General features: G+C 38.9%; 84 protein-coding genes, 8 tRNA genes, 1 rRNA gene and 3 pseudogenes. 7 read left to right on the top strand and 89 right to left on the bottom strand.

The window, feature by feature from the left end:
• From E7B10_RS08775 to E7B10_RS08695, 18 genes and pseudogenes are all read right to left on the bottom strand, one after another.
• Positions 1 to 72, bottom strand: a 16S ribosomal RNA gene (locus E7B10_RS08775); the annotation flags it as partial.
• Positions 73 to 404: 332 nt separating this feature from the next.
• A tRNA-Lys gene (locus E7B10_RS08770) sits at positions 405 to 480 on the bottom strand.
• Positions 481 to 484: 4 nt separating this feature from the next.
• Positions 485 to 559, bottom strand: a tRNA-Gln gene (locus tag E7B10_RS08765).
• 24 nt (positions 560 to 583) lie between these two features.
• A tRNA-His gene (locus E7B10_RS08760) sits at positions 584 to 659 on the bottom strand.
• Positions 660 to 877: 218 nt separating this feature from the next.
• Positions 878 to 1,717 carry a polyamine aminopropyltransferase gene (gene speE, locus E7B10_RS08755; protein ID WP_004695340.1) on the bottom strand — a complete coding sequence of 280 codons (840 nt, stop codon included), beginning with the start codon at positions 1,715 to 1,717 and terminating at the stop codon, positions 878 to 880.
• An 83-nt stretch (positions 1,718 to 1,800) separates the two neighbouring features.
• Positions 1,801 to 2,430 (bottom strand): hypothetical protein, encoded by a 630-nt coding sequence (locus tag E7B10_RS08750; RefSeq protein ID WP_287511260.1) that lies wholly within the window; start codon positions 2,428 to 2,430, stop codon positions 1,801 to 1,803.
• Between the two features lie 4 nt (positions 2,431 to 2,434).
• Positions 2,435 to 2,869: a peptidylprolyl isomerase gene (locus E7B10_RS08745; protein ID WP_004695336.1), complete on the bottom strand. Its 435-nt coding sequence runs from the start codon at positions 2,867 to 2,869 to the stop codon at positions 2,435 to 2,437.
• Entirely contained in the window at positions 2,866 to 3,573 is a 708-nt protein-coding gene (locus E7B10_RS08740; RefSeq protein WP_287511262.1) for a tRNA threonylcarbamoyladenosine dehydratase, read from the bottom strand. The genes E7B10_RS08745 and E7B10_RS08740 overlap by 4 nt, the downstream gene beginning before the upstream one ends.
• A complete protein-coding gene (locus E7B10_RS08735; protein WP_287511264.1) occupies positions 3,573 to 3,947 on the bottom strand; it encodes a VOC family protein in 375 nt (124 codons plus the stop codon). The genes E7B10_RS08740 and E7B10_RS08735 overlap by 1 nt, the downstream gene beginning before the upstream one ends.
• Before the next feature lie 92 nt (positions 3,948 to 4,039).
• A pseudogene (locus tag E7B10_RS09585) lies at positions 4,040 to 4,339 on the bottom strand (SbcC/MukB-like Walker B domain-containing protein); the annotation flags it as partial.
• A gap of 2,187 nt (positions 4,340 to 6,526) precedes the next feature.
• A pseudogene (locus tag E7B10_RS09580) lies at positions 6,527 to 7,123 on the bottom strand (AAA family ATPase); the annotation flags it as partial.
• Complete coding sequence (locus E7B10_RS08725) at positions 7,124 to 8,356, bottom strand: exonuclease SbcCD subunit D (protein ID WP_287508188.1); 1,233 nt, start codon at positions 8,354 to 8,356, stop codon at positions 7,124 to 7,126.
• A 216-nt stretch (positions 8,357 to 8,572) separates the two neighbouring features.
• The gene (locus E7B10_RS08720; RefSeq protein ID WP_287508185.1) at positions 8,573 to 9,409 is read right to left on the bottom strand and encodes a deoxyribonuclease IV; all 837 of its coding nucleotides are present in this window, start codon (positions 9,407 to 9,409) and stop codon (positions 8,573 to 8,575) included.
• A 183-nt stretch (positions 9,410 to 9,592) separates the two neighbouring features.
• Positions 9,593 to 10,012, bottom strand: a pseudogene (locus tag E7B10_RS08715) (Fur family transcriptional regulator).
• Between the two features lie 171 nt (positions 10,013 to 10,183).
• Complete coding sequence (locus E7B10_RS08710) at positions 10,184 to 11,731, bottom strand: DEAD/DEAH box helicase (RefSeq protein WP_004695322.1); 1,548 nt, start codon at positions 11,729 to 11,731, stop codon at positions 10,184 to 10,186.
• Positions 11,732 to 11,828: 97 nt separating this feature from the next.
• The gene (locus tag E7B10_RS08705; RefSeq protein WP_004695321.1) at positions 11,829 to 12,257 is read right to left on the bottom strand and encodes a hypothetical protein; all 429 of its coding nucleotides are present in this window, start codon (positions 12,255 to 12,257) and stop codon (positions 11,829 to 11,831) included.
• Between the two features lie 105 nt (positions 12,258 to 12,362).
• The gene (locus tag E7B10_RS08700) at positions 12,363 to 12,755 is read right to left on the bottom strand and encodes a hypothetical protein (RefSeq protein ID WP_004695318.1); all 393 of its coding nucleotides are present in this window, start codon (positions 12,753 to 12,755) and stop codon (positions 12,363 to 12,365) included.
• Between the two features lie 21 nt (positions 12,756 to 12,776).
• Positions 12,777 to 13,517, bottom strand: a complete 741-nt coding sequence (locus E7B10_RS08695) for a hypothetical protein (RefSeq protein WP_287511270.1) — start codon at positions 13,515 to 13,517, stop codon at positions 12,777 to 12,779.
• Positions 13,518 to 14,029: 512 nt separating this feature from the next.
• On the opposite strand from E7B10_RS08695, the gene E7B10_RS08690 reads away from it, so the two are divergent.
• Positions 14,030 to 14,605, top strand: a complete 576-nt coding sequence (locus tag E7B10_RS08690) for a hypothetical protein (RefSeq protein ID WP_004695314.1) — start codon at positions 14,030 to 14,032, stop codon at positions 14,603 to 14,605.
• Positions 14,606 to 14,667: 62 nt separating this feature from the next.
• On the opposite strand, the gene E7B10_RS08685 is transcribed toward E7B10_RS08690, so the two are convergent.
• The 5 genes from E7B10_RS08685 to recQ all read right to left on the bottom strand — a co-directional run bounded on the left by E7B10_RS08685 (position 14,668) and on the right by recQ (position 22,157).
• Complete coding sequence (locus E7B10_RS08685; RefSeq protein ID WP_287501277.1) at positions 14,668 to 16,152, bottom strand: aldehyde dehydrogenase family protein; 1,485 nt, start codon at positions 16,150 to 16,152, stop codon at positions 14,668 to 14,670.
• 261 nt (positions 16,153 to 16,413) lie between these two features.
• On the bottom strand, positions 16,414 to 18,726 hold the full coding sequence (locus E7B10_RS08680) for a Tex family protein (protein ID WP_038149993.1): 2,313 nt from the start codon (positions 18,724 to 18,726) through the stop codon (positions 16,414 to 16,416).
• Positions 18,723 to 19,217: a dihydrofolate reductase gene (locus E7B10_RS08675; RefSeq protein ID WP_004695308.1), complete on the bottom strand. Its 495-nt coding sequence runs from the start codon at positions 19,215 to 19,217 to the stop codon at positions 18,723 to 18,725. The genes E7B10_RS08680 and E7B10_RS08675 overlap by 4 nt, the downstream gene beginning before the upstream one ends.
• A 131-nt stretch (positions 19,218 to 19,348) precedes the next feature.
• Positions 19,349 to 20,140 (bottom strand): thymidylate synthase, encoded by a 792-nt coding sequence (locus tag E7B10_RS08670; protein WP_004695305.1) that lies wholly within the window; start codon positions 20,138 to 20,140, stop codon positions 19,349 to 19,351.
• Positions 20,141 to 20,288: 148 nt separating this feature from the next.
• Positions 20,289 to 22,157 carry a DNA helicase RecQ gene (gene recQ, locus E7B10_RS08665; protein ID WP_287511274.1) on the bottom strand — a complete coding sequence of 623 codons (1,869 nt, stop codon included), beginning with the start codon at positions 22,155 to 22,157 and terminating at the stop codon, positions 20,289 to 20,291.
• 317 nt (positions 22,158 to 22,474) lie between these two features.
• Here recQ and putP point away from each other — a divergent pair, with 317 nt between their 5' ends.
• Complete coding sequence (gene putP / locus E7B10_RS08660) at positions 22,475 to 23,962, top strand: sodium/proline symporter PutP (RefSeq protein WP_024061612.1); 1,488 nt, start codon at positions 22,475 to 22,477, stop codon at positions 23,960 to 23,962.
• 46 nt (positions 23,963 to 24,008) lie between these two features.
• Here the strand turns inward: putP and E7B10_RS08655 are convergent, their stop codons facing one another.
• The 3 genes from E7B10_RS08655 to nifJ form a co-directional block, all read right to left on the bottom strand.
• Positions 24,009 to 25,037 carry a YafY family protein gene (locus E7B10_RS08655; protein ID WP_012864707.1) on the bottom strand — a complete coding sequence of 343 codons (1,029 nt, stop codon included), beginning with the start codon at positions 25,035 to 25,037 and terminating at the stop codon, positions 24,009 to 24,011.
• A 360-nt stretch (positions 25,038 to 25,397) separates the two neighbouring features.
• Positions 25,398 to 27,014 (bottom strand): class I SAM-dependent methyltransferase, encoded by a 1,617-nt coding sequence (locus tag E7B10_RS08650; protein ID WP_287511277.1) that lies wholly within the window; start codon positions 27,012 to 27,014, stop codon positions 25,398 to 25,400.
• 258 nt (positions 27,015 to 27,272) lie between these two features.
• Entirely contained in the window at positions 27,273 to 30,809 is a 3,537-nt protein-coding gene (gene nifJ, locus E7B10_RS08645) for a pyruvate:ferredoxin (flavodoxin) oxidoreductase (RefSeq protein ID WP_287511278.1), read from the bottom strand.
• A gap of 386 nt (positions 30,810 to 31,195) precedes the next feature.
• On the opposite strand from nifJ, the gene E7B10_RS08640 reads away from it, so the two are divergent.
• Entirely contained in the window at positions 31,196 to 32,119 is a 924-nt protein-coding gene (locus tag E7B10_RS08640; RefSeq protein ID WP_008602616.1) for a LysR family transcriptional regulator, read from the top strand.
• Complete coding sequence (locus tag E7B10_RS08635; RefSeq protein WP_038125714.1) at positions 32,119 to 32,547, top strand: hypothetical protein; 429 nt, start codon at positions 32,119 to 32,121, stop codon at positions 32,545 to 32,547. The genes E7B10_RS08640 and E7B10_RS08635 overlap by 1 nt, the downstream gene beginning before the upstream one ends.
• Before the next feature lie 152 nt (positions 32,548 to 32,699).
• Here E7B10_RS08635 and E7B10_RS08630 read toward each other — a convergent pair whose 3' ends face one another.
• From E7B10_RS08630 to E7B10_RS08555, 16 genes are all read right to left on the bottom strand, one after another.
• On the bottom strand, positions 32,700 to 33,317 hold the full coding sequence (locus tag E7B10_RS08630; RefSeq protein ID WP_120055969.1) for an SAP domain-containing protein: 618 nt from the start codon (positions 33,315 to 33,317) through the stop codon (positions 32,700 to 32,702).
• Positions 33,318 to 33,462: 145 nt separating this feature from the next.
• On the bottom strand, positions 33,463 to 34,776 hold the full coding sequence (locus E7B10_RS08625; protein ID WP_287511279.1) for an MFS transporter: 1,314 nt from the start codon (positions 34,774 to 34,776) through the stop codon (positions 33,463 to 33,465).
• 240 nt (positions 34,777 to 35,016) lie between these two features.
• Entirely contained in the window at positions 35,017 to 35,373 is a 357-nt protein-coding gene (locus E7B10_RS08620; protein WP_024066296.1) for a cupin domain-containing protein, read from the bottom strand.
• Between the two features lie 28 nt (positions 35,374 to 35,401).
• Entirely contained in the window at positions 35,402 to 36,277 is an 876-nt protein-coding gene (locus E7B10_RS08615; protein ID WP_278618681.1) for a DUF4261 domain-containing protein, read from the bottom strand.
• 159 nt (positions 36,278 to 36,436) lie between these two features.
• Positions 36,437 to 36,943 (bottom strand): hypothetical protein, encoded by a 507-nt coding sequence (locus E7B10_RS08610; RefSeq protein WP_278605153.1) that lies wholly within the window; start codon positions 36,941 to 36,943, stop codon positions 36,437 to 36,439.
• 249 nt (positions 36,944 to 37,192) lie between these two features.
• A complete protein-coding gene (gene citF / locus E7B10_RS08605) occupies positions 37,193 to 38,740 on the bottom strand; it encodes a citrate lyase subunit alpha (RefSeq protein WP_024061618.1) in 1,548 nt (515 codons plus the stop codon).
• Positions 38,730 to 39,695, bottom strand: a complete 966-nt coding sequence (locus tag E7B10_RS08600; RefSeq protein ID WP_004695279.1) for a CoA ester lyase — start codon at positions 39,693 to 39,695, stop codon at positions 38,730 to 38,732. Before E7B10_RS08600 ends, citF begins: the two co-directional genes overlap by 11 nt.
• A complete protein-coding gene (citD, locus tag E7B10_RS08595) occupies positions 39,695 to 39,964 on the bottom strand; it encodes a citrate lyase acyl carrier protein (protein WP_008715023.1) in 270 nt (89 codons plus the stop codon). The genes E7B10_RS08600 and citD overlap by 1 nt, the downstream gene beginning before the upstream one ends.
• Before the next feature lie 122 nt (positions 39,965 to 40,086).
• Positions 40,087 to 41,490: an anion permease gene (locus E7B10_RS08590; RefSeq protein ID WP_008715021.1), complete on the bottom strand. Its 1,404-nt coding sequence runs from the start codon at positions 41,488 to 41,490 to the stop codon at positions 40,087 to 40,089.
• A gap of 385 nt (positions 41,491 to 41,875) precedes the next feature.
• A complete protein-coding gene (locus E7B10_RS08585; RefSeq protein ID WP_287511281.1) occupies positions 41,876 to 42,787 on the bottom strand; it encodes a LysR family transcriptional regulator in 912 nt (303 codons plus the stop codon).
• Positions 42,788 to 42,800: 13 nt separating this feature from the next.
• A complete protein-coding gene (locus E7B10_RS08580) occupies positions 42,801 to 43,544 on the bottom strand; it encodes a Bax inhibitor-1/YccA family protein (protein ID WP_287511282.1) in 744 nt (247 codons plus the stop codon).
• Between the two features lie 35 nt (positions 43,545 to 43,579).
• Positions 43,580 to 45,328 carry a pyruvate kinase gene (gene pyk, locus E7B10_RS08575; RefSeq protein WP_287511284.1) on the bottom strand — a complete coding sequence of 583 codons (1,749 nt, stop codon included), beginning with the start codon at positions 45,326 to 45,328 and terminating at the stop codon, positions 43,580 to 43,582.
• A gap of 200 nt (positions 45,329 to 45,528) precedes the next feature.
• A complete protein-coding gene (locus tag E7B10_RS08570; protein WP_287511286.1) occupies positions 45,529 to 48,936 on the bottom strand; it encodes a DNA polymerase III subunit alpha in 3,408 nt (1,135 codons plus the stop codon).
• Positions 48,937 to 48,948: 12 nt separating this feature from the next.
• Positions 48,949 to 49,692 carry a SprT family zinc-dependent metalloprotease gene (locus E7B10_RS08565; RefSeq protein WP_287511288.1) on the bottom strand — a complete coding sequence of 248 codons (744 nt, stop codon included), beginning with the start codon at positions 49,690 to 49,692 and terminating at the stop codon, positions 48,949 to 48,951.
• 205 nt (positions 49,693 to 49,897) lie between these two features.
• Entirely contained in the window at positions 49,898 to 50,329 is a 432-nt protein-coding gene (locus tag E7B10_RS08560) for a hypothetical protein (protein ID WP_118091577.1), read from the bottom strand.
• A 150-nt stretch (positions 50,330 to 50,479) separates the two neighbouring features.
• A complete protein-coding gene (locus E7B10_RS08555; protein ID WP_118091576.1) occupies positions 50,480 to 51,373 on the bottom strand; it encodes an immunity protein YezG family protein in 894 nt (297 codons plus the stop codon).
• Positions 51,374 to 51,501: 128 nt separating this feature from the next.
• On the opposite strand from E7B10_RS08555, the gene E7B10_RS08550 reads away from it, so the two are divergent.
• The gene (locus E7B10_RS08550; RefSeq protein ID WP_316055584.1) at positions 51,502 to 51,732 is read left to right on the top strand and encodes a hypothetical protein; all 231 of its coding nucleotides are present in this window, start codon (positions 51,502 to 51,504) and stop codon (positions 51,730 to 51,732) included.
• Positions 51,733 to 52,067: 335 nt separating this feature from the next.
• On the opposite strand, the gene E7B10_RS08545 is transcribed toward E7B10_RS08550, so the two are convergent.
• The 42 genes from E7B10_RS08545 to rpsD all read right to left on the bottom strand — a co-directional run bounded on the left by E7B10_RS08545 (position 52,068) and on the right by rpsD (position 90,216).
• Positions 52,068 to 52,316, bottom strand: a complete 249-nt coding sequence (locus E7B10_RS08545) for a hypothetical protein (protein ID WP_038150230.1) — start codon at positions 52,314 to 52,316, stop codon at positions 52,068 to 52,070.
• Between the two features lie 689 nt (positions 52,317 to 53,005).
• Positions 53,006 to 53,746 (bottom strand): DUF3969 family protein, encoded by a 741-nt coding sequence (locus E7B10_RS08540; RefSeq protein WP_287511504.1) that lies wholly within the window; start codon positions 53,744 to 53,746, stop codon positions 53,006 to 53,008.
• A gap of 155 nt (positions 53,747 to 53,901) precedes the next feature.
• Positions 53,902 to 54,375 (bottom strand): hypothetical protein, encoded by a 474-nt coding sequence (locus E7B10_RS08535; protein WP_287511503.1) that lies wholly within the window; start codon positions 54,373 to 54,375, stop codon positions 53,902 to 53,904.
• 22 nt (positions 54,376 to 54,397) lie between these two features.
• Positions 54,398 to 54,742 (bottom strand): hypothetical protein, encoded by a 345-nt coding sequence (locus E7B10_RS08530; RefSeq protein WP_004696905.1) that lies wholly within the window; start codon positions 54,740 to 54,742, stop codon positions 54,398 to 54,400.
• 182 nt (positions 54,743 to 54,924) lie between these two features.
• Positions 54,925 to 55,392 (bottom strand): hypothetical protein, encoded by a 468-nt coding sequence (locus E7B10_RS08525; RefSeq protein ID WP_038150231.1) that lies wholly within the window; start codon positions 55,390 to 55,392, stop codon positions 54,925 to 54,927.
• Between the two features lie 274 nt (positions 55,393 to 55,666).
• Positions 55,667 to 56,554, bottom strand: a complete 888-nt coding sequence (locus E7B10_RS08520; protein ID WP_287511502.1) for an immunity protein YezG family protein — start codon at positions 56,552 to 56,554, stop codon at positions 55,667 to 55,669.
• A 270-nt stretch (positions 56,555 to 56,824) separates the two neighbouring features.
• A complete protein-coding gene (locus E7B10_RS08515) occupies positions 56,825 to 57,589 on the bottom strand; it encodes a DUF3969 domain-containing protein (protein ID WP_287511500.1) in 765 nt (254 codons plus the stop codon).
• Positions 57,590 to 57,726: 137 nt separating this feature from the next.
• Positions 57,727 to 58,599 (bottom strand): hypothetical protein, encoded by an 873-nt coding sequence (locus tag E7B10_RS08510; protein WP_008602594.1) that lies wholly within the window; start codon positions 58,597 to 58,599, stop codon positions 57,727 to 57,729.
• Positions 58,600 to 58,637: 38 nt separating this feature from the next.
• Positions 58,638 to 59,525 carry an immunity protein YezG family protein gene (locus E7B10_RS08505; protein ID WP_021148475.1) on the bottom strand — a complete coding sequence of 296 codons (888 nt, stop codon included), beginning with the start codon at positions 59,523 to 59,525 and terminating at the stop codon, positions 58,638 to 58,640.
• A gap of 45 nt (positions 59,526 to 59,570) precedes the next feature.
• Complete coding sequence (locus E7B10_RS08500) at positions 59,571 to 59,951, bottom strand: hypothetical protein (RefSeq protein ID WP_042986468.1); 381 nt, start codon at positions 59,949 to 59,951, stop codon at positions 59,571 to 59,573.
• Between the two features lie 231 nt (positions 59,952 to 60,182).
• On the bottom strand, positions 60,183 to 60,644 hold the full coding sequence (locus E7B10_RS08495; RefSeq protein WP_021148476.1) for a helix-turn-helix domain-containing protein: 462 nt from the start codon (positions 60,642 to 60,644) through the stop codon (positions 60,183 to 60,185).
• Between the two features lie 46 nt (positions 60,645 to 60,690).
• Positions 60,691 to 61,995 (bottom strand): glutamate-1-semialdehyde 2,1-aminomutase, encoded by a 1,305-nt coding sequence (hemL, locus tag E7B10_RS08490; protein ID WP_287511360.1) that lies wholly within the window; start codon positions 61,993 to 61,995, stop codon positions 60,691 to 60,693.
• A gap of 9 nt (positions 61,996 to 62,004) precedes the next feature.
• Positions 62,005 to 62,979 carry a porphobilinogen synthase gene (hemB, locus tag E7B10_RS08485; protein ID WP_156697429.1) on the bottom strand — a complete coding sequence of 325 codons (975 nt, stop codon included), beginning with the start codon at positions 62,977 to 62,979 and terminating at the stop codon, positions 62,005 to 62,007.
• Positions 62,980 to 62,988: 9 nt separating this feature from the next.
• A complete protein-coding gene (cobA, locus tag E7B10_RS08480; protein ID WP_287511358.1) occupies positions 62,989 to 64,497 on the bottom strand; it encodes a uroporphyrinogen-III C-methyltransferase in 1,509 nt (502 codons plus the stop codon).
• Positions 64,494 to 65,432: a hydroxymethylbilane synthase gene (hemC, locus tag E7B10_RS08475; protein ID WP_287511357.1), complete on the bottom strand. Its 939-nt coding sequence runs from the start codon at positions 65,430 to 65,432 to the stop codon at positions 64,494 to 64,496. The genes cobA and hemC overlap by 4 nt, the downstream gene beginning before the upstream one ends.
• A 4-nt stretch (positions 65,433 to 65,436) precedes the next feature.
• Positions 65,437 to 66,708 carry a glutamyl-tRNA reductase gene (hemA, locus tag E7B10_RS08470; RefSeq protein WP_316055583.1) on the bottom strand — a complete coding sequence of 424 codons (1,272 nt, stop codon included), beginning with the start codon at positions 66,706 to 66,708 and terminating at the stop codon, positions 65,437 to 65,439.
• Positions 66,677 to 67,324, bottom strand: a complete 648-nt coding sequence (locus tag E7B10_RS08465; RefSeq protein WP_008714985.1) for a bifunctional precorrin-2 dehydrogenase/sirohydrochlorin ferrochelatase — start codon at positions 67,322 to 67,324, stop codon at positions 66,677 to 66,679. Before E7B10_RS08465 ends, hemA begins: the two co-directional genes overlap by 32 nt.
• 57 nt (positions 67,325 to 67,381) lie before the next feature.
• Positions 67,382 to 68,167: an RNA-binding protein gene (locus tag E7B10_RS08460; protein ID WP_008714983.1), complete on the bottom strand. Its 786-nt coding sequence runs from the start codon at positions 68,165 to 68,167 to the stop codon at positions 67,382 to 67,384.
• Between the two features lie 2 nt (positions 68,168 to 68,169).
• Positions 68,170 to 68,964, bottom strand: a complete 795-nt coding sequence (gene proC, locus E7B10_RS08455) for a pyrroline-5-carboxylate reductase (protein ID WP_038125708.1) — start codon at positions 68,962 to 68,964, stop codon at positions 68,170 to 68,172.
• A 26-nt stretch (positions 68,965 to 68,990) separates the two neighbouring features.
• Positions 68,991 to 69,488 carry a cell division protein SepF gene (locus tag E7B10_RS08450; protein WP_004695224.1) on the bottom strand — a complete coding sequence of 166 codons (498 nt, stop codon included), beginning with the start codon at positions 69,486 to 69,488 and terminating at the stop codon, positions 68,991 to 68,993.
• Between the two features lie 53 nt (positions 69,489 to 69,541).
• On the bottom strand, positions 69,542 to 70,228 hold the full coding sequence (locus E7B10_RS08445; RefSeq protein WP_004695221.1) for a YggS family pyridoxal phosphate-dependent enzyme: 687 nt from the start codon (positions 70,226 to 70,228) through the stop codon (positions 69,542 to 69,544).
• Positions 70,229 to 70,404: 176 nt separating this feature from the next.
• Entirely contained in the window at positions 70,405 to 71,259 is an 855-nt protein-coding gene (locus E7B10_RS08440; RefSeq protein ID WP_316055582.1) for a polyphenol oxidase family protein, read from the bottom strand.
• 9 nt (positions 71,260 to 71,268) lie between these two features.
• A complete protein-coding gene (locus E7B10_RS08435; protein WP_316055581.1) occupies positions 71,269 to 72,996 on the bottom strand; it encodes a TIGR03960 family B12-binding radical SAM protein in 1,728 nt (575 codons plus the stop codon).
• Positions 72,997 to 73,111: 115 nt separating this feature from the next.
• Positions 73,112 to 73,816, bottom strand: coding sequence for a DUF421 domain-containing protein (locus E7B10_RS08430; RefSeq protein WP_302498758.1), 705 nt, complete (start codon positions 73,814 to 73,816; stop codon positions 73,112 to 73,114).
• 12 nt (positions 73,817 to 73,828) lie between these two features.
• Positions 73,829 to 74,290: a DUF3290 family protein gene (locus tag E7B10_RS08425; protein ID WP_315307722.1), complete on the bottom strand. Its 462-nt coding sequence runs from the start codon at positions 74,288 to 74,290 to the stop codon at positions 73,829 to 73,831.
• A 173-nt stretch (positions 74,291 to 74,463) separates the two neighbouring features.
• Positions 74,464 to 75,471, bottom strand: coding sequence for a ketol-acid reductoisomerase (ilvC, locus tag E7B10_RS08420; RefSeq protein WP_316055580.1), 1,008 nt, complete (start codon positions 75,469 to 75,471; stop codon positions 74,464 to 74,466).
• A 141-nt stretch (positions 75,472 to 75,612) separates the two neighbouring features.
• Positions 75,613 to 76,398: an ABC transporter ATP-binding protein gene (locus tag E7B10_RS08415; RefSeq protein ID WP_316055579.1), complete on the bottom strand. Its 786-nt coding sequence runs from the start codon at positions 76,396 to 76,398 to the stop codon at positions 75,613 to 75,615.
• A gap of 11 nt (positions 76,399 to 76,409) precedes the next feature.
• The gene (ilvN, locus tag E7B10_RS08410; protein ID WP_004695208.1) at positions 76,410 to 76,898 is read right to left on the bottom strand and encodes an acetolactate synthase small subunit; all 489 of its coding nucleotides are present in this window, start codon (positions 76,896 to 76,898) and stop codon (positions 76,410 to 76,412) included.
• Positions 76,898 to 78,607, bottom strand: coding sequence for a biosynthetic-type acetolactate synthase large subunit (gene ilvB / locus E7B10_RS08405; RefSeq protein ID WP_155086563.1), 1,710 nt, complete (start codon positions 78,605 to 78,607; stop codon positions 76,898 to 76,900). Before ilvB ends, ilvN begins: the two co-directional genes overlap by 1 nt.
• Positions 78,608 to 78,625: 18 nt before the next feature.
• On the bottom strand, positions 78,626 to 79,849 hold the full coding sequence (ilvA, locus tag E7B10_RS08400; RefSeq protein ID WP_278618701.1) for a threonine ammonia-lyase: 1,224 nt from the start codon (positions 79,847 to 79,849) through the stop codon (positions 78,626 to 78,628).
• Between the two features lie 42 nt (positions 79,850 to 79,891).
• A complete protein-coding gene (gene ilvD, locus E7B10_RS08395; RefSeq protein ID WP_004695202.1) occupies positions 79,892 to 81,562 on the bottom strand; it encodes a dihydroxy-acid dehydratase in 1,671 nt (556 codons plus the stop codon).
• A 535-nt stretch (positions 81,563 to 82,097) separates the two neighbouring features.
• Positions 82,098 to 83,501 carry a DASS family sodium-coupled anion symporter gene (locus E7B10_RS08390; protein ID WP_008602554.1) on the bottom strand — a complete coding sequence of 468 codons (1,404 nt, stop codon included), beginning with the start codon at positions 83,499 to 83,501 and terminating at the stop codon, positions 82,098 to 82,100.
• 16 nt (positions 83,502 to 83,517) lie between these two features.
• Complete coding sequence (locus tag E7B10_RS08385; protein WP_004696849.1) at positions 83,518 to 83,961, bottom strand: cupin domain-containing protein; 444 nt, start codon at positions 83,959 to 83,961, stop codon at positions 83,518 to 83,520.
• 68 nt (positions 83,962 to 84,029) lie between these two features.
• Positions 84,030 to 84,338 carry a heavy-metal-associated domain-containing protein gene (locus E7B10_RS08380; protein ID WP_021148497.1) on the bottom strand — a complete coding sequence of 103 codons (309 nt, stop codon included), beginning with the start codon at positions 84,336 to 84,338 and terminating at the stop codon, positions 84,030 to 84,032.
• Positions 84,339 to 84,352: 14 nt separating this feature from the next.
• A complete protein-coding gene (locus E7B10_RS08375) occupies positions 84,353 to 84,595 on the bottom strand; it encodes a twin-arginine translocase TatA/TatE family subunit (RefSeq protein ID WP_316055578.1) in 243 nt (80 codons plus the stop codon).
• Positions 84,596 to 84,631: 36 nt separating this feature from the next.
• Positions 84,632 to 85,387: a 6-phosphogluconolactonase gene (gene pgl, locus E7B10_RS08370; RefSeq protein ID WP_316055577.1), complete on the bottom strand. Its 756-nt coding sequence runs from the start codon at positions 85,385 to 85,387 to the stop codon at positions 84,632 to 84,634.
• A gap of 170 nt (positions 85,388 to 85,557) precedes the next feature.
• Entirely contained in the window at positions 85,558 to 86,349 is a 792-nt protein-coding gene (locus E7B10_RS08365; RefSeq protein WP_278458041.1) for an enoyl-CoA hydratase, read from the bottom strand.
• A gap of 205 nt (positions 86,350 to 86,554) precedes the next feature.
• Positions 86,555 to 86,947: a 30S ribosomal protein S9 gene (gene rpsI, locus E7B10_RS08360; protein WP_004695188.1), complete on the bottom strand. Its 393-nt coding sequence runs from the start codon at positions 86,945 to 86,947 to the stop codon at positions 86,555 to 86,557.
• A 20-nt stretch (positions 86,948 to 86,967) separates the two neighbouring features.
• Complete coding sequence (gene rplM, locus E7B10_RS08355) at positions 86,968 to 87,408, bottom strand: 50S ribosomal protein L13 (protein ID WP_316055576.1); 441 nt, start codon at positions 87,406 to 87,408, stop codon at positions 86,968 to 86,970.
• 361 nt (positions 87,409 to 87,769) lie between these two features.
• A complete protein-coding gene (locus E7B10_RS08350; protein ID WP_316055575.1) occupies positions 87,770 to 88,384 on the bottom strand; it encodes a hypothetical protein in 615 nt (204 codons plus the stop codon).
• A 7-nt stretch (positions 88,385 to 88,391) separates the two neighbouring features.
• The gene (locus E7B10_RS08345) at positions 88,392 to 89,276 is read right to left on the bottom strand and encodes a hypothetical protein (RefSeq protein WP_316055574.1); all 885 of its coding nucleotides are present in this window, start codon (positions 89,274 to 89,276) and stop codon (positions 88,392 to 88,394) included.
• Positions 89,277 to 89,628: 352 nt separating this feature from the next.
• Entirely contained in the window at positions 89,629 to 90,216 is a 588-nt protein-coding gene (gene rpsD, locus E7B10_RS08340) for a 30S ribosomal protein S4 (RefSeq protein ID WP_004695181.1), read from the bottom strand.
• Between the two features lie 297 nt (positions 90,217 to 90,513).
• Here rpsD and E7B10_RS08335 point away from each other — a divergent pair, with 297 nt between their 5' ends.
• Together E7B10_RS08335 and E7B10_RS08330 are read left to right on the top strand one after the other, a co-directional pair.
• Positions 90,514 to 91,413 carry a LysR family transcriptional regulator gene (locus E7B10_RS08335; protein WP_004696868.1) on the top strand — a complete coding sequence of 300 codons (900 nt, stop codon included), beginning with the start codon at positions 90,514 to 90,516 and terminating at the stop codon, positions 91,411 to 91,413.
• Positions 91,414 to 91,566: 153 nt separating this feature from the next.
• Positions 91,567 to 91,890, top strand: a complete 324-nt coding sequence (locus tag E7B10_RS08330) for a YnfA family protein (RefSeq protein ID WP_004695177.1) — start codon at positions 91,567 to 91,569, stop codon at positions 91,888 to 91,890.
• A 254-nt stretch (positions 91,891 to 92,144) separates the two neighbouring features.
• Here the strand turns inward: E7B10_RS08330 and E7B10_RS08325 are convergent.
• From E7B10_RS08325 to E7B10_RS08305, 5 genes are all read right to left on the bottom strand, one after another.
• Positions 92,145 to 92,220, bottom strand: a tRNA-Val gene (locus E7B10_RS08325).
• 3 nt (positions 92,221 to 92,223) lie between these two features.
• Positions 92,224 to 92,298, bottom strand: a tRNA-Glu gene (locus E7B10_RS08320).
• An 8-nt stretch (positions 92,299 to 92,306) separates the two neighbouring features.
• A tRNA-Asn gene (locus E7B10_RS08315) sits at positions 92,307 to 92,382 on the bottom strand.
• Positions 92,383 to 92,389: 7 nt separating this feature from the next.
• A tRNA-Gly gene (locus E7B10_RS08310) sits at positions 92,390 to 92,464 on the bottom strand.
• Positions 92,465 to 92,467: 3 nt separating this feature from the next.
• Positions 92,468 to 92,543: transfer RNA gene (locus E7B10_RS08305), tRNA-Val, on the bottom strand.
• Between the last annotated feature and the right edge of the window lie 23 nt (positions 92,544 to 92,566).

The following is a 92,566-nucleotide window of genomic DNA, read 5'->3' as shown; positions in this document are numbered from 1 at the left end:
TCTTCGTTCGACTTGCATGTGTTAAGCACGCCGCCAGCGTTCGTCCTGAGCCAGGATCAAACTCTCCAAGATATCTTGAAGCTATTTGAATAGCTCATTATTTGTTGTCGTTACTTTTAAGTAACTTTGAATTATAGTTGGTTTTGACTATGTCAAAACCCGCACTCTGGCATATGTTCAATCATATGATTGATTACCTATCATTGTTCAGTTTTCAAAGATCTGTTACGTTAGTTCTGCGCCCTAACGACTTGTATAGTATATCAATCTAACCTTAAATCGTCAACCTCTTTTCCAAAGATTTTTTCAACCGATTTTTGATTAAATTTATACTCACAATCATAACCAAAATCTCTAAAAATAGAGATAGAAAACTCACAAACCGAAGTTTGTGAGTTTTAATTTGGTGACTCACCCGCGACTCGAACGCGGGACACCCTGATTAAAAGTCAGGTGCTCTGCCAACTGAGCTAGTGAGTCATGTTGGCAGGGGTGGCTGGGATCGAACCAGCGCATAACGGAGTCAAAGTCCGTTGCCTTACCACTTGGCGACACCCCTACAGTGATTACGATGTGTAGGTTATGGGGTGAGTAGTGGGGATCGAACCCACGCGTAACGGAGCCACAATCCGCCGTGTTAACCGCTTCACCATACCCACCACCTTGCAGGTATCGAAGACATTGTCTTCGTAACAAAGAGAATTATATCTTTTCTAGAGATTTGTGTCAACACCTTTTTCTCAATTTCATTAATTTTTACAACCGAAACTTTTAATTGTGTTATCTCTAATATAAGCCCTTTAATCCTCATATAAATAAGGAAGCACTATCGGAAATTTTCGTTTCACAAACAGCGCTTCCCCATTATACATATTATTTACTTAGTTGGCAAATAATTTTTTACAAAATTTGGCAATGCAAATGCAGCTTTTTGAATATCCGCATTATAGTACTTAGTTTCAAAGTTTTGTTCACGGTTTGGAGTCCATGTTAGAGGATCAAATGTTTTGGAACCCAATGTAAAACAATGCATCCCTGCAGGATAGATTGGAATGAAAGCGGTATATAAGCGCGCAATTGGAAAATGGCTATTAACGTAACCAAATACTTTTTCCACTAATGGTTGATGTAACATCGGAGATTCTGTTTGTTGTACAAACAAGCCATCAGCTTTCAAAGCTTTTAATGTATTCTTATAGAATTCTTCTGTAAATAAGCCTTCACCAGGACCGATTGGATCGGAACAATCCACGATAATTACATCATAGTAATCTTCTGCTTCTGCCATGAAACCAATACCATCACCAATTTTTACAGTCAATTTAGGGTGGTTTTCAATCATAGCTTTAGCAATAGTTGGTAGATATTGTTTTGCCAACTCTACAACCTTACCATCGATTTCAACCATTGTTACTTCTTTTACACAATCATGACGTACACATTCTCTAGCTACGCCACCATCACCACCACCAATAATCAAGACACGTTCAGGATTAGGATGCAAGAACAAAGGGATATGGCTCATCATTTCATGATAGATAAACTCTTCACGCTCAGATGTTTGGAACACGCCATCTAAAGCGAGCATCATACCATACTCTTTTGATTTAAAAACTTCAATTTTTTGAAACTCAGATTCCCCAGAGTAAAGCACTTCTTCCGCTTCAGCGCTTAGACGTAAGTGAGGTGTTTGTTCCTCAGTAATCCATTGACTCATGTAGTACCTCCTACTATTTATACTACAATACGCATCGCAAATCACTGCGATGCGTATATATATTACTTTAATTACCCTGTTACTTACTCTTTGCGACTAATGTAACAGAATCCACCACCTAAAATAGTGTCTTTCATCCAATTCGCCAAAGAAAAATCACGAATTTCACCTTCATCAAAGATGCCACAGCGGATATCATCACCGTCCATAAACATCCTGTGAATCGGAACCCAATGCCAGGTATAAAGAGCCTTTTCTTTTCCTTTATGACGATTCAAAAATGCTACAGGCACATCTTGTTCCAAGGCATCATGAATAAATTGAGCGGCAGCCTCCACCTCTACGCGTGATGCACAGAATGGAGATACATTTAGCATATGCACATCATAAGATAAACCTTCGTCCTCTAATAAACGAACAAGGCCTCGTTCCATCCATTGAGTTTTATAAACACCACCACCAAAGCGTGGTTTTACATATTTCCAAACTAAGTTCATCCGTTCTAAAGCAAGCGTTTGGTCGGATGTGGTTTCCAGATCTAATAAGCCATCCCTAAATAGCGAATAGCCCAATACTTGTGATGCCGATGTAGGCCCACAACCAGACAAGCGTTGCCACTCATCAGTGAACCACTCTTGGTCATACCCATATGATGTTTTACCATTTACATCGATATATAGCCATTCTGGATGTTTAATAGATACTTCATTCATGAGATTAACCTTCGATTACTTCTACAGTTTCCATGATAGCACCTTGTTGGATACCATCAACTACATCCATACCTTCAATGACTTTACCAAATACAGTATGTACACCATCTAAATGAGGTTGTGGCTCATATACAATAAAGAACTGACTACCACCAGTATTAGGGCCACGGTGAGCCATAGATAAAGCACCGCGCTCATGTTTATGCGGATTGCCAACTAATTCATCTTTAATTGTATAGCCAGGACCACCTGTACCGTTGCCATTAGGACAACCACCTTGTGCTACGAAACCAGGAATTACACGGTGAAAACGAAGGCCATTGTAGAAGCCTTTGTTAATCAAGTCGATAAAGTTTTGTACTGTGCCAGGCGCTTCTTTTTCAAATAATTCAATTACGATATCGCCGCCGTCAGCCATATGGATTTTCGCTTTTTTCATTGTTCAGGTACCTCCAAAATTGTACGCAACACATGTGCTGCTAATATAAAACCTGCCACTGGTGGCACAAAACTACATGTCCCAGGACTTGTGGCATCACCACGGAACTGTGGTTTTGTCGGTTTTTCTGTAGAAAATAAAACTAATTGTTTTTTTATACCCCGCTTTTTGAGTTCCCGACGCATAACGCGTGCCAAAGGACATGTATGAGACTTATTGATATCTGCAATCATAAGTTTTTCTGGGTAAAAGCGATTACCTCCGCCCATACAAGAAATAACAGGGATGCTTTCACGTTGACAAACCTCAATGATATTAAGTTTCGCCGTTACCATATCGATGGCGTCAATAACATAATCAACGTTCAAGCTTTGAATAAATCCAGGATAGTTTTCCTCAGTGTACATAATATCATGAATTTCTATCACCACATCAGGATTAATAGCAAGAGCTCGTGCCTTTGCTACCTCTACCTTACGTTCCCCAATCATATCACGAGTCGTAATCATTTGACGATTCAAATTACTAGGCGCTATGGAATCTCCATCGATAATGACAATGCGACCTACACCAGCTCGTACTAGTGCCTCTAAAGCACCACCACCTACGCCACCGACACCAAAGAGAGCAATAGAGGTATCCTTTAATGTTTTGATTTTATCAGGACCAACCAACCACTCTAAACGAGTTAACATATATTCCATTAATATTTCCCCACCGGAATGATTTCTGTCCAATATCCATCTGGATCTGCTATGAAATAAATACCCATATCAGCATTCTCATAAGCAACAACGCCCATTTCTTTATGCTTTTTAAGAGCCGCTTCATAGTCATCTACATAGAATGCCAAGTGGAATTCATTATCCCCCAAATTATAAGGACGATCCCAGTCACGCAACCATGTAAGTTCTAATTCATGTGCTGTATAAGGACTTTTTAAATACACGAGGGTAAAAGCACCGCTTGGGTCTTCCAAACGACGAGACTCCTCGAGCAATAACGCCTCTTTATAGAATGCTAGACTTTTATCAAGGTCTTTAACATTTATATTATTATGAGCAAACGAAAACTTCATAGAACCCCCTTCGTAAATACAGGATGTTTTTGTAGGAATTCTCCTCTTTTTATAGTAACACATTTGGCAAATCTATATCTAGTTTATGATATCTAGTTAATAACAAATTTTGCCGTACTACCGTCGTCACCTCGAGTCACTTCTAAATGAGCAGGTATACGAGACTTTAACTCAGGTACATGAGAAATGATGCCGATGAGACGTCCTGACGATTGCAACTGTAACAATGTTTCCATGGCGAGTTCCAATGTATCTGGATCGAGTGTACCAAAACCTTCATCAATAAACATCGTATCCATATGGATGCCACCAGCATAGCTTTGGATAACATCCGCTAATCCCAAGGCAAGCGCCATAGAGGCCAAGAATGTTTCACCACCAGATAAGGTATTTGCTGGTCTAGATTGGCCTGTAAAAGCATCCATAACCGCCAAATCGAGGCCTTGCTTGCCACGACCACCACCTGTATAGTCGGATCTCTCCAAGGAATATCTGTTGCGACTCATCTTCTGAAGTCGTAAATTAGCAGCATATACAACCTCATCTAAAATCGCCCCCAGTACATAGCGTTCAAAGGTAACATTTTTAAAGCCTTGCTCCCCACCATTAGCGAGATCATTTAATCGGCTTAAGAAATTCACCTTTTCACGAGCCTCGCCCATAGCAGCTTCGAGTGCTTCTAATGAGGTGAGCGTAGTTTCGATATGCTTTGTTTCTTTATCCCATGCCGCAAGATTACCTACTAATATATCTCGATGCTCTACTGCTGTAGCATAGATTTCATCAGAAACAGTATCACTTGGTTTAACCACAGTTTCTGCTACCTTTAACGCCGCATCATATACAGCTTGTGCTTTATTAAAGGCTTCATCCAAAGCATGCAGCTGTATTCTATAGGTCTCTATCTCTTTAATATCACGTAAAGCCTCTACAAAATCATCCTCTCCTAAAGAAATGGCTTGTAATGACTTTGTATAGTTCTTATACCGCAAATTAAGATTTTTTATTTCTTCTTTTACTTGAGAGGACAAAGTTTCTAAGCGTCCGCGTTTGGCATTCAATTGTTCTCGAGCAGTATCTAAATTAGTTTTGCTAACTTTCACCTGCTCATCGTAGAGTGTAATATCACTATCCAATGACTCTAACTGTTTTTGCCATGCATCTATATCCGCGGTTGGTAAGGTTTTAGATAGAGCATCAATATTAGCTTGTACTGAGCTAATGCGAATCTCCAAGTCGTGTAGATTTTTAAGTAATTCATTATGGGCAAGCTCTAAAGTTGCCAACTTATCTCTAGCTACTTTTAACTTGTGCTCATTGTCAGCTATAGTGTTACTTAACAATTCAGACTTATCACGTAAAACTGTGAGTTGATCCATTTTAGCTAATAAATCTTGTTGAACAGATATAGCGCTCTCCTCAGAAAAAGCGTCCATAGATAACTTTAGCGTAGAAACTTGCGCGGCTACTTGCTTAGTTAACTCATCAAGACGAGTAACTAAGGTTTTCTGTTGTCCCACTTCGCTAGCTTGCTTTTGTAGTGCCACGTCACGAGCTGTACGAGCCTCTTCAATTTCATCCTTAGTCGGATACATCTCCGGCTTAGCGGCTAACCGTGGATGATCTGTAGATCCACAGACCGGACAAGGCTCATTATCTATAAGTAAATGAACTAGCTCAAAGGCGCGTCCTTCTTGCATTAGATGCTCTAATCGTTCAAGATGTACCTTTGCAACCTGCAAGGTTTCATCTAAAGACGCTAACGTTTGACCTTTATCATCGATTTTTTTTTGTACCTTACTAATTTCTTCTAGTAATTCAAAATATCTATGTAAATCATTTAGTTGCCCTTGAATAACAGTAGTATCCTCTAAGAATTTGTTATTATCTTGTAACTGTTTACGCAAACCTTCTAAATCAGCTTCTAAACTTTTTACAAGCTTCCGTTGTTTAGCTAAGGCATCTTCACTTTTTTTACTATCTAATTCTTCTAAATTACTCTGTAATGTGAACAATTCCTTTTTCAATACATCTAATTCATTAAACTTCTCTGCTTGTTGTTGAAATTGAGCCAAAGCAGTTCTTTTAGCTTGTATACTTTCAGCTTGACCTTCTAAGTCACTGTAAACGTCTAAACATTTAGCCTCATGTTGAGTTGCTAGTTCCACATGTTTTTTCGCATCTGAAAGGGCCTGTTCTAAAGTTTTTAATATAGCTTGTTTCTCAATATATTGTTTATATAATTCATGAGTTGGTGCCAAAGAGTTAAGGAACTGAACCTTTTCGCTTAGATTTACACGCTCAGTTTCCCTTACTTTCACCATGTCAAGTTTCGAAGTAGCCTCAGCAAGAGATTGTTGAGCCTGATTATATAAAGACCATTGATTTCGGAGCACATTAAACTGTTCTACCACGGTTACTGCCTCATCTCGTTCTACCGCGAGAGCATCTCGATGTGGGCCCCGATTTGCTAGTAACTCACGCACATGCTCAATGGTTACCATTGGAGTCGCTCCATCATGAGGGATAGACTGCATAAATGCAGTTTGCTTAGTTAGATTTTCTTCAATACCTGCCTTTGCTTCATCATAAGCAGCCTTCAGTGCTTCTTGTAATTTTCGATATAGCTCCGTTCTAAAAAGTGTATGTAGTAATTCCTCACGTTCACTCGTAGAGGCCACTAGCAACTTTCGGAATTCCCCTTGAGGTAATAGCACAACTTGTAAGAACTGATCCTTACGAAATCCTATAATTTGCTGAATAGTATCGCGAATGGCGACAGCCGAGGTAGCAATGACCTTCCACTCACCATCTTTCTTCTCATATACAGTAGCGCTAGCATTCTGCTCACGCATCCCTGTACCACGTTTCTTTGCTACCATCTGTTTCGGTAATCGTTCAACACGATATTGTGCATTGCCAATAGCAAAGGAGAAATCGACACGAGTCATACGATGAGGTTCTGCAAAGTCACTGCGAATAGCATCTGTTTTGCGTACTTCTCCACTCGGCTCACCATACAAGGCATACACCATGGCATCTAAGATTGATGTTTTCCCTGCCCCCGTAGGACCAGCAATGAGAAACATGGAATGGTCTTGAAGCTCATTAAAATCTAAAGTGACCGAATCACGATACGGACCAAAGGCTTCTATAGTTAATGATATAGGCTTCATTTAGTCCTCCTTAAGAATTCGGTCCCATACAGAGTCGATATATTGCTGTTCTTTCTCTGTTAAAGGTTCCTTCCACACAGTTTCTGCAAACTGATTAAATAAATCACGTTCATTTAATTCTTTGAAAATCGCCTCGCCCATATCTGCTATAGGCCCTGCCACGCGACCAACTAGATCAATGGTCATACAACGATGATATACCTGGCGCAATTTAGCCATTCCATCCATAATCGGCATCGTATCAAGTAAACGGGCTTGTACATAATCATCCCTATGTTTAGCCTGCAATGCTTTATCATTTAACAGGTCTTCAAAATATCCTTCCAAAATGACTACGTCTCGCTTCGCCTCTACAGGAATCGTGTTAATATCTACGTTCCCCTTTGTATCCATATCAATGATGGTAAAAGACTTCTTCTGCATATGTTCATCAAAGGAATATTTTAATGGGGATCCACTATAGCGAATATGATCAGCTCCCATTCGCTGAGGCCCATGCAAATGTCCCAAGGCAGTATAGTGAAAGTCTTTAAAGACTTGAGGATTTACCTGTTCACTACCACCTACAGACAAGGTACGCTCTGAGCCCCCTACTTCACCGCCCATAACAAAGGCATGGCTAATGGCGATACTGCGCATCCCCTTAGGCACTTGTTTATACAAGTAATTACTCCAAGCCTGATACATTTGGTCATAATTGTGCAGATTCAAAGCGCTTTCGCAATTTTGTTCATAACACGGTGTTACTATGTCAGCAATTTCAATATTGGTAGTTTCTGTATTAGTAGACTCTACATCAGCAAATAAAGCCTCCCCTATGCGTCGGGGCTCACTAAAAGGCATAGGACAAATAGCCACCTTGCCATCTGTCCCTTCAAATTCAAAAGGCTTCAACGCGTGATGAGGAGAGCCCCAAATATGGATACCCGATTGGCTCAACATAGAGCGCCCCACTTCAAGACGTTCCGCCCCATCGTGATTACCGCTCACCACAAAGAAAGGCACCTTGTAGTCCATAGCGAGACGAGTGATGATGGAGTCCCACAATTCGATAGCTTCAATGGGGGGCACCGCTCTATCAAAAACATCCCCTGCGAGCAATATGCCATCGATGTTTTCATCTCTCAAAATATAAAAAAACTGATGTTCCAACACATGAGCTTGGTCCTCTGTTAAGTACTGTCCATAAAAAATACGCCCTAAATGCCAATCGGCAGTATGTAAAAAACGCATTTTGTCCCCCTTTCCAGCTCTCCCTATACCTTACACAATGTATGTATTCAAAGGCCAAAACAAGCTATTAGTCCCATAAGTTTATGGAAATTCAATAATTTTATATAACTTTAATAGCCTTAACAGTTTTAATAACTTTATGTATTTGCAATAACTAGTATAGTATCAGGTATTCTACATATTTATTATATAACTAAATTAACTTCTGTATTTTAATTATTTATTCTCTACGATAGAGCGTAGCATAGAAATTTCCTTTGCGTACCCGTCCAATTCATTTGGTGTTTCCAAATAGAATGGCAAGTTCGTCAATTTAGGATGTGTTACAACGCGAGCAATAGCATCGATACCAATATGTCCTTCCCCAATTTTTTCATGACGATCTTTATGAGCACCCATAGGATTTTTAGAGTCATTCAAATGAATGGCTTTCAAACGATCAAGACCTACAATTCGATCGAACTCGTCAATAACGCCATCGAGATTATGTACGATATCATAACCCCCTTCGTGAATATGGCAAGTATCAACACACACACCCATATACTCTTTTAGTTTTACGCCATCGATGATGCGTGCAATTTCTTCAAAACGAGAGCCAATTTCTGTACCCTTACCAGCCATTACTTCCAAGAGGACTGTTGTCTTCATACCTGGGAATAAGATTTCATTCAAGCACTCTACAATGTACTCAATACCTTGATCTACGCCTTGCTTCACATGGCTACCAGGGTGAAAGTTATACATTTGACCTGGCAAATATTCCATACGCTCTAAATCTTCCATCATAGATTGCTTCGCAAAAGCGCGTAAATCCTCTTTAGCGGCACATGGGTTATAGGTATACGGTGCATGGGCCAACAAGGTACCAAAGTTATGTTCTTTCATATATGCACTAAGGTTATTCATATCCTCAACATCGAGAGCTCGCATGCTACCACCACGAGGGTTGCGAGTAAAGTATTGGAACGTATTGCCCCCAATTTTAGTCGCTTCCTTGCCCATATGTAAATAACCTTTGCTAATTGATAAGTGACTGCCTATTACAAACATGATACTCCTTTATACGATTTCTACAATTTTATAATTATAAAGCGCTTAACTTTAATATCCATTTTATTATGCTTATAGCTATTTTTGTTACTATAGCTATTCTATAACACTAATAGATAAAGATATACGATAACTAATATAACCCCTGCCGTGAAGGAGCCCTTCAACAACAGGGGTTATCTATTAATGACTTTCTTTTTTTGCACACTCAGGGCAAACACCTTCAAAGGTAATATGTTGACCTGTGATTTGATATTCACTACCTTGATCAGCAATCGTTTTGATAGCTTTCAAATCAATGCCCATCATGTCCTCTACCTTATTACAACGAATGCAACGGATATGGGAATGAGCTTGTGTGTCTCAATCGTAATGAGCGCGCTCATCACCAACTTCTAGAATTTTAACAAGACCGATTTTTTCAAAAATCTCCATCGTCTTATACACTGTAGCCAAGCTCATGCTTGGATGTTCTGGGCGCAACGTATGATACAACATCTCTGCTGTTGGATGATCATGATGACCACGCAAAGCATCATAAATCGCAATACGTTGTGGGGTTACTTTAAACCCCTGACTACGCAAAATTTGTGCGATATCCATAATAATCTACCTTTCTCCACTTGGAAATCTATAAGGCATAGGCCATTATCGACCGTTTACAAGAAATAATTATTATTTATTATATCAAAATTATCAACACTTATCAAGATAAATAGTATTAACTATTAAGTAATAAAAAATGTGGATTGCCCAGAAGCAATCCACATCCTATTAGTCTTTAAAGTAAGGCTTAAAACCTTCACTTTGATGGCGAGTTTTTTTCTCTCCACGCGGACGATCAGATTTACGATCATCTCTGCGACGGTCACCTTTACGGTCATTGCGACGATCACTTCTACGATCATCGCGACTGCGACGTGGGCGGTCATCTCGACGACGATTACCATCACGACGGCGACGATCACTACGACCACTTTCACGACGACGGCGTACGCGCAATGGTTTTTCTTCTGTAATATTTACAGGAGTAGTATCTGGTTCTTTTGTTAACAATTTAAGAGCTGCCGCCAAAAGTGTTACGGAATCTGTATCATTCAACAATTCCTCAGCACTAGATTTGAAAGGCGCCAATGCTTCTAAATTATCTGTCATTTCAACGAGGCTTTCAATTGCCAAACGTTGTTGACCTTCAAGAACTTCACCTAATGAAGGTGCACGACGACGTGCAATTTTACGTTTTGTTAAACGTTCGATAGCATGTAAATGCTCCATTTCACGAGGGATAACGAACGTGAAAGCTTGACCTGCTTTACCGGCACGACCTGTACGACCTACGCGGTGTGTGTAGCTTTCAGGATCTTGAGGCATATCATAATTATATACGTGAGACACGCCAGAAATATCAAGACCACGAGCTGCCACATCTGTAGCCACGAGAATATCAATGGTACCTTCGCGGAATTGGCGAATTACGCTGTCCCGTTTTTGTTGAGACAAGTCGCCATGGATGCCTTCCGCCATGTAACCACGTTTCTTAAGACCTTCTGTCACTTCATCAACACGACGTTTCGTACGCGTGAAAATAATAGCAAGTTCAGGTGTTTGGATATCAAACAAACGACAAAGAACATCGAATTTTTGACGGTCTTGCACTTCGATATAGTATTGTTCGATCAAGTCCATCGTAACTTGAGTCGGTTTCATGCGGATCAATGTTGGCTCTGTCAAATATGTTTCAGCTAATTGTTGGATAGCTTTAGGCATCGTAGCAGAGAACAACAATGTTTGATGGTCTTCTGGGATAGCACCCAAGATTTTATTGATATCATCAACAAAGCCCATATTTAACATTTCGTCGGCTTCGTCCAATACCACAACTTTCACATGGTCAAATTTAATAGAACCACGATCCATATGATCCATCAATCGGCCAGGAGTGGCAACGATGATTTGAGGGTTCTTTTTCAAGGCACGGAACTGACGATTAATATCTTGACCACCGTAGATTGGTAGTGCTGTGATATTCGTGTACTGAGCCATTTTGTTAAGCTCTTCAGCTACTTGAATAGCTAATTCTCGTGTAGGGGATAAAATAACTACTTGAACGTGACGCTCATTCCCGTCTACGCGTTCCAATACAGGCAAGCCAAATGCTGCTGTCTTACCAGTACCTGTTTGAGCTTGACCGATCATGTCCTTACCGCTCATGGCAACTGGGATAGCTTCCTGTTGAATTGGCGTAGGCTCTTCAAAGCCCATATCGTTTAACGCTCTTAGAACAGGTTCGCTAATCATTAATTGTTCAAATTTTTCTAACATCTAAATGTGTTTCCTCCTATCGCGCACGAACTATGCGCATTTAAGTAGTATATCATATTTCGAGGGCGAGCGCTATAAAAGTAATTCTGAATCTAAGCTAAATAGGATTTCTTTTCCCTTTAAAATGTTCAATCAACACAATTCCACCTGATACACATAACAAAACAAGATATGACAAATGAATAGGTATATACAAGCATTCAACAAGAACAACCCATAGAATCAAAATTAATTTAGAAATCCATTTCGTTCTTATTTTATCAGTGATCATAAATATAGATAAATTGATAATTATTTTAATGATTATCGCAGCAATAATAACTAATGTCGTAAATTCTTCTCTATAATCTGTCAGTTCATATAAGGGATATAATAAATAACTTAATAAAACGCTAAGTATTATTAAAAACCAAATATTGAGTCCCTTTAAAAATTTAGATTTACTATAGTAAAATACGCCAACCAAAAGAAAAAGCAAAACACTAAGCAATATTCCTATAATTAATAGATAATCTAATTGAATCATGAATTATACTGTCCTTTAATCATTTTTTTATTTCTAAAAATCATTCCATAAGTGCCCACACAAAACAACACTATATTGATAAAATCTGAATTGATATATTTACTACTAAAAGAACATATTCTTTAATGCATAACCTAAACCAGCAATACCAAATAATATAGAAAAAATAGCAAAAAGGCCACGTTTATAATACAAACTATTCCGCTTTTGATAAAAACCTGTACACATTATAAAAAGTACGAATACGCCCCAAGCAACACCAAAGCGGGCCATAAATACATAATCTTTGTCAATTAGAAATTTAAAATTTAATAGAACTATACTTACAATTGCAATTATTGCTAAATACTTGGTTAAATCGCCAAAAGCTCTATGTTTTTTGATATATTCATATTCTTCATCAATGACACGTTTACTGATCTCAAGTTTATATAACCCCATAGATAAGGATATAGATATAAAAATCCAAATATATCCTAATATTTCAAGTTTATTCATCTTCCACCTTCCACTATATGGTTACCGACTCAAATACTGACGAAGTGTCTGGTTTTCTAACGGCCCTAACTGCAATGCCTTCCGATTTTTAATTGCATCAATGGTTAATGCTTCAAAGGTAATTTTATCAAAATCAGAAAACTCGTTAAAGGAATTAAACACGATGAATCGTTGATTTAGTAAATTAGTTAATACCTCTATGTCTTTCGTTCTTACTTTATTTAGCTCATTTCGTGCATAAGATTCATATCTCTCATCATCTGCATTATTCTTGCTAAACCGACCGATATCAAGACTATCAGAATAATAGCTATATATAGTTTTCTGAGAAAAATCAATTTTAGTCAATTTTCTGAATTCAAAATTATAATAAGCGTTGTTTCTATAAATATGCTCACTACCATACTTACCAATAATAGTTCCTGTAGAAAGATCTACTATATCATTATGCTTAACCATATCTTCCTTTCTATATGATACATAGAAAGGTAGCTTTATAGTATATCCAGCGTGTGGACCTGTATATCGTTTCTCACTATCAAAAAAGATTTCATTCCATATATCTCTATCACTTTCATCAAGACTAGAAATATTAGGATATAACTCATCAAGACTCACATTAAATTGCGTTTCTTTAGCATCTATCCGAGGAATGAAAGTGTTATATTTATTAATATCTTTATTCCAAGCATCTAACAAACTTACATTTTCATCAAAAATACCAATACCGTCTAAAGTTATATAATAAAGTTTATTATCCACCTCATGAACAGCAACTACATTATCAGCAATCTTACGGTTTTCATTGCCATAATATAATCCACTCTCTTGAAGGTCACTTAAATAAATCAGACTATTTTAAAGTCTCCACTTGCCAAGAAATATATCAATACTCCCAATATGAGGATATAAAGCACTACCATTATGGCAACAATATATCCAATCCATTTAATTACTCTCTTCAAATTCATAATAACCCTCTCTAAATAACACGATTTCATGTGACTACAATTATAACATACCCTATACTTTTACATATAATAGACTATTGTTAAGTACAAAAAAGGCGCCTCTTTCGGGCTGCTTCTTTATTATGGTTTATTGAGAGTTGTGTGGTATTAATCAGCTATATGAGTAAACATTTAATTTAGATATAATATAATTAAAACAGTGTACTCCAAAATGTACTCCAAAATTCCGCCAATAAATTAAACGTGCCTGTTAAGCAATTACGATTTACTAAACTTTCTAAAGTAGTATAAAAGGAATATACAATGAAACCTTTTGCCCTAAAACGATTTATATTATTTCCACTGATTATACTATCCCTCATACTAACAACGGGTTGTCATCTTCTCTCACATTATAGTGAAGATGAGGTACAACAATATATAAATGAGGATTATCCTAATCTAACATATCACGTAGAGTCTCATAGGAACAATAGATGGCAAGTCACCTTTGACAAATATCCACAAATGCCCATTGAAATATCTGAAGCCTTGCATACCTCTGCACCTGTTGTACCACAAGTGGAGCGAATACTGATAACCAACATTCCGTTAATAACTGCATTCCCATTAATGAAAAACTATATAACAGAAGAGGAGTTATCCTATGCTACATACGATACATCTTCTTTGTATATTGAAATGCCTATTCCCTATTCGGCCATACAAAACCAAGATGTAACAAATTTTTACAATCGAATGGATCAATTCTGCAAAGAATATGCAACAACATATCCAGACTTCAAAGAAGATATATATATTAGAGTTATTATAAAACCTTCTGATGGTTCTAATGCACCAGAGGCGTATAGAAAAATATTCCGTTTATCTCAATATTAATAAAGAGGCACCTCTTTCGAGGTGCCTCTTTGTTATAGTTCATCGGAGAAGTTTATATGTTATTAATCTAAATCGTAGAAACCAGATGGTTTATCGCTCAAGTTTACGATGATATTTTTCATTTGAGTGTAATGCTCAAGGATAACTTTGTGTGTTTCACGACCGATACCGGATTGTTTGTAACCACCGAATGGTGCGCCAGCTGGGATAGAGTTATATGTATTTACCCACATACGACCTGTTTGGATACCGCGAGCTACGCGGATAGCACGGTTGATGTTTTGAGTAAATACGCCACCGCCAAGGCCGTATAAGCTGTCATTTGCTTGTTCTATAACTTCTTCTTCGCTGTGGAATTTGATGACAACGGCTACAGGACCGAAGATTTCTTCGCGAGCTACGCGCATATCATTTGTAGCATCTGCGATTAGTGTAGGTCTTACAAAGCAACCTTTACCAAGTTCACCATCAGTAACACGCACACCACCGGCTACAATGCGAGCACCTTCTTCTTTTGCAAGGTCTACATAGCTAAGTACTTTATTAACTTGTGCTTCGTAAATCAAAGAACCAAGTTGTGTAGATTCTTCCCAAGGTAAGCCAACTTTTACTTTATCAAATAAAGCGGAAAGTTCAGCTACAAATTTATCATAAATTGTATCTTGTACGAAGATACGGGAACCTGCGCAACATACTTGGCCTTGGTTGAAGAGGATGCCGAGCATTGCCCCATCAAGAGCTTGTTTCCAGTTTGCATCTTCAAAGAAGATATTCGCAGATTTGCCACCTAATTCCAATGTGGCAGGAATCAAACGTTCAGATGCTGCTTTATATACATCTAGACCTACCTCTGTAGAGCCTGTGAAAGCTAACTTGCTGAAGCCTGGATGATCAAGGATATATTGACCGGATTTAGAACCTTTACCTGTTACGATATTTACAACGCCTGGAGGCAAGATTTCTTTCAAAATGTCGCCTAGTTCCAAAAGGCTAAGAGATGTATGGCTAGAAGGTTTGATTACAACTGTACAACCTGCTGCAAGAGCTGGCGCCAATTTCCAAGCGGCCATTAGGAATGGGAAGTTCCAAGGTACTACCTGGCCTACAACCCCAATTGGTTCACGAACGATAAGGCTCAATGTATTTTCGTCAAATACTTGTGCAGAGCCTTCTTCGGAACGAAGCACGCCTGCAAAGTAACGGAAATGGTCCGCCCCAAGTGGAATATCCACGTTCAATGTTTCACGGATTGGCTTACCATTGTCGTATGTTTCAACTTGTGCCAAATGTTCTTTGTGAGCATCGATAGCATCCGCAATTTTCAATAAATAGTCAGCACGTTCTACTTGAGAAACGTTTTTCCACGTTTTGAAAGCTTCTGTTGCAGCCTCTACAGCTTTATCAACATCGCCATATGTAGCCTCTGCACAGATAGCGAGTTGTTCGCCATTAGCAGGGTTATATACATTGAATTCAGCACCGTCAGATGCCTTTACCCATTCATTATTAATTAAAAGTCCATATCTTTCTTTAAGGTTCAAGCTCATTGCATTACCTCCTCTTTAGGAATATGATTTAGGAATTTCCCCTCTGTGATTACATCATACTCCTTATATCTAAAATTTTCAATTAGATATACCATTTTCGATATATCTGTTCTGCATTAATATGCATAGATTTTAGTTATATAGAAAAACCGCACCCTCTAAAACCATAGAGGGTGCGGTTTTTCGTATAATGACTTTTAGTCAAGAATGAGTTTCATTTAAAATCTATTAATATAGATTAACTAGCCTTCTAAGAAATTATCAGTTTCGACGATTCCCATTATTACGAGAGCCATTATTGTGATTATCATTTTGACGTCCGCCATTATTACGGTTGTTATTTCGGTTATCATTATTTCGACGCTGACCGTTGTTATTTCTATTATGGTTATTATCGTTATTCTTCGACTTTTCCGGTTGCAATGCTTTTACAGATAAACCGATACGATTGCGTTTTACATCAACAGAAATAATTTGCGCTTCGATAATATCACCTACCGCAAGTACATCAGATGGATGTTGACGGCTATTGCAAAGCTCGCTGCGATGTAATAGACCATTCGTTTTAAGCCCAAAGTCTACAAAAGCTCCGAAATCAACTACGTTATGAACAGTACCTTTTACAACGGTACCTACCTTGATATCTTCAAGGCTCACTACGTGTTTCCTAGTCAATGGAGCCGGTAAATCTTCACGAGGGTCGCGACCTGGTTTAGCAAGAGCCGCTAAGATATCCCGAACAGTTGGCACGCCCGCATCAAGCTTGGCAGCCATTTTGTCAGCATCTACAAGAGGTAATTTTACTTGCAATGCTTCTAATTGAGATTTATCTTGTAAGTCTTTTAAGGTAAAGCCTAACTCACCAATGATGCGCTCTGCCAATTCATAAGACTCTGGATGGACGGATGTATTATCCAGTGGATTTTTACCATGTTGTAAGCGCAAGAAACCAGCACATTGTGTAAAGGCTGCAGGGCCTAAACGAGGCACTTTTAGCAATTCCTTACGGCTTTTAAACACACCATTCTCTTGACGATAAGCAACAATATTCTTAGCCACAGCACTAGAAATGCCTGCAACATGTTGCAAGATAGCTGGGGATGCCGTATTCAGCTCTACCCCAACGTGATTTACTACAGTTTCAACCACTTGGTCTAAGGTATGAGTCAATTGTTTTTGGTTTACGTCATGTTGATATTGACCTACGCCGATAGATTTAGGATCGATTTTAACAGATTCAGCCAATGGATCTTGTACACGGCGTGCAATAGATACGGCACCGCGAATGGTAACGTCTAAATCTGGTAACTCATCGATAGCTAATTTAGATGCTGAGTACACAGATGCGCCCGCTTCATTAGTGATGATATAGTGACAATCTAATTTTTCCTCTTCAATCATAGTCGAAGCAAATTGCTCTGTTTCGTAGGATGCAGTACCATTACCAATGGATAAAAGAGTAACCTTAAACTTACGGATTTTATCAGCCAATACCTTTTGAGCTTCCTTGCGAAGCTTTTCACTATTCGTTAAGTAGTAAGCACCGTAATCGAGCACATTGCCTTGTTGATCGATAATCGCCATCTTACAACCGGTGCGGTACCCTGGGTCGAGGCCCATGATAACATGCCCTGCCAATGGCGGTTGTAACAATAGATTTTTAAGATTTACACCGAACACCTTGATAGCTTGCTCATCGGCATTTTCCGTCAACTCATTGCGAATTTCACGCTCTAAAGCTGGGAAAATAAGACGTTTGTACGCATCGGCTACGGCGGCTGCTTTATAGTCTGCAAAGATAGACTTCGGATTCTTCTCTAACTTTTGAATCATGTAAGCGACATAGGTATCACCTGGTACAGTTAGAGCTAGTTTTAAAGCACCTAATTTTTCACCGCGATTTACCGCCAAGATACGGTGAGACGGCATTTGACGAACCGGTTCAGCATATTCTGCGTATTGCAAGAACTGTTGTTGTACCTCTTCATCACCAGTCAACTCAGCTTGAATAAAGCCTTCATTCCACATCTTTTTACGCAAGTAGGCCCGGAAGTCTGCACTATCGCTGACGATTTCCGCTACGATATCAGAAGCACCTTGAATCGCATCCTCTGGCGTAGGGACCTCTTCTGTTACGTATTCTTTTGCGATCTCTAACGGCTCCCCAGAGGTAACTGTATCATTGATAATCATATCAGCCAACGGCTCTAATCCCCGTTCTCGAGCAATCATGGCGCGCGTACGTTTCTTAGGACGATACGGTAAATAGAGATCTTCTAATTCTTGAAGCTTTGTTGCCGCCTCTAAGGACTTCATTAACTCGTCGGTCATCTTTTCTTGTTCTGTAATAGAGGCAATGATTTCTTGACGACGTGTTTCCAAGTTTCTTAAATATTTAATACGTTCTTCAATGGTGCGCAACTGCTCATCCTGCAGTTCTCCCGTTACTTCTTTACGATACCGAGCAATAAATGGTACCGTATTGCCTTCGTCCAATAATTCTACGGCAGCTTGCACCTGCTTTGGCTTAACATTTAATTCACTGCCGATGATGGCAAACATTCTTTCACTCATTTAGCTGCCTTTCTGCGATAGGTTACAAAACGATGAGGATATTTGTTCTTTTCATCCACCGCGCCGTCTACTACGGATTCAATGGTGAAAGCCTCCTCAGAGAACTCAGGGAAAAACGCATCCCCGTCAAATTCGTGATCTACTTCAGTGATATACATAGTATCTACGTAAGGTAGAAAAGCCTCGTATACTTGAGCGCCACCAATAACGTAGGCCGCATCAAGAACACGTGCTGCTTCAGCAGCCGCCTCAGGGCTATGGAAAACTCTAACACCTTCCGGTGCGTCAAAGCCTTTATCACGAGTAATTACCCAATGCTCACGATTTGGCAACAAGAACGGTAAGCTTTCAAAGGTCTTACGGCCCATGATGATAACATGGCCTGTTGTTTTTTCCTTAAAGAATTTCAAATCATTTGGCAAATGCCAAATCAAGGTATTATCTTTACCGATTACACGACTATGTGCTACGGCTACGATTAATGCTAACATACTGCCCTCTTTCGGTTAATACTATATGGCAACAGTCATAAATTATACTATTTAGCAATGTCTATGAACACAATACTATATAGCAATAGCCATACATATTATGCTATTTAACAATTGTCATAAATACAATGCTATACAGCAACAGTCATGGATAATTTACCTAAATGTTCATATCCATCTAAGGTAATGTCCTCTGGTGTGAAGTCATAGAAGTCTTTTACCTCAGGATTCACGATAATTTTTGGAGCAGGCAATGCTTGATCGCGACGTGCTAATTGCTCACGCAATGCATCTACGTGATTTTCATAGATATGGGCATTGTTGATAACATGTGTAAATTTACCGGGTTTTAGGCCGGTTACTTGACCGATCATACATTGTAATGCCGCATATTGAGCCGTGTTAAATGGGACGCCAAGCCCCATGTCGCCACTGCGTTGGATGAGCATGCAGTTCAAGTAACCATCCCCTACATCCCATAAGGTTTCATACGCACATGGTTGCAACGCCATATCCTCTAAATCTTCAATATTCCAAAGGGTTACAATCATTCGGCGGCTATCAGGATCTTCTTTAATCGTTTTGATGAGCTTATCTAGTTGTTTGTACTTCGCAATTTGATAGCCGTATGCTTTACCAATAGTACCATCTTCACGCATCCATTCATCCCATACGTGCACATTCATTTCTTGCAATTTGCGCACGTCATTGGACTGCATTTGCCAAATCCACAATAATTCTTTTACAGCTGTTTTGAAAGCTACAAATTTAGTGGTTAAAATTGGAAATTCCTCTTGCAAGTCAAATTGCATGATTTGTTGAGGCAATTTGTACGTTGCAATGCCTGTGCGATTTTGACCATAAATGCCATGATCTAAAATATTTTCAATAATACCGAGGTATTGTGTATCTGCTAAGCTCATTTATCCCCCTAGATCTATTTATAATAAGCAAAAAATACTAACGTATATCTTGATAATCTTACTAAAATATATAGTACTATCTCACTAAAATATATAGTACTATCATACTAAAAAATATACAGTACTACCATATATACAGCAAAATTTATTATCCCTTATATTCTGCAATGGCCTGTAAAAAGGTAAGTCCATATTTTTTTAATTTTGCTTCCCCTACGCCTTTAACATTGCCAAACTCACCTAATGTTGTAGGTCGTAAATTTGCCAAATCTATGAGTACTGTGTCAGGGAAGATAAGATACGGTCTAAGGCCCGCTTCTTCAGCCAAGCGCTTGCGATGTTGCCGCAAATGTTCAAATAAACCGCCCGATGTAGGACTGGATTTTCCTCGTGCCACAGAGGCAGCAGACTTACTAGTGCGAGAAGGCACAGACACATGTTGTCTGATTTCCTCTACCTCTTTACGACCTGCTAACACTTCTTCGGCACCAGCCGTTAAGGATAACACAGGATATTTTCCCGTTGAACTGCGCAAGTAGCCAGATGCTACAAACTGCTGAATAAGACCTTTAATAGATTTTTCATCTACATTGCTCAGTAAGCCAAAGACAAGCAATGCATCATGGCCAGCACGCATAATCCGGTCCGTTCGCTCACCACGGACGATAGAGGTTATCATTGATGCCCCATATCGCTCATCGGTGCCCATGATGGCACGAAAAATAGCTTTTGCTTCCTTCGTAACATTGACCTTATCAGCAGAACCCTTACAAGAGCTACAATTATCACAAGTAGTCCAAACGGTGCTTTCACCAAAGTAATTAAGCATATATTTACGCAAGCAATTACTACAGAAACAGTAATCAATCATGGACTGCAATTTGCGTAACTCCACATCTTGTCGTTCCGGCGTTTCGATAGATTGTTCAATTAAATACTTATGAACCTGTACATCCTGCCCACTATAAAGCAAGATACATTCAGCAGGTGCCCCATCACGGCCAGCTCGTCCTGCCTCCTGATAATAGGACTCCATATTACGCGGCATTTGATAATGTAGCACATAGCGTACATTGCTTTTATCAATGCCCATACCAAAGGCATTCGTCGCCACCATAACCTGTAATTTATCGTCTGCATAGGCATTCTGCATTTCATGGCGCACCTCGTCGTTGAGTCCTCCGTGGTAATGGCCAGCTTTGATGCCCGCACGGGTTAAATTTTCATAAACCCGATCTACATCCTTGCGCGTTGCACAATAGATAATACCATTTTCATTGGCGTGCTCTCGCACATAATGGACAACGTAATCCATCCGCTTCGGTGTGCGGATAACAGAGAACGATAAATTAGGCCGATCAAAACCCGTCACGTATACATTAGCCGTATCTAGACCTAATAATTTTTTTATATCATTTTCTACATATTTCGTCGCCGTCGCCGTAAAAGCCCCCACGATAGGTCTCTTTGGTAATGAATTGAGCCACTCTCCGATAAGTCGATAAGACGGTCTAAAATCATGGCCCCACTCAGAGATACAGTGAGCCTCATCCACGATAACTTGAGCAATCGGTAACGCTCGCAGTACATTACAGAAAAAATTAGAGCTCAACCGCTCTGGCGCAATATATAAGAGTTTAATTTTGCCACTGCGTACTTCGTACATGGTTTTATTAAACTCTGCTTGGGTAAGCGTACTATTGATAAGTGACGCTGGTATATTCTGTACTAAAAGACCATCCACTTGGTCTTTCATAAGAGAAATAAGCGGAGAAAACACAATAGTCAAGCCCGGCTTACAAAGCGCAGGAATCTGGAAACAGATAGACTTCCCTGCCCCTGTCGGCATGATTCCAATTACATCTTCATTCCGCAACAAGGATGCAATAGGAGCCTCTTGAGCCGGTCTAAAGGAGGTATACCCAAAGTAGGTCTCTAACATACGCAACGCTTGTTGTTTCGTCACAACTTGATACGGTTTAGGTACTTCATGCTTAGTGCCTACTTGTTGTTCCATAAGGTCCTCCTTTCACGTTCCAGAAATGTAAATATTAATCTCGATGACTACTGACCAATATTTCGTATACCCAATACGAAATATCGTTTTTACATTCTTTTATTTTATCATATTTCGTTCGGTATGGGACTCATTAGTATATGATTTCATAAGCAACAATCTAATGCGTATCTCTAAAGTATATGGGCTAAATTGGTATAGGAATCTTATTAATATCACCAATTTTTTTACCCTCTAAAGTACTAATATGTGGTACAATAAAAATTATTTACTATACTATAGAATATAACTAGAACCTAAGGAGGTCTTATATAGGCATGACACAAGACAACTTAATGATTATTATCGCCTTTGCCTTATACCTAGGACTCATGATGTATATCGGGGTCTACTACTATCGCAAATCAAACAGCATTGGTGATTACATCCTCGGTGGCCGACAACTAGGACCATGGATCACAGCACTCAGTGCAGAGGCATCAGATATGAGTGGTTGGATGCTCATGGGTGTGCCTGGTCTAGCGTATACTACGGGGATTTCTGGTGTATGGATTGCCGTAGGCCTCACATTAGGTACATGGGCGAACTGGAAATTCGTTTCTAGACGCTTACGTAACCATACTGAGGTAGCCAGTGATAGCTTAACATTACCGGATTATTTGAAGAATCGTTTTCATGATCAATCCCATTCGGTAGCTGTCATTTCCGCCTTATTTATCTTGATTTTCTTCTTGATTTATACATCATCAGGATTCGTGGCAGGGGGCAAATTGTTCAATACCATCTTTGGTCTTGATTACACCGTATCCCTCTTTATCACCGCTGGCATCGTCGTATTTTATACCTTCCTTGGCGGATTCCTTGCCGTATCTTGGACAGACTGTATTCAAGGCGCATTAATGTTCTTTGCCATCTTGGCAGTACCAATTACAGCAGCCATGTACATGGGTGGCCCTATTGAAACATTCCAACTCATCCAACATGAGTTTCCACAAGGACTTAGCTTGTTTGGTAATCCATCTGATTGGTTTACTTGGGCTATCGGCCTAATTTCTTCTCTTGGTTGGGGTCTTGGCTACTTCGGTCAACCTCACATCCTAGTGCGCTTTATGGCTATCTCTGATGCGAAAGAGCTTAAGAAATCTACGAATATCGCCATGGTATGGGTTATCTTATCCCTTATGGCAGCTATTGCAGTAGGTCTCATCGGTCATGTTTACATGCTGCCAGATAAATTAGTAGGCACTGATGCGGAAACAATATTCCTCATCATGACTGAACGGCTCTTTACTCCATTTGTAGCAGGCCTTATCTGGTCCGCTGTATTGGCCGCTATTATGAGTACCGCATCTGCTCAATTATTAGTAACAGCCTCTGCTATTTCTAATGACTTCTATGCTAATATCATCCATCCAAAAGCAAGCGATAAAGAGCTTGTATTAGTAAGCCGTATCGTAGTACTTCTAGTGGCATTGATTGCCATCTATATGGCTATGGATCCAGACAGCTATATCTTGACGATGGTAGCCTATGCATGGGCAGGCTTCGGTGCAGCCTTCGGTCCAGCAATCTTGTTCTCCTTGTTCTGGAAGCGCATGACGCGTCACGGCTGTATCGCTGGTATTGTTGTAGGTGGTTTAACAGTACTCATTTGGAAACAATTTGGATTCTTTGGCCTATATGAAATTGTGCCAGGCTTCATCTTCTCTTCTATCGCAATCTATATTGTAAGCCTCATGGGTAAATTGCCTCCACGTCCGGTTCTAAAAGACTATAGAGAAGCAGAAAAAATGCACGTTCTATAAGAAAACATAAAAAAGCTAGTTGATTCACCGATCAACTAGCTTTTATTTATGAGTATTGGTGTAAACCTTCCTCAATTGCGGCTTTTACCTCTGTCACTAAAGAAGCTGGAGTAAGCACTTTTACACTTTGCATATATTGGAGCGCCCAATATTTAAAGGCGTCATGATTAACACGTACACGACATACAACATTATCAGCTGTTATATTTGTAAACTCTACATTGCCATCGAACCAATCTAAAATTTGATTTACGATGGAACGTCTAGCTTTAAACGTAACAGTAATAGATTCACCACCGAACATATAAATATGTTCCTTTACGTATTGTGACACATTAAAGGTGCGTTGTTGTTGATATCCCTTTATCTCCCGCAAAGGTTTTCTACGTTCATTTAGCACCGTAATATGTGCAATTCGATCAACGCGTAATGTAGACATGTCATCATAATTTTCGTGATTTCCTACCAGGTAATAATGTCCTCGATTCATTACTAGTTGGAATGGATTAAATACATACTTCCGTTCCTTATGATCTGGGCCAAGATTAATATGTAATCGCTTATCCACATCTGGTTGGCAATAGGCCAATGAAATTTTTCTACCCTTTTGTATTGCTTCTTCTATGAGATCAATATTAAGAAATAAATCTTGGCTTCTATGAAGGTACCCCGTATTACTTTCAATATCAATACCATGAGGCTTAAAATAGGAGCTACCCAATTTTGCAACACGCCCGATTAAATCTTTACGTTGAGATGCAGTAATATGGCGAGATGCCAATATACCATCAATCAATAATCGCAATTCAGAATCTTCAAAGGTATGAATCATATAGAAATCAGTACGTCGAATTGTGCCATCTGCTCCCACAGCAGACTCTTCACATTGAATACTAAAATCTCCAGATTCATATAAATCATTTAAATGACGGCCTAAGGTTTTCCGATCGACGGATACCTCGTACCGTTCGGCTAATATACTGCGAATCTCCTCTTGAGATAACGTATGATTAGCATCTGTTTCGTCTTTCAGGATTTCTAGTATATATACTAGAACTGCCTTCTTAGATGCCATAAAAGACTCCTTTTACAAATAATACAATTAATACAACTTTATCAACTAATACAATTTATAGAATCATCCACAACACATCGGATGATATTTACAAAATACCCATACACATTATACCATATTTTCATGAACGGCTCATTTTTTCCTCATTAAAATTATCGATTTACTATACTTTTTCAGCAATATAAAATAACTAAAAGTAATAAATATAAAATAAAAGTAAATTTAATTATATAAAACAAAACCCGTTAACACTTAGTACATATATATGTTATAAGTGTAACGGGTTTCTATTTTAGCTATAAAATCAGCAGAATATAATACAGACTCATAGCAACAGAATCAAATAAAGGGAGCTATCACTTAGGAAATACTACCTGTTTTCTTACTTCTAATAAAGCCTAATTGTTCCATACGCGTTGTTAATTCATTATAAAAAGCTTCAGCCATGGCATTTTGATGCTTTGTAGTTTGAGACTGATCTGCACTAAAGAGAGCCTCTTTAATCTTTTTAATTACCGTAGATTTCGCTTTTGGTTTGTTCAACAACTCCATAAATAATAAATCCTCTTCAGAAATATCACCAATAGCATCATTGAACATATCTGCTCCATACATATATTCACTGCCACCATGAACAATAGCTTTTACAAAGTTTGTAAAACGGGCAGGAATATAAGATAAGCCCTCCATATACTCTTCTTTTACAGGGAATGTTTTATAGAAGCGAATGCCACCACGTACCATATGCTCTACTACCGCACGATACAAGCTACATACAGCAGGTTCTAATTCATCATCAGATGCATGAGCTGCCTCATGGGCTGCTTTTAAAATAGCTAGAGCCTCGATCATATTGAACGTACCACCATCTTTGATAAGCGCTTGGAACGTCTCTCTTACGAGCTCATTTTCAAACATTTCCAGTGCTTCCTCATCAAAGAGAATTTGGAAAACAAAGCTATTTACAATAGTGCGAACAGGAATTGTATTCACTTCAGCCGGATTTGCAACAGCAAAATTGATATCTTTTGCAACGCTAGCTTTACAAATAATAGACTTGCGGAATGTCGTATCTAATATAAAATCTAAATATTGTTCTTGATCCGCTTGGCTATTAGGTGCCAGTTGCTCTAGTTTATCTGCAATACTTTCATCATAGGTACGAACCATAGATAGTGTAAGGTCTGCATCGCATACATACGCAAGATCATGCGCTTTCAAATGATCATTGAATTGATAAAAATAGCATGGATCATTATGAGGTTCTAAATGGTCATGACCTACATAATAGTCATCCTTTTGCATAATAGAGCGCAATGCACCTAGGAATTTACTATTTCGTTCTTTAAGATTATCATAGTTAAGAATCTGAGCACCTACAAGACTGCCTACGGTCTTCCCGCGCAATACCTTTTCCTTATGAGTCAAATTATCTTGATCACGATTAGCAAATAGCATAAGCTGACGAACCTCTTCCATAGTATGCCAGCCTGGATACGTATTGTACGACACATAGGCAATGCCATTATCAGCCAAATGACTAGAAATAATATTGAGCAATTTATTTTTCATTTCATCACTAATCCAAGAGTAGAATCCATGGGCAATAATGTAATCGAAGGTCCCCATCGATTCCTCAAAATTCAAGATGTTTCCTTGTATCAAGGATACATTATCTAGTTTGGCATCACTGATGATTTGATTGCCCTTCTCTACTTGGTCTTGTGAAAGCTCAATCCCTACAAAGGTCGCCTCTGGATTAAATACGGCTTGAGAAATAATATTACCGCCATAAGTAGCACCTAGTTCAAGAACGCGAGCTGTCTTCGCAGGTGGAGTATTTAGCCCTACAAGAGCACCATACGCTTCTAAATAGGCCGGCGTCGTAAAAGGAAATGGATAGGATTTATAGCCTAACTCTTTATATATCGTTTGTTGCATGTCTTCCGTTGTCATTTGTGTATTATCCTTAGCCATATGTACCTCTATATTTAATATTAGAATTATCCCAAATATGTATTGCTAAAATTATGCATGACTCCTTATCATTATACCAAATTCCTAGTATATTACCTATGTTTTAAGCAGTTAATACGTAAATAATACAATAGTAACCAGCACTATAACTGATTTATGGAAGATACTTAATATGATATTTAGAAAAACTAAATTTACATACAAAAGAGGCACCCTCGAAAGGGTGCCTCATATAGTTTTCAGTCGTTAAATAACGAATTATTTTACGTCTTCGAAACCTTTTTGTAAACGAACATAGCTTAAGCGACGTTCTTTAGCATCTTGTTCAGTTTTAGCGAACAATTCTTCTGCCACATCTGGAGCTGCTTTAGCCAAGGAAGCGTAACGTACTTCACCTTTAAGGAAGTCTTGGAAGCTTTCAGTTGGTTCTTTGGAATCCAAGGAGAATGGATTTTTACCTTCTTCTTTAAGTTGAGGGTTGTATCTGTAAAGATCCCAGTAACCAGCTGCAACTGCTTTACGTTGTTCTTCTTGAGCTTTACCCATACCAGCTTTGATACCATGGTTGATACATGGGCTGTAAGCGATGATCAAGGATGGACCTGGATATGCTTCAGCTTCTGTAACAGCTTTCATCAATTGGTTTTTGTCTGCACCCATAGCTACTTGTGCTACGTATACATAACCATAAGACATAGCCATCATGCCAAGGTCTTTCTTCTTAGTACGTTTACCAGAAGCTGCGAATTGAGCAACTGCTGCTACGTTAGTGGATTTAGATGCTTGACCACCAGTGTTGGAGTATACTTCAGTATCGAATACGAAGATGTTTACGTCTTCGCCAGAAGCTAATACATGGTCAACACCGCCGAAGCCGATGTCGTATGCCCAGCCGTCACCACCGAAGATCCAGTGAGAACGTTTGATCAAGAATTGTTTTTTCTCAAGAATTTCTTTCAATTCAGGAGTTGTAGCGCCTTCAGCTTCGATAGCTGCTACTAAACGTTCGGAACGTTGACGAGTAGCTGCACCAAGGTTAGCAAATTCAATCCATTGTTCTAAAGCGTCTTTCAATTCGCCAGTAGCAGTTTCAACTGCTTTAGCAGCCAATTCTACTAATTGTTGACGGATTTTCTTAACGCCGATGTACATACCGTAACCATACTCAGCATTATCTTCGAACAAGGAGTTTGCCCAAGAAGGGCCATGACCTTGTTGGTTAGTTGTGTATGGAGATGCAGGCATGGAAGCACCCCAGATGGAGGAACAACCAGTTGCATTGGCAATCATCATGCGGTCGCCGAACAATTGAGTTAATAATTTAGCGTAAGGAGTTTCACCACAACCTGCACAAGCACCGGAGAACTCGAACAATGGTTGTTCGAATTGGGAACCTTTAACAGTTTCCTTCTTCATAGGGTTTTCTTTTACAGGAAGGTTAACACCGTAGTTCCAAGCTTCAGCTTGTTCGATTTCGGAATCGATGGAAGTCATTACAATAGCTTTGCCTTTAGGAGCTGGACAGATATCAACACAGTTACCGCAACCCAAGCAATCTAATGGGGATACTGCGATACGGAATTGAAGGTCTTTAGCGCCCAATGCAGGGATTGTATCGAAATGGTCTGGAGCTGCAGCCACTTCTGCTTCAGTTGCCAAGATTGGACGAATTGTAGCATGTGGACATACGAAGGAACATTGGTTACATTGAATACAGTTTTCAGGCAACCATTTTGGAACGAACAATGCAGGACCGCGTTTTTCGAATTTAGCAGTACCAGCAGGTAATGTACCATCTTCATAGCCAGAGAATCTAGATACAGGAAGATCATAACCGGCTTGTGCATTGATTGGTTGTGCAATATTTTGAACGAAGGATGGGCAAGATTCGCAACCAGGTTTAGCCGCATGATTGCCATTATCAACAGCGTCTTTCCAGCTAGCAGGAACATCTACTTTTACCAAAGCGTTAACACCTTGATCGATAGCAGCATTGTTCATGTCAACGATATTTTGACCTTTTTTACCGTAAGAAGTTACTACGGATTCTTTAAGGTATTTAACAGCATCATCTACAGGGATGATTTCAGTCAATTTGAAGAATGCAGCTTGCGTTACCATGTTGATACGACCGCCCAAACCAATTTCGGAAGCGATTTTCGCAGCATTGATGATGTAGAAGTTCAATTCTTTTTCTGCGATTTGACGACGTAATTTAGCAGGTAAATGTTCATCCAATTCTTCAGGAGACCAAGTACAGTTCAATAAGAATGTACCGCCTTTTTTGATGCCGCGAATCAAGTCGTATTCATGTACATAAGATTGACGGTGACATGCTACGAATTGAGGTTCAGTAATCAAGTAAGGCAAGTTGATTGGATTTTTACCAAAACGAAGGTGAGACATTGTTACGCCACCAGATTTTTTGGAGTCGTAGTCAAAGTATGCTTGAGCATACATATCAGTGTGGTCACCGATGATTTTGATAGCGGATTTATTCGCACCTACAGTACCGTCAGAACCGAAGCCCCAGAATTTACATTCAGTCAAACCAGGAGTTTCAACTTCTACGCCTTCAGCACGATCTAAGGACAAGAATGTAACATCATCATTGATACCCAATGTGAAGAATTTCTTACCATTTTCAGCAGCTAAATTATCGAATACAGCAACGATGTCTGCAGGGATAACGTCTTTGGAGCTCAAACCATAACGACCAGCGATAACTTTTACATTACGGCCACCGTCAACTACAGCTGCTTGTACGTCTAAGAACAATGGTTCAGCCAAAGCACCTGGTTCTTTAGTACGGTCAAGAACTGCAATGCGTTCTACAGTTTTAGGAAGAGCTTTCAACAAACGATCTGTTGCGAATGGGCGGAACAAATGAACGTTGATAAAACCAACTTTGCGACCCAATTTGTTGAGGTAATCCACAGTGGATTCTACAACTTGAGCGGAAGAACCCATAGTTACAACAACATCAGTAGCATCAGGAGCACCATGATAGTTGAACAATTGGTAGTTAGTACCTGCCAATTTGTTAACTTCGTTCATGTAGTGTTCTACAACGTCAGGAACGTTCAAGTAGAATTTGTTGGATGCTTCACGATGTTGGAAGTAAACGTCAGGGTTTTCTGCAGTACCACGAGTTACAGGAGCATCTGGATTTAAAGCATTTTTACGGAAAGCTTTAACAGCATCCATGTCAACCAATGGTTTTAAATCTTCATAGTCCCAGATTTGAATTTTTTGAATTTCGTGGGATGTACGGAAACCGTCAAAGAAGTTGATGAAAGGTACACGAGTTTTAATAGCTGTCAAGTGAGCTACAGCGGACAAGTCCATTACTTCTTGTACAGAGGATTCAGCTAACATAGCACAGCCAGCTGCACGAGCAGCCATTACGTCTTGGTGGTCACCAAAGATAGCCAAAGCATGTGCAGCCAATGCACGAGCAGCTACTTGGAATACACCTGGAAGTAATTCACCTGCTACTTTATATAAGTTAGGAAGCATCAATAACAAACCTTGGGAAGATGTGAAAGTTGTTGTTAATGCACCAGCTTGTAAAGAACCGTGGGTTGCAGCAGCAGCACCTGCTTCAGATTGCATTTCTACAACTTGAACAGTGTTGCCGAAGATGTTTTTTCGACCAGATGCAGCCCATTCATCAATGTGTTCTGGCATTGGAGAAGATGGAGTGATTGGATAAATCGCAGCAACTTCTGTAAAACCATAAGAAACGTGAGCAGCCGCTTGGTTGCCGTCCATAGTTTTAAATTTACGACTCATGTGATTATTGCCTCCTTAAGCATTTAGCAAAAATAGAACACTTGCTTAATCTATCATTATGTTTAGGAATAACAACCATTACAAACTTGCGCACATGAAAAAATAATGCAATAATATATATGTTATATATAATATGGCATTATGTGTGAGCATACTTTTTTGTGATGGGCACAACCATAATTCCTAATATCATAACTTGATATAGCCCTATATGCTAATTATAACGTGCTGGGCCCTATCAACGCAACACATACAGTGACTGTCGCTTTGCCAATATTGCTATCCATGCTTTACATAAAGTAATAGCTAATTGCATTACAGTAATAACTATTCTCATTTAGTTAGGTCACGTCCTATAACCAAGTTTTATTTTTAGGGGGTTAATTATGGATTTTCATCATTTGAAATACTTCGTTGAAGTAGCTGATCAAAAAAGCTTTAGTAAGGCTGCAAGGAATTTACACATCTCCCAATCTGCAATCAGCCGTACAATTAAAGCTTTAGAAGACGAACTTGGTGTTGTTCTCTTCATGCGTAATGCTAAATCTGTAGAACTTACTGATGGGGGTACCATCTTCTTAACCCACGCTAAACGCGTTGTGTTTATGTTTGAACATCTAAAAACTGATTTTGAAAACGAGTTTCGTTTGGAGCAAGGTTCCATCAGAATTGGTATTCCACCAATTACTGATGCTCCCATTTTTGCCCAGTTATTAGGTGAATTTAAAAAAGTATATCCACAAATCGAATTGGAACTCTACGAACAAGGTTCTAAAAAGGTTGAGATCAGCGTTCAGGAAGGTTTAATTGATATTGGCATCATCTGTACTAAACCAAACCCTAAAGAATTTGAATCTTTCTACCTTACGAGTGACCCACTGTCCGTTATCATTCCAAAATCTAGCCCTTTAGCAAAAGAAAAAGAAATTCGCCTAGAAATGCTAGCTGATGAATCCTTTGTATTGCATAAAGACGATTTCAACTTACATGATGAAATCATCAAAGCTTGTAAACACACCGGCTTCCAACCGCATATCGTGTTTGAAACGAGCCAACGTGATCTCATGTTACAAACGGTTAGTGCAAACCTTGCTATCGCATTATTACCATCTCGTCTCTGCCCTGAGGTAGGTGAAAATACGGAGGTTGGTTCTAAGGTTGTCGTAAGACCTCTCGTACCTGAAATTATTCATACCCTTTATGTAATTTGGAAAAAAGGTCATTACCTCTCCCACGCTTCTCGCTTGTGGTTAGACTTTGTAAACTCCAAATTACCATTACCTGGATTACAACTCGAGGATCGTCAATAATGAACAAACCATCTGGGCTCGCATCTAAATTGCGAGCCCTTTTGAAAGCTAAAGAAGCTCCCATGTGGGGCGTTATCATTGTGCTGGTTATCGTTATCATATTCCAGCAAATACAAATCTCTGAATTACAATGGCGTGTCGATGAAGACCACGATGGCTCTACCATCGACAGTGTAGCAGGTCGTCTTTACATTCTTGAAGGGATGGCTAATAAGCATAGTGATCAACTAGACGAAATCCTAAAAGATATTCGTCAACTACAAAATGACGGTGCCAAGTACGACTGGGAACTAAAACAACTGCAATGGTTGCATCCAGAGCTCAAAGTACAACCACCAGAGGCAAACCCACGCCCATTCAAATCCACAGATCTAAACCTCGATATGAATCCTGGGAAAGTGCCTGATGTAACAAAACAAAATCAATAAAGAAATCAGGAATAAATAAAAGCACCTTACATACCTACAAAAGTCATCACAAATGACTCTTCTTATAGGATATAAGGTGCTTTTTTCATTATTTTATTATAGATTTAATTGCTAACTTTCCCATAATACGTCTCCGCAATGACAAGTTGCTTCTACTTGCGATACGCTTCTAATTTATATGCATATTCACTTAAAAGCTCCTTTGAATAAATTTTTTCATTTTTTGAATCTCTAACTTCTTTCCAAATAATAGATGCTACTTTTAATTTATTCGAATAATTGCCACTACATTCGTCTGCACAAAAATCCTTAAAAAATTGATTCCATTGACAAACCGAATTGTCATACTTTGCATAATCTGATTCACCATAATATACTTTCAGCAAATCTCCAATTGTAAAGCTTGTATTTTTTTCACTTTTTACTTTTCTCCAGGCAGTAGCCATATCAGCATTAAATTTAAATCGTGAAACACCTATTAAAGCAGAGAAATATTCTCTAAACTTCGTATTAAAGGAAAAATTACATTCAAGTAATGGTGTATCTAAAGTAATACTTTCCACTTGCCTTCTTCTATTTTTTATTGATGATTTTTTAATTAAATCGCCTTTAAAGTACTGCTCAATAATATAATTGAGTTCTTGTTTTGTTCCCCTATATTCTAATCCTAATGATTTACATATTTGTGAAAGTTCATCACGATACCAATAATATTTATTAAATTCATCAAATGATGTAATTTCATCAAACTTAGGTCTACACTCTTTCAATATTTGTCTCCTCAAGTTTAAATAATACTATTTTGTAAATTGTAACATAAAATTGAATAGTATCCAAAATCACACCATTGAAGCATTCGTTAAATATTTTCCTATTAAGTTGTCTATAATCTAGTTATCTATAATATAGCTCTACTTAATCCTCTTTATGTTCCATAGATTTTGGAAGTGTCAAAATTAATAGACCAGCAAGGAACATACAAGCCCCCATTACATAGTAACCATAAGCAAAGCTACCAGTGTGACCATTGATGAATCCAAGCATATAAGGACCTACCCAGCCCCCCATATTACCTGAAGAGTTAATGAGTCCCATCGCCCCCGCTGCAGCAGCGCCAGATAAGAAGGTTGTTGGCATGGTCCACCATACACCCATACCACCGTAAACACCTACTGCAGTTAAGCATATAAAGAATAAGCTAACTTCTGGAGATGGACTGTGTGGTGTTGCTAAGAAACCAATAGTACCAATGAACAATGTAGTAGCAACGTGCCAACGTTTTTCATTGCGCTTTTCAGAAGAGTAACCACAGTATATTTGTACAAGTAAGGCTGCTGTCATTGGAATAGCAATAGACCACGCTACCACGCTTGGTGGCCATCCAGATAAGCTTTTAAGAACTTGAGGCATCCAAAAACTAAAGCCCCAGAAACCAATAACCCACAAGAAATAGATTAACGCTAAACGCAATACTTTTGGGTCTTTTAACGCTTGCCAAATAGTATATTTCTTTGCGGCTTGCTTTTGTTGCTCTTCTTTTTCAAGCTCGGCTTTAATATATACCTTTTCTGCATCAGTTACCCAAGATGCATGTTCAGGACGCTCTTTCATCCAGAATGCGAAAATGAACGCAAAGATCACAGCAGGAATAGCTTCAACGATAAAGAGTGTACGCCAACCATGTAGACCAAAGAACGTTGTATCCAATAAAATACCTGCCAATGGCCCACCAATGATGTTAGAGAACAATAAAGATGTCAACATCAAGGAGATTGCCTTCGCTCGCTCCTTTGGCAAGAACCAATTTGGAATGAGTAATGAATAAATTACAGGATATAAAGAAGCCTCACATAGACCAAGTAAAAATCGATAAACATAAAATTCCAACTCAGTGGTCATCGTCGTCATAAGAATACATACGAGCCCCCAACTAAACATGATACGCGCCACCCAATGCATAGCATTACAACGAGCTGCAATTAAAGATGCAGGCACTTCAAACAAAACATAACCAATAAAGAAAATGCCTGCCCCCATACCAAATACTTCTGGCGTCAACCATGGTAAATTCTCCTTCATAGTCAAGCCTGCATAAGCAATGTTAACGCGATCCAGGAAGGCAATAATAGAAACAATAAACAATGGTAAGACTACGTGAAGCATACGACGTTTCGTAAAATCTCTGAAATTGATATCCCCACTTTGAGGCTCTAGTGTAGATGAGTTCATATAATTCCTTTCTACTTATTAAAATATTACATACTTTACCATCTTAAAAGAACAAACGTCCTCTGTCAATGGAATTTTATAGAGTATAGAAATAACAAATAGGAATAGTAAAACCAAAATAATGACATATAAAATAGAAAAGGTATATTCGCTAGAAATGACTGTATAAAACAAAAAGCACTTTATAGTATGAATATATCTCTATCACAAGAGAAGAAAATACTATAAAGTGCTTTCATATTAATTAGTCTTAACAGGATCATAATCAGCAGGCACTGGAGCAACGATACTCACAAAGACAATATCTTCCGTTCCAGTATTTTTTGCACCATGACATTCACCCTTTTTAGATACTATAACTTGCCCCTTTGTAAAAGGCACCTCTGTATTAGGCGTTGGATAAAATACACCCTTGCCTTGCAATATAACCCATATATCATCAGAGTGATGATGATAATGTTTTGGTAAGATTTGACCAGGTTTAATAACCCATACTGAACCACCTGTGGAATCAGTTTGATAAAATGGCGTCCTAACAGCGTTCTCCAAACTTTCAACTTTCACAAGTTCCATATCAAAAACACGTTGATCACTCATAATGCTCACCCCTTTCATTGATTAACAACTACCGAGTTCCAGATGCGTATTCACCCATATTAATATCTAGAACCTCTCGAACGGGCTGGATTAAAGAATCCTCGTATTGAACCTTCCACTGAATATCCTGATTCATCTCGCCATTTTGTAACCCCGCAATGGTTTCCCCATCACCTATTATATTACCATGTTCGAAAATATAATTCAACACATTATAAGCATGAAATACTACATGATTAGGATCTACACCGTGAAAGTGATACTGTAAATCAGGTAAAAATAATGTACTCATACCCACAGAATCTACCATCATATCATTGGTACCTTGAATACTAAAATAACGCACATTTACAGCATAATACATGAAACGAGTCACCTCTTTATCAGGATGATTTTCAATCGATTCTCGACTTAAGAACTTACGAGATGGTCCAAATACAACGGCTTTACAAGAGGGATATAATTCTAGTAATGCATCTACATACTTTACAAGCATATCTGCACGTTCTTTGGCCGCTAAACCAGAGGCTAACATATCCGTAGCAAACACCCTGTATTGGCACTCTGCTAATAACTCATCCACATTTGGACAATCCCATACCTGACTACGATCAAAATCATCTAATACAGGCTTATCGATTTTCTCACAATTCGTCACCATCAAGGTCGGTGGAATATCTGCATCAGTATCCTCGTAATGCACCTTATAATTCTGAGGTGCAAAACCAGCAGATTCAGCTCCATAACTAAAGCAATCAATAAGGCCCAAATGCTTTGTGAATACCTCTACCATTGCATCGCGAGTAGGCATATCACACTGCTTAGGCATTAATAACTCAACGAAAAACAAACCACCAGGACGAACAGAGTTATCTGTTAGATCTTGCTTAAATACTTGACTCATAGTCACTCTCCTAATTTTTAACTATTTTTTGATGAATGTATCAGTTTATACCATTTTACAATACCCTCAGGGATTAAAAAGCTATTACCCTCTATTTTTTCTTTCGCCCAACTATAAAGTTCATCCGGAGAAATAATATGTATATTATCTATATGAGCATCAACTAAATTTCACATAATATACATCCTTTACTTTATAGTATATCGGATGTTTATAAGTACTACAATTACGTAACCAATGTTTTATAAATAATATAAAGTCTATATTTTGACTACAGGTTAGAGTAATTTCTATATACTGTGACATGACGTTTATATGATTTAAACATAAGGATTCATATTCAGGTTCAAGCTGTTTACTATTCTCTAATGTTTGTAGAAATTTTGCATATAAATAATCAATACTTTCATAACGATTACCGACCTTACAACTTCCCATATCAAATAGGTTACGATAAGAAATATCTCCAGGTAATACAGATATCCAGTTTAAGGCATACTCTGATACGCCAAACACCGTATTTTCTGGATTAGGTCCATCTAAATCATCCTGTAACCAAGCTGATATTATTTGGTACATACTTAGCATTTCATATTCGTCTAGCTCACTATAAAACTCACCTAACCCATCTAGATCAATCTCTAAATTGGCAATACAACGATACATAAAAACTACCTCCTAAAGGTCTCCAATCTTCTTATAGTAAAAGTATAACTATAATCATGTACCATATTTGCCACATTAGACTTTATTTCTATCTTTGAAGTTAATAATAAAACAACGCATAAATTCAAAAAGACCCGCTTCATGGTCCTCGAACTCATGGAGCGGGTCTTTGTATTAACTTACTAGCATGGGATGGTGAGTTGACAGCGAAACCCAAACGGACTCTACCGGACTCCAACCCCTACTCAATTATAGAGGTTTACGAACCACGTCAAGGATAGAACCATCGCGGTATTCTACGATTGCCACGATGTCTTCGTCTTTGTCGGATACAGGGATATCTTGTGGTTTACCTACCAAGTCGAATGCTAATTGTTGTAATTCTTCAATTGTGTAGATAGGCAAGTTGCTATCTTTGAAGCGTTCAATCAAATCAGTACGAGCTGGGTTGATTGCAATACCGTATTCAGTAACAAGTACATCAACGGAGGAGCCTGGTGTAATTACAGTTGCAACTTTGTCACGGATCATTGGCAAACGACCACGGATCAATGGACAAGTAATAACTGTACATTTAGCACCTGCTGCTGTATCGGAGTGACCGCCAGAAGCGCCCATCAATACACCGTTAGAGTCAGTCATTACGTTTACGTTGAAATCAAGGTCGATTTCAGTAGCACCAAGGAATACTACGTCTAGGTAGTTTGTAGTGCAGTCAGTCCATGGGTTAGCATACATGGAAGCGGACATTTCGATGTGTGCAGGGTTTTTATCTAAAGAAGCTGCTGCAGTTGTATCGAATGTTTGAGTATCGTAAATTGCACGAATCAAGCCTTCTTCAAGCATACCAGTTAAGATACCAGTAGCACCACCGATAGCGAAGCCACCTACTTCACCGCGTTTGCGAAGTTTTTCAGCGATGAATTTTGCAACTGTCAATGGAGCACCACCAGCGCCCAATTGGAATACGAAACCATCTTTAATGATGCCAGCTTGATCAAGGAATTCACCAGCTAGTTCAGCAATTTTAATTTGGATAGGGTTTTTAGTGAAACCTACCGCACCAGAAGCGATACCTTCTGGATCACCAATGCTTTCAACCTCAACAACATAATCTACGTCAGTTTGAGGGATTGCATAGTTGTGTACGTAATCAACCAAATTATCAGTGATGATAACAGTTGTGTCTGCATAGTGGGAGTCAACTTTAGCATAGCCAAGTGCACCACATGCGGATTTACCCATACGACCAGTAGCATTACCACGTGGATCAGCTGTAGGAGCACCCATGAAAGCTACGTCGATATGAACTTCACCAGATTCGATAGCACGAGCACGGCCACCGTGGGAACGAATCACTACAGGGCGTTTCAATACGCCAGGGTTTTGAGTTAAGAATTTACCAAGACGATCGCGCAAGCCAGATGTTTCAATAGCTGTTACAGTGCCGTCTTGAATCATTTCTACCAAGAACTCATGGCATGGTGACAAGGAAGAAGATGCGATAGTAATATCTTTGATACCTTTTGCTTGTACGCGTTCCATAACCATTTTCATTACATAGTCGCCATTGCGCAAGTGATGATGGAAGGACAATGTCATACCATCTTTTACGCCAGCTTTTTCGATTGCTTCATCGATGGAAGCAAGAACTTTATTTGTACCAACACGGCTCATGTGTACAGGTTTACCTGCACGATGAACTTTAGGTTCAATAGCGAATTCACCTTGATATACTTCGCGGCCTTCTAGTGCTGGGATATTTGTTGGGATATCGCGACCTACTTTATTTAACATCGTATTCTGCTCCTTCCTCTAATTCAACTTTAATGCCTGCTGCACGTGCTTTATCAACTACGCGTTGTGCACGAACTACGATAGGACCATCGATCATTTTACCATCTACGGAGATTACGCCTTTATTGTTGCGCAATGCATCTGCATAGCTGTTCAATACCTTAACGGAATGAGCGATTTCTTTTTCGTCAGGAGTGAATACTTCGTGGATAATTTTGATTTGGCTTGGGTGGATACAAGATTTGCCATCATAACCCAAAGCTTTAATGAATTCAACTTCTTCACGGAAACCTTGAGGGTCTTTCACATCGGAGAATACAGTATCGATTACTCGGATACCTGCTTCACGTGCTGCATGAAGGATTGTTTGACGAGCGAACAACAATTCAACAGCTGGTTTATGTTTACCTGTGCGAAGGTCTGCACGATAGTCTTCAGCGCCAAGAGCGATAGCAACTACGCGAGGGCCGTGGCAGATTTCACGAACATTGTATAAGCCACGAACGGATTCGATAGCTACGATAATATTGATTGTACCTTCTGGCCAGCCGTTAGCTTTTTCTACTTCTTCAATTTTCTTCGCTACGATTTCAACTTCAGAAACATCTTCAGTTTTAGGTAAACGAATCATATCAGGTTTAGCTGGAACGATAACATCAAGATCGTCATAGCCATAAGGAGTTTGTGTAGGATGGTTGATACGAACAACTGTTTCTGCACGGAATTTACGGGATTTCAATGCTTCTGCAGTTAAAAGACGAGCTGTGTCTTTTTCTGTAATTGGCACGGAATCTTCGATATCGATCATGATGGAGTCAGCACCGTGAATATCTGCACTGTTAATCATTTTAGGTGTATTACCTGGTACGAACATCATGGAACGAGACAAACGTTTTTTAGCAGCCTCTGTTAATGGGTTTGTTTTAACTTCTGGGAATGTTTTATCGTTAGCCATTATGCTTTGCTCCCCCTTTCCAATGCGCCCAACACGCGAGCTTTAATCGTGTAATCCCAAGCGTTTTTATCTTGTACGGTTACTTTTACGCCATCATAACCGGCTTCTTTCACTGTGTTCAAGATAACAGATTTAATTTGGTCGCCATATTGACGCATAACTTTGGATGTTAATTCGATTTCGATACCGCTAGCAATCGGTTCAACCGTTACTAATGCATCATTTTTTTCGTCGAAGCCAGCTTGTGCAGCTTTTACTAATTGTGCCATGTTGCATCCTTTCCTTGTGAAACATTTATAAAACTCAAGTCTGTACAGGCTCGTCGCGAGAGCCTATACAGACATTGAATACTAACAATTAAATTCTAACACTCCATAGTAATGATTTCTAATTACATGAAACCAGCGATTTTCCACCAAGGGATACCGATTACGTAGTTCAATACTAAACATACAACAGCGGAGATAAGACCAACTGTCCACCAGTCTTTTACATTGTTGTAACCAGCGGAGAAGATGATTGGACCAGGAGCCGCACCGTAGTGAGTTACGGAACCGCCATAGGAATTTGTACCAATTAAGATGAACGCTAATAATGTAGGATCGATTCCTGCGTTAATACCAACGATCAAGAATACTGGAAGCATTGCAGAAATGTATGCTGTACCTGATGCGAAGAAGTAACGAACCGCAACGGAGATTACAGAGATAAGGATAAGCATCATGAATGGATCTAAACCAAAGTTCATGTGAGTTTCTAAGAACTTAGCCAACCATTCGAAGAATTTTCCTTTGGTCAATGCAGAAGATAAGCCCAAGATGCCACCAAACCAAATCAATGTGTTCCAAGCTGCTTTAGTTTTGAGCAAATCATCCCAAGTAATAATGCCACATACAAATGTAGCAATCATCGCTACGATAGCCACTGCTGTAGCATCAATTTTAATACCAAATGTTGGAAGGATCCAACCTGTGATTGCAAGTAGTGCGATGGCGATAAGGCCTTTTTCAGACGCTTTCATAGGACCTAATTCTGCTAAACCATCAGCCGCAATTTTCTTGTTATCAATTTCTTTGACGGATGGACGTTCATACATATAGCCGATGAACGGAATACACATTAACATAATGAAGCCAGGTACGAACATAGCTAATGCCCATTGTCCCCAGTTCAAGGATACACCAGTCAATTTAGTAATGAAGTCTAATGCCAATAAGTTTGGCGCCATTGCTGTAGCGAATAAGAAGGATGTTACCTTTGTTGCAAAGTAACCATTCTGTAAAAGGTACGCACCTGCTTTTTTTGCAGTCTCACCAGGGTAAGAACCAACAGCTTCAGCGATGGACAAGTTGATAGGATATACGATACCTGCTGCACGAGCTGTGTTGGATGGAGTTGCTGGAGACAAGATCAAGTCAAGGAATGCCGTTACATAACCAAGACGAAGTGTTGTACTACCAAAAGCACGAACCAAGTAGTATGCGATACGATGACCAAGGCCAGTTTTACCAAATGCAACAGATAATGCAAAAGCTGCAAAGATTAACCATAATGCTGTATTGCTGTAACCAGCTAATACATCTTTAGTGTTGCTCAATAAGATAGAAGATGTAGCAACACCTAATAATACCGTAATAGGAACTGGGAATGGTTTTAATACCAAGCCCACGATAGTTGCTAAATAAATACCAAATAATTGCCATACTTGCGGTTTGAGACCATCTGGTGTGCCACCAAACCATGTGATTGCGACGATAGCAGCCATAACGCCAACGCGCCATAATTTGTCTTTCATGTGTGTCTTTCCCTTTCTGAATTAATTTAGGCATACATAAAATCATCTAGTCTTCAACAACATAATCGCTCGCGACGTCGATTACATTGATTAAGTCTACACTCATTATATATGTTTAAAAGAAATATGAATAATAGATTACCTTTATAGGGGTTATAAAAACTTTTATATCTACTAATCATACTTTTTATGCATTTTAAGCATAGAATTATAGTCCCAAATGAAAAAAATGCATGTATACCTCCTCAAAAGGATATACATGCACTTACATGGTACTATATTAATCTTAATCTATATTATGAGTTATTATATCGAAAAAGTCCAATACTGAAATAGCATGGATAAACAGTTAGAAAACCTCATAGATATGCTCTATTGATAATTCCTAGGACTTATATTCTCTAAGTATACTATTATCTACAACGGTGTGTTCCTTGTAATAATTACGGACATATTCAATAAAGGTTTTAACAACGATTAAATTTTCCGAATCTTTTGTGTACACCATATTGGTATCACGGGTGATATATTCACCATTTTTACTGCGTAATGGACTCACATAGATATCTTTGTCCTTACAGGATCCAAGTCCCATATACGTCAAGATAGACCATCCTAGACCTGCGCGCACAAAGTGACGACACGTACTCATAGAATTTACGTCCATCGCCACACTTGGAGGCTCGTCAAAATGTTCTGCACACCAAGTTTCGATAATATTTGCCACCGATGCATCTGTTTGGTATTTAATGAACGGTACCTTTACCAAGGATTCAGGCGGCACTAATTCTTTATATACAAGACAATATGGCTCTGCTAGTAACAGTTCAGACTTACCAGACACGTCATAGCCACCACGAGCAAAGGCGACCATACAGTCACCTGTATTAAACATCTTTACTACCTGATGGCTGAAAGCAGTCTTCACTTGAATATGAACATCAGGATATTGTTCGCGGAAAGATCTCAATAAAGCCGGTAGTTCATAATCTGCAAAGTTGATAGATGATGCGATTTTCAAGGTCCCTTGAATCTTGCCAGAAGCGGAGTTCATAGCGTGCTCCAAAGCCTCTTGTTCTTGCATCATTCGCTTGCAGTAATCATAGAAAATTTCGCCTTGTGCCGTGAGGGCAATTCCTTCAGCAGTCCGCAACAACAGAGAATGGCCCAAGGCTTTTTCCATATGGCGCAACCGATAGCTCAACGCTGGTTGCGATAAAAATAATTTTTCAGCAGCCCTTGTAATATTGCCTTCATCCACAACAGTAACAAAGGTTTGCCATTCTCTATCGTCCATACAAACTCCTTTGTTATCGCTTATTACCAAAGATGCGTAATAAGGATAAGAATAAGTTAATGAAATCTAAATAAAGGCTCAAAGCACCAGTGATTTCAATGCGGTCTAAAATTGTTTCATCCTCCATGAGCGCCACTTGTGTCACATTATTTTTAATGCGGTTCACATCGATAGCTGTAAAGATAGAGAATACTACAACACCTACATAACCTAGAACTAAACTAACAGTATCACTAAAGCCACTGAGTACAGTCCAGTTAAAGAAGCGGGCCCCCATCATAACCAAGGATACGATGATCATGCCGAACAATGCCGCCATCACATATGGTGTAAGGGATGATAAATTACGCTTAGTTGTAACCCCTACCACTGCAAAGCCAATGAAGAAAGCAAGAGTACCTATTAACGCCGGAATAACTACATCAAACACATCATATCGCAAAGATACCAAGGTCAATGTGAGACCATTCAAAGCACTATAGAGGAAGAACATGCCACGTAACGTCATTACATTAGCAGAATATGCACGAGCACTAAATAGGAATACCACACCAAGCTCTACTAATAAAATAATATTAAAGTTTTGATACGCAAAACGTAACCAGTTTGGATTTGCTAATGCGGCAAAGCCAACACCGATGGTTGTAAGCAAACCTACAACCATCCACAAGAAAGAGCCTTTTAATCGTTGGGATACGATACTTTCAACCTGTGCAACCTCAGCTGCAGTAGGTCCTGTTACATTATATGGATTCATACTATCCCTCCTTATTTAATTATCACTTATAGCGATTATCGAGCATTGGCAATGCCCGCAAATACCTTACCACGTTCTCCATCGATAGTCACTTCTTGACCTTCGAGGAGCACTTCATGAGCATTTTTAGCGCCTAAAATAACAGGAATACCATACGTAATGCCCGCGATAGCGCTGTCCGATGTATAACCATCTTCCACTGCAATGATACCGCCAGCACGTTTGGCAATGGCCATCAATTCAGGCTCCATTGTACCTACCACTAGGATGTCCCCGTCTTTAAAACTTTCATAATTGCCCTTATGATTAGCAGCAATGTACACATTACCTGTAACGGATTTGCGTAAAATACCATTACCAGACAGGAGCACTCGACCTGCAATATGAACGCGAATCATATTGGTCGTGCCTGTGGCACCAGATGGCACACCAGCAGTAACAACTACGAGGTCACCAGACTCGATGGCGCGAGTGCCGAGAGCACCGGTAATAGCTTGTTTAACCATTTCATCGGAGTTGATGATTTCATGTCCCTTGATAGCCTCTACGCCCCAGCATAATTGCATGCGACGGATAGTTTCCTCATGAGGTGTAACAGCGATGATTTTACAATCTGGACGATGACGAGCCACACTAAGTGCGGTGTGACCAGATTCAGTACATGTCAAAATAGCTGTGGCCCCGAGGTTTTGAGCTACGCGTACACTAGCCAAACATACGGCGCTTGTGGTAGTCATTTCTTCATCCTCACGAGCACGGCTATAGCTATCATAAATTGCAGCCTTCTCCGTTACCTCTGCAATGCGAGTCATGGTTGCAACAGCTTCTACAGGATAGGAACCATTAGCCGTTTCGCCAGACAACATAATCGCATCAGTACCATCCAAAATGGCGTTGGCTACGTCACTTGCTTCCGCCCGTGTTGGACGTGGGTTTTGAATCATAGACTCAAGCATTTGTGTCGCCGTAATAACAGGTTTCCCCAAGTCATTACATTTTTCAATCATCATCTTTTGAAGTACTGGCACCTCTTCTGCAGGAATTTCTACACCGAGATCGCCACGAGCAACCATGAGTCCATCCGCAACTTCCAAGATTTCATCGATATTTTTAACACCTTCTGCATTTTCAATTTTCGCGATAATCTTGATGTCTTTTTTCTCAGACTCAAGAATCCGTCGAATAGCCACAATGTCTTTACCGCGTTGCATAAAGGATGCGGCCACAAAGTCTACCCCTTGTTGACAGCCAAAGCGCAAGTCTGCTTCATCCTGTTCAGATACGGGTGGCAAGCTTAGGGCTACGCCTGGTACAGCTACGCGCTTGCGGTTACCGATTTCCCCGCTGTTTTGAACAGTTGTAACGATATTATTACCTTCGATAGCATCAATAATAAGTGTTACAAGCCCATCAGCCAAGAGGACTTTATCCCCTACGGACACATCGCCTGTAAGACCTTTGTAGTTCACGGAGCTAAGCTCTTTTGTACCTTCCACATCATCTGTAGTCAACGTAAATTGTTGACCGGCTTCGAGAAATACCTTGCCCTTTTTAAATAGACCAAGACGTACCTCTGGACCTTTTGTATCGAGCATTAATGCGATTGGTTTATTCACAATCATCGCCGCATCGCGCACCATTTGCATGCGTTCTGCTTGCTCTTCATGGGATCCGTGGGAGAAGTTAAAACGAGCTACATTCATGCCAGATCGCATCATATCTTCTAAGATGCCAAATTTATCCGTTCCTGGACCTACAGTACATACAATTTTTGTACGTTTCATAATCCCTCCTATGAAAGCAATCCCTAGATAGGATAGTTCATTTCTTATTATATCAATGTTGGTAAAAGCTATCTGTGCCCCACGCAACATATGTCTTTCTTCACCGTTTATATACTTATTGTATCAAGTATATGCTTATTACATGTTGCACCTATATATGCTCATTACATGTCACACATACTTGCGTTAACTTTATATGTTTACTGCACCTCTACGGAGCCCTCCCCTAGAATAGCTTCAATAGCCTTAATGGATTCGTCACTAGGGTCAAAGCACATATTCGGTGGTAAATTAATGCGTTTCCGTTGACGGTGTAAATATAATGACGTTGGCACGGAGCCAGCGGTATTAGTCAACAAGCGTTTTAAAGCTTCACTATTTTCTGGCGTATCATATTGACTATAAATGTGGATTGCCACCTGTTTTGCCTGCCCATAGTTTACCTTTAATGGAGTAATACGGTCTGCAATGATTTGCACGCCCTTTTCATCCGCATCAACGCGACCTTTTACCTTAACGATCATATCGACCGCAAGGAACTGTTGGCTTTGACTAAAGACCTTAGGGAACGCCACTACATTCGTCGCCCCCGAATAATCCTCGATGCGAAGTATAGACATAAGCTCATTGCGCTTTGTCATGCGGTCCGATTTATTTTCAATAAGGCCCCCAAAGGTAATGGTTTGACCATCATATTGCTCTGGATTTTCTACAAGAGCCCCCAGTTCAAAGAGACCTTCTAATTCCTTCGCATAACCTTGCAATGGATGACCCGTAATATAAAAGCCAGTGTATTCCTTTTCATCTTTTAATTTATCGTCTTCCGATAAATCCTCTACAGTAGGAACAGGAATAAACTCTACCGTCTCTTCCATATCACCAAAAAGACTCATAGTGCCCATAGCGGCATCTTTTTGCTCTTTAGCACCAACGGCTTGGGCGCTTTCATACATGTGTAGCAACTGATTCCGGTTTTCCTGGAAGCCATCCATGGCACCGCAGCGAATGAGACTTTCAAGAAGTCGTTTATTCACAACTCGATTATCTACCCGTTTGCAGAAGTCCACGATATCCGTATACAGACCATGCTCATTGCGCTCGCGAATCAAGCGATCGATGGCATTATCCCCTACGTTCTTGATACCACCAAGGCCAAAGCGAATGGCATCGTCTTGTACGGCAAAGCTGCGCTCAGAATAGTTAATATCTGGGCCTAGAACCTTAACATTATGCTTCTTGCAAGAGTTAATGTAATACGTTAACTTTTGCATGTTCTGCATGAAGCTAGTCATGGTTGCAGCCATAAATTCAGGGAAATAGTGGGCTTTCAAATACGCCGTTTGGTACGCGATATACGCATAAGCCGCACTATGAGATTTATTGAAGCCGTAACCAGCAAAGTATACGAGCAAGTCGAATACTTCATTCGCAACGGACTCGGTAATACCGTTCGCTACAGAGCCTTGAATAAAGGACTCCCGTTGCGCCTTTAGAACAGATTCCTTTTTCTTACCCATAGCACGGCGCATCAAATCCGCTTGACCAAGGGAGAAGCCACCCATGGCGGAGGCAATCTGCATAACCTGTTCTTGGTATAAGATTACACCAAAGGTATCTTTTAAAATCGGTTCCAAAATTGGATGTAAGTAGGTAACCTCTTTTTTACCGTGACGGCGGTCGATGAAATCCGCCACCATGCCAGAACCTAGTGGACCTGGACGGTACAAGGCTACCAACGGAATTAAGTCTTCAAAATGCTCAGGCTTAAGGTCCATAACGAGCTTAGTAATACCTTCCGACTCAAGCTGGAATACACCAGACGTATCGCCTTTTGTAAGGATGTCACATGCCGCCTTATCATCGAGCGGAATGGCGTCTAAGTCTAGGTCAATACCACGGTTCGCCTTGATGAGCTTTAAGGCATCCCCCATAACCGTCAAGGTGCGGAGGCCCAAGAAGTCCATCTTTAAGAGGCCTAATTCCTCGATATTATCCTTATCGTACTGCGTAACAAAGCCTTCATCGTTGGCATTTTGTACCGGCACATGGTCATCGAGAGGGTCCGCAGAAATTACGACGCCCGCCGCATGAGTGGACGAATTGCGCGCTATGCCTTCTAGCTTTTTACCAAAATCGAATAACTCTTTAACATTTGGATCGGCTTCGTATAAAGCTTTTAACTCTTTGCCTTGTAGAGCCTTATCTAAGGTAATCCCCAGTTCGTTGGGAATCATTTTAGCGATGCGGTTCACTTCGGCCAGTGGTAAGTCGAGCACGCGACCTACGTCACGAATAACAGCACGAGCCGCTTCTGTACCAAAGGTAATAATCTGAGACACTCGAGCTTGACCGTATTTTCTCGTTACATATTCGATGGCTTGACCACGTTTTTCATAGCAGAAGTCAATATCGATATCAGGCATGCTTACCCGTTCTGGATTTAAGAACCGTTCAAAGAGCAAATCGTATTTCAATGGATCTAGGCCTGTAATGCCAAGTAGATAGGCTACTACGGACCCCGCCGCAGAACCACGGCCAGGACCTACTAAGATATCATGCTCACGAGCATAGCGCACATAATCCCATACGATGAGGAAGTAGTCCTCAAAGCCCATGGTGCCAATAACATCTAACTCGTAATCTAAGCGTTTTTGTAACTCTTCAGAGGCTTCACCATAGAGGCGTGGAATTTCTCGTTCACAAACCTTACGTAAATACGTTTTAGAAGTTTCCCCTTCTGGCACATCAAAGTGCGGCAAGTGATGTTCGTCGAAGTTGAATTCTACGTTACAGCGCTCTGCAATTTTTAATGTGTTTTCAATGGCCCCAGGAATATGAGAGAACAACTGCGCCATCTCATCCCCAGATTTCAAATAGAACTCATCATTAGGGAACTTTAAGCGGTCCACTTCGGCACGGCGACGGCCTGTAGATATACAAACCTTGATATCCTGCGCGTCTGCATCCTCTTTTAAGACATAGTGGAAATCATTAGACGCTACAATGCCAAGGCCATATTCCTTGCTGAGCTTAATGAGCTCCTCTTGAGCCTTTGCCTCCTCTGGCAAGCCATGATTTTGAATTTCTAAGAAGAAATTATCCTTGCCATAGGTCTCGATATACCACTCAATTGAGCGTCTAGCACCGTCCATATTGTCTTGTAAGATATACTGAGGAATTTCCCCTTGAATACATGCACTAAGGGCAATAATGCCCTTGCTGTATTGACGCAATAGATCGCGATCTGCACGGGGTCGATATAGCATGCCTTCTGTAGACGCTTTTGATACGATTTTAACGAGATTACGATACCCTTCCATGGTCTCAGCCAAAAGGATAAGATGTTTTAGTCTTTCACGGCTGCGACCTTCGGGACGATCAAATCGATTGTTTTCCGTTACATATACTTCACAACCGATGATAGGCTTAACGCCTTGCGCCATACATTCTTTGTAGAAATAAATGGCTGCGTACATATTGCCATGATCTGTAATGGCAAGGGCCGGCTGATTTAACTCCTTCGCACGACGTACCATGTCAGGCAAACGACTGATGCCGTCCAGCAAACTAAACTCTGTATGACTATGTAAATGTACAAATGGCTGCATGGTACACCTCCTTTAAGGGCGATGAGCAAAATACACGTTCAATGACTTCTTACGAGCCTTCCAATCTGGCAAAAACTGTGCCACGAGATTGTGAAAGTTCTTGGAATGGTCTAAATATTTAAAATGAGCAAACTCATGAACCATAACGTACTCAATATACGCCTGTGGCCCCTCTAATAATCGGGTATTCATCTTGATGAGCTGCTTTGCTGGGGTACAAGAACCCCAACGGCTCTTCATACGCTGCTGTTTTATGGTTGGCAGAGGCACATCAATACCTTGCTTGTGAAAGCGTTGATACACGACCTTCGCCCAATGGACAAAGACCTTCTCCCCTAAATTACGCCAATAACTTTGCATTAATTTATGTTTAGCTTCAAATGTCGTACCCTGAGGTACAACCATGGTAAGAATGGCTTTTCCATCGAAGCCGATATGAGGCTTTCCATCCTGCTCAACTAGGCGCAAGGTAACGGGAATACCGAGAATTGATAAGCTTTCACCATTCACATACTGCAATGCATCGACACGCTTAGCATTCAATGCATCAATCTTGTAACGAGCCCGCTCAATGAAGGGCATATTCTCGATGACAAACTTGTCCACCCTATAATCCGGCACATACCCATTCGCCGACACATGGATCACACCATCCCTCGTGATGCGCATATTCATGTTCTTCACACGCTTAATGGTTAACTCATATTCAATTCTGTCGCCATTATAGGTAATAGACCTAGTTGTTGAAGTATTCATACCTTTTATTTTATCATAAAATACTCATAAAAACGTAAAATTCTGGTAAGTTTAATAGGAATTATTCGATATAAATAGAATAATAAAAAGGAGCCGTATAAAACAGCTCCTTAGTACAACAGCTTTCACTAGTTGTTATAAATAATTTAATTATTATTATTCTATATTCAACCACAAAAGAACATATTAGAACTAAAACAATTAATTATAAATACAACATTTCTAACCAATTATTACGTGCTAAAACTACAATATATCCATCATTCCTTGGATCCTCTAATACATATACTCTATACGATTCATTTTCATATACATAACGAGTTTTAGCTTGGTCAATTAACTCCCAATTCCCACTTATAGGTTTTATTGATTCTATATCTTTATGTAATGAATCTTTCCTTATATTTCTTGCCATACCTTTTGAGAAAAGAGTTCTTCTGTTCGACTCATATACTTCGCTAGCATTCAAATATTGTTCTCGAGGAAAATATGCATTTAAAGCTTGTATCAATTCTACTCTAGACTGCTCAACTTTACCATTATAGAAGAAATTGTAGCATAATCCACAAATTAGCCATACAAAAGAGCAGCCTAAAAATAAGTACCAAAAAACAGAATAAATTGTTTTAAATTTCATCCCTAATTTTCCCTCTTACCTCATCAATATCACTAATATCAGAGTCAATCCTATTAGTTAACTCTTTGTAGTATAGTTTGCCACTCATCGATTCCGAATGCCTAATGAACAGATGCGTAAAAGCTTATCCAATCAATTTCATCAACAAACTTAAAATTTTTTATCTCCATAAGTTAGCTCTAAAGATACCTCACCATTAGATGTTAATGTATATACTAAACCAGAGAATGGGTTTTGATTATAGAATTTAAAAGTTTCAATCATCGCTAAAATTTCATTCTTTAAATCATACATAATCTCTGAAATAATAGCCGGCTCTTTATCATTATTTTCTACATACTTTGTAATACATGAATCATCCTCAGTTTTATAAACCAAAAGCTCTACAGAGGGATTATCAACATTCATCTCAAAGTGTAATTTAGCACGATGCCAATTTAGAGGCGTTAACTTGTATATACTTTTGGCCACTTTATTATAATGTTTTTCAAGTTCCGATTCTAAGCTTTTATGCTTTAACTTAAATGCCTTATCAATAGCAGTATAATTTTTTGCTAATACACGAGATTCCATATCTTCCAATAATAAAATACCTCGTGGACCTTTTAGCATTTCTTTATATACATCGGGCTCAAATTCATCTTCTCTAGCTAGAACACCAAAATTCTGATATTCCCACTTATATCTATTTTGAAGCCAACAATCGTCAGTTACAGGATCATTATGAAATTCACAATGGGGCTCATAATCATCACGTGAAATATACATTGTTCCCCACGTCCATTTTTCTGTAGAGGCTTCATGAAGTAAACGTACATACGTCAAAATCTCACTAGTCCCAGCTTTTATAGATTTTACTTTTTCATCATTACAATTATATAGCAAATCACCATCAGTAATAATAGAACCGGAAGGGGTCTTAACATTGTAACAGGCTGAACTCATGCCTGATTCTGTACATTCAAAAAACAAATAACACTTATACCAATGTATTGGCATACAATCAATAAGTAAATCTCTTATTTTATTAATATATGTATTCATAGTAGTTCCTATTAATCTTCACTTTTCCAATTAAATCTATTTAAATCTTTATGAAATTAAATACAAACATACATGTTAATAAAAATAGCATTGGCAATGTAGAATAAAAATCTTTTTTAGCTTTTTTATTGAGCATTACTTTCACGTCAGGTGATAAACTACAATCCGATTCAATAGCAGGAACTCTTAACCACATTTCTAATAAAAACAGAATTACAGATGTCAATTCTAATAAAAACCGCACCAGTCTAGAATATCCTGCAAAAATAATATATAAGAAAATTATCACACCTAAAAACAACTCTGAAATTAACAAAGATTTTGAGCGTTTAATTTTAATATTTTTTAGTGTAAAATAAGGATTTTTAATAAAATACATACAAAATAAAAATACTAAAACCCTGCAAAGACTATTACCATCACTTTCTCCTATATCAAATAAAACTATTCAGTTTTATGCAAAGACTCTACATACCACTCATTAAAATCATTTTTAGCTGCTGTTTCTGAAAGTGGAGGTGACACAGAAGCTTTAACAATACTAAATGCAGCATCTATTTTATCATAAGACACTCATAAAATCGTAAAATTCTGGTGATTTTAATAGGAATTATTCGATATAAGTAACCTAATAAAAAACAGATTGTTGAATAAATCTAATCAAATATCTACTGTATAAAGAAAATATAATGAATTATAATAAACCATTATCCATCAGTAACCCCAACAAAGCAAATATAGCAAAAACTAAGAGGATACTTAAAATAATCCTTACTATACGTCTCACTATAGGCTTAGCCGGAGTGAAAGATTCTATACTATCATGATTACCGATTAACTCAGGGATACAAATAAATGCAATTAAAAATCCTATAGCCTGAATTGTACCTCTAACCTCATAATTAGTATTATATAAGTTCAGTAAAGACATGATAAAATCCATATATTTTTACCTCTTAGTATAATAGTAATATTTCTCTATAAGCTCACTATAATATAACCACCTGCAAGATCTTTTATCCCTAATACAGCTTCATCTTAAAAAGTCATATAATCAAATTAATTATCGATTCTATATCTCGTTTGTGAATGTTAATAATAGTAAATACCGAAAACAGATTGACTTGCTTTGTTTACATACTGTAACACATCAACACACTTGGTATTCAATACATCAATATTGTCACGACCCTGCTTAATGGTTCAATTGTATCTCCATTGTAGATAATAGCCATAGTTGTTGAAGTATTCATGCCTTTTTATTCTAATATATAACACTCATAAAATTTTAAAAATTGGGTAATTTAATAAAAAGTCACCATAGAATCGGATACTTTACCTATCATCTTATTACTTGTAATAGCTTGTAATGGCGGAATAACTAGTTCAGCAGGCTTCGCTTCTGAAAGACTCGATTTAAAGTGGGTATGATTTCCCCAGCCACCACCTTTAATACGACCACCTACACCTATTTCAGTAATCTCTAGTTGGTCATTATTTTATATTATATCTTTACCAACCATAATAAGATTATCGACTCGTTCACGATGAAACGGTCGTTGCATCGAATCTCTAATATTGAACATTACAAAAAGAATGGCAGTCATTACTAAAACTTATATAACTAATATCTTATTTTGAATCTACATAATATAGTAAACCGTCTGATTTATAGAAATCGATATCAGCCTCAATCTTCTCCTTAGTAACAGAGACAAAATACACTCTAAGTTTAATACTAATTTTCTTCAAAAGTAATTGTTGACGTTTAGGATTAAATCTATTCTCATGGAAATCAATTAAATCAAAAAGTTCAATAGCATCGTTAAATGACTCAGAATATTTATAGCTTAAATTTTTAATTTTACTTAAAATATTATCCTTAAATGATAATAGTACCTGATTAAGATCATCATCAATTTCTCTTAGTAATAATGTAAATCCTAACAGAAATATCATCATATTAAACTCAAAGTTTGCTAATGAAATATAATCAATTTCAAAACTCAAGTCAGTATCATCTACGAATTCAAACAATTTAAAATCAGTAAAACAAGAATAATATTTAGGATCCATCAACAAACACTTACAGTCTATCTCAATGGTATCTATCGTATCAACTAACAACATACTTGGAAAAATACCTTTAACCCATGCTTCAACATCTTCTAGTCCCATACCACGTAAAACAATTTCTTCTAATTCCGAAGATAAATTATTCTTATCAATAATACTCAACATCTTCATTCGATAGATTAATGATTCTAATGTATCTAAATCAATACAATTATATCTATAAGCCTGTAATGCACCTAGAGCAATTAATAAAAAATAAAATTCAATATTTCTTTTTTCTTTAAGAGTTATTTTCATATTTATCTGCCATTACAATAACGGAATATTTTAATAAAAAAGTATTGGTTCTAATATTACAATATGATACTTTAAGTCTTCATACGATAACTATAAGGATACCTCCCCCTTAGAGGTCAGTGTATACACTAAACTAGAAACATTTAACATAACAGCTACTGTTCTGTTACTTTAACAATAATAGAACGATTTGGATATCTCATCTTTTTCTCCTTTAAACTATTATAAATATCCTGCTCTTCTGTAGTTAGCTCGGACTTACTAGACCAAATATGTGTTTGTATTGGTTTCTGTTCTCTCTTCTCTATTAAACATCTATTTAAAATATTAGTTTTGTAAATTTCATCAGTTTCCTGATCAAACAAATAATAAGTTTGACCTGAGTTTAAATCAAGCTTTAAAAACCCTGTTTTTCCATAACTATATAAATAATCTGATTGCGCTTCATAAGAGTATCCATTATATTCTAATGTAACACCAGTTTGAGTATCTAGTATATAATTTTCACCCTTTGAATAACCTAAAAAATAACGAGGTTCATATTTATAAGAATTAGATTCACCAATATAAATTATTGAACCTACTACTAAAAGAACAATACCTATAAAAATACCTAATATATATTTCATTTCACTATGCACTCACTTTAGTTTAAATAACAGTATCAATTTGAATTCCATATTTATAAGGCTTTATAATTCCAGCTCTCTGTTCTAAATAAGCAATATTATTTGCAGCAATTAATGCGCTTTGCTTTGATGTATCTTCCGCTATAGACAACAGTTTAGCTATATAATCAGCAGAGAATTCCGCTGGTGGAACAGCTGGAATATCACTATCATAATCAGGAAGCCATTCAAAATTATACATATCTTTTGCTTGCCCAACCACATGAACTTTATCTTCAGAAATTTTTGTCATTCTAACACCAATCTTTAATTTTCCGAATACAGCTTTAGCATTACCAAATGCAGCATCTATTTTATCATAAGACACTCATAAAATCGTAAAATTCTGGTGATTTTAATAGGACTTATTCGATATAAGTAACATAATACTCCCCTTTAATTAAGAAGTTTTATATTTAATCACTACCGCTTAAACTGATCAAAATAATAATAAAAGACTCCATGTCCTAACTATATTGTTAGAACTTGGAATCTTAAATTATACTGCTATTAAAAAGAAATTCTGCTACCTTGTGATTTAAACCTTCCAGGAGCTTCTAACAATTTCTTATACATATCAAGCGTTTCAGAGGAACCTAAACTTTCAATCGGTTGTAAGATCATCTTATCACCATAATACTGTTGTTGTAATCTAGTAAAATTATTTATAGTTTCAACATCTTCTAGATTTAAATAATATACAATAATTGTATTGCTCTCTTGATTGATAATAACATAGACATCATCATCCATAGCATAAATTTTATCATTAATAATGTCCATCGAAATACCTTTATTAATGAGATAAACACTATAGACCTTATCAAAAATTGTATTGTATCTGCTGTCGACTACATACCGATACTGTAAATCATGAAATAACCAACACCCACCTATAAAGAGAAACATAGCAAATGTAACTACCAATAACTTTGATAACTGCAGTAGACTCTTAAAATAAACAATTATTTTATTCATATTTGTATAATAGTAATACTTCTCCAAAAACTCACGTCATCTCATACTCAATTGTATGTCTATTATAGATAATAGACCTAGGTGCTGAGATATTTATAGCTTTTATTTTATCATAAAACACTCATAAAAACGTAGAAATCTGGTGATTTTAATAGAACTACTTAGATTTCAATTAATATCGATTTTTTATTATTTTGTAATATAAAAATGACACCTATACCAAGCCCTTGTTGGTGGTATAGGTGTCATTATAATAGTATGTAATACTAATCTACTAATCTGAGTAAGATAATTCTAAAGATACTTCACCATTAGCTGTTAATATAAATATTAATCCAGAGAACGGATTTTGATTATAGAATTTAAAAGTATCAATCATCGCTAAAACTTCATTCTTTAAATCATACATAACTTCCGAAATAATAGCCGGCTCTTTATCATTATTTTCTATATACTTTGTAATACATGAGTCATCCGCACTTTTATAAACAAAAATCTCTACAGAAGGATTATCAACATTCATCTCAAAATGTAATTTAGCACGATGCCAATTTAGAGGCGTTAATTTAAATATATGTTTTGCCACTTTATTATAATGTTTCTCGAGCTCATCTTCCAAACTCTTATGTTCTAATCTAAAGGCCTTATCTATGGCAGTATAATTTTTTGCTAATACACGAGATTCCATATCCTCCAATAATAAAACACCGCGAGGACCTTTTAGCATTTCTTTATATACATCCGGCTCAAATTCATCTTCTCTAGCCAGAACACCAAAATTCTGATATCTCCACTTATGTCTATTTTGAAGCCAATACTCATCAGTTACGCGATCATTATGAAATTCACAATGGGGTTCATAGTCATCTCGTGAAATATACATCGTTCCCCATGTCCATGGCTCAACAGATACATTATGTAATAAACGCACATTTACTAAAATCTCATCCATATTATTATTAATAGAATTTACTTTTTCAGTACTACAATTGTATAATAAATCACCATAATTAATTATTGACCCTACTGGAGTCTTTACATAATAATATGCTGAAGTCATTGTGCCGGTTTCCGTACTATCAAAATATAAATAAGCCTTATACCAATGTTCAGGCATACAATCAATAAGTATATCTCTTATTTTCTTAATATATCTATCCATATATCCTCACATTAATTATTAGGAATTTCGTCGAAAAATCTTCTATCCCTCTTACATCATCATTAGTAATGATTCGATGTTTATCTAAATCAAGAAATGTTAGTTCATAACCTAAATAATACCAGCGATTATTGTTAGTATTTAGCACCATGGTCTGAGTTCATTAGCATTTTTCTAACGTTATATAAAGCCTCTTTTGAAAAGTCTTCTAGCTTAGTTTTCTTAAATAATAATCATAAGTATATATACAACTTAAAAATCTTCTAGAATCTATAATCCCAAGTCTATAAACTTCCCTGAAACTTTGATCTGCCAAAACATCCCTTTAGTGGCTTTTAAATCAATGCCTGTTTCTAACTTGTCAAAACTCACATCATAAAATGGTAATAATATCTGTAATGATGCTAATTTTGCTTTCATAGTAATTAAATCTTTACTTAATTGCCCGGATATATTAGTATCCGCTATCTCCTGTAAATTGGAAATACATGCTTGAAGATCTTCATTCTGAATACGTTCACACGTATATATTTCAGACAAATAGGTCTGGTTAATACAACTTAAGATTGATTCAGAAATGAATTCAGGTTTTTGTAAGACTTCATACAATCCTAACAAAAACAACGCCCAAAATATCTCCTCTACATAATCGGTAAAGAAATAGATACCGAACTTCTTTTCATCATGTGTAGAAATCTTTAACGCTTCAGATAAAGTATTACCCTCTAACTCCCGTTCTATTAAAGCAATCCAACTACTGCATTCAATATCATCTAACATATCATTTAATGGTGGTATAGGAATCCTACGAGCCATCCACTCATCAACATCCTCTAAACTCATCCCATCTCCAATAATATTTAACAATTTATCGGACAGATGTGCTTTTCTACACATTAAACGAATTGACATACTAAATATGTAATACTCTAGAATGGTCAAATCAATATAATTTCGTCTATATGCCTTAACAGCTCCTAATATAAAGACCATTAAAAATGTATCTAAGCTTTTTTTATTTTTAAAATAAATCATAATTATACCTCTACCCACTATATTATTTTAGCTTTTGATTTACTGGTTTATCATTAACCCTTTTTATTTATAGTAATAAATAATATATATTCTTTAGCCAGCCTCCCCAACTAAGTATGAATACATTGAAAAGTTAATCACTCTAAATAGTTTTCTAACCTCATTTTATGTTCTGGTTTTAAGCTCATATTATCTCGTGCAGTGACTAACTTAACAAATAATTCTTCTATAACCTCCTTATCCTCTTTACTAAATTGACTATAATGATCTATAGCTATAATTTTATCTTTCAATTGTTTATCATGATTTCGTTCTTTGATTAATTCATTAATACTAAACTCTTTTGATTTACTAGAAACCGTTTCATTAATAAAATTATAATTTAATAAGTTATTAGAATAGTACTTCCATACTATACCAGTTTCTAAATCTATCTTAGTAATGCTTCCAAAATCAACATTATAGAATATATTATTAGAAATTTTATACGTATCAATTTTCGATAATTTAGATCCTGTAGCTAAATTATAAATTCCACGGGTTTCGTAAGAAAAAAAGAATGGAAATCTAATGATACTTCCCTCCTCTATAGGAATTCTTTGCCTAAAATCAGCATAAAATTTGCTTTTCCAAACTTCCTGTTCCGAATCAGAAAAACGACTAAATTCTGGATATACATTAGTAATGTCATTTATTCTGATTTCATTAGATGGCTCTTTATGTAATATAAATACATGTTCGTTATTTAATTCATTATATACACCAATACCATTTGTAGTTATATAATATATTTTCCCTCGTACTTCATCAAAACCAAGAACATTAGAAGCAATTATATTAGTTGGCTCTTTGTAATATATTATACCTCCCCTCAGATCCAAATAGTGGATAAATGGATGCATAAAGTTTGTAGCAAAGAAAAGCCAACCGCCAAAAATAATACCTACTACTATTAAACAAGAAAGAAGTATTCTCTCAAGCCATTTTTTTGAGTTTTTTCCTATCTGCATGAAAGCTTATCCAATCAATTTCATCAACGAACTTAAAATTATTTATCTCCATAAGTTAGCTCTAAAGATACCTCACCATTAGAGGTTAATGTATATACTAAACCAGAGAATGGGTTTTGATTATAGAATTTAAAAGTCTCAATCATCGCTACAACTTCATTTTTTAAATCATACATAATTTCCGAAATAATAGCAGGCTCTTCATCATTATTTTCCACATACTTTGTAATACATGAGTCATCCTCAGTTTTATAAACCCAAAGCTCTACAAAGGGATTATTAACATTCATATCAAAGTGTAATTTAGCACGATGCCAATTTAGAGGCGTTAACTTGTATATACTTTTGGCCACTTTATTATAATGTTTTTCAAGTTCTGATTCTAAGCTTTTATGCTTTAACTTAAACGCCTTATCAATGGCAGTATAATTTTTTGCTAATACACGAGACTCCATATCTTCCAATAATAAAACACCTCGTGGACCTTTTAGCATTTCTTTATATACATTCGGATCAAATTCATCTTCATTTTCCAAAATACCAAAGTTTTTATATACCCACTTATATCTATTTTGGAGCCAGCAATCGTCAGTTACAGGATCATTATGAAATTCACAATGGGGCTCATAATCATCGCGTGAAATATACATTGTTCCCCAAGTCCACTTCTCAATCGATGCTTCGTGTAATAATCTAACATTCGTTAAAATATCATACATCCCCTGTTTCATTCGTTCGCTATTTTCATCAGAAAAATTATATATAAATTCACCATATTGAATAATAGATCCACCTGGCGTTTTTATATAATAACAACCTGATGTTGATCCTAACTCAGAACATTCAAAATACAAATAAATTTTATACCAATGCTTGGGCATTAAATCAACTAATATATCTCTTATTTTATTAATGTATATATTCATATGTACTCCTATTAATTTTCACTTTTCCAATTAAATTAAATCTATTTAAATCTTGATGAAATTAAATACAAACATACATGTTGCTATAAAAAATATTGGCAATATAGAATAAAAATCTTTTTTAGCTTTTTTAATGAGCATTACTTTCACGTCAGGTGATAAACTACAATCCAATTCAATAGCAGGAACTCTTAACCACATTTCTAATAAAAACAGAATTACAGATGTCAATTCTATTAAAAACCGTACTAGTCTAGAATATCCTGCAAAAATAATATATAAAAAAATTATCACACCTAAAAACAACTCTGTAATTAACAAAGATTTTGAGCGTTTAATTTTAATATGCTGTAATGTGAAGTATGGATTTTTAATGAAATACAGACAAAATAAAAATGCTAAAAATCCTGCAAATATTACTATCATAACTTTCTCCTATAAGACTAGTAAATATTTATTCCACTTCTATATTTAATTATATGTTAAACTAGCGTATACCACCAACGAATATTTTGTTATGTTGCGGCAAAAAAAGTACCATCTATCAAGGGACGACTTATGTGTCGTTTAGCCCCAAATAGATGGTACTTTTTATAATTAAGTTAATTAAATTGTTTAAATAAACATGTTCCACTCAATCTACAATGTAGTATAGCACTACTTTATATTCCGTCGTGCCGCCAGACTACCAGCGCTACTAGCTAGGCCCGCCCGATTAATATGTGGGTTCCCATGTTTGTACGTCTTTGGCTTGCTACCTTTATCTTCTACCTTTGATTTCTCAAATTTAGTAAATAAATTATCAAGCTCACGCAAGAGCGCACGTTTTTGCGAGTCTTTTAACTCAAATACATCACCTTTATAGGCGATGTATTTATTTTTTAGTACAGGACTGAGATCATAGATGGGCTCGTGTTCTTCTCCATTTACATCCAACAGCTCATCCAAGGTCAATCCATAATAGCGAGACAGGGCACAGAGTGTATCTAAATCTGGTTCGCGATACCCTGTTTCGTAATTTGAAAGCGCCGCATTACTGATACCTACGGCCTTTGCTACTTCGATTTGGCTTTTGCCCATGCGCACGCGAGCACGCTTTAAATTCTTGTAAAACTGCATGTTCATCACCTGTATCGATACATAAACAACTACAAACTATATACTTTTATAATAATGTATCACTGATTTTTTTGAAAGCTTCATCAGCAACGGCTAATGTGCGTTCCACTTCACTACTCTTGTGGCAGATAGATACGAAATTACTTTCATAAGGACTTGGCGCATAGTAAATACCATGGCTCAAGTTATGGTGGAAGAACATTTTGAATTGTTCTTCGTTGCAAGCTGCCGCATCATCAAAGTTCTTAACTGGTTTGTCAGTGAAGAAGATGGTGAACATAGAGCCTACATGCTGTACTACAACAGGCACATTGTATTGTGCCGCCAATCTTTCAAAGCCTTCGCAAAGGGCAATCGTCGTATCTTCTACTTGTTTAAATACCGTTGGATCACGTTGCAGAATGGAAAGCGTTGCCAAACCAGAGGTAACGGCAATTGGGTTACCACTCAATGTACCAGCTTGGTAGATAGGACCAGCTGGAGCAATTTGGTTCATAATCTCGCGAGAGCCACCAAACACGGCAAGTGGCATGCCACCGCCAACGATTTTACCAAGGCATGTAAGGTCCGGTTTAATCTTGTAACGCTTTTGGGCACCCCCACTGCTAGCGCGGAAGCCACACATAACTTCGTCAAAGATCAACACAGCGCCGTGAGCCTTAGTCACTTCGCGCAAGGTTTCGAGGAAACCTGGTGCTGGAGGTACGCAGCCCATGTTACCAGCTACAGGTTCAACTATGATCGCCGCAATAGTATCGCCGATCTCGTCGAATAATTTACGAACCGCTTCAGAATCATTGTACGGCAATGTTATGGTATTCTCTGCTACGCCTTGAGGAACGCCAGGGCTATCCGGCACGCCAAAGGTAGCAAGGCCAGAGCCAGCTTTTACCAAGAGAGCATCGCTATGACCATGGTAACAGCCCACAAATTTCACGATGCGATCGCGACCAGTATAGCCACGAGCAACGCGCAAGGCACTCATGGTAGCCTCTGTACCAGAGTTTACGAGGCGGATAACCTCCATAGACGGCATGAAGGCTTGTATCTTTTTAGCCAATTCTATTTCTAGTAGTGTAGGCGCACCATAGCTAGTACCGCGAGGAATAGCCTCTTGCAAGCTAGCAATAACTTCAGGGTTCGCATGGCCCAAGATCATAGGTCCCCAGCTCAACACATAGTCGATATATTCGTTGTTATCGATATCATAAATACGGCTGCCGCTGGCGCTGCTAATAAACGGAGGGTTAGATCCTACGCTGCGGTAGGAACGAACAGGGCTGTTTACGCCGCCTGGCATATAACGTTTAGCCTCGTTAAAGGCCTTTTCAGATTTACCGAGTTGGAACATAGTTCCTCCTTATTGTTGTAACCATTTAGCAATATCTAAGGCATGGTACGTAATGATGATTTTAGCACCAGCACGCTTCATGGAAAGCATTGTTTCCATAACGAGACGTTCTTCGTCGATGAGACCAGCCGCAGCAGCAGATTTAACCATCGCATATTCGCCGGATACATTGTATACCGCCACAGGCAATTCATAGCGGTCACGCGTTTCACGAACGATGTCCAAGTAGGACAAGGCCGGTTTAATCATGATAATATCTGCACCTTCAGCGATGTCGAGTTCGATTTCTCTGAAAGCTTCTAAACGATTAGCCGGGTCCATTTGATAAGATTTGCGGTCACCAAATTTTGGCGCAGAATTAACAGCTCCGCGGAACGGACCATAGTAAGCAGATGCGTATTTTGCCGCATAGCTCATGATAGATACATTGGTATAACCTGCCGCATCAAGGGCTTCACGAATAGCACCTACGCGACCGTCCATCATATCGGATGGAGCCACCATATGTGCACCAGCTTCTGCTTGGCTTACCGCAACTTTACAAAGCAATGGTAATGTTTCGTCGTTCAATATTTCATGGTCATCGATCATGCCACAGTGACCGGTAGAGGTATATTGGCACAAGCATACGTCAGAAATAACCAAGAGATTTGGCACGGCTTCGCGGATGGCTTTGATGGCTTGTTGTACTGGTTGGGACATATCCCAAGCAGAGGAACCTTGCTCATCTTTATATGTAGGAATACCAAAGATTTCTACACCACGCACACCAAGATCATAAGTCTCTTGAGCTACTTTCACAGCCTCGTCAACAGACAAGTGATATTGACCTGGCAATGTGTCGATTTCTTTTTTAATACCTTCACCAGGCACGATAAATAATGGATAAATCAAATCAGTTACGTCGAGTGTCGTTTCGCGTACCAAATCTCGCATTTCTGGATTGATACGCAAGCGGCGAGGACGGTATGTTAAATCGTACATGTAATCCTCCTAAATGTCTTTTACAATAGCGTTTACTAAGCCATCTGTTGTATATACATCGCTGATGATAGCCGGTTTAAGACCTGCACTCATAGCCGTAGCAGCCGTAATTGGACCAATGCAAGCCACTTTAGTTTTGCCTAATAGCTCTAGTGCATTGTCTCCCAATAATTGAATTGTATTTGTTACAGTAGAAGAACTTGTAAAGGTAATGTAATCTACATTGCCTTCTGTTAAAGCTGTTACTAATGCATCTTGTTGAGATGTATCTTGTGTTGTTTCGTACAAACGCAAGATATCTACATTCATATCGCGGTGACGCAAGCAACGTGGAATCACATCGCGTGCTACCTTTGGTTGAATCAACAATACAGAATCTCCTGCACTGAGTTCTTCTTCAAGAGCCTCTACAGCAGATTCAGCCTTGTAGTCTACAGGAATGATATCCGGTACGATGCCATATTTTTGAAGTTCACGAGCCGTAGCACAGCCGATAGCCGCCACTTTAGAGTTGCCTAACGCACGTGTATCTTTGCCTTCTTTATATAGAGCATCGAAGAAGTAGCGAACCCCTTCACCAGATGTGAATACGATGCATTGGTATTCTTTTGTATTGTTAATGATGCGTTTATCTTCCTCAAACAATTCCAATGGAGATGTTTTAATTGCTGCTGCTTCCACTACATTAGCACCTTGAGCCGCTAATTTTTCGCGGAATGCACTTGCTTGGGAGCGAGCGCGTGTGACTACAACCGTTTTGCCAAATAAAGGTTTATTATCGAACCATTGTAATTTTTCACGAAGGTTGACTACATCACCTACTACGATGATAGCTGGTGCTTTCAATTTAGCCTTTGCTACATCTTCAACGACATGTTCAAGGGTAGAAACCAATACCTCTTGTACTGGTTTTGTTCCCCACCGAACAAGTGCTACTGGTGTAGAGGCTGCCCGGCCATGGGCCATCAGCTTTTCGGCAATGACAGGCAAGTTGCCGACACCCATTACAAAGCAAAGTGTATCTACCGCCGTAGCAAGGCCTTCCCAATGAATGCCAGATACTGCTTTTGTAGGATCCTCATGACCTGTTACCACCGCAAAGGATGTGGCCATAGCTCGTTGCGTTACAGGAATACCCGCATAAGCAGGCGCTGCGATTGGAGATGTTACGCCTGGCACGAATTCAAAAGGTACACCTGCTTCGCCAAGAGCCATCGCTTCTTCACCACCGCGACCAAATACGAGCGGATCACCGCCTTTTAATCGCGCTACAATTTTGCCTTCTTTACCCTTTTGAACTAAAAGCTCATTGATTTCCCATTGATGCATTGTGTGATCTTTACATTGCTTACCAGCGTAAATCAATTCAGCATCTGGACGTGCCCATTCTAACAGATGAGCATCCGCTAAATAATCATATACAATTACATCTGCCTTTTCGATGCATTCACGACCTTTTACAGTGATAAGTTTAACATCTCCAGGGCCCGCACCAATTAGATATACCATACCTGTCATTTTATAATTCCTTCCTCTATGAGAGCATCCACAATGCGTTTGCCCCCTTCTTCGTATAAAGCTTTTGCAAGGTTTTTTCCAAGGATTTCTCCCTTTTTAGCAGGGCCAGAGATTTCCCCTTCGTACACAGTTTTTCCATCGAGGGATGCAATCATGGCTTTCAAGGTTAATTGTCCTTTATTGATAGTACCATGCACGCCCATTGGCACTTGGCAACCACCGTTTAGTTGACGCAAGAAACTGCGTTCCCCTTCAACGGCATAGCGCGTTGCTTCATCGTTGATAGGAGCCAACATATCAAGCATTTCCGTATCGTCGGCGCGACACTCAATAGCGAGCGCCCCTTGTCCAACGGCAGGAATCATTTCATCAGCCTTGAAGACTTGTGTAATTTGGTCTTCTAAACCCAATCGTTTAAGCCCTGCTTGAGCCAAGATAACACCATCTAGCTTTTCCGTTTCGATCTTGCTCAAACGAGTTTGTACATTGCCGCGAATAACCTCTACCTTTAGGTCAGGGCGAACGTGTAGCAATTGAGCTTGACGGCGCAAGCTACTGGTACCAACACGAGCCCCTTGTGGCAATTTGTCTAGTGTTTTATACACAGGGCTCACCAGTGCATCATAAGGCACTTCACGAGCAGAAATAGCCCCAAGAGTGAGGCCTTCTGGCAACTCTGTAGGCATATCCTTTAAGCTATGTACGGCGATATCAATATCGCCTTTATGCATAGCCTCTTCTAGCTCAGCAGTAAATAAACCTTTACCACCAACTTGAGCCAGTGGTTTCTCTAGGATACGGTCACCCTTTGTATTAAAGTGAACTAGCTCTACCGTAATATTGGGGTACAGACGTTGTAATTCTGCACTAATATGTTCAGCCTGCCATAGGGCAAGGGCACTTTTTCGCGTGCCGATTCGAATATAATCTCTCATGGCATTAGCCTTCTTTCTCAAGATTAAACATATCTTTGAATAAGTCCCAGTACAAGCCTTCTTCCTCTGTACCAGCAATTTCGTTGAAGTGAATCATCGGTTCACGCAACATTTTGCGAATAATCATGCGACTCATCGAGTCCATAACACGGCGCTCTTTATCGGAAATATCTGGCAATTTAGCTAATGCGCGATGTAACTCACGACGGCGAATCCGCTCTGCCTTTTCTGTGAGCAATGCCATCATAGGACGCACTGTTAAATAGCTCAATTTATCCAACAAATCTTCAATAGCATCATGAATAATAGGTTCTGCCCGACGAGCTTCCTCTTCGCGCTGCGCCTTATTTTCTTCTACTACACTTTCAAGAGAATCAATATTAAATAGGTAAATACCGTCCAAGTCTGCCACCGCAGGATCGATATCGCGAGGCACCGCTATGTCGATCATAACGATAGGTTCACCTTTACGAAGAGTCGTAATTTTCTTGGCTTCTCGTTCCGTAATAATATAATGTGGCGCCCCTGTAGATGTGATAAGAATATCCGCATCTTTAGCATAGTCTACAAAGTTATCGAGCTTAACAGCTTTACCATTAAAGCGTTGCGCTAACATTTCAGCCTTAGCAAAGGTTCTATTAGATACGAAAATCGTTTTTACACCCTTCGCTTGTAAATGTGTAGCCGTCAACTCGCTCATAGTACCTGCCCCTAAAATGAGTACCGTAGCTTCAGATAATGGCTTATCTAAACTGTCCTCCGCAAGATTGACCGCCGTGTAACTAACAGATACAGGCGTATTAGCAATGCCCGTATTAGTACGTACCTTTTTACCAACGCTAATAGCCCGTTGGAATAAAATATTAAAAATTGTTCCCGTACAGCCTGCGCTATAAGCCTGAATATAAGCCCCTTTTAATTGGCTCAAGATTTGGCCTTCCCCTAACACAAGGGAATCAAGACTAGCAGAAACGCGGAATAGATGCTCAATACAATCTCGTTCTTCGTAGAAGAAGAATGCATCTGCATCGATATGATCTGCTCCTTTTAAATCTTTTAACACTGCCAACATGTAATCCTTCGGGAATTCTACACCTTCTAAAGCAGCATAAATTTCCGTTCTATTACAGGTGGATAATATAACGCATTCTGAGATACAGTCAAATTCATAGAGGCGATTTAGTGCGGCAACTACCTCGTCTTTATCAAACGAGAAACGTTCACGCACCTCTACAGCGGCACTTCTATGATTTAGACCTAATACCACTAATTGCATAGTTTAGTTTCTCCTCTATAATCATCCACTCTCCCTTGAGAATGGCTTCAAATGTTTCTACCGTCAGATTGTCTCGCCAAAATTTCTGTCGAGCCTCTGGAGTAGGAAGTAGTAACTTTACTTCTTCTCTAAATATTTTAAGTCTAGGCATAGCCTTTTGCAACTGACCATAACGATTCATCATATCTTGTCGTACGAGACGATTGATACGAGGTCCTACATTATTGGCACTAATAGCAATATGAAGATCGCCGAGTTCAAGGGATGACGGCACAGTAAAGCTACACGCGCTCGGATCATCACTGCGGTTGGTCCACACGCGATGTTTTTTTCCTAGCTCATACAAGGTATCGTTTAGTTCATGATTATCGGTGCAGATAAACAGCAAACTACTCGAAATAATATGCTCTTCGTCGTCCATTGTGAAAGCCCGATCACACCAAGTGATGCGATTTCCCTTTGCCCATTGGCTAATCGTATCCGTCACAGTTGGAGCAATAACGACAATTTGGCAAGGCTCCTCAATAAAAAGCTGCATCCGTCGTTCCGCTACTTCTCCGCCGCCTACGAATAGGATTATATCTTCAGTTGTAGGTTGAAATGTTATGGATACCATGGCTGTCCTACTATATACAAAAAAATCGGCTTGATGGTCAAGCCGATTTTCAACTGCCTACATAAATCGTTTCAGATATACGCCGATACGCCCTTTACGAGAGGTACCTGTAATAGCTTCTACCTTCATTCGGCCACGACCACGCATGGAAATGACATCCCCTTCTTTAACCTCTTGGGATGCCCCCTTAGCTGGTTGCCAGTTTACTTGTAATAAGCCCGCATTGATAGCACTCACCAATTTAGTGCGAGATACACTAAAGCCAGAGCTTGCTACCGCATCTAAGCGCAAGGAAGCGACTGTAGTACGGACTTCTTTAATTTTTTCTTCTTTTGGTGCAATATCTGATAACTCAATAGTCTCTACAGATACAGAAACCATAGCAATTTTCGTAAAGTTTTGAATTACGAAATCAGCCACGCTTTCATCCACCATAATCTGAGCGCCCCCTTGCTGGACGATAACGTCCCCAAATTTGGAGCGATCAATGCCAAGGCCCATCAAGGAGCCTAGCACATCGCGGTGAGTGAGCAATCGGAACCGAGGGTCCCAATTCACCTTAAGAGCGCGAATACCCATATCCACAGTACCGTTAAAATCGCTGTCTACAAAAGCGATACGAATACGTTCCGCCCCTTCATAGCCACCGTCAGTTTTAACTGTTAACTGTGGGTAATTAGCCTTGATAGCATCTGCAATAACAAGGCCTGCAGGACTCGTAAAATCCGCCACACGGTATGGGCGACCTTTTACGACCTGCTCAGCCAAATCTAGCATGCGACGAGCTTCCTCGCCACTGCCACTGGCCTCGAAATATCGTATTAATTTACTAGTATCTGCCAAAATTATTTCCCCAACTCATTCGACCGAGCAAGACATGCTACTACGCCATCTTGGAGAGAACTGCGAAGTCCACCTTTTTCCATGGCACCAATACCCGCAATGGTGGTGCCACCAGGGCTTGTCACTTGATCTCGTAGTACCGCTGGATGATTGCCACTTTCAAGAGCCATCTTACCTGCACCGTACATCGTTTGAGCCGCTGCCTTTATAGCCAACTGACGTGGCAAACCAATGCGAACGCCCGCATCAGCCAATGCATCAAGGATGACAAACATATAGCCAGGGCCCGCACCAGATAGTGCGCCTAAGCGATCTAAATCGGCTTCGCTCACCACTGCTACCTCGCCTACAGCCTCAAATAAGGCTTGTACAGCACGACCTAAGTCAGTATTCACATCATCCCCGGCAAGTGCCGTCATGCCCGCACCGATAGAAGCCGGTGTATTTGGCATAGCTCTAAACCAGTTAGCTTGTGGAATAGCCGCATCAAGAGTATCTAAGGTGACACCTGCGGCAACAGAAATCATAACAGTCCCATAAGGTACTTCTTTTAAAGTCTCTAACACAGATGGTAACACTTGTGGTTTCACAGCCAATAGAATAGTGTTGTACTCGTTTACATTAGGCAATGTAGTAAAACCTACTACACCAAGCTCCTCTGCAAGAGCCTTACATTGTTCTTCGCGACGCACTAGAATGTGTGTATCACAGGCTTTCAACACACCATGCTGTAATGCACCGCGCAATAGAGCGCCCCCCATTGAGCCAACGCCTATACATAGGGTTTTACCTAACATAGTTATCACCACCATTTATAGAGAGATTATTTGTTTTCCCAAGAATATTCGTTTTGCTCAGTTGTGTTGCTTTCATTGTCATTATAATCAATGGAAATATTTACAGGTACACACATGAAAATGTCTTTACCTACTTTTTCCAATTTGCCATCCAATGCATAGGTCGCACCAGATACGAAATCTACAATACGAGCTGCTTCATGAGGGTCTGTATTTTCAAAATTAATCAATACAGGACGCATGTCGCGCAATTGATGTGTAATATTTTCAGAATCTTCAAATACTTTTGGTTCAATTACAACTACTTTCATAGCTGTTGGACGTTGTGTCATCGTAGATTGGCCTCCTACCTTGCGTGGATGAAATTCAGATGCGCCGGACACGGGAGCCGCTGTTGCTACTGGGGTAGGTTCAGCTTCGTATTCCTCTTCATCTTCGTATTCGTAATCATCATATTCATAGTCATCATCAGTTCTGCCTAAGAATAAGTTTTTTGCTTTGTCTAAATAATCTCCCAATGCCATTTGGATTTCCTCCTAATACAATTAACGCTTCCGATTATCAGGTAACCCGAACCTTAATAATATACACGTTCCCCAAAAATTGCTGTGCCTACACGAACGATGTTAGCCCCTTCTTCCAAAGCGACCTCAAAGTCATGAGTCATCCCCATAGATAAATATTGAATCTGCCCTTCTTCAAAGTAGCGTTTCATATCCTCAAACAAGGCATTCGCTACGCGAAAGATTGGACGAGCTTCCTGTGGATCATCGAAAAATGGCGCCATACACATCAAGCCCCTTACGCGTACATGAGGCAATGTTTTTGCATAATCTCGTATTTCTGGAAACTCTTCGACGGTCATTCCCGTTTTAGAAGCTTCGCGGGCCACATTGACTTGCAGTAATACATCTTGTATTTTATCGTGCTTTGCAGCAACCTTTTCGATTTCATCTAATAATTTACGGCTATCCACAGAATGAATTAAATCAAACATAGGAACCGCTTGGCGCACCTTATTGACCTGTAAATGACCAATCAAATGCCATGTTAATTGTGGCCCCTTATAGGTTAGCTGTTTTTCTTTGGCCTCTTGTACTCGATTTTCTCCTACATGAGTGACACCGAGCCGTGCGACCTCTTCCACAGCCGACACAGGGTGGTTCTTTGTAACCGCCACTAATAATGCTGTATCTACGCGACCAACACGCGCCATAGCATCGGCCATGCGCTGCTGTATAGCGTGTAGGGATTCTTCAATCACGTGAATGCCCCCTTCAATCTATATATCATAATCATCAAATATATTTGTATAGACTATTCTATTATATAGTATTTAGGGTCAAATGTACATGATTTAGGGCTTATTCCCTCCACAAATCAAAGCATGTATATACTTAAAATATCATACTTTATTATGATTCCTGTGAAAGTCAAATTTTATCGGTCTTGTAACATCGCAAATAAGGCCATCCGACCTGTTAGGCCTGCCTCTCGACGATAAGAATAACAGTCTATTTCACTTACACTATCGGTACCACCAATTGTGATGTTCTCTGGAGGAACGCCATTTACAACGAGATCCTCACCAATAAAGTTCCATAAATTGATATAAGCCTTGTCTAATTTATCACCAGGATAATTGACAACATCAGATGAATCTCTGTCTGTCATATCTCTCCAGGCTAATTCAAAGCGTTTACCTAGTTCTATATCTACTTCAAAGGACTCTGGTCCAATACTAGGCCCAAGATATATATAGCAATCTTTGAACTCGGTCCCATAAGCCTCTTTCATGGCCTCAATAGTAAGTACTGGTAAGCGGCCAATGGCACCACGCCAACCTGCATGTGCCGTTGCAATCGCATGATGTTTGGCATCGTAAATGCCTACGCCAACGCAATCTGCAGTGAACAGAAATAATGGCACATGAGGTAGATTTGTAAATACCGCATCACAATCATCGATGGCCGTATCTTCTGCAAAAGCACCGGCCCCAATAAGGTCTTCTGTGATTTCTACAGCCTTTAAACCATGGACTTGATTGCCACAAGAAATACGGTTTGGTTCAACACCTAAATATTTCGCAACAATAGCTCGATTTTCTCGTACTTTCTGAGCTTCATCCCCTACATGAAAGGCTAGATTTAGTGACTCATAAGGGGCACTAGATACACCTCCATGACGATACGTATCTCCCATACTAATAGGGAATTGATCAGCCCAACTCGGGGCCTCATAAGACCACGTTCCATAGGGACCTTTCACATTTATACACTTTACCGATTGATTCATCAATTCCTCCTATTTACAAACACCGCATCGTTTACACCCTTGTGTGCATGGCGGTGTATAGGCTTCATCAAGGGATCTTTGCCATTCCATTTCAAGATAGCCCTCCTGCATACCCATGTCTAAATGACTCCATGGCAAGAATTCATCAAAACTGCGTTCGCGATAGTTCATATCGTCCATATCTAGTCCAGCCGCCTTCATTTCAGACTTAAAAGATTTACTACCTCGATCGGCTGCACACGCTGCAATAACAGCACCTAAACGACGATCTCCACGAGCAAGAACCCCTTGAATATATGCCTCTTTAGGGGACTCTACGAGAACCTCAATGCGGCGATTCTTTTGCAATGCTTTTTTTATATATTGTAATTTTTTCTCCACCGCTTTTTGATTATCCATGGCCATCCATTGAAATGGTGTAAAAGGCTTAGGAATAAATGGATTAATACTGAGCGTTAAACGACCTTTACAGCCTACTTTTTCCATATGAGCCTGTGTTCTCTCCGCAAGACCTACAATAGCCTCAATATCTTCATCGGTTTCCGTAGGCAGCCCAATCATTATATATAAGCGCATATGCTGAATACCTGACTTTGCAGATAAGGTGGCTGCATTTTGTAAATGCTCTTCACTGATACCCTTGTTGATGACGCGACGCAACCGTTCACTACCCGTTTCTGGTGCAATGGTAATCGTCTTTTGTCCACTATCCGCTAGTCCATCCACCACGGCTTGTGTTAACGAGTCAGCACGCAAGGATGCACAAGAGTAACGCATATCTTTAGAGCGAATATAATTAACTAGTTCGTCTACCTCAGGATAATCTGAAATAGCGGCACCCATGAGGCCCACCTTTTTACCTAGCTTTTCTGCGCGCTCTACGCCTTCTTTCAAAATGTCTAAAGGACGTACACGAGGTACGCGGAAACAATACCCAGCCATACAGAAGCGACAGTGACGACCACAACCACGGGCTACTTCGATGATATACATAGCGCCAAATTCAGTATAATTCGTAGCCACTACCGTTTCACCACCGCTAGTAAGCATTTCAAAGTGACGTTTAATCCTCTTAGGTACGCCCTCTGTAATATCATAGCCTTTGAATTTACCGTCTTCACTATAAATGGGCACATACAAGGATGGTACATATACGCCCGATATATCCGCTAACTGACGTAAAATAGCAGGGCGATCTAGACCCTCCAGTTTCCCATCTCGAATGATATCGAGGACATGGCTCACAAGGCCTTCCCCTTCACCGATAATGAAAGCATCGATAAAGTCGGCAAAAGGCTCAGGGTTAAAGGTCGCACAAGGGCCCCCTGCAATAACGATAGGGTCAAATTCGGTACGGTCTTTTCCCATAATAGGTACACGGCCATGGCGCAACATCAAAGGAATATGGAAATAATCCATTTCGAAGGTGACATCAAAAGCAACTACATCAAATTGATGCATAGGCCTTTGTGTTTCAACGCTCATAAGCGGAGTCTTAGTCTTATCGTAAGCTTCTAATTCCTTTTTCTCAGGCAAGAAGATTCGTTCGCAGACGCTATCATTTCGTAAATTGATTTCCTCATAAATGATATGAAGTCCAAGATTACTCATGCCCACAAAGTATGTATTCGGATAAACGATAGCTACTTTTTGCCCTGCATGAGGATTTACTGTTACCCGACTGTCTTCATCTTTATATAATTCTTGTAATCGATCAATTAAATCTTTACGATTCACTAATTTCCTTTCTATATAAGCCCACTACGAATAGTGGGCTTAATAAAAACTAAATACTATGTATCTATTATTAAAATGTTAATAGATTTATACGTTTCATATTCCAAGCTATATATTAAGGCTTTAATTTGCTCTTAGTCTTATTTTTTATAGAGCTTACTAAATTAGGTCTCTCTCTTTTATCATAAGGATATACAACAACTTTACCATCTTTATATTCTGCAATATATATATCCTTAACAGAGTATCCTTGAGCTTGGATTTCTTGTTCAAGCCAATCTCTATCTTTTTCAATTACATCGAGGGTAAACTGATTAATTTGACCATCATCGATAAGATCAAATCGGATATTATCTTCACCGAATTGAACCACGTTGAGCTGACCGTTTTGCTCCAATACGGCACGCTTAACATCCGTAACATATTGAACACCTGCAGCGCGAAGTTTTAATTTAAGCTCAGCCGCTTGTATACCATAACGCATACATTCTTCTGTTAGAATATGACCTTTTTCGATTACTATAACTGGATGACCATCAAGAATTGCTTTAAAAATACGAAGATTCCCTTTTAAAAACTTAAGAGTCATTACGAGAATAGTCCATAAAATAAGAACTAACATAAACTGTAAAATGCCAATTTGATCATTGTAAATAATGGCACCGATAATACCACCAAGTACGTAGTTTTGCAATTGATCTAAGGCTGAGGTTGGTGCTAAATTTCCCTTACCCATTAAATTAATTTGTAGAATAATCGCCAAGAGACCGATGGCGAGTTTTGCAAAGACCATCCCATAGACGGCCATAGCTTCTGTCATATGTGGTCCTCCTTATGGTAATGCATCCTCTTTATCATGAATTCGATCTATAGGACTTACCTTATAAACACGTGTAATAGTATAGGTTGAAAATTCTGGATTAAATTGAACCTCATAGTAAGCATCACTTACTTTTAAAATCATACCATTACGAATCTTTAAGGAGTTAACCGCCAATTGGTCGCTCGGTACGGAACGATCTGAACTAAAAGAATGTAAAAATTGAGCCATACGAGAGGAGTCCTCAGAATAGGTTTTCATTCGATTATACTCTTGGTATTCAAGCCCTAAGAAGAACACTACGATTAAAGACAATATAATCATCAAGTCACGATAGCGACTAGTAAAACCATTTCGCAATACTTGTACTCCCAAAATGAGCAATGCTAATAGAACAGCTACAATTATAATAAAGCCCCAAGTTTGACCTATTACAGCCTGACTTTCAACATAGGCTAATGTGTAAAAATCCATGCCACACTCCTTTCAAATATTACTTTTTATTATACCATATTTGATTCCAATATTTTCGATGTAATCGTCAAGATGGCCCAAAATAATGTAAGAAAAGATAAAAAATAGCGACCCCTTACGGGGTCGCTTTTAATAAGCATATAATCTCACAAAAGATTACCTAAGTAATACTCTTATTTTAACCAGCTCATCAAGTTGCGAAGTTCTGCGCCAACTGGTTCAATTGGATGATTAGCAGCTGCTTCGCGATGTTCTTTAAGGAATTTTTGACCATTTTTGGAATCTGCTAAGAATTCATCAGCAAATTTACCAGATTGAATATCCGCCAAGATTTGTTCCATAGCTTTTTTAGTATCTGCAGTGATTACGCGAGGACCTGCATGGTAATCGCCGTATTCAGCAGTGTTGGAAATGGAGTGGCGCATTTTTTGGAAGCCACCTTCGTAGATAAGGTCTACGATCAATTTCATTTCATGCAAGCATTCAAAGTAAGCGTTTACAGGTTCATAACCAGCTTCTGTTAATACTTCGAAACCAGTTTTGATCAATTCAGTAACACCGCCGCACAATACAGCTTGTTCACCGAAGAGGTCAGTTTCAGTTTCAGATTTGAAGTTAGTTTCCAAGATACCGGAACGGCCACCACCGATACCAGAAGCCCATGCTAATGCAACTTCTTCAGTATCACCAGATGGATCTTTTTCTACAGCGTATAAGCAAGGAACGCCAGAACCTTCTTGGTATGTACGACGTACTAAATGACCAGGGCCTTTAGGAGCTACCATGAATACGTTGATGTCTTCACGAGGTACGATTTTACCAAAGTGAATGTTGAAGCCGTGAGCAAATGCCAAGTATGCACCTTGTTTTAAGTTAGTAGCGATATCTTGTGCATATACGTCTGCTTGTAATTCGTCTGGAATCAATACCATAACGATATCAGCGCCTTTAACTGCTTCTGCAGTTTCTTTAACTGTAAGGCCTGCTTCTTCAGCAGCTTTCCAGCTAGAAGAACCACCACGAAGACCAATTGTTACATCCATACCATTTTCTTTCAAGTTCAATGCATGCGCATGACCTTGGGAGCCGTAACCTAAAACTGTAATTTTTTTGCCTTCCAATTTGCTCAAATTACAATCTGCATCATAATAAACTGTAGTACCTAAAATTTTACCTGCCATATTAGACAACCTCCAAACATATTCAATAGAATATAGATTATATATACTGTACACAATCTAACAAATTTTTGCAAGATGTGGCGTACATTAATTTAGTATCAGCAAGCCAAGTTTTAAGCCTCTGATAAAAAAAATTGATAACTACCGAACCATCACCCATGGACGATCATCTTTCCATACAACTTGTACGGAAAGTCCAAAGACATCAGATAAAATATCATCAGTTAGTACCTTGTGTTTAGGACCTGCATGAATCATCTTGCCCTCTCGCAAGATAGCTACATGAGTAATAAACGGTAGTATCTCTTCAATTTGATGTGACACATAGATAATCGGTGTCTGCTGCTCAGCTACCAAAGTAGATACGATGCGTAAAAACTGCTCCCTCGCTGGTAAGTCCAAACCAGAGCAAGGCTCATCCAAAATCAATAATTCTGGATTTGCCATAATAGACCTCGCTAACAATACCCGGCGCTGTTCGCCAGCAGATAAGGTTCGAAAACGATGACCTTCCAAATAGTCTAGTCCAAATTCAGATAATAATTGCATACCTCGTTGACGCACCTCAGGTGCTACCTCTTGGTATATACCAATGCTACTAAATGCACCAGAAATAACAATATCTTCAACGACTTGTTTATCCAAGGTTGACTGAAATTGTCCAAGCACAGAGCTAACAAATCCTAGTCTAGCCTTGATTTTGGGCCACGCATATTTACCAAATTCCTTACCAAACACACGCAAAGTACCCGTTGTGGGAATTTTATAAGCAGGTATCATGCTGAGTAGCGTTGATTTACCAGCCCCATTAAGCCCTAATAAGGCCCAATGTTCACCGTCCTCTATATGCCAATTTACATTATCTAAAATAGATCTACCATCACGGCGAAAGCAGACATTTTCATAATGGAGTAATTCACGCCCCACGTTATCAACTCCTACATTTTTTCTCCGCGGCTCATAGCGGTGATACCTGTTTTAGCAATTTCAAGAATACCATAAGTTTCCATAATTTGAATGAAGCCACGTAATTTTTCTACACTACCAATGACTTCAATGATCATAGATGTAGGAGAAATATCTAACACATTACCACGATATACATCGGCAATCTGTACTATTTGTGATCTTGTGGAAGCAGATGCTTTTACCTTGATAAGCATTAACTCACGGCATACCACATCATGATCTTCAAACACTTTAACCTTAACAACATCGATAAGCTTGTAGATTTGTTTTTGCACTTGATCGAGAATTCGGTCATCGGCCTCTACAGTAATAGTAATACGTGCATAACCTGGCTGATTTGTAATGCCAGATGTCATTTTTGTAACGTTAAAGCCACGACGGTTAAAGAGTGCCAAAATACGTGTACCAATACCTGGTGCATTTTTTGCAATGATTAAGACTTGATGTTCTTTCGCCATTATAGCACCCCTTTCTTACCCATCATACCGCTTATCGTGCCGCCTGCTGGAATCATTGGTAATACATTATCCTCTCGTTCAACGCGACAATCCAAGACAATGCTTTCATCCGATGTAATGTATGATTTAAATTCTTTATTGAAAGTTTCAACATTATCTAGACGAGCTGCTTTCAAGTCAAATGCATCTGCGAGTTTCACGAAGTTCGGACTCACTTCCAAATCTACATAGGAGTAGCGTCTATCATTGAAGATTTCTTGCCATTGACGAACCATGCCAAGATAGCCATTGTTAATAATAACAATCTTGATTGGCAAATTATATTGGCGTACCATCATGAGCTCTTCACAAGTCATTTGGAACCCGCCATCACCGACAACGAGGATAACTTGTTTCTTAGGCGCCCCTACTTGAGCTCCGATAGCCGCCGGCAAGCCATACCCCATGGTACCCGCACCGCCAGAGGTAACGATAGTATGAGGTTTTTTATGAGTTAAGAATTGAGCCGCCCACATTTGATGTTGACCGACGTCACTTACGATTATGGCATCTTCCTTGGCAATCTTATTAAGCTCAGACAACACATATTGTGCATGTAATACACCATTTTTCGATTCAGGTATCACCATAGGGTATTCCGCTTGCCATTCTCGGATTTGCTCAAGCCACGCTTCATGCGTTGTAGGTTCTACAAGAGCATTAAGCTCCGTTAATACCTGTTTTAAATCCCCTACGATAGGCACGTTGATTGTAACATTCTTATCAATTTCAGCTGGGTCGATATCGATATGGATGATTTTAGCTTTTTTACAGAAGAAATCTGGATGGCCTGTGATGCGGTCATGGAAACGAATCCCTGCAGCAATCACAAGATCAGCCTCATCTGTACTATTATTAGCTGCAACAGAACCGTGCATACCAACCATACCAAGGGCCAATTCGTGATCTCCTGGGAAGCCACCAAGGCCAACTAATGTATTCGTCACTGGGATTTGAGCCTTTTCAGCTAATTCTTTAAGCTCATCCATAGCACCAGACTTCAATACGCCTGCCCCAGCAATGATAAGTGGTCGCTTTGCATTTTTGATGAGAGTAGCTGCTTTTTTGATTTGACCTTGATGACCTTTATAGGTTGGATCATAGCCTTCAAGATGAATAGGTACTTCGTACAATTTGTTGTATTCCGCCATGGATATTTTTTCGGTTTGAATATCCTTCGGAATATCGATGAGTACAGGGCCTGGACGACCTGTGCCAGCAATAAAGTACGCCTCTTTAATGATGCGAGGCAAATCATGAATATCTTGAACAAGATAGTTATGCTTAGTTATAGGCATCGTAATACCTTGGATATCCGCCTCTTGAAAGGAGTCCTTACCGATAAAGGGCCGGCCAACCTGACCAGTAATGGCCACCATAGGTACGGAATCCATGTACGCAGTCATAATACCTGTTACAAGATTCGTTGCGCCAGGACCAGAGGTAGCAAGACATACACCTACGCGACCAGATACGCGAGCATAGCCATCTGCCGCATGTGCTGCACCTTGTTCATGACGGACGAAGTAATGTTTAATTTCAGGGAAGCTATAAATTTCATCATAAATTGGGATTACTGCGCCACCTGGATAACCGAACATATCGGTTACGCCTAAGCGATGCAATGTTTCAAGGACAATGCGTGCCCCATTGATTGTTTCTGCGCTCATAGGAACCCTTTCAACCAGCTATTCAGATAAAATCTCGCTGGAATTTAAACGTTTAATAATGTATCCATTATGTTTGAAAGTATCAATAATGTGTTGGATGTGCTCTTCACCATTTGTTTCTACCGTTACTTGCAATTCCACTTCATGGAAACGGTCAAGGTTTTTGAACTGATTATGGTCGAGTTTAATAACATTTGCATCTGCATCTGCCAGCATTTGAGATACCGCAACCAGTTGACCTGGTTTATCAGGAAGGTTAACGGAGAAGGTAAAGATACGACCGCGCAATACGAGACCTTTATTAATCATTGACGAAATAGTTAGTACGTCGATATTACCACCACTGACGATAGCTACCACCTTTTTACCGTGGCACTCTAATTTCTTGAGACCAGCGAGTGGCAAAATACCAGAGTTTTCTGCTACTAACTTATGTTTTTCAACAAGCAATAAAAACGCTTCCATCAATTCATAATCAGAAACGGTAATAATTTCATCTACATATTGTTTGATATATTCTAATGTAGTTTCCCCAATTTGACGTACTGCCGTACCATCTGCAATCGTCGCCACTTCATCGAGAGGTACAGGATGATCAGCCTTTAAGGCAGCTAGGGCACTCGCTGCACCTTCTGGTTCTACACCGATAATCTTAACGCGTGGATTTTTTAATTTCGCCGCAGCCGCAATACCAGATACGATACCACCGCCCCCAACAGGAACGAGCAAGATATCCGCATCAGGCAATTCATCAAGCACCTCAAGGGCAATCGTACCTTGCCCTTCTATTACATCTTCATCATTAAACGGATGAACGAACACATAGCCGTGCTCTTTCTGCAACTCCATCGCCTTTTGATAGGCTTCGTCATAAATCTCGCCAAATAGTACAACATCTGCACCGTATTGTTTTGTAGCATTCACCTTGATAAGAGGCGTGTGTTTCGGCATGACAATAGTCGCTTTAATGCCAAGGCGTTTCGCAGCAAGGGCCACGCCTTGTGCATGATTACCGGCAGACGCAGCGATAACACCGCGCGCCTTTTCCTCTTCTGTTAGTTTTGCAATTTTATTATAAGCTCCACGAACCTTGAAAGAGCCTGTTATTTGCAAATTTTCTGGCTTGATATATACATCATTGCCACACTCGTCAGAAAACACATCACTATGAAGTAACTTCGTTTTCACAGTGATTGTGCTCAAGCGCTCACGAGCCTCCATAAAATCATATAACTTATACATATACACGGTCTCCTCTAGTTAGTATTAAATGAAAGTCGAGTATTAGTCTTCAAATACTTCGATAGCACCTTGTGCAGCAGAGGATACGTGAAGAGCGTATTTTTTAAGATATCCAGTTACATTGGATTTGAATGGTTTCAATGCAGCTTTACGACGAGCGATTTCATCATCAGATACAGCTAGTTCCAATTTACCGTTTGGAATATCGATGTTGATAATATCACCATCTTCAACGATAGCAATGGTACCGCCTGCAGCTGCTTCTGGAGATACATGTCCGATGGATGCACCACGAGTCGCACCAGAGAAGCGTCCATCTGTCAACAATGCTACATCTTTATCTAGACCCATACCAGCAATCATAGATGTTGGGGTCAACATTTCACGCATACCAGGACCGCCTTTAGGGCCTTCGTAGCGGATAACTACAACATCACCTTTTACAATTTTACCGCCCGTGATAGCTTCAACCGCTTCTTCTTCGCTGTTGAAAACCTTTGCTGGACCAGAGTGAACAAGCATATCTGCATCTACGGCACCAGCTTTTACAACGGAACCATCTACAGCAAGGTTACCTTTGAGAACCGCGATACCACCAGTTTCATGTACTGGATTATCCCATGGATGGATAACATCTTCATCCACAACATGAGCGGCCGCTGCAATTTCACCTTGTGTTTTAAGAGCAACAGTTTTGCAATCTGTATGAAGGCGACCATTTTCTGCTAAACGTTTCAACACGGCAGATACACCACCTGCAGCATACAAGTCTTCAATGAAATATACGCCAGATGGAGATAATTTAGATAATTGAGGTGTATTTTGAGCGATGCGATCGAAATCGTCTAAGGATAATGGTACACCTGCTTCATGAGCAATAGCCGGTAAATGAAGCGCCGTATTAGAGGAGCCACCCAAAGCCATATCAAGAGCTACCGCATTTTCAAAGGCTTCACGAGTCATAATATCTTTAGGGCGAAGGTTTGCTTTTAATACCTCTACCGCTTGCATACCCGCTAATTTTGCTAAACGCAAACGTTCAGAATATACCGCTGGGATTGTACCATTGCCAGGAAGGCCCATACCGAGAGCTTCTGTTAAACAGTTCATTGTATTTGCCGTATACATACCAGAGCAAGAGCCACATGTAGGACATGCCGTATTTTCGATATCAGCTAACTCAGCATCATCCATTTCACCAGTCTGATGTTTGCCTACGGCCTCGAATACGTCGGACAAACCAATCTTTTTACCTTTATGTACACCAGCGAGCATAGCCCCACCAGACACGAATACAGATGGGATATTAAGGCGCGCAGCTGCAATCAACATGCCTGGCACTACCTTATCACAGTTTGGAATGAATACCATCGCATCGAATGGTGTAGCCATAGCAGTAGCTTCGATGGAATCTGCAATGATATTACGTGTAACTAAGGAGTATTTCATGCCGATATGGTTCATTGCCAAACCATCGCAAATACCGATAGTATTGAACTCGATTGGCACACCACCTGCGTTGCGGATACCGTCTTTTACGGCTTGTACAATATTTTTCAGGCCTACGTGACCAGGGATAATTTCATTGAAAGAATTGGCAATACCGATGACGGGTCTACCCATTTCTTCATCAACAAAACCCAGAGCTTTTAGTAAAGATCTGTGTGGTGCACGTGCTACGCCTGTTTTCAAATTGTCACTTCTACAACTCATGTTAATCTCCTCACTTTTGAAAGCATCCACTTGGACAGCTTTCACGACGCATAAAAAAAGACGATTCCAATGAATCGTCTTAAAAGTTTACAAATGATATTCCTTTTGTTTACAGAATTCCTATATACATAAATAATCCTATGTACCCCTTGGAAAATATACACATAAGAAACAAACCATATAGTCAAATCTTATTGATTGTATATTAAACCATTCGCGGAACTTCTAAGACAAAAACGTGTTAAGTTGTTGTTCATAATTCGAATGTCATTAATAATCACGACTAGCGCAATAATCAATAAGCTAATGACTAAACCTAACATGTTTCCTCCTAAAATATTCTGTAATAATAATCACGGAATAATAATAACACGTTATATTATCCCGCGCAAGATAATTCACAATAAATTCTATAGATTCATCATAGTTTTTTTATGAAGTTCACCATACCCAAAAACTATAGCAAACCTAGTAAGGTATAAAAAATATAGATATAACAAGAAAAATCCCTCACCGTAGTGAGGGATTGAATATATTATAAAATACCAAAGAGCCACATGCCAAAGGTGCCACCCCAGAAATGAATGAGGAAGCTCACCACGGAAATGGCAAGACCTACGCGCCACCATGTACCTTGTGGCACATAGCCAGCACCGAAGAAGATTGGTGTTACACCTGAACTATAATGAGTCAATGTACAGCCAGGACTGTTCATCAAACCAAAGAGCAATATCGTAAACGGAATAGGAGCCCCCATCGCCACTAAAATGGCTGCAAAGGCGGAGAATAAAGCTGTAATACGCGCCGTACCACTGGCAAAGAAATACTGAGAGTACACAAAGGTAGCGGAAATGATAAAGGATGCCCAGAACCAGTCAAAGCCAGCTAAATGTTGACTTACAAAGTCTGCAAACACAGCTACTACACCGAGTTTACCAAGCAGCCCAGCCATGCCCACAAGCGTACCCATCCAGATAAGGATATCCCAACCGGTACGTTCACCCAAAATATCCTCCCAAGTAAGAGAGCCAGTCACAACACACGCCAGAACCCCCATCATCGCTACTACTGTAGGATGAAGCTTAGTCCAAATTGCTGTAGCCCAAAGCAAGATGCAAAGTACAAAGATAATAGCAACAGAAATTTCAGCCTTCGTAATAGGTCCAAGAGCATCTAGTTCTTTTTGAGCCATTACAGCAGCCTCTGGTGTTTCCTTGATTTCTGGTGGATAGATTTTATAGATAAACCAAGGCATCAAAATCATACAAATCACACCAGGAATGACACCTGCTTGGAACCATTCCCACCAAGATATATCATAGCCAAACAGTTTAGCACCTAAAGACGTAATAAGCAAATTACCGCTACATGCGGTCAAGAAGATCGTCACAGTAATAGTGTTAATAGTATGTGCCGTCGTCATCAAGTACGCCCCAATGCGGCGGGCCGTATTACCATAAGGTTCAGAACCAAAAGCTAAGGAAATATTTTGTACAATGGGGAATACAATACCACCTCCACGCGCCGTATTAGATGGTGTAGCTGGAGAAATAATCAAGTCCGTACAAGCCAACGCATAGGCAAGCTTTAATGAGCTTGTGCCAAAAGAGCGAATCAAGGTGTACGCAATACGCTTACCAAGGCCAGAATTAATAATACCTCGTGAAAAGAATACGGCCGCTACGATAAGCCACACATTCGCCTCTGCATAGCCACCTAGAGCCTGTACCATAGTGATGGAATTAGTGGCTACGGCTACAACAATACCAAAAAGCGCCATAATACCCGTTGGCCAGGGACGTAAGATAAAGCCCACAATAGTAGCCGTAAAGATAGCTAATAAATGCCAACCTTCAGGCTTGATTGCCTCTGTATGAGGTAAAAACCAAATAACGAGGCCCACTAAAACGGTAAGGGCCGCTCGTGTAAAAGTATTCATAGAACCTCCATCAGGCTTAACAACTTTCCAAGAATTCTTTGATTTTAGGATTTGCTCGTAACATTTCCATCTCTTCAGGGGATAATAATTTTACCTTATCTCGATCTTGATTTACCAAGCAAAGAAAACCAATATAATCGCCCTTATTAGCACGGAACTGATGAATTGTTTTGCCTGGAATTTCGATAAAGTCACCAGCTTCTACATCGTGGATTTCATCACCTAATAAGACCTGCCCCTTACCGCGGAATATCATAACCATATGCGTATGATCGTGATACTCTAAGGTAGAATACCCTCCTGGCAAACATTCAAAATAGCGAAATTGACATGGAATATCATAAGCACCATCGTATAATACTTGACGTGTTACATCTTTAAAAGGACTACCATCTTGCTTATATACCAAGGTTTCGATACCATCCCACTTAAAATTTTTAGCATCAAACTTACGTATCATCGTATTACCTCTTTAAACAAAAAAGGGCTGCATCGAAACAAGGTTTCAATACAGCTCCATCGGTTCGATTATTTGAAGAGACGTTTCAAAGTGCCTAGTAATCCATGACTATGTTTTTGTACACCGTCTGCAACGCCTGCCACTTCAAAGCCAGTTCGTTCAATGGCTTTTGTAATAACTTCTACAGATGCTTTTGTTGGATCAAAAGAAACAGTAGCAGTCTTTTCTGGCAAATCTACTTCTGCACTTAATACGCCAGGCAAACCTAAAGATGCCCCTTCAACTGTTTCTTTACAGTTGTTGCACATCATCCCCGGTACAGTAAATACCTTTGTTACAACGCCATTATCTTCGCCACAACCACAATCTTTACACATAGTGTTACCTCCTATTAATCGTTAGCTTCTTTATGTTTATCGTCGTTCTTAGCCCCTGCTGTTACGTCGATAGTAGTCGCTTTCTTAACGGCTTCTTTCGTTTCATCAACAGCTTTTTTAGGCCCCGAAACAGCATCTTTAAACTCATTAATACTCTTTCCGATTGCTTTGCCGACTTCAGGTAATTTACCAGGACCAAAGATAACTAGAGCAATCACTAATATAAATAGTAATTCCGTCGTTCCTACATTAAACATATGTATCTCCTTCGTTGTTACTTAATTCTACACTTTTTAGTGTACATCATCATAGGCAGCCTTGTCCACATACCAGGTCATAGCTTCTTGTGAAAGCACCGCTCCTGGCAATACACGACCAATTCGTTTTTCCCAAGGTAAATCCTCGTAATCTTCGCGTTGATACAATACCTTTGTCAATGCAATTCGCTTACTTTCACCAGTTACGGTAAACCAAACCGCATCAGATTTTGCTAAGAACGAGAAGGTCATAGAAATGCGTTCCCATACCTTTCCATCCTCAACGGCTACTACCTCTTGATCTGTAACACGCAATGCATGAGAACCTGCAAATAGGCCGGCCGTATGACCATCTTCGCCAAGATCGAGCAATGCCAAATCTAGGCCACTTTTTTTACAAGCCTTGAGAACATTCTTAACCTCTTTCTCGTATTCCGCCGCCGCTTCTATTACAGTTTTAGAATCTGTATTGATTGGCAAGAAATGAGCCGCCCCTTTCGCCTTACACAACAAGTAAGGTTTCACGCGATTGAAGTAATTATCCTCATGAGATTGCGGCAAGAATCGCTCATCAGTCCACACAAAGAATATGCGTTCCCAATTGAGGCGTTCAATATATTCTGGGGAATTAAGCAATTCTAATAAACCATTAATAACAGTCCCGCCTGTAATACCAACAACACACGTTTCAGTGCGATTGATTTCCTCGTTAGTGAAAGCAATAAAATCCTCTGCTAATGCTTTAACTACATCGCTAAGGCTGTCATAACATTTAATTGTATCTTGAGCCATGTAATAATGACCTCCTAAAACTATTTCAATAGTTCTATTATATACACTTTTTCTGTGTAATGAAAGCAAAACCGATGCAACTCAATAGTTGGAGCCACATCGGTTCTAATTATATTTGTATTTTCTTATGAATTACAGGAAATTCCATTCCGTATATTCATAAATCAATATTATTGTTGACCAAATTTAGGACGGCGACGCTCTGTGAAAGCACGTACGCCTTCTTTGAAGTCCTCTGAAAGACCTAATTTACATTGGTTTTCTACTTCAAACTTCTTGTACTCTTCCCAACCCGCTAAGAAGCTATTCCACATCATTTCCTTCATAACGCGGTAAGATTGTGCAGGCCCTTTTGCCAACTTCTCAACAAGGCGTCTTGTAGCAGTCTCTAAATCTTCTAATTCACAAACCTTATACACAAAGCCAAGTTCCTTACCCTTTTCAGCAGATACGGCTTCACCGGTCATAACAATATGCATAGCACGGTTCATGCCAATGGAGCGAGTCAATAAGAATAAACCACCCGCATCAGGAGCAAGACCTACATTTACGAAGGCTTGAATAAAGCGTACATTATTAGCAGCCACAACAAAGTCCGCCGCTAAAGCCATATTGAAGGCAGCACCTGCCGCAGCCCCTTGAAGGCTCATGATAACAGGTTTTGGTAACTTCTTCATAGCCATAGAAATCTCAGCTACTAGCTCAACGATTTCAAATAAAGACTCAGTATCCCCTTCGTTTACAGCGCGCTCCATCTCTGTTAAATCGCCACCCGCAGAGAATACTTTACCTTCTGCATTAATGAGCAATGCACGCACGCTTTCATCGTTGTGAGCTTTATCTAAAACCTCAAGAATCTCCTTGCACATTTCGATGTTAAAACCATTCGCCACAGCTGGACGATTAAAGGTCAAAGTACCAATGCCGTTATCCACTACGTACTGAATTGTATTATAAATCATATGAGTTCTCCTATATGAAAATCCATTTTCGAAAAAATTCGATTATATCTCTATTATAGGAGAATTAAATGTCTGTGTAAATGATAGAATTAAATAAGCCTATGAATTAAAACTTAAGATAAGTATAATCTAAGTTAAAAACTATATATGATGCAAAAACACCTGCAGACATTGTCTGCAGGTGTAATATCCTGTATTCCAAATATTAACGTTTGGAGAATTGGCTTGCTTTGCGGGCTTTTTTAAGACCGTATTTTTTACGTTCTTTCATACGTGGGTCACGAGTCAAGAAGCCAGCTTTTTTCAAAGATTGACGAAGTTCGCCATCTACGTCCAATAACGCACGGGAGATACCGTGACGAATTGCACCAGCTTGACCGGAAGGACCGCCACCAGCTACAGTTGCGATAACATCATATTGTTCAACTGTGTTAGTCAAGTTCAAAGGTTGTTTTACGATCAATTCCAAAGTTTGGCGACCGAAATAATCATTAAGTTCACGTTTATTAACAGTGATTTTACCTGTCCCCGGTACCAGACGAACTCTAGCAACGGAAGATTTTCTACGACCAGTGCCGTAATATTGTGCTACTGCCATTATATATTCCTCCCTCTAGATTATCGTACGGAAATTTCTAACACTTCTGGTTTTTGAGCTGCATGTGGATGCTCAGGACCAGCGTATACGTTTAATTTACGGTATTGTTGTGCACCCAATTTGTTTTTTGGAAGCATGCCACGAACTGCCATTTCAACAACACATTCAGGTTGTTTTTCAAGCATCATGGACAATTTAGTGAAACGGGAACCACCTGGGTAACCAGAGTGACGGAAGTATTCCTTTTGTTCCAATTTTTTACCAGTTACGCGAATTTTTTCTGCGTTTACAACGATCACATGGTCACCAGTGTCTACGTGTGGTGTGAAAGTTGGTTTATTTTTGCCCCGAAGAACTTTTGCAACTTCGGCAGCAAGGCGTCCTAAAGTTTTACCTTCAGCGTCAACAACATACCATTTCCGTTCGATTGTGTTCGGATTGGCCATATATGTAGTTTTCATGCTGCATATCCTCCTAATAACGTCATAATTCTACCAAAATCAGCTTGTCCTTTGCTTCCGGGGCTAATGGAAACACGACTAAAGCTTACTCAAAATAGTATACAGATTTTATGGGTTTGTGTCAACGAAATATATTTTTAGAAAATATTAATTTCTAGAGTATTGAAATATTTATGATATGTCTAATAAATATTAAAAATCCGTTTTAATCCATTTTGATGATATTGTTAAATCTATATACTCTACTACTATTATCAATATGTCTTATCTATTTCCATAAAACATGTATATTTATTAGAATGCTTCCCTAAAAAATTTGTAACCAAAACTAACCAGTACCAATCATAAAATTTTATTTATCTTATTTTCCATCACGAGGTAAAACAGGTGCTTTAATCATAGCTTTATTTTCATACTTTATATTCAAAAAGAATAGTTTCAAACAAGCTCCTAATAATGCTACAGTATAAATAATAGAATATATATATAAGTAGATAACTAAAAACATTAGTACTGGTATCACACAAACCATATCAAGATTGATAAAACCACTTATCACTAATCTAAAATATAAATACAAAATAATTGACCAAAATAACGAACTAATTATGATACCACCACAATAATAGAAAGAAAATAATATTCCAGCAATTGGTTTAATCTTTTTATTTTCATCAATTACATTAATTGTTTTTACAGATATAATCGCTGACATTAATGCAAATCCAGAAAAAAGGAATCCAATCAACCCAATACTAGCGACAGCCAAAGGCACTAAGATTGCAATTAAATCATATGCATTTTGTAAAATAGTATTAGTAGTACATAACACAATCGATATTATTAGAGCCAACCCTAATGCCCATCTACTTTCACACTGCCATAACTCTTTATAAGCTTCTACTAATTTAAAAAATTTAAAAAAAGAGTGATTCTTACACAATTCATCTAATGTTAAATGTTTATTTAAATTCATAATGTAGTTACCTATTATGACTATTAATCATTAGAGCGATACCCATCCGTCCATAGTTTTCTACTTCTACAAGAGAATCCACATGCCGATTATCCACGGTTGTTTTAAAAGGTGCATTAGTATCGCTATTTACTTGTCTGCCTTTGCCTTCACTAGTAGTCCCACGAACCTTCATAATACCATATCCTTTTGCAATACCTTTTATTATTCTTTGAAATAGTTTAGCTTTAATATTCAAGCCATCTTTATTATGGGGCGCAGAATATTTCTGTTCAAATTTTGTAGACTGAGTTTCTTCAATTTCTTCTGCATTATCCGCAAATAACTCATCAAAATCACTTTTACTCGTATTAGGTGGAATCAAAATAACTTCTACACTTCGAATAGAAGATAAAAACGTCAATTTATTTTCAAAATCTCCCATATTTTGTTTTAAAAACACTTTAAACATTTCATCTCCATAAAGCTTATTGATAAGTTCTTCAAAATAGTTTACAAACTGCTCTTTAGAGAATTGTTGTTTAGCAATAAAAGCCACTATTTCATTATTTACATCAAAAAAAAATGGGATACTTCGAGTCAATGATTTTGTCGGTAATTCCTGTATATCATCTAGATCTTCATTATACAAGGCAAGCTCATCTTGAAATATTTTTGCCATACGACCTACTAACATATTCTCATCAGGTTTTTTATCTATTGAGATAAATTTTATAGTTTCATTTATTTTCTTTCCAGTCTCATCTCGTCTCTTAGATGCTACTACTAGTTTTTCCTTCTGCCAATCGCTTAAATAAAGCTTATCTAATATTTTTTGAACCGTAGTTTTTTCGCTATAAACATCATAAATCTCTTTATTAACATTTATTTTAGCATAATACATCGTAGCCATAATCCACTCCCACTTCATAAAAACCATCCAACATATTAACTGACCTTATTATACTACAAATAAAATATAAAAACACTCCAAAAGAACCTCTTGGTTTATTTTTTTAACTGGTGGATTAAATCTATATATAGACGAATATATAGAGATTTTGTCATCCGCAACCAGTTTTAAATTACTATAAAACTTATAGTTTATAAAACAAAATATATTGCAAATTTAATTTCATAGATAAAAAAACGATTATAATTATCTAAATTAATCCAAACAATAGTATTTCACATCTTGAATAAAAGCAAAAAAAGCACAACTCCTATTTACATAGGAGCTATGCTTTTTACATCCATAAAATATATTATTTGGAGTACAATTCGACGATAAGTGTTTCGTTAACTTCGATAGGAAGTTCTTCACGTTGAGGAAGACGAGTGAATGTAGCTTTGAAGCCTTCCAAGTCTTTTTCAATGTAAGGAAGTTCGAAAGAACGAAGTTCTTGGAAGTTAGTTTTGAACATTTCGTTGTCACGAGATGCTTCGCGCAATTCGATTACATCGCCTGGTTTGCAGGAGAAGGAAGGAATGTCTACGCGACGACCGTTTACCAAGATGTGGCCATGGTTTACCATTTGACGAGCTTGACGAATGGAGTTACCGAAGCCGATGCGATATACAAGGTTATCAAGGCGTTGTTCCAAAAGGATCAACATGTTTTGACCTGTAACACCTTGCATTTTTTTCGCTTTATCATAATAGCGTACGAACTGGCGTTCTAGCAAGTTGTAGTAAGCTTTAACTTTTTGTTTTTCTAATAATTGTGTGCCATACTCAGACATTTTCTTCTGACGTTGGTCTTTTTTGACGCGATTCAAGGCTTTTGCGTGACCGAATACGTTCACACCAAAGCGACGACAAAGTTTGAATCGAGCCTCTCTTCTCGTTGCCATGTGATTATCACCTCATAAGATTAAAATAAACTTGTACCTACACATAATGGTACCCAAGTATAATATCATTTTCATCGAGTTATGTCAATTATCGATACTTGTGAAAGTCATTGAAATAAGTGCATAATCACAATTTTTAATTACACTTTTTTACGATAATACGACGCACTATATCGATTGTGCATGTTTCATCATATTTTATAGATTTAGATGAAAAATCAATTATAGTATGCTACAATATGAATAAGTAAGGTAATAGGTATCATTGGAGTCTTATGTCTAAGTTGGGGGAATAACATGAAAGAGTTACCTACAATGCAAGAGCTACAAAGTTTTATTACCTATAATAAAACAGGAAGCTTTACATTAGCTGCACAATCTATGAATATTACACAATCAGCTTTCAGCGCTCAAATGAAAAAATTAGAGCGTTTAGTTGGTGTGAAATTAATCTCCCGTTCTACAAGAGGTAGCCGTTTAACACCAGAAGGTGAGTTATTCCTACCAGAAGCAGAACAAGTTCTCGACACATTGGAACGAGCTATCCAATCCATTCGTTTGGCTAGCAAGGTTGAACGCCCAATTCTAAATATTGGCGTATTACGTAGTCTTGGGGATATCCGTCTAAACGGTTACGTTTCCCACTTCTTCCAAAACCATCCTGAATTCTCTGTTAGTATTTACGATATGGAAGAAGAAGAATTGATGCTCGACTTACGAGAAAACCGCATCGATATTGCATTACTCTATTTACCTAATAATAAGGATATGTCCGCATACGAATCCACCGCGCTTAGAGAAGACGAATTTGTATACTATGCACCAAACTTAGTGAACGGTATGGAAACAGCCAGTTTAAAAGCTATCCAGCAACAACCACTGCTTATGTATCCACCTAAATACTTTATGTATCGCACATTAAAAAACTATGTGGGGAACGGTCAACAAAACCTACACATCCGCGGTAGCCGTCTATCCAATCCATATACAATGATCGACTACTGTCAAAAGAATAAATCTGGTTGCATCGTAGCACGCCAAATTTTAACGTCTTTAAACATCAATGATGGCTTTGTACCTTTAGAAAAACCATTCAAACTGCAAGTGTGCTTCGCATTTAAGAAGAATAATTCTAAAACAGAAACCATGCATACCTTCATGGATTATGTGCACAGCGAATCACCACCACGTTTATAATAACTAATAGAACCCCGTATACCTTTTGGTGTACGGGGTTTTACTATAAACAACAAATGACCTATCTATACAAAACAATTGCCCTCTCTTGTCCTAAGTTGTACAATAGAGAATAGATTTCAATTAATACAGCAAGAATACAGTGAGGTTATTATGCTCTTATCTATTCTATTCTTTATACTAGCAGGACTTGCGGAAATCGGTGGCGGTTATCTCGTATGGCTCTATATGCGTGACGACAAAGGACCTATTTACCTAATCGCAGGTGCTTTTATTTTATTTTTATACGGCATCATCCCCACCTTCCAGCCAGAAGCAAGCTTCGGCAAAGTATACGCAGCATACGGCGGCGTATTCATTGCCCTCTCTATTCTATGGGGCTGGCTTGTGGACGGCTTACGACCAGATATGTACGATATCATCGGCGGCCTTGTATGCCTCGTAGGTGTATATATCATCATGTATGCGCCACGTTAAATATGTAGTTTCCAGATGTGACTATAATAAAAGTTATATTTTTTAGATATAACAATAACTAACTATATATTTTGAAAGTACAACCATAGCAACTATATATTTTTTACATAAAACTATATAAGCATTACAACAAAAGGAGTACAACTATAACAGTTGTACTCCTTTATTTATCTACATGACCATATGTATTTTTTTATATCCATATGTACTTTTTACATACTAAAAAACGGCTATCCGAAGATAACCGTTTGCTTTGGTGGACGATGACAGGATCGAACTGCCGACATCCTGCTTGTAAGGCAGGCGCTCTCCCAGCTGAGCTAATCGTCCATGTGGTGACCCGTCCGGGAATCGAACCCGGGATACCGCCGTGAAAGGGCGGTGTCTTAACCGCTTGACCAACGGGCCAATAAAAATGGCTCCTCGAGTAGGACTCGAACCTACGACCGATCGGTTAACAGCCGATTGCTCTACCGACTGAGCTATCGAGGAATGTGTATGGAGCGGGAAACGAGATTCGAACTCGCGACCCCCGCCTTGGCAAGGCGGTGCTCTACCGCTGAGCTATTCCCGCAAATGGTGGACGATGACAGGATCGAACTGCCGACATCCTGCTTGTAAGGCAGGCGCTCTCCCAGCTGAGCTAATCGTCCATATGTGGTGACCCGTCCGGGAA

Origin of the sequence: Veillonella sp., assembly GCF_032470285.1 — a bacterium.
Taxonomy (GTDB): Bacteria; Bacillota; Negativicutes; order Veillonellales; family Veillonellaceae; genus Veillonella.
The sequence above is the reverse complement of the archived record's forward strand: the minus strand, read 5'-3'. Positions and strand labels throughout refer to the sequence as shown.

Excerpts from the sequence above, each read along its gene's own strand:
- hemA (WP_316055583.1), bottom strand. The coding sequence starts at position 66,708 with ATGCAATTAGTGGTATTAGGTCTAAATCATAGAAGTGCCGCTGTAGAG.
- rplM (WP_316055576.1), bottom strand. The coding sequence starts at position 87,408 with ATGAAAACTACATATATGGCCAATCCGAACACAATCGAACGGAAATGG.
- ilvC (WP_316055580.1), bottom strand. The coding sequence starts at position 75,471 with ATGGCAGGTAAAATTTTAGGTACTACAGTTTATTATGATGCAGATTGT.
- E7B10_RS08740 (WP_287511262.1), bottom strand. The coding sequence starts at position 3,573 with ATGGAATATATGTTAACTCGTTTAGAGTGGTTGGTTGGTCCTGATAAA.
- E7B10_RS08735 (WP_287511264.1), bottom strand. The coding sequence starts at position 3,947 with ATGAAGTTTTCGTTTGCTCATAATAATATAAATGTTAAAGACCTTGAT.
- recQ (WP_287511274.1), bottom strand. The coding sequence starts at position 22,157 with ATGGAACAACAAGTAGGCACTAAGCATGAAGTACCTAAACCGTATCAA.
- E7B10_RS08560 (WP_118091577.1), bottom strand. The coding sequence starts at position 50,329 with ATGAAATTTAAAACAATTTATTCTGTTTTTTGGTACTTATTTTTAGGC.
- E7B10_RS08615 (WP_278618681.1), bottom strand. The coding sequence starts at position 36,277 with ATGAGTCAAGTATTTAAGCAAGATCTAACAGATAACTCTGTTCGTCCT.
- E7B10_RS08610 (WP_278605153.1), bottom strand. The coding sequence starts at position 36,943 with ATGTATCGTTGTATTGCCAATTTAGAGATTGATCTAGATGGGTTAGGT.
- E7B10_RS08365 (WP_278458041.1), bottom strand. The coding sequence starts at position 86,349 with ATGATTTATAATACAATTCAGTACGTAGTGGATAACGGCATTGGTACT.
- ilvA (WP_278618701.1), bottom strand. The coding sequence starts at position 79,849 with ATGTATAAGTTATATGATTTTATGGAGGCTCGTGAGCGCTTGAGCACA.
- E7B10_RS08705 (WP_004695321.1), bottom strand. The coding sequence starts at position 12,257 with ATGATTCAATTAGATTATCTATTAATTATAGGAATATTGCTTAGTGTT.
- E7B10_RS08590 (WP_008715021.1), bottom strand. The coding sequence starts at position 41,490 with ATGAAAGACAAATTATGGCGCGTTGGCGTTATGGCTGCTATCGTCGCA.
- E7B10_RS08350 (WP_316055575.1), bottom strand. The coding sequence starts at position 88,384 with ATGAATTTAAATAAACATTTAACATTAGATGAATTGTGTAAGAATCAC.
- E7B10_RS08515 (WP_287511500.1), bottom strand. The coding sequence starts at position 57,589 with ATGATTTATTTTAAAAATAAAAAAAGCTTAGATACATTTTTAATGGTC.
- E7B10_RS08495 (WP_021148476.1), bottom strand. The coding sequence starts at position 60,644 with ATGCAGTTTTACAAGAATTTAAAGCGTGCTCGCGTGCGCATGGGCAAA.
- E7B10_RS08720 (WP_287508185.1), bottom strand. The coding sequence starts at position 9,409 with ATGTTTGTAATAGGCAGTCACTTATCAATTAGCAAAGGTTATTTACAT.
- E7B10_RS08745 (WP_004695336.1), bottom strand. The coding sequence starts at position 2,869 with ATGAAAAAAGCGAAAATCCATATGGCTGACGGCGGCGATATCGTAATT.
- E7B10_RS08700 (WP_004695318.1), bottom strand. The coding sequence starts at position 12,755 with ATGAATAAACTTGAAATATTAGGATATATTTGGATTTTTATATCTATA.
- E7B10_RS08345 (WP_316055574.1), bottom strand. The coding sequence starts at position 89,276 with ATGGCTACGATGTATTATGCTAAAATAAATGTTAATAAAGAGATTTAT.
- E7B10_RS08570 (WP_287511286.1), bottom strand. The coding sequence starts at position 48,936 with ATGCAGCCATTTGTACATTTACATAGTCATACAGAGTTTAGTTTGCTG.
- E7B10_RS08690 (WP_004695314.1), top strand. The coding sequence starts at position 14,030 with ATGAAACCTTTTGCCCTAAAACGATTTATATTATTTCCACTGATTATA.
- pgl (WP_316055577.1), bottom strand. The coding sequence starts at position 85,387 with ATGGCTCAAGATACAATTAAATGTTATGACAGCCTTAGCGATGTAGTT.
- E7B10_RS08430 (WP_302498758.1), bottom strand. The coding sequence starts at position 73,816 with ATGACAGAAGCTATGGCCGTCTATGGGATGGTCTTTGCAAAACTCGCC.
- E7B10_RS08390 (WP_008602554.1), bottom strand. The coding sequence starts at position 83,501 with ATGAATACTTTTACACGAGCGGCCCTTACCGTTTTAGTGGGCCTCGTT.
- E7B10_RS08525 (WP_038150231.1), bottom strand. The coding sequence starts at position 55,392 with ATGAATAAAATAATTGTTTATTTTAAGAGTCTACTGCAGTTATCAAAG.
- E7B10_RS08465 (WP_008714985.1), bottom strand. The coding sequence starts at position 67,324 with ATGGTATCCATAACATTTCAACCTACAACTGAAGATATAATCCTATTC.
- E7B10_RS08625 (WP_287511279.1), bottom strand. The coding sequence starts at position 34,776 with ATGAACTCATCTACACTAGAGCCTCAAAGTGGGGATATCAATTTCAGA.
- E7B10_RS08555 (WP_118091576.1), bottom strand. The coding sequence starts at position 51,373 with ATGAATACATATATTAATAAAATAAGAGATTTACTTATTGATTGTATG.
- E7B10_RS08650 (WP_287511277.1), bottom strand. The coding sequence starts at position 27,014 with ATGGCTAAGGATAATACACAAATGACAACGGAAGACATGCAACAAACG.
- E7B10_RS08545 (WP_038150230.1), bottom strand. The coding sequence starts at position 52,316 with ATGGATTTTATCATGTCTTTACTGAACTTATATAATACTAATTATGAG.
- citD (WP_008715023.1), bottom strand. The coding sequence starts at position 39,964 with ATGGCACAATTAGTAAAAGCTGCACAAGCTGGCTTCGACGAAAAAAAT.
- E7B10_RS08330 (WP_004695177.1), top strand. The coding sequence starts at position 91,567 with ATGCTCTTATCTATTCTATTCTTTATACTAGCAGGACTTGCGGAAATC.
- E7B10_RS08680 (WP_038149993.1), bottom strand. The coding sequence starts at position 18,726 with ATGAGTGAAAGAATGTTTGCCATCATCGGCAGTGAATTAAATGTTAAG.
- E7B10_RS08510 (WP_008602594.1), bottom strand. The coding sequence starts at position 58,599 with ATGCAGATAGGAAAAAACTCAAAAAAATGGCTTGAGAGAATACTTCTT.
- E7B10_RS08565 (WP_287511288.1), bottom strand. The coding sequence starts at position 49,692 with ATGAATACTTCAACAACTAGGTCTATTACCTATAATGGCGACAGAATT.
- rpsD (WP_004695181.1), bottom strand. The coding sequence starts at position 90,216 with ATGGCAACGAGAAGAGAGGCTCGATTCAAACTTTGTCGTCGCTTTGGT.
- ilvB (WP_155086563.1), bottom strand. The coding sequence starts at position 78,607 with ATGAGCGCAGAAACAATCAATGGGGCACGCATTGTCCTTGAAACATTG.
- E7B10_RS08685 (WP_287501277.1), bottom strand. The coding sequence starts at position 16,152 with ATGAGCTTGAACCTTAAAGAAAGATATGGACTTTTAATTAATAATGAA.
- E7B10_RS08710 (WP_004695322.1), bottom strand. The coding sequence starts at position 11,731 with ATGTTAGAAAAATTTGAACAATTAATGATTAGCGAACCTGTTCTAAGA.
- E7B10_RS08750 (WP_287511260.1), bottom strand. The coding sequence starts at position 2,430 with ATGAATGAAGTATCTATTAAACATCCAGAATGGCTATATATCGATGTA.
- nifJ (WP_287511278.1), bottom strand. The coding sequence starts at position 30,809 with ATGAGTCGTAAATTTAAAACTATGGACGGCAACCAAGCGGCTGCTCAC.
- hemC (WP_287511357.1), bottom strand. The coding sequence starts at position 65,432 with ATGAGAGATTATATTCGAATCGGCACGCGAAAAAGTGCCCTTGCCCTA.
- putP (WP_024061612.1), top strand. The coding sequence starts at position 22,475 with ATGACACAAGACAACTTAATGATTATTATCGCCTTTGCCTTATACCTA.
- speE (WP_004695340.1), bottom strand. The coding sequence starts at position 1,717 with ATGAGTCAATGGATTACTGAGGAACAAACACCTCACTTACGTCTAAGC.
- E7B10_RS08540 (WP_287511504.1), bottom strand. The coding sequence starts at position 53,746 with ATGAAAATAACTCTTAAAGAAAAAAGAAATATTGAATTTTATTTTTTA.
- E7B10_RS08535 (WP_287511503.1), bottom strand. The coding sequence starts at position 54,375 with ATGAAATATATATTAGGTATTTTTATAGGTATTGTTCTTTTAGTAGTA.
- E7B10_RS08425 (WP_315307722.1), bottom strand. The coding sequence starts at position 74,290 with ATGGATTTTTACACATTAGCCTATGTTGAAAGTCAGGCTGTAATAGGT.
- E7B10_RS08520 (WP_287511502.1), bottom strand. The coding sequence starts at position 56,554 with ATGGATAGATATATTAAGAAAATAAGAGATATACTTATTGATTGTATG.
- E7B10_RS08670 (WP_004695305.1), bottom strand. The coding sequence starts at position 20,140 with ATGAGCTTAGCAGATACACAATACCTCGGTATTATTGAAAATATTTTA.
- E7B10_RS08500 (WP_042986468.1), bottom strand. The coding sequence starts at position 59,951 with ATGATAGTAATATTTGCAGGATTTTTAGCATTTTTATTTTGTCTGTAT.
- pyk (WP_287511284.1), bottom strand. The coding sequence starts at position 45,328 with ATGAAACGTACAAAAATTGTATGTACTGTAGGTCCAGGAACGGATAAA.
- E7B10_RS08580 (WP_287511282.1), bottom strand. The coding sequence starts at position 43,544 with ATGAATCCATATAATGTAACAGGACCTACTGCAGCTGAGGTTGCACAG.
- E7B10_RS08635 (WP_038125714.1), top strand. The coding sequence starts at position 32,119 with ATGAACAAACCATCTGGGCTCGCATCTAAATTGCGAGCCCTTTTGAAA.
- ilvN (WP_004695208.1), bottom strand. The coding sequence starts at position 76,898 with ATGGCGAAAGAACATCAAGTCTTAATCATTGCAAAAAATGCACCAGGT.
- E7B10_RS08385 (WP_004696849.1), bottom strand. The coding sequence starts at position 83,961 with ATGATACGTAAGTTTGATGCTAAAAATTTTAAGTGGGATGGTATCGAA.
- E7B10_RS08655 (WP_012864707.1), bottom strand. The coding sequence starts at position 25,037 with ATGGCATCTAAGAAGGCAGTTCTAGTATATATACTAGAAATCCTGAAA.
- hemB (WP_156697429.1), bottom strand. The coding sequence starts at position 62,979 with ATGTACGATTTAACATACCGTCCTCGCCGCTTGCGTATCAATCCAGAA.
- proC (WP_038125708.1), bottom strand. The coding sequence starts at position 68,964 with ATGTTAGGTAAAACCCTATGTATAGGCGTTGGCTCAATGGGGGGCGCT.
- E7B10_RS08640 (WP_008602616.1), top strand. The coding sequence starts at position 31,196 with ATGGATTTTCATCATTTGAAATACTTCGTTGAAGTAGCTGATCAAAAA.
- E7B10_RS08450 (WP_004695224.1), bottom strand. The coding sequence starts at position 69,488 with ATGGCATTGGGAGATTATTTAGACAAAGCAAAAAACTTATTCTTAGGC.
- E7B10_RS08725 (WP_287508188.1), bottom strand. The coding sequence starts at position 8,356 with ATGCGTTTTTTACATACTGCCGATTGGCATTTAGGGCGTATTTTTTAT.
- E7B10_RS08675 (WP_004695308.1), bottom strand. The coding sequence starts at position 19,217 with ATGTTAGCATTAATCGTAGCCGTAGCACATAGTCGTGTAATCGGTAAA.
- E7B10_RS08375 (WP_316055578.1), bottom strand. The coding sequence starts at position 84,595 with ATGTTTAATGTAGGAACGACGGAATTACTATTTATATTAGTGATTGCT.
- hemL (WP_287511360.1), bottom strand. The coding sequence starts at position 61,995 with ATGTTCCAACTCGGTAAATCTGAAAAGGCCTTTAACGAGGCTAAACGT.
- E7B10_RS08600 (WP_004695279.1), bottom strand. The coding sequence starts at position 39,695 with ATGGCTAACGATAAAACATTCCCAGAAGTTAAAACAAACCCATTAACA.
- rpsI (WP_004695188.1), bottom strand. The coding sequence starts at position 86,947 with ATGGCAGTAGCACAATATTACGGCACTGGTCGTAGAAAATCTTCCGTT.
- E7B10_RS08380 (WP_021148497.1), bottom strand. The coding sequence starts at position 84,338 with ATGTGTAAAGATTGTGGTTGTGGCGAAGATAATGGCGTTGTAACAAAG.
- E7B10_RS08440 (WP_316055582.1), bottom strand. The coding sequence starts at position 71,259 with ATGAATCAATCGGTAAAGTGTATAAATGTGAAAGGTCCCTATGGAACG.
- citF (WP_024061618.1), bottom strand. The coding sequence starts at position 38,740 with ATGTTAAATAAAGTAGGTCGCGATATCCCAACAAATATCCCAGCACTA.
- ilvD (WP_004695202.1), bottom strand. The coding sequence starts at position 81,562 with ATGAGTTGTAGAAGTGACAATTTGAAAACAGGCGTAGCACGTGCACCA.
- E7B10_RS08505 (WP_021148475.1), bottom strand. The coding sequence starts at position 59,525 with ATGAATATATACATTAATAAAATAAGAGATATATTAGTTGATTTAATG.
- E7B10_RS08585 (WP_287511281.1), bottom strand. The coding sequence starts at position 42,787 with ATGGACGATAGAGAATGGCAAACCTTTGTTACTGTTGTGGATGAAGGC.
- E7B10_RS08335 (WP_004696868.1), top strand. The coding sequence starts at position 90,514 with ATGAAAGAGTTACCTACAATGCAAGAGCTACAAAGTTTTATTACCTAT.
- E7B10_RS08620 (WP_024066296.1), bottom strand. The coding sequence starts at position 35,373 with ATGAGTGATCAACGTGTTTTTGATATGGAACTTGTGAAAGTTGAAAGT.
- cobA (WP_287511358.1), bottom strand. The coding sequence starts at position 64,497 with ATGACAGGTATGGTATATCTAATTGGTGCGGGCCCTGGAGATGTTAAA.